The organism is Streptomyces sp. NPDC041122, from assembly GCF_055592445.1.
On record NZ_JBVIYQ010000009.1, the window covers coordinates 282187 to 393619 of the forward strand.

107 protein-coding genes, 1 tRNA gene, 2 pseudogenes and 1 riboswitch (2 of these 111 running past the window's edge) are annotated in these 111433 nt (G+C 72.4%); of the genes and pseudogenes, 68 read left to right on the top strand and 42 right to left on the bottom strand.

Going from position 1 to position 111433, the window contains the following annotated elements:
- From ACZ6B8_RS30290 to ACZ6B8_RS30350, 13 genes are all read left to right on the top strand, one after another.
- Positions 1-709 carry the 3' portion of a hypothetical protein gene (locus ACZ6B8_RS30290; RefSeq protein ID WP_471609288.1) on the top strand. It extends 152 nt beyond the left edge of the window, so 709 of the gene's 861 nt are visible here — the last part of the coding sequence; its start codon lies off the left edge, out of view; it ends in the stop codon at positions 707-709.
- A 96-nt stretch (positions 710-805) separates the two neighbouring features.
- On the top strand, positions 806-2830 hold the full coding sequence (uvrC, locus tag ACZ6B8_RS30295) for an excinuclease ABC subunit UvrC (RefSeq protein ID WP_471075918.1): 2025 nt from the start codon (positions 806-808) through the stop codon (positions 2828-2830).
- A complete protein-coding gene (gene rapZ / locus ACZ6B8_RS30300) occupies positions 2827-3762 on the top strand; it encodes an RNase adapter RapZ (RefSeq protein WP_355817926.1) in 936 nt (311 codons plus the stop codon). Before uvrC ends, rapZ begins: the two co-directional genes overlap by 4 nt.
- A complete protein-coding gene (locus ACZ6B8_RS30305) occupies positions 3759-4781 on the top strand; it encodes a gluconeogenesis factor YvcK family protein (protein ID WP_471609289.1) in 1023 nt (340 codons plus the stop codon). Before rapZ ends, ACZ6B8_RS30305 begins: the two co-directional genes overlap by 4 nt.
- On the top strand, positions 4772-5761 hold the full coding sequence (gene whiA / locus ACZ6B8_RS30310) for a DNA-binding protein WhiA (RefSeq protein ID WP_355817932.1): 990 nt from the start codon (positions 4772-4774) through the stop codon (positions 5759-5761). The genes ACZ6B8_RS30305 and whiA overlap by 10 nt, the downstream gene beginning before the upstream one ends.
- Positions 5762-5967: 206 nt before the next feature.
- The gene (locus tag ACZ6B8_RS30315) at positions 5968-8928 is read left to right on the top strand and encodes a M14 family metallopeptidase (RefSeq protein WP_471609290.1); all 2961 of its coding nucleotides are present in this window, start codon (positions 5968-5970) and stop codon (positions 8926-8928) included.
- A 189-nt stretch (positions 8929-9117) separates the two neighbouring features.
- A complete protein-coding gene (gene gap / locus ACZ6B8_RS30320; RefSeq protein WP_471075928.1) occupies positions 9118-10128 on the top strand; it encodes a type I glyceraldehyde-3-phosphate dehydrogenase in 1011 nt (336 codons plus the stop codon).
- A gap of 101 nt (positions 10129-10229) precedes the next feature.
- Positions 10230-11441: a phosphoglycerate kinase gene (locus ACZ6B8_RS30325; protein WP_471075931.1), complete on the top strand. Its 1212-nt coding sequence runs from the start codon at positions 10230-10232 to the stop codon at positions 11439-11441.
- A gap of 6 nt (positions 11442-11447) precedes the next feature.
- On the top strand, positions 11448-12233 hold the full coding sequence (gene tpiA / locus ACZ6B8_RS30330; protein ID WP_471075934.1) for a triose-phosphate isomerase: 786 nt from the start codon (positions 11448-11450) through the stop codon (positions 12231-12233).
- A 135-nt stretch (positions 12234-12368) separates the two neighbouring features.
- Entirely contained in the window at positions 12369-12599 is a 231-nt protein-coding gene (gene secG, locus ACZ6B8_RS30335) for a preprotein translocase subunit SecG (protein ID WP_055702100.1), read from the top strand.
- A 159-nt stretch (positions 12600-12758) separates the two neighbouring features.
- Positions 12759-13094, top strand: coding sequence for an RNA polymerase-binding protein RbpA (locus ACZ6B8_RS30340; protein WP_355817946.1), 336 nt, complete (start codon positions 12759-12761; stop codon positions 13092-13094).
- Between the two features lie 180 nt (positions 13095-13274).
- Entirely contained in the window at positions 13275-14927 is a 1653-nt protein-coding gene (gene pgi / locus ACZ6B8_RS30345) for a glucose-6-phosphate isomerase (RefSeq protein ID WP_471075937.1), read from the top strand.
- A 115-nt stretch (positions 14928-15042) separates the two neighbouring features.
- Positions 15043-15537, top strand: a complete 495-nt coding sequence (locus ACZ6B8_RS30350; protein ID WP_471075939.1) for a DUF2087 domain-containing protein — start codon at positions 15043-15045, stop codon at positions 15535-15537.
- A 52-nt stretch (positions 15538-15589) separates the two neighbouring features.
- Here the strand turns inward: ACZ6B8_RS30350 and pgl are convergent, their stop codons facing one another.
- Genes pgl through tkt form a run of 5 tightly spaced genes read right to left on the bottom strand, consistent with a single transcriptional unit; the run spans position 15590 to position 22193 of the window.
- Positions 15590-16369: a 6-phosphogluconolactonase gene (pgl, locus tag ACZ6B8_RS30355; protein ID WP_471609291.1), complete on the bottom strand. Its 780-nt coding sequence runs from the start codon at positions 16367-16369 to the stop codon at positions 15590-15592.
- Positions 16366-17412, bottom strand: a complete 1047-nt coding sequence (gene opcA / locus ACZ6B8_RS30360; RefSeq protein WP_471075945.1) for a glucose-6-phosphate dehydrogenase assembly protein OpcA — start codon at positions 17410-17412, stop codon at positions 16366-16368. The genes pgl and opcA overlap by 4 nt, the downstream gene beginning before the upstream one ends.
- The gene (gene zwf, locus ACZ6B8_RS30365; protein WP_471075948.1) at positions 17409-18932 is read right to left on the bottom strand and encodes a glucose-6-phosphate dehydrogenase; all 1524 of its coding nucleotides are present in this window, start codon (positions 18930-18932) and stop codon (positions 17409-17411) included. Before zwf ends, opcA begins: the two co-directional genes overlap by 4 nt.
- 5 nt (positions 18933-18937) lie before the next feature.
- On the bottom strand, positions 18938-20056 hold the full coding sequence (gene tal / locus ACZ6B8_RS30370) for a transaldolase (RefSeq protein WP_471075951.1): 1119 nt from the start codon (positions 20054-20056) through the stop codon (positions 18938-18940).
- A 34-nt stretch (positions 20057-20090) separates the two neighbouring features.
- The gene (gene tkt / locus ACZ6B8_RS30375; protein WP_471075954.1) at positions 20091-22193 is read right to left on the bottom strand and encodes a transketolase; all 2103 of its coding nucleotides are present in this window, start codon (positions 22191-22193) and stop codon (positions 20091-20093) included.
- 418 nt (positions 22194-22611) lie between these two features.
- Here tkt and ACZ6B8_RS30380 point away from each other — a divergent pair, with 418 nt between their 5' ends.
- From ACZ6B8_RS30380 to ACZ6B8_RS30390, 3 genes are all read left to right on the top strand, one after another.
- A complete protein-coding gene (locus ACZ6B8_RS30380; protein ID WP_471076509.1) occupies positions 22612-23565 on the top strand; it encodes a heme o synthase in 954 nt (317 codons plus the stop codon).
- A 96-nt stretch (positions 23566-23661) separates the two neighbouring features.
- A complete protein-coding gene (locus ACZ6B8_RS30385) occupies positions 23662-24009 on the top strand; it encodes a hypothetical protein (RefSeq protein WP_471075957.1) in 348 nt (115 codons plus the stop codon).
- A gap of 100 nt (positions 24010-24109) precedes the next feature.
- Positions 24110-25207 (top strand): amidohydrolase family protein, encoded by a 1098-nt coding sequence (locus ACZ6B8_RS30390; protein WP_471075960.1) that lies wholly within the window; start codon positions 24110-24112, stop codon positions 25205-25207.
- Between the two features lie 16 nt (positions 25208-25223).
- On the opposite strand, the gene ACZ6B8_RS30395 is transcribed toward ACZ6B8_RS30390, so the two are convergent.
- The 4 genes from ACZ6B8_RS30395 to ACZ6B8_RS30410 all read right to left on the bottom strand — a co-directional run bounded on the left by ACZ6B8_RS30395 (position 25224) and on the right by ACZ6B8_RS30410 (position 28991).
- The gene (locus ACZ6B8_RS30395) at positions 25224-26252 is read right to left on the bottom strand and encodes a COX15/CtaA family protein (protein ID WP_471075962.1); all 1029 of its coding nucleotides are present in this window, start codon (positions 26250-26252) and stop codon (positions 25224-25226) included.
- A 150-nt stretch (positions 26253-26402) separates the two neighbouring features.
- On the bottom strand, positions 26403-27173 hold the full coding sequence (locus ACZ6B8_RS30400; RefSeq protein ID WP_471075965.1) for an ABC transporter permease: 771 nt from the start codon (positions 27171-27173) through the stop codon (positions 26403-26405).
- Entirely contained in the window at positions 27170-28093 is a 924-nt protein-coding gene (locus tag ACZ6B8_RS30405; RefSeq protein WP_471609292.1) for an ABC transporter ATP-binding protein, read from the bottom strand. Before ACZ6B8_RS30405 ends, ACZ6B8_RS30400 begins: the two co-directional genes overlap by 4 nt.
- Before the next feature lie 76 nt (positions 28094-28169).
- Positions 28170-28991, bottom strand: coding sequence for an AAC(3) family N-acetyltransferase (locus tag ACZ6B8_RS30410; RefSeq protein WP_471609293.1), 822 nt, complete (start codon positions 28989-28991; stop codon positions 28170-28172).
- A 161-nt stretch (positions 28992-29152) separates the two neighbouring features.
- Here ACZ6B8_RS30410 and ACZ6B8_RS30415 point away from each other — a divergent pair, with 161 nt between their 5' ends.
- From ACZ6B8_RS30415 to ACZ6B8_RS30460, 10 genes are all read left to right on the top strand, one after another.
- On the top strand, positions 29153-29899 hold the full coding sequence (locus tag ACZ6B8_RS30415) for a helix-turn-helix transcriptional regulator (RefSeq protein ID WP_471075974.1): 747 nt from the start codon (positions 29153-29155) through the stop codon (positions 29897-29899).
- Entirely contained in the window at positions 29896-31317 is a 1422-nt protein-coding gene (gene sufB, locus ACZ6B8_RS30420; protein ID WP_369212511.1) for a Fe-S cluster assembly protein SufB, read from the top strand. Before ACZ6B8_RS30415 ends, sufB begins: the two co-directional genes overlap by 4 nt.
- Positions 31318-31378: 61 nt before the next feature.
- Positions 31379-32560, top strand: a complete 1182-nt coding sequence (sufD, locus tag ACZ6B8_RS30425; RefSeq protein WP_471075978.1) for a Fe-S cluster assembly protein SufD — start codon at positions 31379-31381, stop codon at positions 32558-32560.
- Positions 32557-32901 (top strand): bifunctional 3-phenylpropionate/cinnamic acid dioxygenase ferredoxin subunit, encoded by a 345-nt coding sequence (locus ACZ6B8_RS30430; protein WP_055566801.1) that lies wholly within the window; start codon positions 32557-32559, stop codon positions 32899-32901. The genes sufD and ACZ6B8_RS30430 overlap by 4 nt, the downstream gene beginning before the upstream one ends.
- 7 nt (positions 32902-32908) lie before the next feature.
- The gene (gene sufC / locus ACZ6B8_RS30435; protein ID WP_030784213.1) at positions 32909-33673 is read left to right on the top strand and encodes a Fe-S cluster assembly ATPase SufC; all 765 of its coding nucleotides are present in this window, start codon (positions 32909-32911) and stop codon (positions 33671-33673) included.
- Positions 33670-34938: a cysteine desulfurase gene (locus ACZ6B8_RS30440; protein WP_471075983.1), complete on the top strand. Its 1269-nt coding sequence runs from the start codon at positions 33670-33672 to the stop codon at positions 34936-34938. The genes sufC and ACZ6B8_RS30440 overlap by 4 nt, the downstream gene beginning before the upstream one ends.
- Positions 34939-34954: 16 nt before the next feature.
- Positions 34955-35428 carry a Fe-S cluster assembly sulfur transfer protein SufU gene (gene sufU, locus ACZ6B8_RS30445; protein WP_471075986.1) on the top strand — a complete coding sequence of 158 codons (474 nt, stop codon included), beginning with the start codon at positions 34955-34957 and terminating at the stop codon, positions 35426-35428.
- On the top strand, positions 35425-35763 hold the full coding sequence (locus ACZ6B8_RS30450) for a metal-sulfur cluster assembly factor (RefSeq protein WP_030358830.1): 339 nt from the start codon (positions 35425-35427) through the stop codon (positions 35761-35763). Before sufU ends, ACZ6B8_RS30450 begins: the two co-directional genes overlap by 4 nt.
- Positions 35764-35903: 140 nt before the next feature.
- Positions 35904-36224 carry a DMT family transporter gene (locus tag ACZ6B8_RS30455; RefSeq protein WP_471075990.1) on the top strand — a complete coding sequence of 107 codons (321 nt, stop codon included), beginning with the start codon at positions 35904-35906 and terminating at the stop codon, positions 36222-36224.
- Positions 36224-36760 (top strand): TetR/AcrR family transcriptional regulator, encoded by a 537-nt coding sequence (locus ACZ6B8_RS30460; protein ID WP_471609294.1) that lies wholly within the window; start codon positions 36224-36226, stop codon positions 36758-36760. The genes ACZ6B8_RS30455 and ACZ6B8_RS30460 overlap by 1 nt, the downstream gene beginning before the upstream one ends.
- Here the strand turns inward: ACZ6B8_RS30460 and ACZ6B8_RS30465 are convergent.
- Positions 36741-37649 carry a winged helix-turn-helix transcriptional regulator gene (locus ACZ6B8_RS30465; protein ID WP_471075996.1) on the bottom strand — a complete coding sequence of 303 codons (909 nt, stop codon included), beginning with the start codon at positions 37647-37649 and terminating at the stop codon, positions 36741-36743. The genes ACZ6B8_RS30460 and ACZ6B8_RS30465 overlap by 20 nt on opposite strands.
- A 117-nt stretch (positions 37650-37766) precedes the next feature.
- Here ACZ6B8_RS30465 and ACZ6B8_RS30470 point away from each other — a divergent pair.
- From ACZ6B8_RS30470 to ACZ6B8_RS30540, 15 genes and pseudogenes are all read left to right on the top strand, one after another.
- Positions 37767-39003, top strand: a pseudogene (locus ACZ6B8_RS30470) (MFS transporter).
- A 9-nt stretch (positions 39004-39012) separates the two neighbouring features.
- Positions 39013-40002, top strand: a complete 990-nt coding sequence (dapD, locus tag ACZ6B8_RS30475; RefSeq protein WP_471076002.1) for a 2,3,4,5-tetrahydropyridine-2,6-dicarboxylate N-succinyltransferase — start codon at positions 39013-39015, stop codon at positions 40000-40002.
- An 87-nt stretch (positions 40003-40089) separates the two neighbouring features.
- Positions 40090-40722: a hypothetical protein gene (locus ACZ6B8_RS30480; RefSeq protein ID WP_471076005.1), complete on the top strand. Its 633-nt coding sequence runs from the start codon at positions 40090-40092 to the stop codon at positions 40720-40722.
- 183 nt (positions 40723-40905) lie between these two features.
- Positions 40906-41484, top strand: coding sequence for a SigE family RNA polymerase sigma factor (locus ACZ6B8_RS30485; protein ID WP_471609370.1), 579 nt, complete (start codon positions 40906-40908; stop codon positions 41482-41484).
- A 2-nt stretch (positions 41485-41486) separates the two neighbouring features.
- Complete coding sequence (locus ACZ6B8_RS30490) at positions 41487-42707, top strand: WD40 repeat domain-containing protein (protein ID WP_471076008.1); 1221 nt, start codon at positions 41487-41489, stop codon at positions 42705-42707.
- A 93-nt stretch (positions 42708-42800) separates the two neighbouring features.
- Complete coding sequence (locus ACZ6B8_RS30495) at positions 42801-42953, top strand: hypothetical protein (protein WP_471076011.1); 153 nt, start codon at positions 42801-42803, stop codon at positions 42951-42953.
- The gene (locus tag ACZ6B8_RS30500) at positions 42950-43615 is read left to right on the top strand and encodes a hypothetical protein (RefSeq protein ID WP_471076014.1); all 666 of its coding nucleotides are present in this window, start codon (positions 42950-42952) and stop codon (positions 43613-43615) included. Before ACZ6B8_RS30495 ends, ACZ6B8_RS30500 begins: the two co-directional genes overlap by 4 nt.
- 51 nt (positions 43616-43666) lie before the next feature.
- Complete coding sequence (locus tag ACZ6B8_RS30505; protein WP_471609295.1) at positions 43667-44089, top strand: phage holin family protein; 423 nt, start codon at positions 43667-43669, stop codon at positions 44087-44089.
- Positions 44086-44718, top strand: a complete 633-nt coding sequence (locus tag ACZ6B8_RS30510) for a DUF3618 domain-containing protein (protein WP_471609296.1) — start codon at positions 44086-44088, stop codon at positions 44716-44718. The genes ACZ6B8_RS30505 and ACZ6B8_RS30510 overlap by 4 nt, the downstream gene beginning before the upstream one ends.
- Positions 44718-44984, top strand: a complete 267-nt coding sequence (locus tag ACZ6B8_RS30515) for a DUF4235 domain-containing protein (protein WP_471076023.1) — start codon at positions 44718-44720, stop codon at positions 44982-44984. The genes ACZ6B8_RS30510 and ACZ6B8_RS30515 overlap by 1 nt, the downstream gene beginning before the upstream one ends.
- 94 nt (positions 44985-45078) lie before the next feature.
- The gene (locus ACZ6B8_RS30520) at positions 45079-45456 is read left to right on the top strand and encodes an SDR family NAD(P)-dependent oxidoreductase (RefSeq protein WP_471609297.1); all 378 of its coding nucleotides are present in this window, start codon (positions 45079-45081) and stop codon (positions 45454-45456) included.
- A 7-nt stretch (positions 45457-45463) separates the two neighbouring features.
- Entirely contained in the window at positions 45464-45604 is a 141-nt protein-coding gene (locus tag ACZ6B8_RS30525; protein ID WP_471609298.1) for an SDR family oxidoreductase, read from the top strand.
- 63 nt (positions 45605-45667) lie between these two features.
- Positions 45668-46462, top strand: a complete 795-nt coding sequence (locus ACZ6B8_RS30530) for an SGNH/GDSL hydrolase family protein (RefSeq protein WP_471076029.1) — start codon at positions 45668-45670, stop codon at positions 46460-46462.
- 143 nt (positions 46463-46605) lie between these two features.
- On the top strand, positions 46606-47370 hold the full coding sequence (locus tag ACZ6B8_RS30535; RefSeq protein WP_471609299.1) for an antibiotic biosynthesis monooxygenase: 765 nt from the start codon (positions 46606-46608) through the stop codon (positions 47368-47370).
- A 184-nt stretch (positions 47371-47554) separates the two neighbouring features.
- Positions 47555-48430: an SRPBCC family protein gene (locus ACZ6B8_RS30540; RefSeq protein ID WP_471609300.1), complete on the top strand. Its 876-nt coding sequence runs from the start codon at positions 47555-47557 to the stop codon at positions 48428-48430.
- Positions 48431-48441: 11 nt separating this feature from the next.
- On the opposite strand, the gene ACZ6B8_RS30545 is transcribed toward ACZ6B8_RS30540, so the two are convergent.
- Complete coding sequence (locus ACZ6B8_RS30545) at positions 48442-50295, bottom strand: endonuclease/exonuclease/phosphatase family protein (RefSeq protein WP_471609301.1); 1854 nt, start codon at positions 50293-50295, stop codon at positions 48442-48444.
- A gap of 238 nt (positions 50296-50533) precedes the next feature.
- Here ACZ6B8_RS30545 and ACZ6B8_RS30550 point away from each other — a divergent pair, with 238 nt between their 5' ends.
- On the top strand, positions 50534-51991 hold the full coding sequence (locus tag ACZ6B8_RS30550; protein ID WP_471609302.1) for a hypothetical protein: 1458 nt from the start codon (positions 50534-50536) through the stop codon (positions 51989-51991).
- Between the two features lie 91 nt (positions 51992-52082).
- Here ACZ6B8_RS30550 and ACZ6B8_RS30555 read toward each other — a convergent pair whose 3' ends face one another.
- The gene (locus tag ACZ6B8_RS30555; protein WP_471609303.1) at positions 52083-52862 is read right to left on the bottom strand and encodes an SDR family NAD(P)-dependent oxidoreductase; all 780 of its coding nucleotides are present in this window, start codon (positions 52860-52862) and stop codon (positions 52083-52085) included.
- Between the two features lie 115 nt (positions 52863-52977).
- On the opposite strand from ACZ6B8_RS30555, the gene ACZ6B8_RS30560 reads away from it, so the two are divergent.
- From ACZ6B8_RS30560 to ACZ6B8_RS30575, 4 genes and pseudogenes are all read left to right on the top strand, one after another.
- On the top strand, positions 52978-54447 hold the full coding sequence (locus ACZ6B8_RS30560) for an alkaline phosphatase PhoX (RefSeq protein ID WP_471609304.1): 1470 nt from the start codon (positions 52978-52980) through the stop codon (positions 54445-54447).
- Positions 54448-54520: 73 nt separating this feature from the next.
- Positions 54521-54581: transfer RNA gene (locus ACZ6B8_RS30565), tRNA-OTHER, on the top strand.
- A gap of 361 nt (positions 54582-54942) precedes the next feature.
- Positions 54943-56525, top strand: a pseudogene (locus tag ACZ6B8_RS30570) (TROVE domain-containing protein).
- A gap of 187 nt (positions 56526-56712) precedes the next feature.
- Positions 56713-56940 carry a CarD family transcriptional regulator gene (locus ACZ6B8_RS30575; RefSeq protein WP_055564387.1) on the top strand — a complete coding sequence of 76 codons (228 nt, stop codon included), beginning with the start codon at positions 56713-56715 and terminating at the stop codon, positions 56938-56940.
- A 97-nt stretch (positions 56941-57037) separates the two neighbouring features.
- Here the strand turns inward: ACZ6B8_RS30575 and ACZ6B8_RS30580 are convergent, their stop codons facing one another.
- The 7 genes from ACZ6B8_RS30580 to ACZ6B8_RS30610 all read right to left on the bottom strand — a co-directional run bounded on the left by ACZ6B8_RS30580 (position 57038) and on the right by ACZ6B8_RS30610 (position 64474).
- Positions 57038-58261, bottom strand: coding sequence for a TerD family protein (locus tag ACZ6B8_RS30580; RefSeq protein WP_471609305.1), 1224 nt, complete (start codon positions 58259-58261; stop codon positions 57038-57040).
- Between the two features lie 93 nt (positions 58262-58354).
- Positions 58355-59344, bottom strand: coding sequence for a zinc-dependent alcohol dehydrogenase family protein (locus ACZ6B8_RS30585; RefSeq protein WP_471609306.1), 990 nt, complete (start codon positions 59342-59344; stop codon positions 58355-58357).
- Entirely contained in the window at positions 59341-60201 is an 861-nt protein-coding gene (locus tag ACZ6B8_RS30590; protein WP_471076060.1) for a carbohydrate ABC transporter permease, read from the bottom strand. Before ACZ6B8_RS30590 ends, ACZ6B8_RS30585 begins: the two co-directional genes overlap by 4 nt.
- Complete coding sequence (locus ACZ6B8_RS30595) at positions 60201-61163, bottom strand: carbohydrate ABC transporter permease (protein ID WP_471609307.1); 963 nt, start codon at positions 61161-61163, stop codon at positions 60201-60203. The genes ACZ6B8_RS30590 and ACZ6B8_RS30595 overlap by 1 nt, the downstream gene beginning before the upstream one ends.
- Positions 61160-62527, bottom strand: coding sequence for an ABC transporter substrate-binding protein (locus ACZ6B8_RS30600; RefSeq protein ID WP_471076066.1), 1368 nt, complete (start codon positions 62525-62527; stop codon positions 61160-61162). The genes ACZ6B8_RS30595 and ACZ6B8_RS30600 overlap by 4 nt, the downstream gene beginning before the upstream one ends.
- A gap of 157 nt (positions 62528-62684) precedes the next feature.
- On the bottom strand, positions 62685-63455 hold the full coding sequence (locus ACZ6B8_RS30605; RefSeq protein ID WP_362376825.1) for a DeoR/GlpR family DNA-binding transcription regulator: 771 nt from the start codon (positions 63453-63455) through the stop codon (positions 62685-62687).
- A 209-nt stretch (positions 63456-63664) separates the two neighbouring features.
- Positions 63665-64474: an NAD-dependent epimerase/dehydratase family protein gene (locus ACZ6B8_RS30610; RefSeq protein ID WP_471609308.1), complete on the bottom strand. Its 810-nt coding sequence runs from the start codon at positions 64472-64474 to the stop codon at positions 63665-63667.
- A gap of 241 nt (positions 64475-64715) precedes the next feature.
- Here ACZ6B8_RS30610 and ACZ6B8_RS30615 point away from each other — a divergent pair, with 241 nt between their 5' ends.
- From ACZ6B8_RS30615 to ACZ6B8_RS30625, 3 genes are all read left to right on the top strand, one after another.
- Positions 64716-65723: a 5-dehydro-4-deoxyglucarate dehydratase gene (locus tag ACZ6B8_RS30615; protein WP_471609309.1), complete on the top strand. Its 1008-nt coding sequence runs from the start codon at positions 64716-64718 to the stop codon at positions 65721-65723.
- Entirely contained in the window at positions 65720-66901 is a 1182-nt protein-coding gene (locus tag ACZ6B8_RS30620; protein WP_471609310.1) for a hypothetical protein, read from the top strand. The genes ACZ6B8_RS30615 and ACZ6B8_RS30620 overlap by 4 nt, the downstream gene beginning before the upstream one ends.
- A gap of 101 nt (positions 66902-67002) precedes the next feature.
- Positions 67003-68358, top strand: a complete 1356-nt coding sequence (locus ACZ6B8_RS30625; protein WP_471609311.1) for a S28 family serine protease — start codon at positions 67003-67005, stop codon at positions 68356-68358.
- On the opposite strand, the gene ACZ6B8_RS30630 is transcribed toward ACZ6B8_RS30625, so the two are convergent.
- On the bottom strand, positions 68333-69538 hold the full coding sequence (locus ACZ6B8_RS30630; RefSeq protein ID WP_471609312.1) for an MFS transporter: 1206 nt from the start codon (positions 69536-69538) through the stop codon (positions 68333-68335). The genes ACZ6B8_RS30625 and ACZ6B8_RS30630 overlap by 26 nt on opposite strands.
- 208 nt (positions 69539-69746) lie before the next feature.
- Here ACZ6B8_RS30630 and ACZ6B8_RS30635 point away from each other — a divergent pair, with 208 nt between their 5' ends.
- From ACZ6B8_RS30635 to ACZ6B8_RS30655, 5 genes are all read left to right on the top strand, one after another.
- Positions 69747-70430 (top strand): TIGR03086 family metal-binding protein, encoded by a 684-nt coding sequence (locus ACZ6B8_RS30635; RefSeq protein WP_471076085.1) that lies wholly within the window; start codon positions 69747-69749, stop codon positions 70428-70430.
- A gap of 218 nt (positions 70431-70648) precedes the next feature.
- Positions 70649-71440, top strand: a complete 792-nt coding sequence (locus tag ACZ6B8_RS30640) for an HAD family acid phosphatase (RefSeq protein ID WP_471609313.1) — start codon at positions 70649-70651, stop codon at positions 71438-71440.
- Positions 71441-71600: 160 nt separating this feature from the next.
- Positions 71601-72374 (top strand): CPBP family intramembrane glutamic endopeptidase, encoded by a 774-nt coding sequence (locus ACZ6B8_RS30645; RefSeq protein WP_471076091.1) that lies wholly within the window; start codon positions 71601-71603, stop codon positions 72372-72374.
- Between the two features lie 13 nt (positions 72375-72387).
- Positions 72388-72729, top strand: coding sequence for a PadR family transcriptional regulator (locus ACZ6B8_RS30650; protein WP_471076094.1), 342 nt, complete (start codon positions 72388-72390; stop codon positions 72727-72729).
- Complete coding sequence (locus tag ACZ6B8_RS30655; protein ID WP_471609314.1) at positions 72726-73526, top strand: hypothetical protein; 801 nt, start codon at positions 72726-72728, stop codon at positions 73524-73526. Before ACZ6B8_RS30650 ends, ACZ6B8_RS30655 begins: the two co-directional genes overlap by 4 nt.
- Positions 73527-73609: 83 nt before the next feature.
- Here ACZ6B8_RS30655 and ACZ6B8_RS30660 read toward each other — a convergent pair whose 3' ends face one another.
- The 5 genes from ACZ6B8_RS30660 to ACZ6B8_RS30680 all read right to left on the bottom strand — a co-directional run bounded on the left by ACZ6B8_RS30660 (position 73610) and on the right by ACZ6B8_RS30680 (position 78638).
- Positions 73610-75058 carry a peptidoglycan D,D-transpeptidase FtsI family protein gene (locus tag ACZ6B8_RS30660; protein WP_471609315.1) on the bottom strand — a complete coding sequence of 483 codons (1449 nt, stop codon included), beginning with the start codon at positions 75056-75058 and terminating at the stop codon, positions 73610-73612.
- A gap of 113 nt (positions 75059-75171) precedes the next feature.
- Positions 75172-75831, bottom strand: coding sequence for a response regulator transcription factor (locus ACZ6B8_RS30665; RefSeq protein WP_471609316.1), 660 nt, complete (start codon positions 75829-75831; stop codon positions 75172-75174).
- A complete protein-coding gene (locus ACZ6B8_RS30670; RefSeq protein WP_471609317.1) occupies positions 75828-77084 on the bottom strand; it encodes a sensor histidine kinase in 1257 nt (418 codons plus the stop codon). Before ACZ6B8_RS30670 ends, ACZ6B8_RS30665 begins: the two co-directional genes overlap by 4 nt.
- Positions 77085-77384: 300 nt before the next feature.
- The gene (locus ACZ6B8_RS30675) at positions 77385-77861 is read right to left on the bottom strand and encodes a GNAT family N-acetyltransferase (protein ID WP_471076112.1); all 477 of its coding nucleotides are present in this window, start codon (positions 77859-77861) and stop codon (positions 77385-77387) included.
- Between the two features lie 3 nt (positions 77862-77864).
- Entirely contained in the window at positions 77865-78638 is a 774-nt protein-coding gene (locus ACZ6B8_RS30680; protein WP_471076114.1) for an IclR family transcriptional regulator, read from the bottom strand.
- A gap of 183 nt (positions 78639-78821) precedes the next feature.
- On the opposite strand from ACZ6B8_RS30680, the gene ACZ6B8_RS30685 reads away from it, so the two are divergent.
- The 6 genes from ACZ6B8_RS30685 (at position 78822) to ACZ6B8_RS30710 (ending at position 84733) form a co-directional block, all read left to right on the top strand.
- Entirely contained in the window at positions 78822-80354 is a 1533-nt protein-coding gene (locus ACZ6B8_RS30685; protein WP_471609318.1) for an aldehyde dehydrogenase (NADP(+)), read from the top strand.
- Between the two features lie 4 nt (positions 80355-80358).
- Positions 80359-80967, top strand: coding sequence for a DUF1349 domain-containing protein (locus tag ACZ6B8_RS30690; RefSeq protein WP_471076120.1), 609 nt, complete (start codon positions 80359-80361; stop codon positions 80965-80967).
- 105 nt (positions 80968-81072) lie between these two features.
- Complete coding sequence (locus ACZ6B8_RS30695) at positions 81073-81798, top strand: DsbA family oxidoreductase (protein ID WP_471609319.1); 726 nt, start codon at positions 81073-81075, stop codon at positions 81796-81798.
- 22 nt (positions 81799-81820) lie between these two features.
- Positions 81821-82894, top strand: a complete 1074-nt coding sequence (locus ACZ6B8_RS30700; RefSeq protein WP_471609320.1) for an aminotransferase class V-fold PLP-dependent enzyme — start codon at positions 81821-81823, stop codon at positions 82892-82894.
- Between the two features lie 262 nt (positions 82895-83156).
- Entirely contained in the window at positions 83157-83711 is a 555-nt protein-coding gene (locus ACZ6B8_RS30705) for an RNA polymerase sigma factor (RefSeq protein WP_471609371.1), read from the top strand.
- A complete protein-coding gene (locus ACZ6B8_RS30710) occupies positions 83708-84733 on the top strand; it encodes a zf-HC2 domain-containing protein (RefSeq protein ID WP_471609321.1) in 1026 nt (341 codons plus the stop codon). The genes ACZ6B8_RS30705 and ACZ6B8_RS30710 overlap by 4 nt, the downstream gene beginning before the upstream one ends.
- A 140-nt stretch (positions 84734-84873) precedes the next feature.
- Here the strand turns inward: ACZ6B8_RS30710 and ACZ6B8_RS30715 are convergent, their stop codons facing one another.
- A complete protein-coding gene (locus tag ACZ6B8_RS30715; protein WP_471609322.1) occupies positions 84874-85395 on the bottom strand; it encodes a MarR family winged helix-turn-helix transcriptional regulator in 522 nt (173 codons plus the stop codon).
- A gap of 173 nt (positions 85396-85568) precedes the next feature.
- On the opposite strand from ACZ6B8_RS30715, the gene ACZ6B8_RS30720 reads away from it, so the two are divergent.
- On the top strand, positions 85569-86630 hold the full coding sequence (locus ACZ6B8_RS30720) for an alkene reductase (RefSeq protein ID WP_471609323.1): 1062 nt from the start codon (positions 85569-85571) through the stop codon (positions 86628-86630).
- Positions 86631-86709: 79 nt separating this feature from the next.
- Here ACZ6B8_RS30720 and thpD read toward each other — a convergent pair whose 3' ends face one another.
- The 6 genes from thpD to ACZ6B8_RS30750 all read right to left on the bottom strand — a co-directional run bounded on the left by thpD (position 86710) and on the right by ACZ6B8_RS30750 (position 92207).
- A complete protein-coding gene (thpD, locus tag ACZ6B8_RS30725) occupies positions 86710-87609 on the bottom strand; it encodes an ectoine hydroxylase (RefSeq protein WP_471076138.1) in 900 nt (299 codons plus the stop codon).
- A 52-nt stretch (positions 87610-87661) separates the two neighbouring features.
- On the bottom strand, positions 87662-88066 hold the full coding sequence (locus ACZ6B8_RS30730) for an ectoine synthase (protein WP_355818633.1): 405 nt from the start codon (positions 88064-88066) through the stop codon (positions 87662-87664).
- A gap of 53 nt (positions 88067-88119) precedes the next feature.
- Positions 88120-89391, bottom strand: a complete 1272-nt coding sequence (gene ectB / locus ACZ6B8_RS30735) for a diaminobutyrate--2-oxoglutarate transaminase (protein ID WP_471076142.1) — start codon at positions 89389-89391, stop codon at positions 88120-88122.
- A gap of 83 nt (positions 89392-89474) precedes the next feature.
- The gene (ectA, locus tag ACZ6B8_RS30740; RefSeq protein ID WP_471076145.1) at positions 89475-90026 is read right to left on the bottom strand and encodes a diaminobutyrate acetyltransferase; all 552 of its coding nucleotides are present in this window, start codon (positions 90024-90026) and stop codon (positions 89475-89477) included.
- A gap of 373 nt (positions 90027-90399) precedes the next feature.
- Complete coding sequence (locus ACZ6B8_RS30745) at positions 90400-90927, bottom strand: DinB family protein (RefSeq protein ID WP_471076148.1); 528 nt, start codon at positions 90925-90927, stop codon at positions 90400-90402.
- Between the two features lie 179 nt (positions 90928-91106).
- Positions 91107-92207 (bottom strand): pyridoxal-phosphate-dependent aminotransferase family protein, encoded by a 1101-nt coding sequence (locus ACZ6B8_RS30750; protein WP_471076518.1) that lies wholly within the window; start codon positions 92205-92207, stop codon positions 91107-91109.
- A gap of 130 nt (positions 92208-92337) precedes the next feature.
- On the opposite strand from ACZ6B8_RS30750, the gene ACZ6B8_RS30755 reads away from it, so the two are divergent.
- Entirely contained in the window at positions 92338-93435 is a 1098-nt protein-coding gene (locus ACZ6B8_RS30755; protein ID WP_471609324.1) for an amidohydrolase family protein, read from the top strand.
- Positions 93436-93833: 398 nt separating this feature from the next.
- Positions 93834-94790 (top strand): SCO1860 family LAETG-anchored protein, encoded by a 957-nt coding sequence (locus ACZ6B8_RS30760; protein ID WP_471609372.1) that lies wholly within the window; start codon positions 93834-93836, stop codon positions 94788-94790.
- A gap of 222 nt (positions 94791-95012) precedes the next feature.
- On the opposite strand, the gene cobC is transcribed toward ACZ6B8_RS30760, so the two are convergent.
- Complete coding sequence (gene cobC / locus ACZ6B8_RS30765) at positions 95013-96497, bottom strand: Rv2231c family pyridoxal phosphate-dependent protein CobC (RefSeq protein WP_471609325.1); 1485 nt, start codon at positions 96495-96497, stop codon at positions 95013-95015.
- A 77-nt stretch (positions 96498-96574) separates the two neighbouring features.
- Here cobC and ACZ6B8_RS30770 point away from each other — a divergent pair, with 77 nt between their 5' ends.
- On the top strand, positions 96575-97306 hold the full coding sequence (locus ACZ6B8_RS30770) for a ZIP family metal transporter (RefSeq protein WP_471609326.1): 732 nt from the start codon (positions 96575-96577) through the stop codon (positions 97304-97306).
- 23 nt (positions 97307-97329) lie between these two features.
- On the opposite strand, the gene ACZ6B8_RS30775 is transcribed toward ACZ6B8_RS30770, so the two are convergent.
- The 7 genes from ACZ6B8_RS30775 to ACZ6B8_RS30805 all read right to left on the bottom strand — a co-directional run bounded on the left by ACZ6B8_RS30775 (position 97330) and on the right by ACZ6B8_RS30805 (position 105861).
- Positions 97330-98751 (bottom strand): cobyrinate a,c-diamide synthase, encoded by a 1422-nt coding sequence (locus ACZ6B8_RS30775; RefSeq protein ID WP_471609327.1) that lies wholly within the window; start codon positions 98749-98751, stop codon positions 97330-97332.
- Positions 98745-99353 carry a cob(I)yrinic acid a,c-diamide adenosyltransferase gene (gene cobO, locus ACZ6B8_RS30780; protein ID WP_471076163.1) on the bottom strand — a complete coding sequence of 203 codons (609 nt, stop codon included), beginning with the start codon at positions 99351-99353 and terminating at the stop codon, positions 98745-98747. Before cobO ends, ACZ6B8_RS30775 begins: the two co-directional genes overlap by 7 nt.
- Positions 99353-101431 (bottom strand): putative cobaltochelatase, encoded by a 2079-nt coding sequence (locus tag ACZ6B8_RS30785; RefSeq protein WP_471609328.1) that lies wholly within the window; start codon positions 101429-101431, stop codon positions 99353-99355. The genes cobO and ACZ6B8_RS30785 overlap by 1 nt, the downstream gene beginning before the upstream one ends.
- 34 nt (positions 101432-101465) lie before the next feature.
- Positions 101466-102974 (bottom strand): cobyric acid synthase, encoded by a 1509-nt coding sequence (locus ACZ6B8_RS30790; protein ID WP_471609329.1) that lies wholly within the window; start codon positions 102972-102974, stop codon positions 101466-101468.
- The gene (locus tag ACZ6B8_RS30795) at positions 102971-103927 is read right to left on the bottom strand and encodes a cobalamin biosynthesis protein (RefSeq protein WP_471609330.1); all 957 of its coding nucleotides are present in this window, start codon (positions 103925-103927) and stop codon (positions 102971-102973) included. Before ACZ6B8_RS30795 ends, ACZ6B8_RS30790 begins: the two co-directional genes overlap by 4 nt.
- Before the next feature lie 110 nt (positions 103928-104037).
- Positions 104038-104177, bottom strand: a riboswitch (cobalamin riboswitch).
- 151 nt (positions 104178-104328) lie between these two features.
- Complete coding sequence (locus ACZ6B8_RS30800; protein WP_389712521.1) at positions 104329-104553, bottom strand: hypothetical protein; 225 nt, start codon at positions 104551-104553, stop codon at positions 104329-104331.
- Between the two features lie 12 nt (positions 104554-104565).
- Positions 104566-105861: an inorganic phosphate transporter gene (locus tag ACZ6B8_RS30805; RefSeq protein WP_471076175.1), complete on the bottom strand. Its 1296-nt coding sequence runs from the start codon at positions 105859-105861 to the stop codon at positions 104566-104568.
- A 277-nt stretch (positions 105862-106138) separates the two neighbouring features.
- Between ACZ6B8_RS30805 and ACZ6B8_RS30810 the strand changes: the two genes are divergently transcribed.
- From ACZ6B8_RS30810 to ACZ6B8_RS30820, 3 genes are all read left to right on the top strand, one after another.
- Entirely contained in the window at positions 106139-106849 is a 711-nt protein-coding gene (locus tag ACZ6B8_RS30810; RefSeq protein WP_471609331.1) for a class II aldolase/adducin family protein, read from the top strand.
- A gap of 66 nt (positions 106850-106915) precedes the next feature.
- The gene (locus ACZ6B8_RS30815) at positions 106916-108052 is read left to right on the top strand and encodes an alpha/beta hydrolase (protein WP_471076181.1); all 1137 of its coding nucleotides are present in this window, start codon (positions 106916-106918) and stop codon (positions 108050-108052) included.
- A 56-nt stretch (positions 108053-108108) separates the two neighbouring features.
- The gene (locus ACZ6B8_RS30820) at positions 108109-109566 is read left to right on the top strand and encodes a hypothetical protein (RefSeq protein WP_471609332.1); all 1458 of its coding nucleotides are present in this window, start codon (positions 108109-108111) and stop codon (positions 109564-109566) included.
- Between the two features lie 7 nt (positions 109567-109573).
- Here ACZ6B8_RS30820 and ACZ6B8_RS30825 read toward each other — a convergent pair whose 3' ends face one another.
- Positions 109574-109987: a VOC family protein gene (locus ACZ6B8_RS30825; protein WP_471076187.1), complete on the bottom strand. Its 414-nt coding sequence runs from the start codon at positions 109985-109987 to the stop codon at positions 109574-109576.
- Positions 109988-110014: 27 nt separating this feature from the next.
- Positions 110015-110905 (bottom strand): KPN_02809 family neutral zinc metallopeptidase, encoded by an 891-nt coding sequence (gene ypfJ / locus ACZ6B8_RS30830; protein WP_471076190.1) that lies wholly within the window; start codon positions 110903-110905, stop codon positions 110015-110017.
- Between the two features lie 226 nt (positions 110906-111131).
- Here ypfJ and ACZ6B8_RS30835 point away from each other — a divergent pair, with 226 nt between their 5' ends.
- On the top strand, positions 111132-111433 hold the start of the coding sequence (locus ACZ6B8_RS30835) for a PQQ-binding-like beta-propeller repeat protein (RefSeq protein WP_471609333.1). It continues 505 nt past the right edge of the window; only the first 302 of its 807 coding nucleotides appear in the window; the start codon lies at positions 111132-111134; the stop codon falls past the right edge of the window.

Sequence of the window (111433 nt, forward strand, 5' to 3'; positions counted from 1 at the left end):
CTCCCGTGCCGCCGCGCACCGGGTGGCCGCCGCGCCGCGCACCCTCGACACGCTGTCCCGCTTCTTCGCACGGGAGGGGGCGGTCTCCCAGGCCGCCGCCGACCCGCGCATCGACGGCGGGGCCGTGCCCGTCCACTACCTCTCCGCGGACTTCGTCGCGGGCAGGAAGGGCGCCCCCGTCGCCCGCCTGGAGTTCCTCGCCAGCAGGGCGGTCTCCTCCGACGGCCAGGAGGCCTCCCTCTGGACCGTCGAGCGGGGCGGCTCCTGGCAGGTGGTGAACATCGCGACCGGCGACGACGAGATCCGCTACGCGCGCGAGGGGGCGAAGAAGTCCCCCGGCGGCACCGTCTTCCACGAGCCGCAGATCAACGCCTGGTACGTCGAGGACGCACGGCACGCGCGCGTGCTGCCGCTGGATGAGGACGCGGTCCGCGCGGTCGGCGCCGAGGGGACCTCGCTCGCCGCCTACCGCACCCGGGTGCGGCGGGACTACGGCGACAAGCTGCCGGGCTCCGCGTACGCGAAGTCGGGCAAGGCCGGCGGTTACGCCAAGGAGGGGGGCCGCACGGAGACGGCGGCGGCGCGGTCGTCCTTCGACGTCCCGGTCACGGTCGCCTCGTCGCTGGCCGGCGCGGGCGCCCTGGCCGCACTCGGTCTCTCCGGGGCCGCGTTCGTCCGGCGCCGCGGCGCCGGACGGCAGCGGGGCTGACCGGGCCGGGCGCAGGCAGGGGCGGCGGCCGGGGACACCGGCCGCCGCCCCGTGGGCGGACCCGGACTGTCAGCACCCGCAAGTAGGCTGTCCGACATGGCCGACCCTTCCAGCTACCGCCCCAAGCCGGGACAGATCCCCGACGCCCCGGGGGTCTACAAATTCCGCGACGAGCACCGCCGGGTGATCTACGTCGGGAAGGCCAAGAGCCTGCGCCAGCGCCTGGCCAACTACTTCCAGGACCTGGCCGGGCTCCACCCGCGCACCCGCTCCATGGTGACGACCGCGGCCTCCGTGGAGTGGACGGTCGTCACCAACGAGGTCGAGGCGCTCCAGCTGGAGTATTCCTGGATCAAGGAGTACGACCCCCGGTTCAACGTCAAGTACCGCGACGACAAGAGCTATCCGTACCTCGCGGTGACGATGAACGAACAGTTCCCGCGGGTCCAGGTCATGCGCGGCCACAAGAAGAAGGGCGTGCGCTACTTCGGCCCGTACAGCCACGCCTGGGCGATCCGCGACACCGTCGACCTCCTGCTGCGCGCCTTCCCCGTGCGCACGTGCTCCGCGGGCGTGTTCAAGAACGCCGCCCGCACCGGCCGCCCCTGCCTCCTCGGCTACATCGGCAAGTGCTCCGCGCCCTGTGTGGAGCGCGTCACCCCCGAGGTCCACCGTGAACTCGCCGAGGACTTCTGCGACTTCATGGCCGGCCGCACGGGCACGTACATCCGCCGCCTGGAACAGCAGATGGCGGAAGCGGCCGAGGAGATGGAGTACGAGCGCGCGGCGCGCCTGCGCGACGACATCGAGGCCCTCAGGAAGGCGATGGAGAAGAGCGCCGTCGTCCTGGCCGACGCCACCGACGCCGACCTCATCGCCCTCGCCGAGGACGAGCTGGAGGCGGCCGTCCAGATCTTCCACGTGCGCGGCGGACGCGTGCGCGGCCAGCGCGGCTGGGTCACCGACAAGGTCGAGGCGGTCACCAGCGGCGACCTCGTCGAGCACGCCCTGCAGCAGCTGTACGGCGAGGAGAGCGGCGACGCCGTCCCCAAGGAGGTCCTCGTCCCCGCCCTGCCGGACCCCATAGAGCCGGTCCAGGAGTGGCTGACCGAGCGCCGCGGCGCAAACGTCTCGCTGCGCATCCCGCAGCGCGGCGACAAGAAGGCCCTCATGGAGACCGTCGCGCGCAACGCCCAGCAGTCCCTCGTCCTGCACAAGACCAAGCGCGCCTCCGACCTCACCACCCGCTCCCGCGCCCTGGAGGAGATCGCCGCCGCCCTGGAGCTCGACAGTGCCCCGCTGCGCGTCGAGTGCTACGACATCTCGCACCTCCAGGGCGACGACGTGGTGGCCTCCATGGTCGTCTTCGAGGACGGCCTGGCCAGGAAGAGCGAGTACCGCCGCTTCCAGATCAAGGGCTTCGAGGGCCAGGACGACGTCCGCTCCATGCATGAGGTGATCACGCGCCGCTTCAAGCGCTACCTCGCGGAGAAGGAGAGGACGGGGGAGTGGGTCGACGAGGAGACCGGTGAGGTCTCCGACCTCGGCCCGACCGAGGAGGACGGCCGCCCCAAGCGGTTCGCCTACCCGCCGCAGCTCGTCGTGGTCGACGGCGGTCAGCCGCAGGTCGCCGCGGCCAAGCGGGCCCTGGACGAGCTCGGCATCGACGACATCGCGGTGTGCGGCCTCGCCAAGCGGCTGGAGGAGGTCTGGGTCCCCGACGAGGACGACCCGGTGATCCTGCCCCGCACCAGCGAGGGCCTCTACCTCCTCCAGCGCGTCCGTGACGAGGCCCACCGCTTCGCCATCACCTACCAGCGCAACAAGCGGGCCAAGCGGTTCCGGGCGGGCCCCCTGGACGCCGTGCCGGGCCTCGGGGACGCCCGCAAGCAGACGCTGATCAAGCACTTCGGTTCGGTGAAGAAGCTCCGATCCGCGACAATCGACCAGATCTGTGAGGTGCCGGGCGTGGGCCGCAAGACGGCCGAGGCCGTCGTGGCGGCCCTCGCCGGGGCGACACCCGCCGGACCCGCCGTGAACACGGCGACCGGAGAGATCATGGAAGAGGAGGAGCCCGTGACCGCGGGATCCTCGGAGGAACGACGGGGGCAGGAGACATGAGCGAGCACGACGAAGGTGGAGAGCAAGTGAGCGCGGGCACGCCCATCGACACGCCGGCGGTCCCGGACGCCGCGATCCCGGAGCTGGTGATCATCTCCGGGATGTCCGGCGCGGGCCGGAGCACCGCGGCGAAGTGCCTGGAGGACCTCGGCTGGTTCGTGGTCGACAACCTGCCGCCCGCGCTGATCCCCACCATGGTGGAGCTCGGCGCCCGCTCGCAGGGCAACGTCGCCCGCATCGCGGTCGTCGTCGACGTGCGCGGCCGGCGCTTCTTCGACAACCTCCGCGAGTCCCTCGCCGAGCTGGAGTCGAAGAACGTCACCCGGCGCATCGTCTTCCTGGAGTCCTCGGACGAGGCCCTGGTCCGCCGCTTCGAGTCGGTCCGCCGCCCGCACCCGCTGCAGGGCGACGGCCGCATCGTCGACGGCATCGCGGCCGAGCGCGATCTGCTGCGCGAGCTGCGCGGCGACGCCGACCTGGTGATCGACACCTCCAGCCTGAACGTGCACGAGCTGCGCGCCAAGATGGACGCCCAGTTCGCGGGCGAGGAGGAGCCCGAGCTGCGGGCCACCGTCATGTCCTTCGGCTTCAAGTACGGCCTGCCGGTCGACGCCGACCTCGTCGTCGACATGCGCTTCCTGCCCAACCCCCACTGGGTCCCCGAGCTGCGCCAGTTCACCGGCCAGAACGAGGAGGTCGCGGCGTACGTCTTCAACCAGCCCGGCGCCAAGGAGTTCCTCGACCGGTACGCGGAACTGCTCCAGCTCATCGCCGCGGGCTACCGCCGCGAGGGCAAGCGGTACGTGACGATCGCCGTCGGCTGTACGGGCGGCAAGCACCGCTCCGTCGCCATGTCGGAGAAGCTCGCGGCGCGCCTGGCGTCCGAGGGCGTGGAGACCGTCATCGTCCACCGGGACATGGGGCGCGAATGACACGCAACCGCCGGACCGTCCGCCTGAGCCGACTGGGCCGCAAGCGGGGCACCCAGCCGAAGGTGGTCGCGCTCGGCGGAGGCATGGGCCTGTCCGCCTCGCTCGCCGCGCTGCGCCGCATCACCGGGGCCGGGGACCTCACCGCCGTCGTCACCGTCGCCGACGACGGCGGGTCCAGCGGCCGGCTCCGCGACGAGCTGGGCGTGCTGCCGCCCGGCGATCTGCGCAAGGCGCTCGCCGCGCTCTGCGGCGACGACGACTGGGGCCAGACCTGGTCCCGCGTCATCCAGCACCGCTTCCAGTCCAAGGGCGACCTGCACGAGCACGCGGTCGGCAATCTGCTGATCGTCGCCCTGTGGGAGCAGCTCGGCGACCACGTCCAGGCCCTCGACCTCGTCGGCAGGCTGCTCGGCGCGCGGGGCCGGGTGCTGCCCATGTCGGCCGTGCCGCTGGAGCTGCAGGCCCTGGTCAAGGGCCACGACCCGGAGCGCCCGGACGACGTGGACACCGTCCGCGGCCAGGCCACCGTGGCCCTCACCCCGGGCGAGGTGCAGTCCGTGCACGTCGTGCCGCACGACCCGCCGGCCGTCCCCGAGGCGGTCGCCGCCGTCCTGGACGCGGACTGGGTGGTGCTCGGCCCCGGCTCCTGGTTCTCCTCGGTGATCCCGCACCTGTTGGTCCCGGAACTGCTCGACGCGCTCACCGAGACGAAGGCCCGCAAGGTCCTCTCGCTCAACCTCGCGCCGCAACCGGGAGAAACCGAAGGCTTCTCTCCGCAGCGTCATTTGGAGGTTTTGGCCCGACACGCCCCTAAACTCGCCCTGGACGTGGTGCTGGCCGACGAGGCCGCCGTGCCCGACCGTGAGTCACTCACCGATGCCGCCAAGCGGTTCGGCGCCACGGTCGAGCTGGCGCCGGTGGCCCGGCCCGACGGAACTCCGCGGCACGACCCGGAGCTCCTGGCAGCCGCGTACGACCGTATTTTTCGGATGCATGGAAGGATCGGCCCATGGCGATGACGGCAGCGGTGAAGGACGAGATCTCCCGGCTCCCCGTCACCCGGACCTGCTGCAGAAAAGCAGAGGTCTCGGCGATCCTGCGGTTCGCGGGCGGCCTTCACCTGGTGAGCGGCCGCATCGTGATCGAGGCGGAGCTGGACACCGCGATGGCGGCGCGCCGCCTCAAGCGGGACATCCTGGAGATCTTCGGGCACGGCTCGGAGCTGATCGTGATGGCCCCCGGCGGCCTGCGCCGCGGCTCGCGTTACGTCGTACGGGTGGTTGCGGGCGGTGACCAGCTGGCCCGCCAGACGGGTCTCGTGGACGGCCGCGGCCGCCCCATCCGCGGCCTGCCGCCGCAGGTGGTCTCGGGGGCCACCTGTGACGCCGAGGCCGCCTGGCGCGGGGCCTTCCTCGCGCACGGCTCGCTCACCGAGCCCGGCCGCTCCTCCTCCCTGGAGGTGACCTGCCCGGGCCCGGAGGCCGCGCTCGCGCTGGTCGGCGCCGCGCGCAGGCTGCAGATCGCCAGCAAGGCGCGCGAGGTGCGCGGCGTGGACCGGGTCGTCGTGCGCGACGGCGACGCCATCGGCGCCCTGCTCACCCGGCTCGGCGCGCACGAGTCGGTGCTCGCCTGGGAGGAGCGGCGGATGCGCCGCGAGGTGCGCGCCACCGCCAACCGCCTGGCCAACTTCGACGACGCGAACCTGCGCCGCTCGGCCCGCGCGGCCGTCGCCGCCGGCGCCCGTGTGCAGCGCGCCCTGGAGATCCTCGGCGAGGAGGTGCCCGAGCACCTCGCGGCCGCCGGGCGGCTGCGCATGGAGCACAAGCAGGCCTCCCTGGAGGAGCTGGGCGCGCTCGCCGACCCGCCGCTGACCAAGGACGCCGTCGCGGGCCGCATCCGCCGTCTGCTCGCCATGGCCGACAAGCGCGCGCAGGACATCGGCATTCCGGGGACCGAGTCCAATCTGTCCGAGGAGCTCGCGGACAACATGGCGGTCTGACGCCAGGTCCGGATCCGGCCCGGACCCGGGCCCGTTTCAGGGCCCCGCAGGCCCCGTCAACCCCGCAAGCCGCTGGTGTCCCACCGGGCACCGGCGGCTTTCGTGTGCTCGCGCCGCCCGCCTTCACCCGCTGTATTGACATGATCATGCACCGTCACGAGCCTGGCATCCCGCACATCTGTGCCGGACAACCGCAAGGGGGGCTCATGAGACGAAGAGCGAGCGCGAGATCCGTTCTCGCGGCCGGTGTGGTGCTGATCGGTGGTCTCGCCGTCGCACCACAGGCCGGGGCGAGCGGACCGGGCGCCACCCCGGGGGCCGACGACCCGGCCGCCGTGCAGGTCTACCAGGCAGACGTCACCAAGAAGCAGATACCCCTGCTCGTCGCGGCGGGCCAGGACGCCCACGAACTCGCCGGGCAGACGCCCGAGCGCGGCACCGGCCGCGTCGAGCTCTATCTGACCGAGGGCCAGGCCAAGGCCGTCGAGCGCAAGGGCGTCGAGCTCAGCGAGCACAAGATCACGGCGGGCACCGAGAAGCGGCTCAAGGCCGCGGGGGACGGCGTCTTCCGGCCGTACAGCGGCGCGGGCGGTCTCAAGGAGGAGATCGTCAAGACCGGGCAGGCCCACCCCGGACTCACCAAGGTCGTCTCCATCGGCAAGACCCTCAAGGGCCAGGACATCCTCGCCCTGAAGCTCTCCAAGAACGCGCGGAAGACCAAGGACGGCGCCAAGCCGGCCACGCTGTACATGTCCAACCAGCACGCGCGCGAGTGGATCACCCCCGAGATGACCCGCCGCCTGATGCACCACTACCTGGACAACTACGGCAAGGACAAGCGCATCACCCGGCTCGTGGACGCGACCGAGCTGTGGTTCGTGCTCTCCGCCAACCCCGACGGCTACGACTACACGCACGCCGCCGCGGCCAACCGCCAGTGGCGCAAGAACCTCCGCGACGTGGACGGCGACGGCAAGATCGCCCCTGGCGACGGCGTCGACCTCAACCGCAACTTCGCGTACAAGTGGGGCTACGACAACGAGGGCTCCTCCCCGGACTCCTCGAACGAGACCTATCGCGGCACCCGCCCGATGTCCGAGCCGGAGACCGCGGCCGTCGACCGCTTCGAGAAGCGCATCGGGTTCACGTACGGCATCAACTACCACTCCGCGGCCGAACTGCTCCTCTACGGAGTGGGCTGGCAGGTCGCCACGCCGACCCCGGACGACGTCCTCTACAAGGCGCTGGCCGGGACCCCGGAGAAGTCCGCGATCCCCGGCTATCACCCGCAGGTCTCCTCCGAGCTCTACACCACCAACGGCGAGGCCGACGGACACGCGGGCAACGTCAACGGCATGGCGATGTTCACCCCCGAGATGTCCACCTGCCAGACCGCGTCGAACGTCGACCCCGACGACGCCTGGAAGCCCGAGGACTGCGCCTCCATCTTCACCTTCCCCGACGACGAGAAGCTGATCCAGCAGGAGTTCGCGAAGAACGTGCCCTTCGCGCTCGCCGTCGCCGAGACCGCGCTCCACCCCGACCAGCCGGTCTCCGTCACCGGCATCGACGCCCCCGACTTCACCCCCGACGCCTTCACCACCTCCTACGCGCGCGGAGGCGACCAGCAGGTCGCCGTCACCGCCCGCAGGTCGGTCCGCGAGAAGGAGCTCAACTACCGCGTCAACGGCGGCCGCACGCACGAGCAGAACCTCCGCGCCTGGAAGGGCGGCGAGACCTACGGCGGCGACGACAACCTCTACTTCGACGAGTACCGCGCGAAGGTCGAGGGCGCCCGCGTCGGCGACAAGGTCGAGGTGTGGTTCTCCGGGCGTACGAAGAAGGGCCGCACCCGGAGCGAGCACTTCACGTACACCGTCGCCGAGCGCCCCAAGGCGGGCACGCTCGTCGTGGCCGAGGAGGGCGCGAGCGCCACCGAGACCCAGAAGTACGTCGACGCGATCAAGGCCAACGGCCGCTCGGCCGCCGTCTGGGACGTGGCGAAGCAGGGCGTCCCGCACCCGCTCGGCGTCCTGGCGCACTTCCCCGTGGTGGTCCACTACACCGGCGACCCCGTCCCCGGCGCGGCCACCCAACTCGCCCTGCGCGACCACCTCAACGAGGGCGGCAAGCTCATCGAGGCCGGTGAGCGCGCCGGCGGCAACGTCGACCTGGGCGAGGCCCTCACCGACGACTTCGCGCAGTACTACCTGGGCGCCTACGACCGCGCCACCGCACCCGGCGCCGACCGCTTCAAGGGCACCGGCGCGCTCGACGGCGTCAGCACCCCGCTCGCGGCCGCCGGCGCCAACCCGCTCGACAAGGCCGGTCGCTACACCGTCACCTCCGACATCCTGCCGCCCCGCGACTTCCCGCAGTTCAAGAGCGCCGCCGCGGGCTCCTACCCGGGCCTCGCCAACCCCTACGCCCCCTTCGAGGGCCAGGGCATGGCCTCGGCCACCCACACCGACCAGGACTACAAGCGCCTCACCCACACCATCGACCTGACCGGCGTCACCGCCGCCGACGCCCCGGAGCTGCGCCTCGCCCTCAACTGGAACCTGGAGACCGGCTACGACCACGGACTCCTGGAGGCGCACACCACCGGCGCCGAGGACTGGACCACGCTGCCGGACAAGAACGGCAACTCGTCCGCCGCCGTCCCCGCCGAGTGCGCGGCCGGTTTCTTCGTCAACGGGCACCCCTTCCTGCGCCACTACCTGACCGTCGGCGCCGACGGCTGCACCGCCTCCGGCACCAGCGGCGCCTGGAACAGCTTCACCGGCTCGTCGGGCGGCTGGAAGCCCGTCGCGTTCGACCTCGGCGCGTACGCCGGCAAGAAGGTCGAGGTGTCGCTCAGCTCCGTCACCGACCCCTCCACCGGAGGCCGCGGCCTCTTCGCCGACAACGCGCAACTGGTCGTCGGCGGGAACGTCGTCGAGTCCGAGGGATTCGAGACCTCGCTCGGCACCTGGGCCGTCGCGCCGGCCCCGCCCGGCAGCCCCTCTATCACAGGCGACTGGGCGCGGACCGGGGAGCTCTTCCGTACCTCCGCGGCGGTCACAGCGCGTGACAGCGTGCTGCTCGGCTTCGGGTTCGAGCACGTGCCCGGAAACGCCGAGCGGGCCGCTCTTATGGGCGCCTCCCTGGCACATCTGCGCAGCTGACAGTGCGTAATCGGGACCAAGGTCCCGGTGGCCCGTACCCCTACTCGGGGGTACGGGCCTCTGTGTCGCCTGTAGCCCCTCTCGATGTCACCTCAGAGGCTTCAGAGAGGTAGGGTCGGAGGCGGTCGGGGACATCCCATACAACTCGCCGGCGTCTAAAACCGGCGTACCAACGAGGAGATCGGTTTCGTGACGATCCGCGTAGGCATCAACGGCTTTGGCCGCATCGGTCGTAACTACTTCCGCGCGCTGCTGGAGCAGGGTGCGGACATCGAGATCGTGGCTGTCAACGACCTGGGTGACACCGCGACCACCGCACACCTTCTGAAGTACGACACCATCCTGGGCCGCCTCAAGGCCGAGGTGTCGCACACCGAGGACACCATCACCGTCGACGGCCGCACCATCAAGGTGCTGTCCGAGCGCAACCCCGCCGACATCCCGTGGGGCGACCTCGGCGTCGACATCGTGATCGAGTCCACCGGCATCTTCACGAAGAAGGCCGACGCCGAGAAGCACATCACCGGCGGCGCGAAGAAGGTCCTCATCTCGGCTCCGGCCAAGGACGAGGACATCACCATCGTGATGGGCGTCAACCAGGACAAGTACGACGCGGCCAACCACCACGTCATCTCCAACGCCTCCTGCACCACCAACTGCGTGGCGCCGATGGCGAAGGTTCTCGACGAGAACTTCGGCATCGTCAAGGGCCTGATGACCACGGTGCACGCGTACACCAACGACCAGCGCATCCTGGACTTCCCGCACAAGGACCTGCGCCGCGCCCGCGCCGCCGCCGAGAACATCATCCCGACCACGACCGGTGCCGCCAAGGCCACCGCCCTGGTCCTGCCCCAGCTCAAGGGCAAGCTCGACGGCATCGCGATGCGCGTCCCGGTCCCGACCGGCTCGGCCACCGACCTGGTCGTCGAGGTCTCCCGCGAGGTCACCAAGGACGAGGTCAACGCCGCGTTCAAGAAGGCTGCCGACGACGGCGACCTGAAGGGCTACCTCTTCTACACCGAGGACCCGATCGTGTCGTCCGACATCGTCAGCGACCCGGCCTCCTGCACCTTCGACTCGTCCATGACGATGGTCCAGGACGGCAAGTCGGTGAAGATCCTCGGCTGGTACGACAACGAGTGGGGCTACTCCAACCGTCTCGTCGACCTCACCGTCTTCGTCGGCGGTCAGCTCTAACCACCAGAGCAGGCACCTAGATGTGAGCACAGGGTCCGGACCGCGCAACGCCGCGCGCTCCGGGCCCTGTTGTGCGTCAGCCCACCCAAGGAGTCCAGTTCATGAAGACGATCGACGAACTTCTCGCCGAAGGAGTCGACGGCAAGCGGGTCTTCGTCCGCGCCGACCTCAACGTGCCGCTCGACCAGGGCGCCATCACCGACGACGGCCGCATCCGCGCCGTCCTGCCGACCGTGAAGGCCCTCGCCGGCGCGGGCGCCAAGGTGGTCGTGGCCTCGCACCTGGGCCGCCCCAAGGGCGCCCCGGACCCGGCCTTCTCGCTGCTGCCCGCCGCCGAGCGGCTCGGCGAGCTCCTGGGCGCGCCCGTCGCGTTCGCGCAGGACACCGTCGGCCCCGCCGCGCACGACGCGGTGGACGGCCTGCAGCCCGGTCAGGTCGCCGTCATCGAGAACCTCCGCTTCAACGCGGGCGAGACCGCCAAGGACGACGCCGAGCGGGCTGCTTTCGCCGACCGGCTCGCCGCCCTCGCGGACGTCTACGTGGGCGACGGCTTCGGCGCCGTGCACCGCAAGCACGCCTCGGTCTACGACCTCCCCGCCAAGCTGCCGCACTACGCCGGCTACCTCATCGCCACCGAGGTCGGCGTCCTCAAGAAGCTCACCGAGGACGTCAAGCGCCCGTACACCGTCATCCTCGGCGGCGCCAAGGTCTCCGACAAGCTCGCCGTCATCGACGAGCTGCTCGGCAAGGCCGACCGCCTGCTCATCGGCGGCGGCATGGCGTACACCTTCCTCAAGGCCAAGGGCCACGAGGTCGGCATCTCCCTCCTCCAGGAGGACCAGATCCCGACCGTCACGGAGTACATGGAGCGCGCCGAGAAGAACGGCGTCGAGCTCGTGCTCCCCGTGGACGTCCTGGTCTCCACGGACTTCCCCGACCTGAAGACGAAGGCCCCCGCCGACTTCAAGACCGTCGACGCGGACCAGATCCCCTCGGACATGGAGGGCCTGGACATCGGCCCCAAGTCCCGCGAGCTCTTCGCCGCGAAGATCGCCGACGCCGAGACCGTCTTCTGGAACGGACCGGTCGGCGTCGCCGAGCACCCCGACTACGCGAACGGCACCGCGGCCGTCGCGCGGGCGCTGCTCAACTGCGACGGCTTCACCGTGGTCGGGGGCGGCGACTCCGCCGCCGCCGTCCGTAACCTGGGCTTCGACGAGAATGCCTTCGGCCACATCTCGACCGGCGGCGGCGCCTCCCTCGAATACCTCGAGGGCAAGACGCTCCCCGGCCTCGCCGCACTGGAGAACTGACACTTCATGACTGACAAGACCACTCGCACGCCGCTGATGGCGGGCAACTGGAAGATGAACCTCAACCACCTCGAGGCCATCGCGCACGTCCAGAAGCTCGCCTTCGCCCTGGCCGACAAGGACTACGAGGCCTGCGAGGTCGCCGTCCTGCCGCCCTTCACCGACCTCCGCTCGGTGCAGACCCTGGTCGACGGCGACAAGCTCAAGATCAAGTACGGCGCCCAGGACATCTCGGCGCAGGACTCCGGCGCCTACACCGGCGAGATCTCGGGCCCGATGCTGGCCAAGCTGAAGTGCACCTACGTCGCCGTGGGCCACTCCGAGCGCCGCCAGTACCACAACGAGACCGACGAGCTCTGCAACGCCAAGGTGAAGGCCGCCTTCAAGCACGGCCTGACCCCGATCCTCTGCGTCGGCGAGGGCCTGGACATCCGCAAGGCCGGCCAGCAGGTCCAGTACACGCTGAACCAGCTCGACGGCGGCCTCAAGGACGTCCCGGCCGAGCAGGCCGAGTCCATCGTGATCGCGTACGAGCCCGTCTGGGCGATCGGCACCGGCGAGGTCGCCACCCCCGAGGACGCGCAGGAGGTCTGCGGCGCGATCCGCGGCCGTCTCGCCGAGCTGTACTCGCAGGAACTCGCCGACAAGGTGCGCATCCAGTACGGCGGCTCCGTGAAGTCCGGCAACGTCGCGGCGATCATGGCGCAGCCCGACGTGGACGGCGCCCTCGTGGGCGGCGCCGCGCTGGACTCGGACGAGTTCGTCAAGATCGTCCGGTTCCGCGACCAGTGAGTATGCGGTAGCGGCGATACGTCGTACCCTTGCGGGGGTCGGAGGCTCGGATGGCTGGCTGGAAAGCTCGCCCGCGAAAAAAGCCCCGGCCCCCGTCGTCGATTCAGATCCGAGGAAGTTGGTCCAGCCGTGGTTATGGGGTTCTCGATCGCCCTCATCGTCTTCAGCCTGCTGATGATGCTGCTGGTGCTGATGCACAAGGGCAAGGGCGGCGGTCTCTCCGACATGTTCGGTGGCGGCATGCAGTCGTCCGTCGGCGGTTCCTCCGTCGCGGAGCGCAACCTCGACCGCATCACCGTCGTGGTCGGTCTGCTGTGGTTCGCGTGCATTGTCGCGCTGGGTCTGCTGATGAAGGCGAACAACTAGCGCCAGGCACTGGTCGCTTGTCCGGTGCGTGGCCGCGTGCGCGGCTTATCATGGGGCTTGCGTCCGGGGGTGGGGTGTAACTCCGCACACTGGACGCGCGTTGGGCCTTACGTAAACTGAGGCGCCCGCAGCAGCACCATCACGCAGGGAGTTACGACCGTGGCAAGTGGCAACGCGATCCGAGGAAGTCGGGTCGGGGCGGGGCCGATGGGCGAGGCCGAGCGCGGTGAGTCCGCGCCGCGAGCGCGCATCTCCTTCTGGTGCTCCAACGGGCACGAGACGCAGCCCAGCTTCGCCAGCGACGCGCAGATCCCCGACACATGGGACTGTACCCGCTGCGGCTTTCCGGCAGGTCAGGACCGGGACAACCCCCCGGACCCGCCGCGCACCGAGCCGTACAAGACGCATCTGGCGTATGTGCGTGAGCGGCGCAGCGACGCGGACGGCGAGGCCATTCTGGCGGAAGCTCTCGCCAAACTGCGGGGCGAGATCTAGTACTTGGGATTCGGCCGGACACCGAGAAGGTGTCCGGCCGGTTTCGTGTCCGCGTACATGTGTGGGTACGTCTGCGGACAGACGGTTTCAGACATCTCATACCGCTCATCGATCGATTAGGTTGGTGAGTGCAGCGGGGCAATACACGTACGCGGGTACGAGAGAAGGCTGAAGTCCGAGATGAATGCAGAAAGCCGCGCAAGGCTCAATCAGACGCCCGAGTGGACGGCGCTCACCAAGCACCGCGAACAACTCGGAGAAGTGCAGTTGCGCGAGCTGTTCGCCGCGGATCCGGCGCGCGGCACGACGTACACCCTCCAGGTCGGTGACCTGCACATCGACTACTCCAAGCACCTCGTCAACGACGAGACGCTGCGGCTGCTGCGCGAGCTCGCCGCCGCGACGGACGTGTTCGGGCTGCGGGACGCCATGTTCCGCGGCGAGAAGATCAACACCACGGAGGACCGCGCGGTCCTGCACACCGCGCTGCGCGCCCCGCGGGACGCCGTCATCGAGGTCGACGGCGAGAACGTCGTGCCGGCGGTGCATGCCGTCCTCGACAAGATGAGCGCCTTCTCCGAGAAGGTCCGCTCCGGCGAGTGGACCGGCCACACCGGCAAGCGCATCAGGAACGTCGTCAACATCGGCATCGGCGGCTCCGACCTCGGCCCCGCGATGGCGTACGAGGTGCTGCGCTCCTTCACCGACCGCGACCTCACGGTCCGGTTCGTGTCGAACGTGGACGGCGCGGACCTGCACGAGGCCGTGCGGGACCTGGACCCCGCCGAGACGCTGTTCATCATCGCCTCGAAGACGTTCACCACCATCGAGACGATCACCAACGCCACCTCGGCGCGGGACTGGCTGCTCACGGGGCTGCGAGCCGACCAGAGCGCCGTCGCCAAGCACTTCGTGGCCCTGTCGACCAACGCCGAGAAGGTGTCGGACTTCGGCATCGACACGGACAACATGTTCGAGTTCTGGGACTGGGTCGGCGGCCGCTACTCCTACGACTCGGCGATCGGCCTCTCCCTGATGATCGCCATCGGGCCCGACCGGTTCCGCGAGATGCTCGACGGCTTCCACCTCGTCGACGAGCACTTCCGCACCGCGCCCGCCGAGTCCAACGTGCCGCTCCTCATGGGCCTGTTGGGCATCTGGTACGGCAACTTCCACGACGCGCAGTCGCACGCCGTGCTGCCGTACTCGCACTACCTCTCCAAGTTCACCGCGTACCTCCAGCAGCTGGACATGGAGTCCAACGGCAAGTACGTCGAGCGTGACGGCGAAGAGGTCGACTGGCAGACCGGCCCGGTGGTCTGGGGCACGCCCGGCACCAACGGCCAGCACGCCTACTACCAACTCATCCACCAGGGCACGAAGTTGATCCCGGCGGACTTCATCGGCTTCGCCCGCCCGGTCGCCGACCTGCTGCCCGGCCTGGTCGCCCAGCACGACCTGCTGATGGCCAACTTCTTCGCGCAGACACAGGCGCTGGCGTTCGGCAAGACGCCCGACGAGGTGCGCGCCGAGGGCGTCGCGGAGGAACTCGTCCCGCACAAGACGTTCAAGGGCAACCACCCGACGACGACCATCCTCGCCGAGGAGCTGACCCCCTCGGTCCTCGGCCAGCTCGTCGCGCTCTACGAGCACAAGGTCTTCGTCCAGGGCGCCGTGTGGAACATCGACTCCTTCGACCAGTGGGGCGTCGAGCTCGGCAAGGTCCTCGCCAAGCGGATCGAGCCCGCGCTGACCGAGGGCGCCGAGGTGCCGGACCTGGACGGGTCGACCACGGCGCTGGTCGCCAAGTACCGCGACCTGCGCGGCCGTTGATCCCGCCGGCCCTGGGGCCCGCTGCGTCGACGTACGGACGTTAATCGGATGCGGGCACGCCCCCCGGCGGGTGACACTGCTTCAGCTCTGTCACCCGCCGGGAGGGACCCCCGTCATGGACCAGCTGCACGCCGCACTCGCCGACCCCGACAGACTTCGGCTGTACGCGCGCATAGTCCTCGACGACCTCCCCCCGAGCGAGGCCGACTCCGCGACCGCCCGCAAGCACCTGGGACGGCTCCTCGCCACCGGGCTCGTGGAGCGGCTGCCCGACGGATCGCTGCGGGCCGACCCGGCCGTCTTCCGGCGCTCGCCCGACCCCGTGGACGCGTACGTCCACCCGACCGTGCCGCGCCGCCTCACCGGCTTCTTCGCGCACGGCCGCCTCACCACGATCCCCGTACGGCCCGTGGTGCGCCACGAACTCCTCGTCCATCTCACGGACACCCTCTTCGCCGCCGGCCGCGTCTACAGCGAGCGCGAGGTCAACGACGCGTTCCGCACCGTCCACGACGACACCGCGGCGCTGCGGCGGTACTGCGTCACCGACGGCCTCTTGGTGCGCGAGCAGGACGGCAGCAGCTACCGACGCGTCCTCGTGGACGCCTGAGGGCCCCCGCACCAGCCGGTGCGGGGGCCCTCGGGAACTGCGGGTGACGCGGCTAGGACACGGCCGGCGGGTACAGCTCCGGGGGGAGCTGCGAGGCCGCCGCGGCGTCCAGGAGCCACAGCGTGCGCGAGCGGCCGTAGGCGCCGGCAGCGGGGGCCTGCACCTCGCCCGCGCCCGACAGGGCGATGGCCGCGGCCCGCGCCTTGTCCTCGCCCGCCGCGAGCAGCCACACCTCGCGGGCCGCCCGGATCGCCGGGAGGGTCAGCGAGATGCGGGTCGGCGGCGGCTTCGGCGCGCCGTGCACGCCGACCACCGAGCGCACCGTCTCGCGCACCGCGGGCTGCTCGGGGAAGAGCGAGGCGACGTGCGTGTCCGGGCCGACGCCGAGCATCAGGACGTCGAAGGTCGGCACCGGGCCGTGGTCCTCCGGGCCCGCGGCCGCGGTGAGTTCGGCGGCGTAGACCTCCGCCGCCGCGTCCACCTCGTACGCGCCGTCCGAGGCCGGCATCGGGTGCACCCGGGCCGGGTTGAGCGGCACCGAGTCGAGCAGGGCCTCGCGGGCCTGCGTGTAGTTGCGCTCCGGGTCGCCGTCCGGCAGGAACCGCTCGTCGCCCCACCACAGGTCCAGACGCGACCAGTCGACCGCGTCCTTCGCCGGGGAGGAACCCAGCGCGGCCAGCACGCCGTTGCCGTTGCGACCGCCGGTGAGGACCACCGACGCGTGGCCGCGGGCGGCCTGCGCGTCGACGATCTTCGTGATGAGGCGGGCCGCGACGGCCTGTGCCATCAGCTCCTTGTCGCGGTGGACGACGAGCTGCGGGGTCGCGGTCACTTCGCGGCCGCCTTCTTGGCCGGTGCCTTCTTCGCCGGCGCCTGCTCGGCCTCGGGGGCCTTGCCGGCCTCCTTGGTCCCCTTGGTCCCCGACGCGGTCTCCGTCACCGGCTCGGACGGCTGGCCGAGCCGGTCCACGCCGTACTTCAGCGCGGAGGCGTAGGTGTCGTCCGGGTCCAGGCGGCGCAGCTCCTCGGCGATCAGCTCGGCCGTCTCGCGGCGCTTGAGCGCCACCGCGCGGTCGGGCTGCCCCTCGATGGAGAGCGTGGCGAGCGAGCCGTCGGCCCGGTCGAGCACGATGGGACCGCAGTCGGTCTCCATGCGGACGCCGGTCAGGCCGGGGCCCGCCGACAGCGCGCGCTTCACCGGTACGTCGAGCCGGTCGGCGAGCCACATGCCGAGCAGCTCGCAGCTCGGGTTGAACTCCTCGCCGTCCACCTGGACCGAGGTGACCTTGCAGGTGACCTGGTCGAGCGCCGCGGCGAGCATGGAGCGCCACGGGGTGATGCGGGTCCAGGACAGGTCCGTGTCACCGGGGTGGTAGGCCTCGGAGCGCGCGGTCAGCTCGTGGATCGGGTCCTCGGCCGCGTAGGTGTCGGTGACGCGGCGCTGGGCCAGCGAGCCCAGCGGGTCGTTGGCCGGGTCCAGCGGGGCGTTCACCGGCCACCAGGCGACCACGGGGGCGTCCGGCAGCAGCAGCGGCAGGACGACCGACTGGGCGTGGTCGATGACCTCGCCGTACAGCCGCAGTATGACCGTCTCGCCGGTGCCCGCGTCCGCGCCGACCCGTACCTCGGCGTCGAGGCGCGACGTCGTGCGGTCGCGGGGCGAGCGCGCGGCGCGCTTGATGACGACCAGCTTGCGCGAGGGGTGCTCGCGGGACGCGTCGTTGGCGGCCTTCAGCGAGTCGTAGGCGTTCTCCTCGTCGGTGACGATGACGAGGGTGAGCACCATGCCGACGGCCGGCGTGCCGATCGCGCGGCGGCCCTGCACGAGCGCCTTGTTGATCTTGCTGGACGTGGTGTCCGTAAGGTCGATCTTCATGGCCGACGCCAGCTCCGTCCGTCTCGTGCGAGCATTTCGTCCGCCTCGGACGGGCCCCAGGTCCCGGACGCGTACTGCGCGGGCTTGCCGTGCTTGTCCCAGTGCTCCTCGATCGGGTCGAGGATGTTCCAGGACAGCTCGACCTCCTCCGTGCGCGGGAAGAGGTTGGCGTCGCCGAGCAGGACGTCCAGGATCAGGCGCTCGTACGCCTCCGGGCTGGACTCGGTGAAGGACTCGCCGTAGGCGAAGTCCATCGACACGTCCCGGATCTCCATGGAGGTGCCGGGCACCTTGGAGCCGAACCGGACCGTGATGCCCTCGTCGGGCTGGACGCGGATGACGATCGCGTTCTGCCCGAGCTCCTCGGTGGCGGTGTGGTCGAAGGGGGAGTGCGGGGCGCGCTGGAAGACCACCGCGATCTCCGTCACCCGGCGGCCGAGCCGCTTGCCCGTGCGCAGGTAGAAGGGCACGCCCGCCCAGCGGCGGTTGTCCACCTCCAGCTTGATGGCCGCGTAGGTGTCGGTCTTCGACTTGGGGTCGATGCCGTCTTCCTGGAGGTAGCCGACGGCCTTCTCGCCGCCCTGCCACCCCGCGGCGTACTGCCCGCGGACGGTGCTCCTGCCGAGGTCCTTGGGCAGCCGGACGGCGCCCAGCACCTTGGCCTTCTCGGCGACCAGGGCGTTCGCGTCGAAGGAGGCGGGCTCCTCCATCGCGGTCAGCGCCATCAGCTGGAGCAGGTGGTTCTGGATGACGTCGCGCGCGGCGCCGATGCCGTCGTAGTAGCCGGCGCGGCCGCCGATGCCGATGTCCTCGGCCATGGTGATCTGGACGTGGTCCACGTACGACCGGTTCCAGATCGGCTCGAACATCTGGTTGGCGAAGCGGAGCGCCAGGATGTTCTGGACGGTCTCCTTGCCGAGGTAGTGGTCGATCCGGAACACCTGGTCCGGGGCGAACACCTCGTGCACGATCGCGTTCAGCTCGCGGGCCGACGCGAGGTCGTGGCCGAACGGCTTCTCGATGACCGCGCGACGCCAGGCGCCCTTCGGGGCGTCGGCCAGCTCGTGCTTCTTGAGCTGCTGCACCACCTGCGGGAAGAACTTCGGCGGCACCGAGAGGTAGAACGCGAAGTTGCCGCCGGTGCCCTGCGCCTTGTCCAGCTCCTGGATGGTGGCCTTGAGCTGCTCGAAGGCGTCGTCGTCGTCGAAGTTGCCCTGGACGAAGCGCATGCCCTGGATGAGCTGCTGCCAGACCTCCTCGCGGAACGGGGTCCGCGAGTGCTGCTTGACCGCGTCGTGGACGACCTGGGCGAAGTCCTCGTCCTCCCAGTCGCGCCGGGCGAAGCCGATGAGCGAGAAGCCCGGCGGAAGGAGACCCCGGTTGGCGAGGTCGTAGACGGCGGGCATCAACTTTTTACGGGACAAATCGCCCGTGACGCCGAAAATGACCAGGCCCGACGGCCCCGCGATACGCGGGAGCCGTCGGTCTGCGGCGTCACGCAGCGGATTGCTGCTTGACAAAGTGGTCAGCCCTTCGCAGGAGCGAGGCGCTTGAGCTCGGCCTCGGTCGACTTGAGCAGGTCGTTCCAGGACGCCTCGAACTTGTCGACGCCCTCGTCCTCCAGGAGCTGCACGACCTCGTCGTAGGAGATACCGAGCTTCTCCACCGCGGCGATCTCGGCGCGCGCCTGGTCGTAGGTGCCCGCGATGGTGTTGCCGGAGATCGAGCCGTGGTCGCCGGTGGCCTCCAGGGTCGCCTCGGGCATCGTGTTCACCGTGTTGGGCGCGACGAGCTCGTCGACGTACAGCGTGTCCTTGTAGGCCGGGTCCTTGACGCCGGTCGAGGCCCACAGCGGACGCTGCTTGTTGGCCTGCGCCTTGTCCAGCGCGGCCCAGCGGTCGGAGGAGAAGACCTCCTCGTACGCCTCGTAGGCGAGCCGGGCGTTGGCGAGCGCGGCCTTGCCCTTGGCGGACTTGGCCTCGTCCGTGCCGATGGCGTCGAGGCGCTTGTCGATCTCGGTGTCCACGCGGGACACGAAGAAGGACGCCACCGAGTGGATCTTGGAGAGGTCGAGACCGCGCTCCTTGGCCTTCTCCAGGCCCGCCAGGTACGCGTCCATGACCAGGCGGTAGCGCTCCAGCGAGAAGATCAGCGTGACGTTGACGCTGATGCCGAGGCCGATGACCTCGGTGATCGCCGGGAGGCCCGCCTTGGTGGCCGGGATCTTGATGAGGGTGTTCGGGCGGTCCACGAGCCAGGCGAGCTGCTTGGCCTCGGCGACCGTGGCCTTGGTGTTGTGCGCCAGGCGCGGGTCGACCTCGATGGACACCCGGCCGTCCTGGCCGCCGGTCGCGTCGAAGACCGGGCGCAGGATGTCGGCGGCGTCACGGACGTCCGCCGTCGTGATCATGCGGATGGCCTCTTCGACGGTGACCTCGCGGGCGGCGAGGTCCGAGAGCTGCTGGTCGTAACCGTCGCCCTGCGAAATGGCCTTCTGGAAGATCGACGGGTTGGTCGTGACGCCCACGACGTGCTGCTGGTCGATCAGCTCGGCGAGGTTGCCGGACGTGATCCGCTTGCGCGACAGGTCGTCCAGCCAGATCGCGACGCCTTCTTCGGAGAGGCGCTTGAGTGCGTCTGTCATGGAATTACATCTCCTACTTGGTCGTATATGGGCGTCAGCGCTGAGCGGCGGCGATCGATTCCCGGGCCGCCTCGGCCACGGCGTCGGCGGTGAAGCCGAACTCGCGGAACAGCACCTTGCCGTCCGCCGAGGCACCGAAGTGCTCCAGCGAGACGATGCGTCCGGCGTCGCCCACGAAGCGGTGCCAGGTCAGGCCGATGCCGGCCTCGACCGCCACACGCGCCCGTACGGACGGCGGAAGGACGCTGTCGCGGTACCCCTGGTCCTGCTCCTCGAACCATTCGACCGACGGCATCGAGACGACGCGCGTCGGGACGCCGGCGGCCTGCAGCTGCTCGCGCGCCTCGACGGCGAGCTGGACCTCGGAGCCGGTGCCGATGAGCACGACCTCGGGCGCTGCGCTCTTTCCGTCGGACCCTTCGGCCTCGAAGAGCACGTAGCCGCCCTTGGCGGCGTCCTCGTTGCGCTCGTACGTCGGCACGCCCTGGCGGGTCAGCGCGAGGCCGTGCGGGGCGCCCTTGCCGAACTCCTTGGTGTAGCGGCGCAGGATCTCGCGCCACGCGACGACGGTCTCGTTGGCGTCGGCCGGGCGGACCACGTTCAGGCCCGGGATGGCGCGCAGCGAGGCCAGGTGCTCGACCGGCTGGTGGGTCGGGCCGTCCTCGCCGAGGCCGATGGAGTCGTGCGTCCACACGTACGTCACCGGGAGGTGCATCAGCGCGGACAGCCGGACGGCGTTGCGCATGTAGTCGGAGAACACCAGGAAGGTGCCGCCGAAGATGCGCGTGTTGCCGTGCAGCGCGATGCCGTTCATCTCCGCGGCCATGGAGTGCTCGCGGATGCCGAAGTGGACCGTACGGCCGTACGGGTCGGCCCCGGGCAGCGGGTTGCCCTCGGGCAGGAACGACGACGTCTTGTCGATCGTCGTGTTGTTCGAGCCCGCCAGGTCGGCGGAGCCGCCCCACAGCTCGGGGATGACCGGGCCGAGCGCCTGCAGGATCTTGCCGGACGCGGCACGGGTGGCGACGCCCTTGCCGGTCTCGAACTCCGGGAGCTTCTCCTCCCAGCCCTCGGGCAGCTCGCCCGCGCGGATGCGGTCGAACTCGGCGGCGCGCTCGGCGTTGGCGGTGCGCCAGGCGGCGAAGCCCTTGTCCCACTCGGCCTTGGCCTCGCGGCCGCGGTCGAGGGCCTTGCGGGTGTGCGCGAGGACCTCGTCGGAGACCTCGAAGTTCTGCTCCGGGTCGAAGCCGAGGACGCGCTTGGTGGCGGCCACTTCCTCGTCGCCGAGCGCCGAGCCGTGGGCGGCCTCGGTGTTCTGCGCGTTCGGGGCGGGCCAGGCGATGATCGAGCGCATCGCGATGAAGGAGGGGCGCTCGGTCTCGGCCTGGGCGGCCTTGATCGCGGCGTAGAGGGCGGCCGGGTCCAGGTCGCCGTTCTCCTTGGGCGCCACGCGCTGGACGTGCCAGCCGTACGCCTCGTACCGCTTGAGGGTGTCCTCGGACACCGCGGTCTCCGTGTCGCCCTCGATCGAGATGTGGTTGTCGTCCCACAGCAGGATCAGGTTGCCGAGCTTCTGGTGCCCGGCCAGCGAGGAGGCCTCGCCGGAGATGCCCTCCTGGAGGCAGCCGTCACCGGCGATGGCGTAGATGTGGTGATCGAACGGGGACGCGCCGTCGGCCGCCTCCGGGTCGAACAGACCGCGCTCGTAGCGGGCCGCCATCGCCATGCCCACGGCGTTGGCGACGCCCTGGCCCAGCGGGCCCGTGGTCGTCTCCACGCCGACCGTGTGGCCGTACTCCGGGTGGCCCGGGGTCTTCGAGCCCCAGGTGCGGAAGGCCTTCAGGTCGTCCAGCTCCAGGCCGAAACCGGCCAGGTAGAGCTGGATGTAGAGGGTCAGGGACGAGTGGCCCGCAGAGAGGACGAACCGGTCGCGGCCGGTCCAGTCGGCGTCCGCCGGGTCGTGGCGCATCACCTTCTGGAAGAGGGTGTACGCGGCGGGCGCGAGGCTCATGGCCGTACCGGGATGGCCGTTGCCGACCTTCTGTACGGAATCCATGGCCAGGACGCGAGCGGTGTCAACGGCTCGCTGGTCCAGTTCGGTCCACTCGAGGTCTGTGGTGGTCGGCTTGGTGCTCACCCTGAGTCAGGGCTCCTCTCCACATGTCGAATGCCGGCGGCGTAGATCCCACCGGCCGATGTCGAGCCTACCGCTGCTAGAACGCTCATTTTTTCGAGTCATTCCAGACTGCAGTGACACGCGAGGATCCGCCTGTCGAAAGGAAAACGCGGGCATTAGGCAAGTGAATACGGGGTCGCTCATATGTCCGCTCATAAGGCCACCGGTATCGCCCATTTGTCCGCTCAATGAACGCGAGGTTCCGCTCATCTGGCGGCTCAACTCGCCACGGACGCCGCCCGACCGGCCGCCCAACACGACCCCACCCCCGCGAAGAGCGAGGTATGGGCAACGTCTACAGTGGCGTGGTACGCGCGGGCTTTACCGGATCTTCATGTCTGAAGGTGCTGGTCGGCCCGCTGGGATGTCTCTGTCAGGGGTGTGCGTGACGGCCGTTGAATCCCGTCCAGCGGGGGTTTCCGGGACGGACCTTAGCCCGAGCCATCGGCCGTTCGGGGCTCGTGTCAAGGCGTTCGTGGCGCTGACCAAGCCGCGGATCATCGAGCTGCTGCTCATCACCACCGTTCCGGTGATGTTCCTCGCCGAACAGGGGGTGCCCGACCTCTGGCTGGTCTTCGTGACCTGCCTGGGCGGCTACCTCTCCGCCGGGGGCGCCAACGCGCTCAACATGTACATCGACCGCGACATCGACGCCCTGATGGACCGCACGTCGCAGCGCCCGCTGGTGACCGGCATGGTCAGCCCGCGCGAGTGCCTCGTGTTCGGCATCACCCTCGCGGTCGTCTCGACCCTGTTGTTCGGCCTCGCCGTCAACTGGCTCTCCGCGTGGCTCTCGCTCGGCGCGCTGCTCTTCTACGTGGTCGTCTACACGATGATCCTGAAGCGGCGCACCTCCCAGAACATCGTCTGGGGCGGCATCGCGGGCTGTCTGCCGGTGCTCATCGGCTGGTCCTCGGTCACCAACTCGATGTCCTGGGCCCCGGTCATCCTCTTCCTGGTGATGTTCTTCTGGACGCCGCCGCACTACTGGCCGCTGTCCATGAAGGTCAAGGAGGACTACGCGCGCGTGGGCGTGCCGATGCTGCCGGTCATCGCCTCCAACAAGGTGGTCGCCCGCCAGATCGTCCTCTACAGCTGGGTCATGGTCGCCGTCTCGCTGCTGCTCCAGCCGCTCGGCTACACCGGCTGGTTCTACACCGCGGTCGCGCTGGTCACCGGCGGCTGGTGGCTGTGGGAGGCGCACGGCCTGCAGAACCGCGCCAAGGCCGAGGTCACGGGCGGCAAGCTCAAGGAGATGCGGCTCTTCCACTGGTCCATCACCTACGTCTCGCTGCTCTTCGTCGCGGTCGCGGTGGACCCCTTCCTGCGCTGAGCGCACCCACATCGCCGACGGGCGGGGCACGGTGGTGTTGAACGCCACGTGCCCCGCCCGTCGCCAGTTGATCTACCCGTCGGTAGCATCCTGTCCATGGCAGAGACCGAGCAGGTTGAGGACAGCAAGCAGGCGGCCCGCGCGGAGCGGAAGGCGGCCAGGCTCGCCAAGGAGATCGGCGCCTTCGCCAAGGCCCACGGCGGCGCCGAGGGCCAGGTCGCGTACGTCGGAGAGCGCGGCGCCCGGATCGTCCTCGTCGGCGAGGACGGCGGCTGGGGCGACCTGATGGCGCCCTCCTACGCCGTCGCGCAGAGCGCCGTCGAGAAGGCCGGGATCACCGTCCACGAGGACTTCGCCGGGGAGTTCGCGGCCAAGGTGCGCACCGGACCGTACGAATGGAAGCGGATGGCCGGCATCCAGCTCGGCGGCCCCAGCAACGGCTGACGCGCCGCCCCGCGCCCGCGGAGAACGGCCGAAAGCAACACCTGACAGCCGGGTCACCCGTTAGGACCGTAAGAACAAGGTCCACTCATCGGGAGTCCGGATGATCGAAACGCCGTCCCTGGTGGACCAGTACTGCCATGGCGTCCTCCGTACGGAGCTGGGCCTCGGCACCTTCGAGGCCCACCTCGGCCGGGGTGAGGGGCCGCCCGCCCCCGGCACCACCTTCTTCGACACCCAGACCGGCTTCGCCGTGCGCCGCTGGTGCCCGCCGCTGCTCGGCATGGAGCCGCACTGCCCGCCGGCCCGCTATCTGGCCCGCCGCCGCGAACTCGGCGTCCTGGAGTCGGGCCGGCGCCTGCTGCGCGGCAGCGGCATCACCACGTACCTCGTCGACACCGGGCTGCCGGGGGATCTGACCGGCCCCGACGAGATGGCCTGTACGGGGGACGCGGACGCCCGCGAGATCGTCCGTCTGGAGCTGCTCGCCGAACAGGTCGCGGACACCTCCGGCACCGCCGACACGTTCCTGGCCAATCTCGCCGAGTCCGTGCACGCAGCCGCCGTGGGCGCCGTCGCCTTCACCTCCGTCGCCGGGGTGCGCCATCCGCTCGCCCTCGCCCCGGAGCCGCCGGGACCCGGCGAGGTGCGGGGCGCGGTGGGGCGCTGGCTGGCCGGGCGGCAGGTCGGCGGGGCGCTCGCCGATCCGGTGCTGCTGCGCCATCTGCTGTGGATCGCCGTGGCCTCGGGCCGCCCGCTGCAGCTGCACGCCGGCGCGGGGGACCCGCAGACCTACCTCGGGGAGTTCGCGCGGGCCACCGCGGGCCTCGGCACCGATCTGGTGCTGCTGCACGGCTACCCGTACCACCGCAGCGCCGCGCACCTGGCGGCCGTCTTCCCGCACGTGTACGCCGACCTCGGGCCCGCCCTGGTGCGCACCGGCGCCCGGGCGGCGGCGGTCCTCGCGGAGGTCCTGGAACTGGCCCCGTTCGGCAAGCTGCTGTTCTCCAGCGGCGCCCACGGCTTGCCCGAGCTGCACGTCGTCGGGGCGCACCTGTTCCGCGAGGCGCTCGGGCGGGTGCTCGGCACCTGGGTCGCCGAGGGCGCCTGGTCGCTCACCGACGCGCAGCGCGTGGCGGGAATGATCGCGGCGGGCAACGCCCGCCGGGTCTACGGGCTCCCCGACGGCGCCGGACAGTGAGGGCGGTGCGGCCGGCTCAGACGGCGGACAGGCGTGAGTCGTCCGCCTGGGCGGGCACGTCGGCCGTGGTGAGCGGGCGCTCCCGCAGCGAGAGCAGGACGCGCATCACGGCGATCCACACCAGGCACGAGCCGAACATGTGCACGCCGACCAGGATCTCCGGCGTGTCCGTGAAGTACTGGACGTAGCCGATCGCGCCCTGCGCGAGGAGGACCAGGAAGAGCTGGCGGGTGCGGGCCAGCGGGCCGGGCGGCGCGTCGACCGCCTTGAGGACGAACCACAGGGCGAACGCCAGCGTCACCACGATCCAGGCGAGGACCGCGTGCAGCTTGCTGACCGACTCCCAGTCGAAGCCCATCCGCGGGACGTCGCTGGAGTCGCCCGCGTGCCGCCCCGAGCCCGTCACGATCGTGCCCATGGCGATCAGCAGCACGGAGACGCCGACCAGGACCCAGACGAGCTGCGCCACGGCCTTGCCGACCAGCGGGCGCGGCTCGCAGTCGCCCTCGCGGGTCCGCTGCCACATGGTGACGGCGACCGCGATCAGGGCGGTGGAGAGCAGGAAGTGCGCCGCGACGGTCCACGGGTTCAGGCCGACGAGGACCACGATTCCGCCGAGCACCGCGTTGCCCATCACCAGCCAGAACTGGATCCAGCCGAGCCGGGTGAGGCTGCGCCGCATCGGCTTCTGCGCACGGGCCGCGATGATCGCCCAGCCGACGGCCGCGCACAGCACGTACGTCAGCAGGCGGTTGCCGAACTCGACGACGCCGTGGAAGCCCATCTCGTGCGTCGCGGTGAGGGACTCCTCGGTGCACTTGGGCCAGGTCGGGCAGCCGAGGCCCGAACCGGTCAGCCGGACGGCCCCGCCGGTCACCACGATGACCACCGTCATGACGAGGGAGATCATGGCCGCCTGCTGGACGGTCCGCCGGGTCGGGGTCCAGCGCTCGGCGATGAAGGCGAGCGGGTTCCGCGCGGCCGAAGCGATGTCGGCTCGGGTCACATTTGGCACGCGCACCATCGTAGGGGGCCGCTTGTGCATGTCTTCACGAGGGTTGCGCATGTCCGCCGACAGGCACCGGACCGTCGAATTCCCCGGCGAGAAGATCGGATTCCGGGAAAGCCCCGAAACACGAAAAGCAGAGCGAGCGGAGTGGTCTCACCTCGTACGCGCAATGCACGCAGGCCCGCCTCACTCCCAGCGGAAGAACTTCGCCGCCGCGCCGAGGCCGAGCACCGCCCACACCGCGAGGATTCCGAGATCGCCCCAGGGCAGACCCGCGCCGTGCTGCAGCACGTCCCGCAGGCCGTCCGAGAGGGCCGAGACGGGGAGCAGACCGAGCACCGACTGCGCCGCGTCGGGGAACTTGTCGAGCGGGACGATCACGCCGCCGCCCATCAGGAGCAGCAGGAAGACGAGGTTGGCCGCGGCGAGCGTCGCCTCGGCCTTGAGCGTGCCCGCCATCAGCAGACCGAGCCCGGAGAAGGCCGCCGTGCCGAGGACCAGCAGGAGGAGCACGGAGAGGGGGTTGCCGTGCGGCGACCAGCCGAGGGCGAACGCGATGACCGTGAGCAGCACGACCTGGAGCGCCTCGGTGACGAGGACCGAGAGGGTCTTCGCCGTCATCAGGCCCCAGCGCGGCAGCGGCGAGGCACCGAGCCGCTTGAGCACGCCGTAGCGGCGCTCGAAGCCGGTGGCGATGGCCTGACCGGTGAAGGCGGTCGACAGGACGGCGAGCGCGAGGATGCCGGGCGCGAGGAAGTCGACCGCGTCGCCGTCGCCCGTGTCGACGATGTCGACCGAGCTGAACAGGACGAGCAGCAGGGCCGGGATCACCACGGTGAGGAGCAGCTGCTCGCCGTTGCGGAGCAGCATCTTCGTCTCGAGGGCCGCCTGCGCGGCGATCATGCGGGGGAGCGGGGCGGCGCCCGGCTCCGGCGTGTACGTACCGGCGGCGCTCATCCGCGCAGCTCCTTACCCGTGAGTTCCAGGAAGACGTCCTCGAGCGTGTGGCGTTCGACCGAGATACGGTCCGGCATGACCCCGTGCTGGGCGCACCAGGACGTGACCGTGGCGAGCAGCTGCGGGTCGATCGTGCCGGTCACCCGGTAGGAGCCCGGGGTCAGTTCGGCGGCGGCCGAGTCCGGGGGCAGCGCCTTGAGCAGCGAGCCGACGTCGAGCCCGGGGCGGCCGGTGAACCGCAGGGTGTTCTCGGCGCCGCCCCGGCACAGCTCGTCGGGGCTGCCCTGGGCGATGACCTTGCCCGCGTCGATGATCGCGACGTCGTCGGAGAGCTCCTCGGCCTCGTCCATGTGATGCGTGGTGAGGATGACGGCGACGCCGTCGCGCCGCAGATCGCGTACGAGGTCCCAGGTGGCCCGGCGCGCCTGCGGGTCGAGGCCCGCGGTCGGCTCGTCGAGGAAGACCAGGTCGGGCCTGCCGACCACGGCCATGGCGAGCGCGAGGCGCTGCTGCTGTCCGCCGGAGAGCCTGCGGTAGGTGGTGCGGCCGCAGCTCTCCAGACCGAGCCGCTCGATGAGCGCGGCCACGTCGAGCGGGCGGGCGTGCAGCTTGGCCACGTGGTGGAGCATCTCGTCGGCGCGGGCGCCGGAGTAGACGCCGCCGGACTGGAGCATCACGCCGATGCGCGGCCGCAGCGCGTCCGCCTCGCGGACCGGGTCGAGCCCGAGCACCCGGACGGTGCCGGAGTCCGGCTTCCGGTAGCCCTCGCAGGTCTCGATCGTGGTGGTCTTGCCCGCGCCGTTGGGGCCGAGGACGGCGGTGATGCCGGCTTCGGCGGTGAGGTCGAGACCGTCCACCGCGGTCTTGGTTCCGTACCGCTTGACCAGATTCCGGATCTGGACGACGGGCTCGTTTCGCATGGTGAGCCAGTCTAGGGACGGCGCCGGGGCCCCGGACCGGCGGGGCGGCGCTCCCGGCTCTGCGGGCGCCGGGCGGCTACGCCTGCCGCGGCCGGTTCTCCGCCAGCCACCGCTCGGCGTACGCGACGGCCTCCGCCAGCGGGAAGAGCCGCGCCTCGGCGGCGCCGACTAGCCCGCGCACCACCGTGTCCGCGGCGGCCTGGGCGGCGTCCTTCTCGAACGCCGCGCCGAGCTCCACGAAGCCGTCCTCGGAGATCGAGCGTTCCCGGACCGTCTTCCAGCGGCGCCCCTGCGGCGTCATGGCGGCGAAGGAGTTCTCCACTTCGGGGCCGGGGATGCGGTACTCGGCCAGATGGAAGGCGGTGCACGCGTCGTACCCGGCGCCGAGCAGCAGGACGCGGGCGCCCGCCTCCTCCAGGCGCGCCAGCGGGCTGCGCTCGCCGAGCCGGCAGTCCCTGGCGTGCCCGGCGGTGATCGTCGCGGCGGCCGGGCCGAGCGCCGCGAACGAGGTCTGCGGGTGGGCGCTGCGCAGCGCGCCGGGCCAGGTGCGCACGGCCTCCGGGACGACGCCGACGCCGTAGGAGGGGGAGGTCAGCGGGTCGTACGCGGGGAGGGAGGCGCGCAGGACCGGCCACCATTCCTCGGGCACGGGCGGGTTCTGCCAGGCCGAGGGCTCGCTGTTGTCCCCCGTATGGGCGGGGACCACCAGCGTGCCCTCGGGGCCCAGCGCGTCGAGGAGCGCCTGGACCAGCGCGACCTCGCCGCCGGCGACCCAGCCCAGCGCGCTGAGCGAGGTGTGCGCGAGGAGGGTCTCGCCGGGGCGGACGCCCAGCCTCAGGAGTTCCTCGGCGAGCGACGCGCGTGTGCACAAAGGGCCGGTGGGAGAGGGTGTCGGCATGGTTGAGGAGTCTTGCGGACGCATTCCGTGGGCGCCACCCATTTGATCGGTCGCTGATCATTTCCGCAGGTCAATTTAGGTATGCCTAAGTGATGCAGCGCACCAGGGGCCGTTTCGGACGCGGGTTGTCAGGCTCTGAGGAATTACGCAACAATGGCGTTGTGAAAAACGTTGGCGAGGCTCCGCAGGAGGAACTCGCGACCGGGGAGCGTTCCACACGCAACCGGGTCGCGCGGTCCGTCCTGGACCACGGCCCCTCCACCGTCGCCGATCTCGCGAAGCGCCTCGGCCTCACCCAGGCGGCCGTCCGCCGCCACCTCGACTCCCTCGTCCACGAGAACGTCGTGGAACCCCGTGAGCAGCGGGTCTACGGGACGAGGACCCGGGGCCGGCCCGCCAAGGTCTTCGCGCTGACCGACTGTGGGCGCGACGCCTTCGACCAGTCGTACGACAAGCTGGCCGCGGACGCGCTCCGGTGGATCACCGAGCGTCACGGCGAGGGTGCCGTCGACGCCTTCGCCCGGGACCGCATCGCCGCCCAGGCGGAGACGTACCGGAAGGCGATCGACGCCGCACCCCCCGAACAGCGCACCGAGGCTCTGGCAAGGGCATTGACCGCCGACGGGTACGCTGCTACGGCGCGCAGCGCACCGGTCGGCGAGCAGCTCTGCCAGCACCACTGCCCTGTCGCCCATGTCGCCGAGCAGTTCCCGCAGCTGTGCGAGGCGGAGACCGAGATGTTCTCCAGCCTGCTCGGCACGCATGTGCAGCGCCTTGCCACGATCGCCCATGGGGACGGCGTCTGTACGACGTTCATCCCGCGCGGCAACAGCGGCAGCGGCGGTAGCAGCACCACACGGACCACCACATCAGCATCAGCAAGCACGGCCGGGAGGAACCCCGCATGACTCTCCCCACGGAGACTGCCCACCCTGAGCTCGAGGGTCTGGGCAACTACGAATACGGCTGGGCCGACTCCGACGCCGCCGGTGCCTCTGCCAAGCGCGGCATCAACGAGGACGTCGTCCGGGACATCTCGGCCAAGAAGAACGAGCCGGAGTGGATGACCAAGCTCCGCCTCAAGGGCCTGCGCCTCTTCGACAAGAAGCCCATGCCGAACTGGGGCTCGGACCTCTCCGGCATCGACTTCGACAACATCAAGTACTTCGTGCGCTCCACGGAGAAGCAGGCGGAGTCCTGGGAGGACCTGCCCGAGGACATCAAGAACACGTACGACAAGCTCGGCATCCCCGAGGCGGAGAAGCAGCGCCTCGTCGCCGGTGTCGCGGCCCAGTACGAGTCCGAGGTCGTCTACCACCAGATCCGTGAGGACCTGGAGGAGCAGGGCGTCATCTTCCTCGACACCGACACGGCGCTGAAGGAGCACCCGGAGCTCTTCAAGGAGTACTTCGGGACGGTCATCCCCGTCGGCGACAACAAGTTCGCCTCGCTGAACAGCGCCGTCTGGTCCGGTGGCTCGTTCATCTACGTCCCCAAGGGCGTGCACGTCGAGATCCCGCTCCAGGCCTACTTCCGTATCAACACGGAGAACATGGGCCAGTTCGAGCGGACGCTGATCATCGTCGACGAGGACGCCTACGTCCACTACGTCGAGGGCTGCACCGCGCCGATCTACAAGTCGGACTCGCTGCACTCCGCGGTCGTCGAGATCATCGTGAAGAAGGGCGGCCGCTGCCGCTACACGACGATCCAGAACTGGTCGAACAACGTCTACAACCTGGTCACCAAGCGCGCCGTGGCGTACGAGGGCGCGACCATGGAGTGGATCGACGGCAACATCGGTTCCAAGGTCACCATGAAGTACCCGGCCGTCTACCTGATGGGCGAGCACGCCAAGGGCGAGACGCTGTCCATCGCCTTCGCGGGCGAGGGCCAGCACCAGGACGCCGGCTCCAAGATGGTCCACATGGCGCCGAACACCTCCTCCAACATCGTCTCCAAGTCGGTGGCGCGCGGCGGCGGTCGTACGTCGTACCGCGGCCTCGTCGAGATCGGTGAGGGCGCCGCCGGATCGAAGTCGAACGTGCTCTGCGACGCGCTGCTCGTCGACACGATCTCCCGCTCGGACACCTACCCCTATGTCGACGTCCGCGAGGACGACGTCTCCATGGGCCACGAGGCGACCGTCTCCAAGGTCTCCGACGACCAGCTCTTCTACCTGATGAGCCGCGGCATGACGGAGTTCGAGGCGATGGCGATGATCGTGCGCGGCTTCGTCGAGCCGATCGCCAAGGAGCTCCCCATGGAGTACGCCCTGGAGCTGAACCGGCTGATCGAGCTGCAGATGGAGGGTTCGGTCGGTTAAGACCGGACACCGTCCCGCAGCGAGCAGATTTCTTACGCAGAGAGAGAGCACGACGACAGCCATGGCTGAGGCTCAGAACATCCCGGTGGGCTCCACCACCGCCGGATCCATCGCGGTGGCCGCCGAGTCCACCGTCGCCACCCGTATGAGCGCGCCCCCGTCCTACGACGTGGACAGCTTCCCCGTGCCGCACGGCCGCGAGGAGGAGTGGCGGTTCACGCCGCTGGAGCGGCTGCGCGGTCTGCACGACGGCACGGCGGTGGCCGACGGCGGCATCCGCGTCGAGGTGAGCGCCCCCGAGGGCGTCACCCAGGAGACCGTCGGCCGGGACGACGCGCGCGTCGGCAAGGCGGGCAAGCCCGTCGACCGCGTCGCCGCGCAGGCCTACTCCTCCTTCGAGAAGGCCTCGGTCATCTCGGTGCCCAAGGAGACGGTGCTGAGCGAGCCGATCCGGATCGGCGTGCACGGCGAGGGCGGCACCGCCTTCGCGCACCAGGTCATCGAGCTGGGTGCGTTCGCCGAGGCCCTCGTCGTCATCGACCACACCGGTGACGCCGTGCTCGCCGCCAACGTCGACTTCCTTGTCGGCGACGGCGCCAAGCTCACCGTCGTCTCCGTCCAGGACTGGGACGACAAGGCGGTGCACGTCGCCCAGCACAACGCGCTGATCGGCCGCGACGCCACCTTCAAGTCCGTCGTCGTCACCTTCGGCGGCGACCTGGTCCGTCTGCACCCGCGGGTGAGCTACGCGGGCACCGGCGGCGAGGCCGAGCTCTTCGGCCTGTACGTCACCGACGCGGGCCAGCACCAGGAGCACCGCCTCCTGGTCGACCACAACACCCCGCACTGCAAGTCCAACGTCGTCTACAAGGGCGCGCTCCAGGGCGACGACGCCCACGCGGTGTGGATCGGCGACGTCCTCATCGAGGCCGCCGCCGAGGGCACGGACACGTACGAGATGAACCGCAACCTCGTGCTCACCGACGGCGCCCGGGTCGACTCGGTGCCGAACCTGGAGATCGAGACCGGCGAGATCGTCGGCGCGGGCCACGCCTCGGCGACCGGCCGCTTCGACGACGAGCAGCTCTTCTACCTGCAGTCGCGCGGCATCTCGGAGGAGGACGCCCGACGCCTCGTCGTCCGCGGCTTCTTCGCCGAGCTGGTCCAGCAGATCGGCCTGCCCGACGTCGAGGAGCGCCTCATCGCGAAGATCGAAGAGGAGCTGGAGGCGACCGTCGCATGAGCCTCGACCAAGCCCGGTTCGTCCGGGCCTGCGGACTGAGCGAGCTGGAGGAGGACACCCCCAAGCGGGTGGAACTCGACGGCACGCCCGTCTCGGTCGTCCACACCGAGGGTGAGGTGTACGCGATCCACGACATCTGCTCGCACGCGAACGTCTCCCTCTCCGAGGGCGAGGTGGAGGACTGCCAGATCGAGTGCTGGCTGCACGGCTCCAGCTTCGACCTCCGCACCGGCAAGCCGTCCGGCCTCCCCGCGACGCGCCCCGTCCCCGTATACCCCGTAAAGATCGAAGGGGGCGATGTACTCGTAGACGTGCACGCCTCCCTTTCCCAGGAGTCCTGAGGCACCCATGGCAACGCTTGAAATCAAGGACCTGCACGTCACCGTCGAGGCCGACAACTCCACCAAGGAGATCCTCAAGGGCGTCGACCTGACCGTGAAGCAGGGCGAGACCCACGCCATCATGGGCCCGAACGGCTCCGGCAAGTCGACGCTCGCCTACTCCATCGCGGGTCACCCCAAGTACACGATCACGCAGGGCACCGTGACCCTCGACGGCGAGGACGTCCTGGAGATGTCCGTCGACGAGCGGGCCCGCGCCGGCATGTTCCTCGCCATGCAGTACCCGGTCGAGGTCCCCGGCGTCTCGGTCTCCAACTTCCTGCGCACGTCGGCGACGGCGATCCGCGGCGAGGCCCCCAAGCTGCGCACCTGGGTGAAGGAGGTCAAGTCCGCGATGGAGCAGCTCCAGATGGACCCGGCCTTCGCCGAGCGCAACGTCAACGAGGGCTTCTCCGGCGGTGAGAAGAAGCGCCACGAGATCCTCCAGATGGAGCTCCTCAAGCCGAAGATCGCGATCCTCGACGAGACGGACTCCGGCCTGGACGTCGACGCGCTCCGCCAGGTCTCCGACGGCGTCAACCGCGTCCGCGAGACCGGTGAGGTCGGCACCCTGCTGATCACGCACTACACGCGCATCCTGCGCTACATCAAGCCCGACTTCGTGCACGTCTTCGCGAACGGCCGCATCGCCGAGTCCGGCGGCGCCGAGCTCGCCGACAAGCTCGAGGCCGAGGGCTACGAGGCATACACGAAGGGTGGCGCATCCGCGTGACAGTGGCCCACCAGGGGCTTTCCGGCCTCCTCGACACCGAGGCGATCCGCAAGGACTTCCCGATCCTGGATCGCACGATCCACGACGGCAAGAAGCTCGTGTACCTGGACAACGCGGCGACCTCGCAGACGCCGCGCCAGGTCCTCGACGTACTGAACGAGTACTACGAGCAGCACAACGCCAACGTTCACCGCGGCGTGCACGTCCTCGCCGAGGAGGCCACCGCGCTGTACGAGGGCGCCCGTGACAAGGTCGCGGCGTTCATCAACGCGCCCAGCCGCGACGAGGTGATCTTCACCAAGAACGCCTCGGAGTCGCTGAACCTCGTGGCCAACATGCTGGGCTGGGCCGACGAGCCCTACCGCGTGGACCACGAGACCGAGATCGTCATCACGGAGATGGAGCACCACTCCAACATCGTGCCGTGGCAGCTGCTCTCGCAGCGCACCGGCGCGAAGCTGAAGTGGTTCGGTCTCACCGACGACGGCCGCCTCGACCTGTCGAACATCGACGAGATCATCACCGAGAAGACGAAGATCGTCTCCTTCGTGCTGGTGTCGAACATCCTGGGCACGCACAACCCGGTCGAGGCCATCGTGCGCCGCGCCCAGGAGGTCGGCGCGCTCGTCCTGATCGACGCCTCGCAGGCCGCCCCGCACATGCCGCTGGACGTGCAGGCGCTGCAGGCCGACTTCGTGGCCTTCACCGGCCACAAGATGTGCGGCCCGACGGGCATCGGCGTCCTGTGGGGACGGCAGGAGCTCCTGGAGGACCTCCCGCCCTTCCTCGGCGGCGGCGAGATGATCGAGACCGTCTCGATGAACTCGTCGACGTACGCCCCCGCGCCGCACAAGTTCGAGGCCGGCACCCCGCCGGTCTCCCAGGCCGTGGGCCTGGGCGCGGCCGTGGACTACCTCTCGGCCATCGGCATGGACAAGGTCGCGGCCCACGAGCAGGCGATCACCGAGTACGCGGTCAAGCGCCTGTTGGAGGTGCCCGACCTGCGCATCATCGGTCCGACGACGGCCGAGGAGCGCGGCGCGGCGATCTCCTTCACGCTCGGCGACATCCACCCGCACGACGTGGGCCAGGTCCTCGACGAGCAGGGCATAGCGGTCCGCGTGGGTCACCACTGCGCGCGCCCGGTCTGTCTGCGCTACGGAATTCCTGCGACCACGCGAGCGTCGTTCTATCTGTACTCCACGCCCGGCGAGGTCGACGCCCTCGTCGACGGCCTGGAGCACGTACGGAACTTCTTCGGCTGAGGGGCTGACCGGGAACGTGAAGCTGGATTCGATGTACCAGGAAGTCATCCTGGACCACTACAAGCACCCGCACGGGCGTGGTCTGCGCGAGGGCGACGCCGAGGTGCACCACGTCAACCCGACGTGCGGTGACGAGATCACGCTGCGCGTGAAGTACGACGGGTCGACGATCGCTGACGTGTCGTACGAGGGCCAGGGCTGCTCCATCAGCCAGGCCAGCGCGTCCGTCCTGAACGACCTGCTGGTCGGCAAGGAACTGGCCGAGGCGCAGCGGATCCAGGAGGTCTTCCTGGAGCTGATGCAGTCCAAGGGCAAGCTGGAGCCGGACGACGCGATGGAGGAGGTCCTGGAGGACGCCGTCGCGTTCGCCGGGGTCTCCAAGTACCCGGCGCGCGTGAAGTGCGCCCTGCTGAGCTGGATGGCCTGGAAGGACGCCACGGCCAAGGCGCTGGGCGAGAACGACGGGGCCGCGGAAAGGAAGACGGCATGAGCGAGAACGAGACACTCACGACGAAGCCCGCTTCGGAGGAAGAGGTCCGCGAGGCGCTGTACGACGTCGTCGACCCCGAGCTGGGCATCGACGTCGTCAACCTCGGCCTGATCTACGGCGTGCACATCGACGACGCGAACATCGCGACGATCGACATGACGCTGACGTCGGCGGCCTGCCCGCTGACGGACGTCATCGAGGACCAGGCGAAGTCCGCGACCGAGGGCATCGTGAACGAGCTCCGGATCAACTGGGTCTGGATGCCGCCGTGGGGCCCGGACAAGATCACGGACGACGGCCGCGAGCAGCTGCGGGCGCTCGGGTTCAACGTCTGAGGGAACGCCCCTGAGGGCCCTTCGCGCCGATGGCGCGGGGGGCCCTTCTGCCGTGTGCCGACGGGTGCCTTGTCGTGTCCCGGTGTGTACGTCCGACGTTTTGCGTACGCCCGTACACAACGATATGTACACTCGTACGCATGGGATACGCACTGCTGGCCGCGGCCATCGCGGCGGAGGTGGCGGGGACCACCGCAATGAAGTACAGCGAGGGGTTCAGCAGGCTGTGGCCCTCACTGATCACCGTCACGGGCTATCTGCTCGCCTTCACCCTGCTCGCGCAGACCCTCAAGACGTTGTCCGTGGGCACCGCCTATGCCATCTGGGCGGGGATCGGCACCGCCGCCGTCGCCGGGATCGGCATGCTCTTCCTGGGCGAGTCGGCCAGCCCGGTCAAGATCGCCGGCATCGCGCTGGTCATCCTCGGGGTCGTCGTGCTCAACCTCGGCGGGGCGCACTGATGGGCCGTCGCTACGATCCCGAGCGCCGTCAGCGGATCATCGACGCGGCGATCCGCGTGGTCGGCACCAAGGGGATCGCCGGGCTCACCCACCGCTCGGTCGCCGCCGAGGCCGACGTGCCGCTCGGCTCCACCACGTACCACTTCAAGACGCTCGACGAGCTGATGGTCGCCGCGCTGCGCCAGAGCAACGAGGGCTTCGCGAAGGTCATGGCGGCGAGCAGCGCTTTCGAGGATCCGGAGGCGGATCTCGCGGGCGCGCTCGCCCGGGTGCTCGGCGAGTGGTTCGCGGGGGAGCGGTCCGGGGTCGAGCTGGAGTACGAGCTCTACCTCGCCGCCCTGCGCAGGCCCGCGCTGCGCCCCGTGGCCGCCGAGTGGTGCGAGGGCCTCGCCGATGTCCTCGTGGGCCGTACCGATCCGGTCACCGCCCGCGCCCTCGTCGCCCTGATGGACGGCATCAGCCTGCAGGTGCTGCTGACGGGCGGCGACTACGACGAGAAGTACACGCGTGAGGTGCTCAACCGGCTTCTGGGCTGAGGGACTTGCGGGGTTCGAGGGACCTGACCGCTTCCAGCGCCGCCTCGACGCTCGCCGTGACGTCGGTGACCGGATACTGCACGTCCCGCACCACCCGGTCGCGGTCCACCACCAGCGTCAGCCGCTTCATCCGGCTCACGCCCGCCGCGCGGAACGTCGGCAGGCGCAGGGCCGCCGTGAGCGCGAGGCCGGCGTCCGACAGAAGCGGGAAGCGCAGGCCCTCCTTCTCGGCGAACGCCCGCTGCTCGTCCGGGCGTTGGGACGACACGCCCTGCACCGTGGCGCCCGCCGCGGTGAACTCCGCGAGCCGGTCGCGGTAGGTGCACGACTCCAGCGTGCAGCCCCGCGCGCCGGGGATCCGCGCCCAGCCGGGCGGATAGGAGTCCGCGCGGGCGAAGGCGCCGGGGAAGCAGTACAGGACGGTGTACGGGGTGTCCGCGGCCACCGGATCGCGCGGCGCGTCGTCGGCGCCGGCCAGCCACAGCTCCGGGACGCGCGTGCCGAGCAGTTCGTGCACGCGCCGGGCCTCCAGCGATGTCTCCGCCGTGGTCGCCATCGTCTCTCCCTCTCCCAGCACCCAGGTGTCACCCCAGTCCTGGAGGGCGACCAGGACGGGCAGCAGCGCGCGGCCGCGGGGCGTCAGGCGGTACTCGTGGCGCACCGGGCGGTCCTGGTAGGGGACGCGCGCGAGCACGCCCGCCTCCGTCAGGAGCCGCAGGCGCTCGGTCAACACCTTGCGGGAAACGGACAGTTCGCGCTGGAGCTCCTCGAAGCGGTGCACGCCGCGCGCCGCGTCGCGCACGATCAGCAGGGTCCACCAGTCGCCGACCACGTCCAGGGCCTGCGCGATGGCGCAGTGATCGTCGTCGAGCCGGGTCCGTTGCGCCATGGCCCCCATGCTGACATAGTCCGTTCCCAAAAGGAACTGACTCGACGAACCGTGGGGGCGGCATTGCGTGAGGTACCGAGAACCGTCTGGCTGCTCGCCGCCGGCCAGTTCTGCACCATGGTCGTCACCTTCACCTTCGTCTACTTCTTCGTCTATGACGGACGAGCGCGGCCTCTCCCTCGCCCAGGCCGGAGTGATCAGCGGCATCGGCGGGGCCGGCACGGTCGCGGGCAACTTCACCGGCGGCTGGTTCGGCGACCGGTACGGGCACCGCCGCGTGCTCCTCGCCGGCTCGGTGCTCTCCGGCGCGGGGGTCCTCTCGCTGTCCGTCCTGCCGGTCGCGCTGCTGTACGTCGTACCGGTCCTGAGCCAGTACGCCGGGGGCTGCGCGCGCGCCGCCAACAGCGCGCTCGTCGCCGTCACCGTGCCGCCGGGCGTGCGGCGCCAGGGCTTCGCCGTGATGCGGTTCGCCGCCAACGCCGGCTTCACCGTCGGGCCTCCGCTGGGCGCGCTGCTCATCGCGCACGTCTCGTACGGCTGGCTCTTCGTCGTCGACGGACTCGGCACGCTCGCCTTCGCCGCGTACGCCTGGCGGGTGCTGCCTACGCACGGCGCAGTGCGGACGGATACGCATACGGGTCTGGCCGGCAAGGGTGGTCGGGGAGAGGGGGTCGTCGCCGCCCTGCGCCGGCGCCCCGCCGTCCTCGTCCTCCTCGGCGCCATCCTCCTCACCGACCTCGTCTACCGGCAGCAGTACGCGACGCTCCCCGTCGACCTCGACCGGCACGGCCTGGACACCGGCGTCTACGGCTGGCTCCTGGCCGTCAACGGCGGCGTCATCCTCCTCCTCGAACTCCCCGCCACCCTCGCCCTGCGCGGCCGCGCCCCGCTGCGGATCATCGGGGGCGGGCTGCTGCTCGTCGGCGCGGGGTACGCCGTACTCGCCACCGGCACCGGGCTCGCCACCGCGGTGACGATGATGCTGCTGCTCACCGCGGGCGAGATCCTCTACAAGACCCCGGCCACCGCCTACGTCGCCGACCACGCGCCCGCGCACGTGCAGGGCCGCTTCCAGAGCCTGTACTCGGGCGTCTCGGTCAGCGGCGTCGTGCTGTCGGCTCCGCTCGGCGGCGCCCTGTACAGCGCGGCGCCGGGACTGCTGTGGCCGGTCTGCGCGGTGCTCGCGGGCGCGGCGGGGTGCGTGGTCCTCCTGGCGGGGCGGATGGGGGAGCGGGTGTCGCCCGCGCCGCTGACCTCGGGCGGCCCGGATCCCGTGACCGGTTCGCACGCGGTCGTGACCTCGGGTGGCCCGGACCCTGAGACCGGTTCGCCCGCGCGCGGCACCTCCGGTTAGGTTTCACCCATGACCGACACGAATGCTTCTCGCACCACCGGCGCCGTCGCCGCAGGCCTTGCCACCGTCACCGCCGACGGCACTGTTCTCGACACCTGGTTCCCCGCGCCCGAGCTCGCCGCGGAGCCCGGCCCCGCCGGCAGCGAGCGGCTGTCCGCCGAGCGTGCCGTGGAGCTGCTCGGTGACGGCGCCGCCAAGGCCATCGGCCCGGACGCCCGCCGCGGCGTCGAGATCATCGCCGTCCGTACGGTCATCGCGTCCCTCGACGACAAGCCGTTGGACGCCCACGACGTCTACCTGCGCCTGCACCTGCTCAGTCACCGCCTGGTCAAGCCGCACGGCGTGAACCTCGACGGCCAGTTCGCCTTCCTCGCCAACGTCGCCTGGACCTCGCTCGGCCCGGTCGCCGTCGACGACGTCGAGAAGGTGCGGCTCAACGCCCGCGCCGAGGGCCTGCACCTCGCCGTGACCTCCATCGACAAGTTCCCGCGCATGACGGACTACGTCACGCCGAAGGGTGTCCGCATCGCCGACGCCGACCGCGTCCGGCTCGGCGCGCACCTCGCCGAGGGCACCACGGTCATGCACGAGGGCTTCGTGAACTTCAACGCGGGCACGCTCGGCACCTCCATGGTCGAGGGCCGCATCTCCGCCGGCGTGGTCGTCGGCGACGGCTCGGACATCGGCGGCGGCGCCTCCACCATGGGCACCCTGTCCGGTGGCGGCAACGTCCGCATCGTCATCGGCGAGCGCTGCCTCGTCGGCGCCGAGGCGGGCGTCGGCATCGCGCTGGGCGACGAGTGCGTGGTCGAGGCCGGCCTGTACGTCACCGCGGGCACCCGCGTGACCATGCCCGACGGCCAGATCGTCAAGGCCCGCGAGCTCTCCGGCGCCTCCAACATCCTCTTCCGCCGCAACTCGGTCACCGGCACGGTCGAGGCCCGCCCGAACAACGCGGTGTGGGGCGGCCTGAACGAGGTCCTGCACAGCCACAACTGATCACGGACCTGCCGGAACCGCGCAGGTGCCGGTAACGTCTGCTCCCCTGGGATCCGCGGGGGTCCCACGGATCCCAGGGGGAACAGCATGAACAGGACGGGTACGCGGGCTCTGGCGCTCGGCGCGGTGGTGGCGCTCGGGCTCGTGGCCGGGGGCGGTCAGAGTGTCGGGCAGGACCGGGGGGACGCCCCGCGGGCTGCCGCGCAGGCCGCCGACCGGGCCGCCGCGGCGGCCGGTGGCCGGGCCGTGGCCGATGACCACAGCCATCCGCTGGGCAAGAGCGACATCCCCTGGAGCGGCAGCCCCAGCCCCTTCGACGCACAGGTCAAACTCGCCGACGGGCGTCGCGTCGCCATGTACTACCTGCGCGACAAGGGGCTCTTCGTACAGGACTACAGCCCCACCGCCAAGGGCTGGTCCAAGCCGGCCGCGGTGCACCGGACCACCACCGACGCCTGCCAGGGCATCACGCTCAAGGCCAAGGACGGCACCGTCGCGGCCTTCGGCGACTTCGGCACCTACTGCGCCGACGGCGAGCCGCCCACCGAGTCGGTCGCCGCGGTGGCCGTCGGCCCGCTGACCACATGGGACAAGCACGTCACGAAGGACTTCGACGGCTGGGAGAAGATCGTCGTCGCCCCCGGCGGCAAGAAGGTCACCTTCAGCCGTGGCGCCCAGACGCTGCGCTGGACCAAGGCCGCGGGCTTCCCCGTCGGTTGAGAGGCACGCATCGGAGCGGTCACCCCTTTCGGGGTGGCCGCTCCTTCGTCGTGTCCGGCGGCCTCCGATGGCCGCCCCGCGCCGCGGTGATTTTTTTCGGGACCGCAGGCATAGCGGCGGGCGCCCGGCCCCGTCCTGCTGAGTGCGGGGAGGCGACAGGCCGCCCAGGGAGTGAAGGTGACGATGAATGTCCAGGAGCAGGACAGTTTCCGGGAGTTCGTGGCGGCCAGGTCGCCTGCGCTGCTGAAGACCGCCGTGCTGCTCAGCGGGGGCGACCGGCACGCGGGCGAGGACCTGCTGCAGAACGCGCTCGTCAGAGCCGCGGGACGGTGGCAGCGGATCGACGAACCCGAGGCGTACGTACGGCGGATCCTGTACCGGCAGCAGGTCAGCAGGTGGCGGCTGAAGTGGCCGCGGCGCGAACTGGCCGTCGCCGAGCCGCCGGAGCGCGCCGCGTCCGGTGACGGCGCCTCCGCCGCGGAGCTGCGCATCGTGATGCGCGGGGCGCTCGCCAAGCTCACCGCGCGCCAGCGGACCGTCCTCGTCCTGCGGTACTTCGAGGACCTGCCGGAGGCGGAGGTGGCCGCGGTCCTCGGCTGTTCCGTCGGCACCGTGCGCAGTACGACGCACCGGTCGCTCGCCCGGCTGCGCACCCTCGCCCCCGAGCTGGCGCGGCTCGACCGCCCGGACGCCGACGCCGACGCCGACGCCGACGCCGACACCGGTGTCCGGTCCTGCGACTTCTCGCCCCTGGAGGTCTGACCATGAACGTGGAAGAACTGGTGCGTGACTCCCTGCGCGAGCAGGCCGCGCAGCACGGGCCCGCCCCGCAGAACCTCGCCGACCGGGTGTTCGCCGCCCGGCGCCGCCGCAGGAACCGGACCATCGGGGGCGTCTCGCTCGCCGCCGTGGTGGCCACCGTCGCGGCGGTGACCGTACCGGCCCTCGACGACGATCCCGGGAAGCGCGAGACGCGGCCAGCCGCCGAACTGCGCGGCGGCGACGTCCTCGCGCACCCCGGACAGACCCCGCCGCGCGAGCTGATCGCCGCGGGGGACACCGCGGTCGCCGCCTTCAGCACCACCAGGCGCGTCCCCCAGGGCGGCGGCGTCGAGATCGCCACCCGTACCTACCGCCTCTTCGACCGGCGGACGGGCACCTACAAGAAGGACACCCGGTGGGCGTGGCTGGACGTCGCGCCCGGCATGCGCACGGCGGCCGTCCTCGAACACACGCTGCCCGCACCGCGCGTCGGCCTGCTCGACCTGGACACCGGCAAGGTCGAGCGGTGGATCAAGACCCCTCGCGGGGCCGGCGGCGTCGCGTTCTCCCCCGACGGCAGGAAGCTCGTCGCGACGACGTACAAGGAGAGCCCGGACCGGTTCGACCTGGACAGTCCGTTCTCCAACGGAAAGAAGCCCGGGTTCGCCAGGCCGAGCAGGACCGGTTTCTACGTCATCGACGTGGCCTCGGGCGACTCCGGCTGGAACGAGGTGAAGACGAAGCAGGTCGAGGCCGGCCCTCCGACCATCAACACCCGTGAGGACTTCGCCTTCAGCGAGGACGGCGGCATGCTCCTCTCGGGCCGCGTTGCCCTGCCCGCTCGGCAGTACTACGACCTCAAGGGACACAAGAAGAGTCCTCCCGCAGGGGAGAAGCACCTGGCCGGAACCGACACCGCGGGACTCTCTCCGAACGGAAAGCTCGTCGCGGGCGCCTTCGTGGGTGAGGCCAGGACCACCGCCTCCGAGATCGTCGACCCCCGCACCGGAAGGCGCCTCGCCAAGCTCCCCGGCCAGCAACTCCTCGCCTGGGCCGACAACAAGCGGCTCATCGCCTGGGACATCGCCCCCGGCACCAGCGAGTTCCGGCAGCGGCTCGTCCTCGTCACCATCGGGAAGAAGGAGACCGTGCCGCTCACCGGCTACCGCCCCGCGAAGCCGGACTCCACCGAGCGCTGGACGCCGCTCTTCGCCCGCCGCTGACGCGGACGTGTCCCGGGGCGGGACCGACGCCCTGGTGCCAACTCGCCCCCGCCTGGGGCACCATGGCAGGGCAGTCGGCCCCCAGGAGGCGTCATGAAGCTCGGCAAGGCACTCTCCACCGGCATCGCCGAAGAGCGGCCCGTGCTCCACGAAGAGCCAGTACCGGAGCAGGCGGCACCCGTGGTCGTCCCCGAGCCGGAGCGTCCCGCGCGGGACCGCCCGGCCGAGGTCACGGCCGCCCGATGAGGCTGCGGCTCCCCGAGGAACGCCCGACGGAGCCGCCCACCGGTTACAAGATCGCCCGCCCGGTGCTGTCCCACGACGGCACCCGGGCGGGCTTCACCGGCGTCTCCCTCGGCGGGGCGCTGCCGTACGGCGTGCTCGACGAGGCCCGCTGCGTCTACGGCAGACGCCACCGCGCCCCGCACCGCCGCTGCGACTGCGGCTTCCACTGCGTGCACGACCGCACCACCGCCGAGGCCCTGTTGTGCACGGCCGAACACCGCGGGGCGGCGCTCCTGGAGGTGACGGTGCTCGGCGCGTACATCCGCTTCGAGCGCGGCTTCCGGTACGCGCGGCAGCGGGTGCGCACCGCGACGCTGCCGCCCTGCGCGTGCGGCGCGGCGGCCCCGCTGCTCGCCGACGCGGGGTGGGGCAGGCCCGGGTGGCGGGTCGTCGAGGCCGTGTGCGGGCGGTGCCGGGGCGGGCGGCGGGCCCTGGCCGTCGCGGAGTTCGGCCGGCTCGCGGGGGAGGGGCTGCGGGTGGCCGCGGCCACCCCGGCCTCGTACGAGGGCGCGGAAACCGGGCTCGGCATGCCCGAACTGATGGCCGAGGCGGCACTGCTCCAGGCCCGGCTCGACTGGTTCCAGGAGGAACTGGCGCGGTTCACCGGCGATCAGCGGGGATAGCGCCGCCGCGCCCGGGTACTCGGGCCTCCCGACCGGAAGGGAGGCGACACTGTGACCGGGACCATGGGCGAGCAGCCGACGCGCGAGCACGCGCAGCACTCGGTGGGAGAGCTCGTCGAACAGGCCACCGCGCAGCTTTCGGAACTCGTACGCCAGGAAATGCGGCTCGCCGCCCAGGAGATGGTGGAGAAGGGCAAACGGGCGGGACGCGGCGGTGGGCTCCTCGGAGCGGCCGGCGCGGTCTCGTACGTCGGGCTCATGGCGCTGTCGGCGACGGCGGCCGCGGCTCTCTCCCTGGCACTGCCCGTATGGGCGGCCATCCTGATCGTCACCGGCGTGCTCTTCGTGATCGCCGGGGTGCTCGGCGCGATGGGGCGCAGCCAACTGGCGCGCGCCGTACCGCCCGTGCCGCAGGAGGCGATGGACAGCGTCAAGGCGGATGTCGAGGAGATCAAGGGAAGGGCCCACCGATGACGAACGCGCCGAAGGACCCCGAGAAAACGGGTGTGAAGGGGCCGGACGAACTGCGCCGGCAGATCGAGGACACCCGCGGCCGCCTCGGCGAGACCGTCGAGGAACTGGCGGCGAAGGCGGATGTGAAGGCCCGCGTCCAAAACCGGGCGGCGGAGGTCAAGGAGCAGGTACGAGGGACGGCGGCACAGGTGAAGGACAAGGTGACGGAACAGGCGGCGCGCGCCAAGGACAAGGCCACCGGCGAGGCCGGGCAGGCCAGGAGCGCGACGGCCGAGGGCGCCGCGCGTGCCAAGGGCAAGGCGGTCGAGGGCGCGGCCCGCGCCAAGGGCAAGGCCGTGGAAGGCGCGGCGCTCGCGAAGGGCAAGGCGATCGAGGGCGCCGGGCGTGCCAAGGGCGCGGTGCTCGAAGGCAAGGCGCGCGCGGAACAGCACCGGGCCGTGGTCCAGGCCGAGGAGAAGGTGGCCGAGGCCGCGCGCCGGGTGCAGGAAGGTACGCCGGAGCCCGTACGGGCCGCCGCGAGCGGCGTCGTGCGGACCGGTGGCCGGCATCCGGGGAAGCTCGCCGCGGCGGGCGCGGGCGTCCTGCTCGCCGTCGCGATGCTGCGCCGCCGCAAGCGGGCGGGCCGCTGATGAGCGGCGCCACGATGCTCTACAAGCCGCTCGGCATGGCCTTCGGCATGCTGGGCGGCCTGGCGGCGAGCGCGGTCTTCAACCGCACCTGGAAGGCGGTGGCGGGCGAGGACGACGCGCCGGACGCGCACGACGAGGACCGCGGCTGGGGCGAGATCCTGGCCGCCGCCGCGCTGCAGGGCGCGATCTTCGCCGTGGTCAGGGCGGCGGTGGACCGCGGCGGTGCGGTCGGCGTGCGCCGGGTGACGGGCCGCTGGCCGGGCTGACCCCCGGGGCCGTCCGCCGAGCCGCGCGCCGGGGCCGTCTGGCATGATCGACGCGGGCGCCGACAGGCCGGACGACACAGAGGCTTGGGGCTCGATGCACGACAACAACGGCGAGAGCACCGGCACCACCGCCACGCACACGATCGGCGGCGGCACAGCCACGCACACCCTCCGCGTCGGCGACGCCCGGACCGAGGAGCGGCGAGTCGCCTTGGTGACCGGCTCCTCGTCCGGGATCGGCGCCGCCGTCGCCCGCCGTCTCGCCGCCGCCGGCGGGCGCGTGGTGGTCAACTCCGCCCCGTCGGTGGCGGCCGGCGAGAAGCTGGCGGCCGAACTGCCGGACGCCGTCCATGTACGGGCGAGCGTCTGCGCCGGGACCACCCGGTTCATCGACCACGGCGACCTCGCGGCCGCCCGCCCCGAGGCGCGGGTCAACGCGGTGGCGCCCGGCATGATCGACACCCCCTGGTGAGGAGTCCATGGCGGCGACGGCGGACCGGCTCCCGCTGGGCCGGGTGGGACGCCCCGAGGACATCGCCGAGGCGCTGGTCGACCTCACCGACTCCTCGTACAGCACCGGGGAAGTGCTGCTCGTGGACGGCGGCGGCCACCTGCTGTGACCAGGCACGGGGGCCGGGCGGGCGCCCGTTGACGGCCACCCGCCGCTGCAGCAAGCTCTGGCCATGACCCGCACACCGCACCACTCGTACGCGCGCTACGTCGCCATCGGCGACAGTCAGACGGAAGGGCTCGGGGACGGCGACGACACGCACGGCCACCGCGGCTGGGCCGACCGGCTCGCCGAGATTCTCGCCGCCGGGCACCCGGAGTTCACGTACGCCAACCTCGCCGTGCGCGGCCGTCGCACGGCGGGGATCAAGGCGGAGCAGCTGGGGCCGGCCCTCGCCCTGAAGCCGGATCTGGTGACGGTCATGGCCGGGATGAACGACCTGGTGCGGCCGGGGTTCGACGCCGGGCTCGTCGTCGCCGACATCGAGGAGATGTTCACCGAACTCACCGCGGCCGGGGCCCATGTGGCGACCGTGACCTTCCCGGATCTCGGGCGCATCTCGCCGCTCGCGCGGCGCGCGCTGCCCCGCGTCCTCGACCTCAACGCCCGCATCCGCGCGGCCGCCGACCGGCACGGGGTGACCGTGCTCGACACGTTCCCGCACCGCCTCACCACCGATCCGCGGCTGTGGAGCGGCGACCGGCTGCACGCGAGCCCGCTCGGCCACGCCAGGATCGCGGCGGGCATGGCGGGCGCGCTCGGCGTCATCGGGCGTGACGACTGGCTGAGCCCGCTGCCTCCCCTGGCCCCGGTGTCCGTGCTGGGGGCGGCGACGGCGGAGGCGCGGTGGTTCGCCGGTTTCCTGGGGCCCTGGGTGTGGCGGAGGATCCGCGGGCGCTCGTCGGGGGACGGCCGGGCGGCGAAGCGCCCCGAGCTGGAGCCCGTGGTGCCGTGGGACCGCGCGTGAGGCGGTGGACGACGGACGAGGGGACATGACGTCGGCTTCGCGGGCTTGACCTCAACCGTGGTTGAAGTTGGAGCGTTGTCCGTGACACCGCCGGAGCGGCCACCCGCATCGGCGCCGACGACCCTCCAGAAGGACGGCCCGCCATGCCCGCGATCCCCACCGCCCCCGCCACCCGCACCACCCGGACCCACCCCGAGCCCGCCCGCCCCGACGTCGGCCTCACCTTCATCAGTACGTGGAGCACGGGCTCGCCCGAGCGGCAGCGGGCCACCCTGGAGGCCATCGCCACGGCCTGGGGCAGCCGCCCCTGGCCGCACGAGGGGCTGCTCTCGTACGCGGTGTACGCGGGCGCCGACGGCTCGACCGTCCTGCACCACTCGCAGTGGCGGGACGAAGCCGCCTACGAGGAGTTCTTCGCTCACTCCGGCAACGGCAGGGACGCCAGGAACGCCGACATCGACGCGGCCGTGCCGGACATCGCGCGGCTCGGCCTGAACAAGACACGGCTGTACCGCAGTTGGACCGGCAGCCGTCGTGGTGTCAGTGGCGGTCGCGAGGGGCGCGAGCCGGGCACGGTCGTCATCGTGCAGATCGACTTCGAAGGGCCCGACGCGGACCGGCAGCACGCCTGGGTCGACGGTGTGGTCGAAGCCCTGGACACCGACCCGGCCGGTCACCCCGGCCTGCTCTCCGCGCACTTCCACGTCAGCACGGACGGCCGGCGGGTCGTCAACTACGCCGAGTGGGAGAGCGAGCAGGCGCACGTCGACGCGCTCGCCGCGGCCGGTGACGGCATCGGCTCGCCGACCCCGCAGTGGCTGCGGGTACGGGATTTCCCCGGCGTGGTCCGCGACGACGCGGTGGCCCGGTACCGGTTCACGTACGGCTTCGTACCGAGCAATACGTAGTTTTCGGCCACCGCCGGGGCCACCGCGCCCCTCTCCTGGACAGCGATTGTGGTCGGCGGGACGGTGGAATCATGCTCGACGTCACCGTGATCGAGGACCCGGCGGCCGCCGCGGCGTACGTCATCTCGGCGGCGGCGCCCGCCGCCGTGCACCCGGCCCGCGCCGTCGGCCTCGGGGGGCCCTCATGAGCGGCGGGGACGGGGCCGGCGACGGCAGGGCGGGCAGGTACGGGAGGCGCAGGCCAGGCCGGGGCAGGCCCGCCGCCGGCCCCGGAGCCGCCGGACCTGGAGCCGATGGGCCCGGAGCAGCCGGATCTGGTGCCGCCGACGAGGTCGGCCAGGCGTTCGAGATCGTCCGGGAGCTGGAGGTCGAGGGCTCACCGGCCCAGCTCTGGGCCGCCCTCACCACCGGCACCGCGGGATGGCTGTGGCCCATGGAGTACGAGCCCCGCGAGGGCGGTGCCGCCCCCTCCGGCGGCACCGTCACCCGCTGGGACCCGCCCCGCCACCTCGGCGCCCGGGTCGAGGACCCGGACCGGGTGCCGGGCCAGAGCCTCAACCAGCTCGACCTGACCCTCGAACCCCGCGACGGCGGGCGCCGCTGCTGGCTGCGCTATGTGCGCGGCGGCATCTTCACCGGCGCGGCGGAGGACCGGTACGAAGGCGTCGCCCGGCACACCGACTTCCATCTGCACACGCTCGGCCAGTACATGGCGTACTTCGCGGGCCGCCCCGTCGCCTTCTCCGGCGTGCACGGCCCGCTCGCCTCCCGCGCCCCGGACGCCTTCGTCCGGCTGGCCCGCGCGCTCGGCCTGCCCGACGACGCCACGGAGGGCGCCCGGGTCCGCGCGCAGGCCCCCGGCGGCGAACTGGACACGGTGATCGACTTCCGCAGCCGGTACTTCATCGGCCTGCGCACGGACGAGACGCTGCACCGCTTCTTCGGCCGCAACCACTTCGGCGCCCCCGTCGGCGTCAGCGTCCACGACTTCGGCGCGCACGCGAACGCCAAGGGCACCGAACTGGCCTGGCAGGACTGGCTGGACCACCTCTACGGCTGAGCGCCCCCCGGCTACGGCTCGAACCGCAGCACCTGCGGGTCGTGGTCGCTGTTCTGCTGGGCGAACTCCGCGTTGATGTGCACGCTGTCGTAGTGGAAGTCGTCGCCCACCCCCGGGCTGGTCAGGATCTGGTCCAGGACCTGCGAGTTGCCCTGGTAGACGTACGAGTAGCGCTCGCTGCGCGGCAGCGAACGGACCGCCGAGCGCAGCGCACCGCCGTCCTCCAGGGCCTCGGTGGCCGCCGAGAACTCGTAGTCGTTGATGTCGCCGAGGACCACGACGTCGGCGTTCCGCTGGACCTTGCGGAGGTCCTTCACGAAGCCGTTCACGGCCTGGGCCTGGCGCAGCCGCTTGGCCTCCGACGAGCGCACCGGCGGCTGGTGGTGCGAGGTGAGGCCCTCGTCGCCGCCCTTGGAGCCGAAGTGGTTGGCGATCACGAAGACGGTGCGGCCGCGGAAGACGAACTCGCCGGCCAGCGGCTTGCGGCTGTCCGCCCAGGCGTCGTTCAGCGGGTCCACCCGGCCGGGGGAGTGGCTCAGCGCGGCCCGCTTGCCCGCGCGCACCACCTCGGTGGGGGTGGTGGCGTCGCCGGGCGCGCGCTCGGTGAAGGAGACCCGCTCGGGGTTGTAGAGGAAGACCTGCCGGATGTTGCCGCCCGGCTCGCCGCCGTCCTTGTTGTTCTGCGGGTCGACGGAGCGCCACGCGTAGCGGGGCCCGCCCGCGGCGGCCACCGCGTCGGTGAACTTCTTCAGGGTCGCCCCGGCGGAGACCGTGCCGTCGTTCTTCGCGCCGTTGTCGTCCTGGATCTCCTCCAGGGCGACGATGTCCGGCGAGGAGAGGTTGGAGACCACGGCCCCGGCGAGCGCGTCGAACTTGGCCTGCGGGTCGGTCGGGTCGAGGTTCTCCACGTTGTACGTGGCCACGGCGAGCTCATCCTTGCCCTGCCGCCGCGTCTTCTCGCGCTTCAGGCCCTTGTCGACGACGTCGCCGAGCTCGCGCGCCACCAGCGTGTAGCCGCCGAACTGGTTGAAGTCCAGGGGCCCTTCGGCGCCGCCGCGCAGCACGTCGCCCACGTTCGCCGTGGGGAACGGCTGCTGGGAGACCGGCGCCAGCTGCTGGATCTGGAGCCGCCCGCCGTTCTGCGCGCGGTAGGAGCCGTAGACGGTGCCGCCGCGCCGGTCGGCGTTCTCGTGCGGCTTCACCGTCACCCAGAGCTCGTTGTACGCGTCCGTCGCCCCGACCACCCGCGAGCTGCCGACCCGTACGTTCATGCCCTCCAGGGACTCGTACAGGTCCAGGGCGTACGAACGGGGCCTGAGCGGGAGCGCGTTGATACTGCCGCCCTGCGCCGCGTCACCCTTCGGCGCGTACGCGGCGGGCACCGACTTCGCGTCGATCGTGACCGGCGCGGGCAGCGCGTTGCCGGACGACTCCACGGTCACCGTCGGCTTGGTGATCTGGGTGAGGGACTGGTTGCCGGAGCCGGCGCCCCCGGGGACGTACTCCCCGACCGTCCCGGAGACCAGGACCGAGTCCCCCGGCGCCACGATGGGCGCCGCCGAGCCGGTGAAGACGAAGACGGCCTCACTGGTGGCCGGGTCGGCGTCGGCCGTGCCCTTGGCGGACTGGATCCAGAACCCCTTGGAGCCGTAGCCGCGGACGCCGGTCACGATCCCGGCCACGTCCGTGACCTGCTGTCCCGCGAGCGGCGAGACGCGGGTGGTGCCCTGGATGTCGTGGATGCGGACCGCGTCGGCGGAGGCCGCCGGCGAGGTGGCGACGAGCAGGCCGGCCGCGAGAGCGGCGGTGACGACGGCGCCGACGGCGGCGGATCTCGGGACGCGGGGCGACGGTATGCGAGGCATCGGTTCAGCTCCGGATGAGGGTGAGAGGTTCGGAGTGGCGGCGCGGGCCCGGGTCAGGCCTCTACGCGCGTCAATCTCTTGTGTGACCAGGGGAGTTGTCAAGGTTCTCCGGAGGTGCTTTGCCTGTACGTCACCTGACAGGGACATGAACCGGGCCGCATGCTGCCAAATCCGTCTAGGCTTGCGCCTTGCCGATCCGAACCCTCGGCGCCCCGCACCTTCGGAGGAGAACCAGCCGATGTCCGTAAGTCCCGCCACCCTGCCGCCGGTGCTGCTGCACTCCGAAGCGGATCTCGCGCGGGCCGCGCTCGCCTCGCCGCTGCTGTCCCGCGCCGTGCGGCTCGCCCGCTGGGCGGGGCCCGAGACCCGGGTCGGCGCGGGCGGCGAGCTCGTCGACGCCCAGCTCCCCGCGGCCGCGGCCGAGCTGGGTCTCGCCCCGGACGACGCGGACGCCGCCGCGTACGCCAGTGAGGCCTGGCGGGTCGCGGTCGACACCGGACTCGTCGAGGTCACGGACGCCGAGGAAGAGGGCGCGGAGGGCACCGTCACCCAGGGCGAGGACCTCGCGCTGCTCTCCTCGGGCGGCCCGCAGGACGTCCTCGGCATCTGGCTCGGTGCCCTCGACACCGTGTACGCGGACGCCACCGTGCCCGACATGGAGAACCTCCTCGACGTCCTGGAGGAGAACGGCGAGGTGAACTTCGACGAGCTCGGCTGGGACCCGCAGGCCGAGGCCGACTTCCTCGACGGCGTGCTCGGCAACCTCTACCTGCTCACCGTGGGCGACGGCGCGGCCGGCGAGGGCCCGGTGCCGCTGCCCGCGCTCGCCGCCTCGATGATCGTCCCCGACGACATGGGCGAGCCCACGGACGACGTCCTGGAGCAGGTGTCGGACGCGATGATGAAGCTCGACGACCAGTTCCGGCTCTTCGAGCCGCTCGGTCTCGTCGAGTACCAGCCGGTCGACGAGGCGCTGATGGCCGACGTCGACGACGAGAGCGCCGAGGAGCCCCCGCCGGTCGACGACGAGGACGTCAGCCGCTACGGCATGGTCCGCCTCACCCCGCTCGGCCTGTACGGCATCCGTGCCCGCATGCTGGAGGCCGGCGTCGACGCGCCCGCCGTCGGCGACCTCGCGGACAAGGGTGCCGACGCGCTCCTGGAGGGCACCTCCGGCTTCCCGCAGGCCGCCGCCCAGGCGGAGATCGAGCAGTGGCTCACCCGGCACGAGCCGCTGGGTGCCGCCCGTGAGCTGCTGGCCGCCGCGCGTGGCGGCGACGAGGGCGCGCCGCTGCGCAGGCTCCGCTGCCAGCAGGCGCTCTCCCTGGTCGGCGACGAGGCGGAGCCCGCGCTCCGCGAGGTCCTCGACGACCCGGAGCTCGGCGGTCTCGCCCGGGTGTGGCTCGCCGAGCACGGCGCCGCGGACGTGCCCGCGCCGTCGGAGGCGCTGATCTTCTGGCTGACCATCGACACGCTCGCCGCGCAGCTCGCCGTCGAGGGCAACTCGGACGAGCTGCAGGGCCTGGTCGAGGGCCTCGCGGAGCAGCACAGCGGGTTCTTCGCCACGGCGTGGCGGGTCGAGCACCCCGCCACGGCGGACGTCCTGGAGGCGATGGGCCGCCTGCACCCCGACAAGAAGGTGGCGAAGGAGGCCCGCAAGGCGGCCTTCAAGGCCAGGTCGCAACAGGGGCTCTGACCCTCCACGGGCCCGTCCCCGGCCGCCGGGGACGGGCCCGTGGAGGATGCCGGACAACACCGGGTGGGCCCGAGCGGACGCCGGGGGTAGCTCAGGTCCGCAGATGCGACGCGCCGTTGAGGTCGAGCACCGTGCCCGACGCCCACTCGGCCACCGGTGACGCCAGCCACAGCACCGCCGCCGCGATCTCCTCGGCCGTCCCCGCCCGCCCGAACGGGCTCTGCGCACGGATCGCCGCCCCCTCCTCCCCGCTCAGCCGGTGCGCCACCCGCTCCGTCGCGAAGAACCCGGGCGCCACCGACGCCACCGCGATCCCGTGCGGCGCGAGGGAGACGGCGAGCGACTGGCCGAGCGCGTGCACGGCCGCCTTCGTCGCGCCGTACGCGGGATGGTCCGGCTCGCCCCGGAAGGCGCCGCGCGAGCCGATGTTCACGATCCGGCCGCCCGTGCCCCGGTCGATCATGCGGCGGGCCGCCAGGTGGCTGAGGTGCGCGGTGGCCAGCAGGTTCACCGACACGTGCCGCTGCCACAGGGCCGCCCACTCCTCGTACGACGTCTCGGCGAGCGGGTGCGGCACGTTCACGGCGGCGTTGTTCACCAGCACGTCGATGCCGCCGAGCCCCTCGGCCGCCCGCTCCGCCACGTCCGCCGCCCCAGCCGCGTCCGACAGGTCGCCGCCCACCAGGACGTGCCCCTCGCCGGCCAGCGAGGCCAGCGTCTCCCGGGCCTCCTCCTCGCGTGAGCCGTAGTGCACGGCCACCCGGTCCCCGTTGTCGGCGAAGGCGCGGGCGAGGGCGCGGCCGAGACCCCGGGAGGCCCCGCTGATCAGGACGCCGCGGCCGGAGCCCGGCAGCTTCTTCGGCAGGTTCATGGAAGGCGGCTCCTCTTCGTCGGACGGTGTTCAAACGCCGTTTATACGCGAGCGGGACGGTGACGCCGACAGCAGCCCGGCCGTGCACACCCGTTCCGCGCCTTCAGGAGGAACCATGTCGCTCACCCGCAGGGACTTCACCAGACGCTCCGCGCTCACCGGCGCGGGGGTCGCCCTGGCCGGCAGCGTCGGCGCGCTCGCCACCGCGCCCGGCGCGCTGGCCGCGACGGACCCCCAGGAGGCCGGTGATCCGGCGGACGCCCAGGAGGCGGGGCACGCCCCGGACCACGGCCACGCTCCCGGCTACGGCCCGCTGATCCCCGACCCCGAGGGCCTGCTCGCGCTGCCCGCCGGGTTCTCGTACCGCGTCCTCACGCACAGCGGGAAGACCAGACTGGAGACCGGCGAGTTCACCCCGTCGAACCACGACGGCACCGCGGCCTTCGGCGGCCCGCGCGGCACGACGCTGCTCGTCAACAACCACGAGCTGAGCGGTCCCCGGAGCAAGTGGCGGCACCCCGTACCGCTCACCGAGGGCCTCGTCTACGACCCCGCCGCGTCCGGCGGCTGCACCGTCGTCGAGGTCCGCCGCGACGGGCACGTCGCCGAGTGGGTGGGCATCGCCGGCACCGCCACCAACTGCGCGGGCGGCTCCACCCCGTGGGGCACCTGGCTCACCTGCGAGGAGACCGAGGACAAGGCCGGCCAGAACGGCATGACCAAGGACCACGGCTACGTCTTCGAGGTCGACCCCGTGGACCGGCGGGCCAACCGGGCCCCCGAGCCCATCAAGGCGCTCGGCCGTTACGCCCACGAGGCCGTCGTCGTCGATCCCCGGCGGGGCCACCTCTACCTCACCGAGGACGCGTCCGGCCCCAACGGCCTGCTCTACCGCTGGACGCCGCCGCACGGCTTCGAGCACGGCCGCGGCAGGCTGCGCCGCCTCGCCGACGACGCGGGCGTCCTGAAGGCCCCCAGGTGCTACGACTCCGGCGGCCGGTTCGTCGACGACCTGTCCCGCGCCACGAAGACCGGCACGGTCTACGGCGTGGACTGGGTGGAGGTGCCCGACCGCGACGCCCGTACGGTCCCGGTGCGCGAGCAGTTCGACGACGGCGACATCACGCGGGCCCGCAAGCTGGAGGGCATGTGGTGGGGCGACGGCGGCGTCCACATCGTCTCGTCCTTCGCCCGCGGCGAGAGCCCCGCACAGCACGACGGGCAGGTGTGGTTCTACCACCCGGGCCGCCGCACCCTCACCCTGAAGGTGCTGTTCGGCGTCAACCCCGACCCGGACCGGGACGGCGCCTTCGACGGCCCCGACAACATCACCGTCTCGCCCTACGGCGGCCTGGTCGTCGCCGAGGACGGCGAGGGCGTCCAGCACCTGTTCGGCGCGACGGAGAGCGGCCGCACCTATACGATCGCGCGCAACGAACTCAACGCGGGCACCCCGGAAAAGCCCGAGTACAGCGAATTCACCGGCGTCACCTTCTCGCCGGACGGCAGGACCCTCTACGCCAACATCCAGACGCCGGGCATCATGCTGGCGATCACGGGCCCGTGGCGGCGCCGACGCGGCTGAGAGCCCGGAAGCGGGGAACAAAAACCCTTGGCGCCCCATGAGTTCACTCTCCTAAGGTGAGTGATGTCCGGGTGCGAAGGCAGGACCTACTTCCACTCATAATGGGGAGGCCGCGGGTTCGATTCCCGCCGCCGGCACCGACCGGCCGGTGTAGCTCAGTGGCAGAGCACCATCGTCGGTTCCGCCGAACTGATCTCCGGACACCACAACTTCACGTTTTCAGCACCCTCCCGGTGCGCGGGCGGCGGCTCCTTCCTTTTCGGAATCCGCCGCCTCTTCGATCTCGGGAGGCAGCAGCTGGTGTGTGCCCGGTGCGCAGGCAACGGTTACTTCATGGATCAGAGGGTTGCGGGTTCGAGTCCCGTCATCGACTTCGGGTCGGTGTAGCTCAACGGGTAGAGCATCCGACACAAGTCCGTCGCCGCTTTTCGACCTCGGGCACACTCCTGCCGTCTGTCTCCCCCGTATCACCGACACGAATTCGGGGGAATTCTCATGGCTCGTTTCAACACCAAGACCGTCAAGGCACTCGTCACCTCGCCGGTGAAGTCGGCCGGCCGCACCACCCGTACGCACGAGGGCGGGCACGGACATCTCCGTGACCCCCGCGGCGAGCTCTTCCTGCTCGCCACGGCGAACTTCGTCTCGCAGCAGACCTTCTACGAGGAGGGCGCGGGCCGCGACGACCGGTACGCCGCGCTCGTGCGCCGTCTCGCCGTCGAGGACCCCGCGTGGACCGCGGGCCTCCTCGGCTGGCTGCGCGGCGCGGGGAACATGCGGACGGCCTCCCTCGTCGGCGCGGCCGAGTACGTCCGGGCCCGCCTGGACGCGGGCGTCACCGACGGCCCCACCGGCCGCCAGGTCGTCGCCTCCGTGCTGCGCCGGCCCGACGAGCCCGGCGACTCCTCGGCTACTGGACGGCGGCGTACGGCCGCGCCATCCCCAAGCCCGTCAAGCGGAGCGTCGCGGACGCCGTGCGCCGGCTCTACGACGAGAGGGCGCTGCTCAAGTACGACACCTCGGCCAAGAACTACCGCTTCGGCGACATCCTCAACCTGGTGCACGCCGCGCCCGACCCGGACAAGGCCTGGCAGGGCCCTCTCTTCCGGTACGCGCTCGACCGGCGCCACCACCCGGAGAGCGCCGTGCCGCCCGAGGGCGCGCGGGTGCTCGCCGCGCACCGCGAGCTGATGGCGCTGCCGGTCGAGCGGCGGCGCGCGGTGGTCACCGCCGAGGGCGGCGCCGAACGGCTCACCGCCGCGGGCATCACCTGGGAGGCGCTCGCGGGCTGGCTGCAGGGACCCATGGACAAGGCGGCCTGGGAGGCCGTGATCCCGTCGATGGGGGTCATGGCGCTCGTCCGCAATCTGCGCAACTTCGACGAGGCCGGCGTCTCGGACGAGGTCGCGGCGTCCGTCGCGGCCCGGCTCGCCGACCCCGACGCCGTCGCACGGTCGCGGCAGTTCCCCTTCCGCTACCTCGCCGCGTACCAGCACGCGCCGTCGCTGCGCTGGTCGTACCCGCTGGAGCAGGCGCTCGGCCACTCGCTGGCGAACGTGCCGTCGCTGCCGGGCCGGACGCTGATCATGGTCGACCGCTCCGGCTCGATGTGGTCGCCGCTGTCGGACCGCTCGCGGCTCGACCGGGCCGACGCCGCGGCGATCTTCGGCACGGCCCTCGCGCTGCGGGCCGCCCACGCGGACCTGGTGCAGTTCGGCACCGGCAGCGAGCGGGTGAAGTACCGCGCGGGTGAGTCCGTCCTGAAGGTCCTCGACCGGTTCGGCCGGCTCGGCGGCACGAACACCACCGCAGCGGTGCGCCGCTTCTACGACCAGCACGACCGGGTGCTGATCGTCACCGACGAGCAGGCGACCTACCACCACCACGGCGACCCGACCGAGCAGGTCCCGGCGGACGTGCCCGTCTACACCTGGAACCTCGCGGGCTATCGCGTGGGCCACGCCGCCTCCGGCACGGACAACCGGCACGTCTTCGGGGGCCTGTCGGACTCCGCGTTCCGCATGGTGCAGCTCCTGGAGGCCGGGCGGAACGCCGCCTGGCCCTGGCTCGCGGCCTGACGGGCCGGGCCGCCCCGGCGGTGACCGGTATCCCCCGTTCGGGCGGTATCGGACGCGGGGAGGGGCTGGCTCACCGGCTGGGGAGGGGCTCGTTCCCCGTGGCTTGTGTGTCTGTTCCATACCGATGTGAGGGCAGTGTGAGCACGGAGCATGGTGCCGCGACCGCTCGGGGGCTCATACTGCAAACATGACGAGGCCCCCCGGCTCGCGCCGCCACCTGCCGAACAGTCCCTTCAACGTGCCCGCCCCGCCCGCCCCACCCGTGGAGCACTTCGAGGTGGGTGACCGGGTCTCCCATGACCAGTACGGCCTCGGGAGGATCGTGGGCGTCGAAGGAGAGGACGCTGTGGTCATCGACTTCGCGGGCCGTCAGGGACGGTTCCTGAGCCCGTACCCGAAGCTGGCCAAGCTCTGATCGTTCCGGCAGAGCTCTGATCACGGATGAGGGGCGGTGGACCGCACACGCGGTCCACCGCCCCTCACTCATGTCCGCACCGGCGGTCCCGGCCCCGCTACAGGGCCTGCGCCGCCGGCTTCACCATGCCGCGCACCGTGCGGGACTTCACGAAGTCACCCATCGCGGTCATCTCCCACTCGCCGGAGAACTGCTTGATGAGCTTCGCCATCATGACGCCCGTCTGCGCCTCGGCGTTGGTCAGGTCGAAGCGGACCAGCTCCTCGCCGGAGGCCGCGTCGATCAGGCGGCAGTAGGCCTTCGCGACCTCCGTGAACTTCTGGCCGGAGAACGAGTTCACCGTGAAGACCAGGCCCGTGACGTCCTGCGGGATCCGGCCGAGGTCGACGACGATCACCTCGTCGTCACCGCCGCCCTCACCCGTGAGGTTGTCGCCGGAGTGCTTGATCGCGCCGTTCACGATCGACAGCTTGCCGAAGTAGCAGCTGTCGACGTGGTTGCGCTGCGGGCCGTACGCGATGACGGAGGCGTCCAGGTCGATGTCCTTGCCGCGGAACGCGGGCTCCCAGCCGAGGCCCATCTTGACCTGGGAGAGCAGCGGACGGCCGCCCTTGACCAGGGACACCGTCTGGTTCTTCTGGAGGCTGACGCGGCCCTTGTCCAGGTTGATCTTCCCGGCGCCGGGCGCGGGCGCGGCGGGGGCCGGCGGGGCGGCCGGGGCGGGGGCCGCGAGGCGCGGGTCGGCGGCCGGCGGGGGCGGGCCCTGCACGGGCTGCCCGGTGGGCGGCGCCATGGGGGCGGCGGCGGGCGGGGCCGGGGCCGGGGCGGGCTCCTCCACCGAGACGCCGAAGTCCGTCGCGATGCCCGCGAGGCCGTTCGCGTATCCCTGGCCGACCGCGCGGGCCTTCCACGCGCCGTTGCGCAGATAGATCTCGACGATCACGAGGGCCGTCTCGGCGCCGAGCTGCGGCGGGGTGAAGGTGGCGAGGACCGAGCCGTCGTCGGCGTCGCGGATGGTGGCGGTGGGCTCGATGCCCTGGAAGGTCTGGCCCGCCGCGTCCGGGCTCGCGGTGACGACGATCTTCTCGATGCCGGGCGGCACGGCGGCCGTGTCGACGGTGACCTTGTCGGGCGTCGTGCCACCGCCCGACTGGTAGGTCACACCTGGCCCCGAGGGCTGGTTGAAGAAGATGAAGTCGTCGTCGGAGCGCACCTTGCCGTCGGCGGTGAGCAGCAGGCCCGATACGTCGAGCCGCACCGGAGCGGCGACGTCCACCGCCACGCGGGCGGCGGTCAGCGGGATGTTCGAGCCAGGGGTCATAGCTGTCATGCCAGGGGTAACGAACGATCCCGCTTTACCGTTCCCTTACCCGCCCAAGGTTTTTCCCGGCCGCCGCGGGCGCTCAGGACCGGATCACGGCACGACCACGATCTTCCGCCCCACCCCGGCGGCGAACCGCTCCAGCGCCTTCGGGTACTCGTCCAGCGGCAGCCGGTCGCTGATGAACACATCGGGGTCGAGCACCCCGCCCGCGAACAGCTCCGCCGCCCGCTCGTAGCTGTGCAGGACCGCCATCGAACCGGTGATGGTGATCTCCTGGTTGTAGATCCGGTACGGGTCGATGCTCACGCGCGTGGCGTAGTCGGCGACGCCGAACTGCAGGAACGTGCCCGCCTTCGCGACCCGTTCGAGGCCGTCCTGGATCGCGGCCGCGTTCCCGGTCGCGTCGACGACGACGTCCCAGCCCTGCGGACGGTCCAGTTCGTCCGGGTTCGCCGCCGAACCGGAGACCCCGAGCCGCCGCGCCGTGGCGAGCCGGTCCGCGTTCAGGTCCACCACGTCCACGCTGGCCGCCCCGGTGCGCTTGGCGAGCTCCAGCATCATCAGGCCCATCGTCCCGGAGCCGTAGATCAGCACGTGCGCGCCGAGCCGGGTGCGCAGCACGTCGTAGCCGCGCACCGCGCACGACAGCGGCTCGATCAGGGCGGCGTCCTGGGTGCGTACGTGGTCGGGCAGGCGTACGCAGTTGGCGGCGGGCGCGACCGCGTACTGGGCGGCGCCGCCCGCGGTGGTCACGCCGATCGCGGCCCACCGCTCGCAGAGGTTGCCCCGCCCGTCCCGGCAGTAGCGGCACTCGTGGCAGTGCAGGGAGGGGTCCACGGCCACCCGGTCGCCCACGGCGAGCTCCCGCACGTCGCGGCCGAGCGCGACGACCTCCCCGGCGAACTCGTGCCCGGGCACGACCGGCAGGGTGGGCGCGAACTCGCCCTGGAGGATGTGCAGATCGGTCCCGCACAGCCCGCACGCGGCGACCTCGACGACGACCTCGCGGGGGCCCGGCTCGGGGTCGGGCAGCTCCCCGACGACGGCCTTGCCGACGGACTCGATGATGGCGGCCTTCACTTGACGGCTCCCAACGACAGGCCCTGGACCAGCTTGTCCTGGGCGGCGAACCCCGCGGCGAGCACCGGCAGGGAGATCACGAGCGACGCGGCGCACACCTTCGCCAGGAACAGGCCCTGGCTGGTGATGAAGCCGGTCAGGAAGACGGGCGCGGTCTGGGCGACGACGCCCGTGAGCACCCGCGCGAAGAGCAGTTCGTTCCAGCTGAAGATGAAGCAGATCAGCGAGGTGGCGGCGATCCCGGGCAGCGCGATGGGCGCCACCACACGCGTGAGGATGGTCGGCAGCCGCGCCCCGTCGATCTGCGCGGCCTCGATGACGGGCCGCGGCACCTCGGCGAGGAAGGACTGCATCATCCACACCGCGATCGGCAGGTTCATCGAGGTGTAGAGCATGACGAGCAGCCAGATGTTGTCCAGCAGACCGGTGTTCTTCGCGAACAGGTAGATCGGCAGGAGGCCGGCCACGACCGGCAGCATCTTCGTGGAGAGGAAGAAGAAGAGCACGTCCGTCCACTTCTTCACGGGCTTGATGGACAGCGCGTACGCGGCCGGGAGCGCGAGGACCAGCACGCACAGCGTCGAGACGACGGACGCCACCGCCGAGTTGACGAGCGAGGGCCAGGGGCTCGCGCCGCCGCCCGCCCCGAAGAAGTCGCGGTAGCCGTCCAGGGTGAGGGAGGCGGCGAGCGAGGGCGGGTTGGTCGCGGCGTCCTCCTCGGAGTGCAGGGACGTCAGCGCCATCCAGGCGATGGGCAGGAAGAACAGGATCCCGGCGAGCCAGGCGAGCAGTCCGAGCGCGGAGCCGCGCGCGCGGGGACGGCCCTCTCGGCGAGGGCTCTTCACGGGTACGGCCATCAGCGGGACGCCTCCTCACGGAACAGGGACGAGACGACCCGCAGCGCGAAGGTCGCGATGACGAGCGAGCCGATCACGACGAGGACGCCCGCCGCGGAGGCCAGGCCGTTCTCGTGGGCCTGGTAGAAGCTCTGGTAGACGGTGTAGGGCAGGTTGGCGGTGCCGAGGCCGCCCGAGGTGAGGGTGAAGACGGCGTCGAAGTTCTGCACGATGTAGATCGACCCGAGGAGCGCCCCCAGTTCGAGGTAGCGGCGCAGATGGGGCAGGGTCAGATGGCGGAAGACCTGCCAGTTGCTCGCGCCGTCCATGCGGGCCGCCTCGATCAGTTCGGGGTCGCGGCTCTGCAGCCCGGCGAGCAGGATCAGCATCATGAAGGGCGTCCACTGCCACACCAGGGACGCCTCGACGGCGAGCAGCGGGGTGTGGGAGATCCAGTCCGGCTGGGCCGCGGAGTCGCCGCCCACCCAGTGCAGGAGCCCGTTGAAGAGCCCGTACTCGGGGTTGTAGAGCACGTGCTTCCACAGCAGCGCCGCCGCCACCGGGACCAGCAGGAAGGGCGCGATGAGCAGGGTGCGCACCAGTCCCCGGCCGCGGAAGCGCCGGTTCAGGAGCAGGGCGAGGCCGAGCCCCGCGACCAGGCTGGCGAGCACCACGGTGGCCGTCAGGACGATCGTGGTCAGCACGGACTTGCGCAGGTCGGGGTCGGTGAGGACCTCGGTGTAGTTGGCGAACCCGGTGAAGTTGCGGGCGTCCGGATAGAGGGCGTTCCAGTCGAAGAAGGAGATCACCAGGGTGGCCACGAACGGCAGTTGGGTCACGGCGATCATGAAGATGAGGGCGGGCAGCAACGGCGCCCTGGTCGCCCAGGCGCGCAGCCGCCGCGGTGGGCCCGGTGTCTGCGCGGTCTTCGCGTCGGGCACGCGCGCGTGCCCGGCCGTGGTGGTGCTCGCGGTGGCGCTCATCGTCCCTCGTACTCCTCGGAGATCTTCTCGGCGAGCTCCTGCGACTTCTTCAGGGCCGAACCGACGGACTGCCGTCCGGCGATGGCCGCGCTGATCTCCTGGGAGACCTTGGTGCCGAGGTCGGTGAACTCGGGGATGCCGACGAACTGGATGCCGGGCGCGGGCCGGGGCTGCACGCCCGGGTCGCGAGGCCTCGCCCCTTCGATGGCGGCGCGGGTGACGTCCTGGAAGGCCGCGGCCTCCTTGCGGTACGCGGGGTTCGCGTAGGTCGAGGCGCGCTTGCCGGCGGGGACGTTGGACCAGCCGGTCTTCTCGCCGACCAGGTTCTCGTACTCCTTGCCGGACGCCCAGGAGATGAACTTCCAGGCCTTGTCCGGGTTGTGTGAGGCCTTCTGCATGCCCCAGGCCCAGGTGTAGAGCCAGCCGGAGCTCCTCGTCCGCGCCACGGGGGCGGCGACGTAGCCGATCTTGCCCTTGACCGGGGACTTGGCGGACTCCAGCGAGCCCGCGGCGGCCGTCGCGTCGTACCACATGGCCGTCTTGCCCTGGGTGAGGTTGTTGAGGCACTCGGCATAGCCGGACTGCGCGGCACCGGACTCGCCGTGCTCGCGGACGAGGTCCACGTAGAAGCGGGTCGCCTTCTCGAACTCGGGGGAGTCCAGGCGGGCCTTCCAGTCCTTGTCGAACCAGGTGCCCCCGAAGGTGTTCACGACGGTCGTCAGCGGCGCCATCACCTCGCCCCAGCCGGGCAGGCCGCGCAGACAGATGCCCTTCATGCCCGGCCGTTCGCCGTCGACGCGCGCGGCGAGCTTCGCCACCTGCTGCCAGGTGGGGTGTTCGGGCATGGTCAGGCCGGCCTTCGCGAAGACGTCCTTGCGGTACATCAGGAAGGACGACTCCCCGTAGAAGGGCTGTCCGTAGAGCTTCCCGTCGTCGCCGGTGAGGGACTGGCGCATGGGCGCCAGGACGTCCTTCTCGTCGTACGCGCGGTCCTTGCGGGCGTACGGACCGAGCTCGTGCAGCCAGCCGTTGCGTGCGTAGATCGGTATCTCGTAGTTGCTGAGCGTCGCGATGTCGTACTGGCCCGCCTGGTTGGCGAAGTCCTGGCTGATCTTGTCGCGGACGTCGTTCTCCGGCAGGACGGTGAAGTTCACCTTGATGCCGGTCTCCTTGGTGAAGTGGGCGGCGGTGAGCTTCTGCAACTCGACCATCTGCGGGTTGTTCACCATGAGGACGTTGAGGGAGTCGCCGCCCGAACCGGCGCCGCCGGCACCGGTCCAGCAGCCGGCGAGCAGCGGGGTGAGCAGCGCCCCTGCGGCGGCCGCAGCGAGTGCGCGCGGCCTCCGTCGGCTCGGGGTTCGCATGGAATCGCTCCTGAACATAGAGGGGTGAGAGGGGCGAAGGGGGTGCCTCGGGGCGTGCGGGAGCCCGGGAGGACCGCAGGGGGAGCGGGGGAAAAGGAAAGAAACGGAAAGAACCGGAAAGAAAAGGAGAGAAAGGAGGGGCGGGGGGGGGAGGTGGTCAGGTGCGGATGACCTGGGGGCCCAGGAGCGAGTAGCGGTGCGCCTCGGACGCGGGCAGGCGGCTGCTCGTGACGATCGCGTCCAGGTCGCCGATCCCGGCGAACCGGCAGAAGCTCGTCGCCCCGAACTTGGTGTGCACGCCCAGGAAGACCGTCCGCCGCGACGCCCTGATGGCCTGCGCCTTCACCTCGCTGACCGCGGGGTCGGGGGTGGTCAGGCCGTACTCGCGGGAGATGCCGTTGGCGCCGATGTACGCCAGGTCGATGACGAACCCGGCCAGCATGCGGGTCGTCCAGTGGTCGACGGTGGCGAGCGTGCCGGGCCGCACCCGGCCGCCGAGCAGCAGCACGGTGACGTTCTCCGCCTCGGCGAGGGTGCCCGCGGTGGCCAGTGAGGCGGTGACGACGGTCAGCGGGCGGCCCGCCGCGGCCGCGGGCAGGGCCTCGGCGATCAGCTGCGGGGTGAACCCCTCGTCGACGAAGACCGTCTCGGCGTCGCCGAGCAGATCCGCGGCGGCGGCCGCGATCCGCCGCTTCTCGGGGACGTGCATGGTGGTGCGGAAGGCGAGGGTGGTCTCGAAGCCCGCGCTCTCCACGGGGTAGGCGCCGCCGTGGGTGCGGCGGACCAGGCCGTGGTCCTCCAGGGCCCGCAGGTCGCGGCGGACGGTCTCCTTCGCGACCCCGAGCTCCCCGGCGAGCGCCGTCACGTCGACGGAGCCGGAGTGGCGGGCCGCGTTGACGATCCGCCGCTGACGTTCTTCCGCGGTCATCGGCGCCACCCTCTTCCCTTGGTGTTGCGTGCGGTGCCCGTTCGGGCCCTGTGGGGAAGTTCTACAGCGTGCGGCGCGGGGAGGACCAGGCTCGTCGCGGGCACGATGCTGCCCGTTTGTGCCCGCTTGGCGGGGCGGCTGCCTGTGCGGCGGGCCGCGGGCGTGCCCGTTTCAGAGGCGCGGGCCGCCCGTTCGGCGCCCGCATCGGTTCAGTGCGGCCACACCGGCGGGTTCGTGCAGAAGTGGCCGCCCAGATGCGCGTGGTCCGGATCGGCCGGGTCCAGTTCGCCCTGCTCGGCGACGAGCTTCGCCGCGAAGCGCTCGGAGTCGTCCCGCGGCGCGTAGCCGAGCGCCCGCGCGGAGGAGAGGTCCCACCACAGGCGGGTGTTGGCGGACGAGCCGTAGACGACCGTGTGCCCCACGTCCGGGGCGGTGAGCGCCGCGTGGAAGAGCCGCGCGCCGTCCTCGGGGCTCATCCAGACCGACAGCATCCGTACGTTCGAGGGCTCGGGGAAACACGATCCGATGCGCACGGAGACGGTCTCGATGCCGTGCTTATCCCAGTAGAACTGCGCGAGGTCCTCGCCGAAGGACTTCGAGAGGCCGTAGAAGGTGTCGGGGCGGCGCGGGGTGCCGACCGGGATCAGCGGGTCGTCGCCCCGCGGGCGCGGGGTGAACCCCACCGCGTGGTTGGAGGAGGCGAAGACGATCCGCCGCACGCCCTCCTCGCGGGCCGCCTCGTAGAGGTTGTACGTGCCCTCGATGTTGGCCTTGAGGATCTTGTCGAAGGTGGACTCCAGGGAGATGCCCGCCAGATGCAGGACCGCGTCGACCCCGCGCACGGCCGCGCGCAGCGCGGCGCGGTCGGCGAGGTCGGCGGTGATCGCCGCCGGTTCGTCCGGGACGGGGCGCACGTCGAACAGGCGCAGGTCGTGGCCGTGCGGCGGCAGGAGCCCGCGCATCAGGGTGCCGAGGCCGCCGGCGGCGCCGGTGAGCAGGACGGTGCGGGGAGCGGGCATGACGGGTCTCCTCGGGCGGCCGGGCGGCGTACGCATGGACGTACGGGATTCATATCCATGGACAAATTAGGGATCTCCGTCGTCGTGCGTCAAGGTGCGCGCGCGGGGTGTGGAGGAGGTGAATCCGTTCGCCGACGGGGAGTTCGGCCGCTTGACCCCGCACGTGAGGGCGCCTTAGCGTGGTCGCGTTCAGGGATATGGACATGAATCAGAAACATGCACGTACGCCTAGGGAGAGCCCGTGACCCCAGCCCCCCTCGCTTCCCGACTCCGGCTCCCCAGTGGGCCGTTGTTCTTCCCGGTCACCGCGTACGGGCCGGACGGCGCTCTCGACCTGGACACCTTCCGCACCCATGTGCGCGCCGGCGTCGACGCGGGCGCGGCGGCCGTCTTCGCCTGCTGCGGCACGGGTGAGTTCCACGCGCTGGCGCCCGAGGAGTTCCAGGAGTGCGTTGCCGCGGCCGTCGCGGAGACGGCGGGCCGGGTGCCGGTGGTCGCGGGCACCGGATACGGCACCGCGCTCGCCGTGCGGTACGCGCGCCTGGCCGAGGAGGCCGGCGCCGACGGACTGCTCGCCATGCCGCCCTACCTCGTCGTCGCCGAACAGGAGGGGCTGATCCGGCACTACACCGAACTCGCCGCCGCCACCTCCCTGGACGTCATCGTCTACCAGCGCGACAACGCCGTCCTCACCCCGGAGGCCGTCGTCGAACTCGCCCGCGCGGACGGCATCATCGGCTTCAAGGACGGCCTCGGCGACATGGACCTGATGCAGCGCACGGTGAGCGCCGTGCGCACCGAAGTGCCGGGCGACTTCCTGTACTTCAACGGCCTGCCGACCGCCGAACTGACCGGCCCGGCCTACCGCGGCATCGGCGTGACCCTCTACTCCTCGGCCGTCTTCTGCTTCGCCCCCGACATCGCCCTCGCCTTCCACCGCGCCTTCAACGCCGGTACGCCGGAGGGTGACGCCACCGTGAACCGCCTCGTCGACGGCTTCTACCGGCCCTTCGTGGAGCTCCGCGCCCTCGGCCGCGGCTATGCGGTGTCCCTGGTCAAGGCGGGGGTGCGGCTCGGCGGCCTGGACGTCGGTCCGGTACGCCCGCCGCTGCACGAACCCGCCGACGAACACGTCAAGCGGCTCGCGGAACTCGTCGAGCGGGGGCGGGAGTTGCTGCGCGAGGGCGACCGGGGGCCCGAGGGGGCGCAGGGGGCCTGGGTCACCGGCGGTGCGGGGGAGGGCGCGTGAAGGCCGCCGCGTTCCTCTACCCGTGGGACGTCGTCGGCGACCCCGACGCCCCGGCCCGCCTCGCCGGCCTCGGCATCCGGCAGGCCACCCTCGCCTCCGCCTACCACTCCACGCGCGCGCTGACCCCGCGCCATCCGCGCCACCGCGTCGTCACCGCCGCGCACACCGCCGTCCTCTATCCGCCCGGCGACCGCTGGCGGGGGCGTGAGCCACGGCCCCGCGCCGCCGGGGCGTGGGCGCCGGGCGACGCCTACGGAGAGGCGGCGCGGGCGCTCGCCGACGCCGGGATCGAGGTGCACAGCTGGGTCGTCCTCGCCCACGATTCCCGTATGGGCGAGGAGCACCCGGAGACCTCCGTGGTCAACGCCTACGGCGACCGCTACCCCTGGGCCCCCTGCATCGCCCGGCCCGCCACACGCGCGTACCTCGTCGACCTCGCCGCGGAGGCCGCCGTGCGCGCCGGCACGCACGGCACCGAACTGGAGTCCTGCGGCTGGTACGGGCTCGCCCACCTGCACGCCCACGACAAGATCGGCGGCGTCCCGCTCGGCGAGGCTGGGCAGTACCTGATGTCGCTCTGCTTCTGCGCCGCCTGCGGGCAGGGGTACGCGGAGCGGGGCCTCGACCCCGACGAACTGGCCGTCGTCGTCCGCGCCGCCCTGGAGCCGCTGTGGCGCGGGGCGGGCGAGGGCGAGGACGAAGGGTGGGCGGCCGTCGAGAAGCTGCTGGGGCCGGAGCGGGCGGCGGCCACGCGCGCGTGGCGCGAGGAGAGCGCCCGTACCCTTCAGGAGACCGCCGTCGCCGCGGTCCGCGCGGCCGCCGCCGCTGAGGGCAAGGCCTTCCAAGTGCTGCTCCACGCCGACCCGGTGCCGTACCACTGCGGGGCCAACGCGGGCGTCGACCCGGCGCACATCCTCACGGTGGCCGACGGGGTGGTCGTGCCCTGCACGGGTGATCCGCGGCTCCTGACGCCCTTCGCCGGGCAGGGCGGGGACGGGGCGGTCCTGGCCGCCAACCTCACGGTGGTGAGCGGTATGGGCGGCAGCCCCGGCACGCTCGCGGCCGACGCGGCGCGCGCCGCGGAGCTCGGCGCCACCGAACTGCGGCTCTACCACGCGGGACTGGCGTCCGACGGCGACCTCGCCCTGGTCAAGGACGCCCTGTCGCGCACGGAGTGATCGCCGATACGATCCGCGGGACCGCAAGGACCACTCCTGCGACAAAGGGCCACTCCTGCGACAAAGGAGCACTCCCGCAGCAGGGGACAGAGGGGGACAGGGTGCGCAACAACGGAATATCCGCGCTGGTCTGCGCCGGACTGATGGCGGGCGCGGCGGTGCTCGGCGGTGCGGCACCGGCCGCCGCGCAACCCGCTCCGGCTCGGCATCAGTCCGGCGGAGCCGCAGCCGACATCCGGGAGCGGCTGGAGCGCATACCCGGCATGACGGTCGTCTCCGTCGCCGACAAGGAGGGCCACCCCTTCTACACGCTCACCTACCGGCAGCCCGTCGACCACCACAGGCCGCACGGCGCCACCTTCACGCAGCGCGCCACCCTCTGGCACAAGGCCACGGACAAGCCGACCGTCCTCTACACCGGCGGGTACACCCTCGCCGGCGGCACCACCTCCCTCACCAAGCTGATCGACGCCAACCAAGTGAGCGTCGAGCACCGGTACTTCGCCGAGTCCCGGCCCGCGGGCGCGGCGGGCGACGACTGGTCCAAGATGACGGTCCGGCAGGAGGCCGACGACGAGCACCGCCTCACCCGCGCCCTGCGCTCCGTCGAGCGGGGCAAGTGGCTCGGCACCGGCGCCAGCAAGGGCGGCATGACGGCGACGTACCACGAGCGGTTCCACCCCGGGGACCTCGACGCCGTCGTCGCGTTCGTCGCGCCCGACGACGCGGACAACCGGGACGACAGCGGCTACGAGCGCTTCTTCCGGACGGTCGGCACCAAGGAGTGCCGGGACGGGCTGAACGCCGTGCAGCGCGAGATGCTCGTACGGCGCGACACCCTGCTGCCCACCTTCGAGGCGGAGGCGAAGGCCGCGGGCCACACCTTCGAGGAGACCCTCGGCACCACGGACCGCGCCTACGAGTTCGCGGTCCTCGACCAGGTGTGGAACTTCTGGCAGAGCGGCACCGCGGCCGACTGCGCCACGGTGCCCGACGCGAAGAAGGCGACGGACGAGGACCTGTACTCCTGGTCGAAGGAGCACGGCTTCAGCGTCTACCACGACGAGGAGCTCGGCACCAACGGCACCGGCCCCTACTACCGGCAGGCGGCCACTCAACTCGGCTGGGCCGAACTGAAGTTCGAGCACCTCGCGGACGTCCGGCACTACCCGCACATCTACCGGCCCAACTCGGTGCTGCCCGCCGCCATGCGCGGCGCGTACGACAACCGGACGATCGCCGGCGTCGACCGCTGGGTGAAGACCCGCGGCACGCGCATGATGTTCGTCTACGGCGAGAACGACCCGTGGAGCGCGGAGAAGTTCACCCCGAGCCGCCACGACTCGTACCGCTACGTGGTCCCGGGCGCCAACCACGGCGCCTCGATCGCCGGACTCCCGGAGGCCGACCGCACGAAGGCGGTCGCGACCATCAAGCGCTGGGCAGGCGTGCAGTAGCCCGGGTACGGGACCTCAGCAGGGGCGCGGCCGTCAGGAGCCGTGCCCCGGCGAGGAGCGGCAGCAGCAGCCGGTGGTCGACGTTCTCCACCAGGACGGCGCCCGCCGCGATGCCGACCGCGGTCGGCGCGAACATCACGGTGTTGGCGGTAGCCGCCGCCCGGCCGACGAGGGCGTCCGGCGTCTCCCGCTGCACCGCCGTCAGGCCCGCGATGAGGACACACGGCAGCCCCACGCCGTTCACGAAGCTGCCCAGGAGGACCAGGGCGTCGTACGGCAGCGTGTTCAGGACCAGGGCGACAGCGGTCAGCGCGATGCCCGCGCCACCGAAGCGGCGCGCCCCCAGACGCCGCATCAGGGCCCCCGACGCCACGCCCACCGCCACGGATCCGGCGCCCTGCGCGACGTACAGCACCCCCGTGTACGCGGGGGCGCGGCCGAGCCCCTCGACGATCGCGAAGACCGTCGCGCCGCTCACCCCCGAGCCCAGCATCGTCAGGCCGCCCGCCAGGACCAGGGGGCGCAGCCGCTCGTGCCTCCACAGATACCGGGCGCCCTCCGCGGTCCGGGCCCACAGCGGCGTGCGGTCCGGTGCCGGCGCGCTCTCGCGGACCCGCAGCAGCGCGTACATCCCTGCGGCGAGCACGAACGTCACCGCGTCCAGGAGGGCCACCCGGGCGCCGCCGTACGCGGCGAACAGGCCCGCGCCGGCGAGCGGTGCCACCAGCTTCATGCCCTCGTTCGCGGACATCCGCAGGCCGTTGAAGTCGCCGAGCACCCGCTTGTCGACGGCGACCGCGACCAGCGCGGCCTCCGCCGCGTCCGAGATCACCCCGCAGGCCCCGTACACCAGCAGGACGGCGAAGAGGATCCACAGCCGTCCCGCGGTGTCGACGGTGAACAGGGACAGCAGCAGGGCCCCGAGCGCGAGGTTCACGGCCACGAGGAGCGGCCTGCGCCGGGTGCGGTCGGCGAGCGTGCCGAGCAGCGGGCCGACGAGGGTGGGCATCCACAGGGCGAACTGGCACAGCGCGGCGAGCCCGTCGGAGCCGGTCAGCTCCTTCACCCAGATCCCGGAGGCCAGCCACAGCGCGGAGGACCCGAACCCCGAGACCACCGTCGCCCCCAGGTACAGCCCGGCGTTGCGGTCCCGCAGGACGCGCCCGATGGTTGATGTCATGCCTGGTGATGCTGGTCCGTAAGGCCCCGGAGGCGATATCGGGCGTCCTCCCTAAGGTGCGGCGATGAGTTCACGGCGCGCGGCCGGTCTACAGGGGAGGGATACCGAGACGGCCCCCTTATGGCCCGGTCGCCGCGGGGCTTGCCTGCCGCGGGGCTGCCTGCCGCGGGGCCCGGCGCCTTGTGGCTCGATGACTCAGGAGCTTTCCATGACCGACACCGGCAGGGACAACGGCAACGGCAACGCAGCGGGCGGGGGTGGGGACGGGGGCGGCGGTTCGGGCCGTGTCCCCTTCGACCTCCGCCCGCAGGCCCGCCTCGTGGCGCGGGTCGCCGAGCGCATCACGGACGAGCAGCTCGCGGCGCCCACGCCCTGCCCCGACTACGCGGTCCGGCACCTCCTCGGCCATGTGCTGGGCCTGGCCGGGGCCTTCCGGGAGGCCGCGGGCAAGGAGTTCGGGCCGACCCTCGACCAGGCACCCGGCAGCGTGCTGCCCGAGGCCGGCCCCGGCTGGCGCGCCGAACTGCCCAAGGCGCTGGACGCGATGGCCGAGGCATGGCGCGACCCGGCGGCCTGGCAGGGCATGACCCGCGCGGGCGGCATCGACCTGCCCGGCGAGGTCGCGGGCCTCGTCGCCCTCGACGAACTGGTGGTGCACGGCTGGGACCTGGCGCGGGCCACGGGCCAGGAGTACGCGCCGGACGAGGCGAGCCTCGCGGGGGCCCGGGCCCTGCTGGCGCCGGCGGCCGAGGCACAGGCGGGCGACGGCGGGGAGTCCGGCGACGGGGGAGGACTGTTCGGCACGCCTGTACGGGTGCCGGAGCACGCGCCCCTGCTCGACCGGGTGATCGGTTTGAGCGGGCGGAACCCGGGGTGGCGGCCCGGGAGTTGAGGCGCCGGGCCGTTCTGTAGAGGGGGTCGGCGACCTGTCCTGACGACGGGCTCGGCACCTCCTCCACCGGACGAACAACCACGCTCCACCGGACGAACGATCCACGTCCCGCCCAGGTATGGATCAGGTAAAGGGTCACCCCGCGCTCTCCCCACATCCGGGTCGATGCGCGTAGACAGTCCTTGACCTGCCCGAACCCTGATGCGGAGACGCAACACATGCGCAAGTCCCTACGCGTGGCCGGCCTGGCCACCGCCTGTACCGTCGCCGGCGCCGCCCTCTACGCCACCGGTGCCGCGAGCGCGGACCAGGCCGAGGCGCGCCCCACCAAGGAGCCGCACAACATAGGCCTCCTCGTCGGCGAGATCGACGCCTACTACGGTGCCACCAAGGGCGCCGACGGCGTGTGGACGTCCTCGCCGCACAGCCCGTACGCCAAGGACCTGGCCCGCATCCAGGCCAAGGCGAAGAAGGACATCAAGAAGGCCGCGCACCACCCCCGGCGCGGCAGGAAGCCGGCGATCGTCCTCGACGTCGACGACACCGCGCTGCTCAGCTTCGACTACGAGAAGTCGACCAACTACACGTACAACAACGACAGTTGGAACGCCTACGTCAACGAGGCCAAGCGCCCCGCGGTCTTCGGCATGCCCGACCTCGTCCGGTACGCCCAGCGCAAGGGCGTCGAGGTCTTCTTCCTCACCGGCCTCGCCGAGCCGCTGCGCCAGGGCGCCGTCACCAACCTCGCCCGCGCGGGCTACGCCACCGCGCTCGACCGCACGCACGTCTTCACCAAGGACAAGGCCAACCCGCCCGCCTACCTGAAGAACTGCGCGACGCCCGCGGCGTGGAACTGCACCACCGTCCAGTTCAAGGAGGGCACCCGCAAGTACATCGAGTCGACCGGGTACGACATCGTCGGCAGCTTCGGCGACCAGACCTCCGATCTCGCGGGCGGCTACGCCGACAAGACGTACAAGCTCCCGAACCCCACGTACTACGTGGGCTGACGCGGGCTGATCCGGCACCGCGAGGTAGATTGCATTCCTGACTAGGTCGTCATACGGTCTAGGTAGCTCAGACGCTCAGGGGTCGCGCGGCGACGCGTCGGCGGCGGGAACACCGCCGTCCCACGACGTGCCGCGCGGCCCCTTCGGGAAGGGGGATCCCATGACCATCTCGCCGGACTTCTCGGTGGCATCGACCACCGTCACCGCCGTGCTCGCCGCCCATCTGCTGCTCGGCGAGCCGTGGGCCGGCCGCCGGATGTACGGCTCGCTGGCCCGCCGCAGGGACACCGAACCCCGCGCGCTCGTCCGCTACTTCGGCCTCGTCCTCGCCCTCTGGTGGACACTGGCCGCGCTCGCCGTGGCGGCCCTGCTGCTCTCACCCGGCATCGCCGCCGCCGATCTCGGCCTCACCGTGCCCGACCGGCCCGGCTACGCCGTCGCCGGAATCCTCGTCTTCACCGCGATCGCCGTGGCCTCCGGACGGAACTTCCGCGCCCTGGCCCGGCGCGGCAAGAACGTGCCGGGACTCGCCGCCATCGAGGCGATGCTGCCGCGCACCGCCGAGGAGCGCCGGCTCGCCGTCGCCGTCGCCGTGACCGACGGACTCTGCGCCGAACTGCTCTACCGCGGCCTCCTCATCGCCTTCGGTGTCGGTGTGCTCGGCCTCGGCCTCTCCGCGGCGGCGGTCCTCTCGGTCTTCGTGTACGCCGTCGCCGGGCTCTACCAGGGCCGCCAGGGCGTCCTCGCCTTCGCCCTGTTCGGCGCGGTCTTCGCCGGCCTCTACCTCGCCACCGGCAGCCTGCTGCTCCCGGCCGCCGCGCACGTCGCCCTCTCCGTGCGCGACCTGACGCTGCCCGCGCCCGAGAAGCTGTCCACCACGCCCGACGGGCCGCGCGCCGCCCCCGCCGGACCGCGTGCCACGCCCGCCGTCTGAAAGGCAGACCGACGTGACCGACCGCCGCGCCAGTTGGTTCAAGGGCGTCCTCGACCTGCTCGTGCTCGCCGCCCTCACCGACGGCGAGAGCTACGGATACGAGATCGCCAAGGTGCTGGACGCCGCCGGCTTCGGCCAGATCAAGGGCGGCACGCTCTACCCCGTGCTCAACCGCCTGGAGGAGGCGGGCCTGGTCTCCGCGGAGTTCCGCGCGACCGAGAAGGGGCCGGGCCGCCGCTACTACCGGCTCACCGACGCCGGCCACGAGACCCTCGGCGAACAGGGCGGCCTGTGGCTCGCCTTCGACGGATCCGTACGCGAAGTCCTCGCGAAGGCGGGAGTGACCCCACGATGAACACGACGGACCCCATGAACGCGGGAAACACAGGAAGCACGGGAAACGCGCGGTACGAGCGCGACGGCTACCTCGTCCGCCTCGCCGAGCGGCTGCGCGACCACGGCCTGCCCGCGGACCACGTCGCGGCGACGGTCGCCGACCTCGCCGCGCACCTGGACGAGTGCGGCACCGAGGACGCCGAGGCCGAGTTCGGCCCCGTCGACGCGTTCGCCCGGCAGCTCGCCCCCGGCGCGGGCGGCGCCCCCGAGACTCCGCCCGGACAGGTGGAGGTCTGGCGCTGGACCGCCGACACCTACGTCGACGAGGAGCTCCTGAACCGCTTCGGCGACGAGGGCTGGGAGGTCGAGCGCGTCGATGCCCTCGGCCGCTTCGTCAGCCACCGGGACGCCGCGCGGGCGCAGCGCTGGGAGTACCGCAGGGAGCTGGTCACGCGCGGCCACGACGGCATCGCCGAGCGGCTCGCGCCCGACGGCTGGGAGCCGTGCGGGACCTGGGTGGTCTACGCGTGGTTCAAGCGGCCGAGGGCGGCGAGCCTCGGGCCCGCGGCCCGGGTGGAGTCACCGCCGCCGGTGCCGGAGCGCTCCCGTTTCCTCAGCCGGAAGTTCTACGGTCTGCTGGCCGCCCTCGCGGTCCTGCTGGTCGGGGCGGCCGTCGCGGTGGCGGTGGACGACGGCGAGGCGAGCTCGGGTCTCGGGCTGGTGGCGGGGGCGCTCGCCGGAGCGCTGGCGGGCGCCGGGGCGATGGTGGCCGTGGCGGCGGCCCTGCGGACATGGCGGAGGCGCCGCCCCACCTGACCCGCGAACGCGGGGGGCGGGACGACGCCTCACGGGGTGACGGACGGCCGGGGCGAGGGGCCTCGCGCCGGCGGCGCCGGGGCTCAGCCCTTCAGCGCCGCCCGCATCATCGCCTTGGCGATCGGCGCCGCGAGGCCGTTGCCGCTGACCTCGTCGCGCGCCGCGCTGGAGGACTCGATCATCACCGCGACCGCCACCTCCTTGCCGTCGCCGCCCTTGGCGTACGACGCGAACCAGGCGTACGGCGTCTTGCTGTTGTTCTCGCCGTGCTGCGCCGTGCCCGTCTTGCCGCCGACCGTGGCGCCGGGGATCTTCGCGTTGGAACCGGTGCCCTTGTCGACGACCGTCCGCATCGCGGACTGCAGCCCCTCGGCGGTGGACTCGTCCATCACGCGCTGGGAGTCGGCGTCGTCGTACTTCTCCAGGACGTTGCCGGCGGAGTCGCTGATCTGCGCGACCATGTGCGGCTTGGCGAGCTCGCCGCCGTTGGCGATGGCCGCCGACACCATGGACATCTGCAGCGGCGTCGCCGTCACGTCGAACTGGCCGATGCCGCTGAGCGCCGTCTGCGCCTTGTCCATGCCGGAGGGGTAGACGCTCCGGCCCGCGCGCACCGGCACGTCCAGCTTGTCGGCGTTGAAGCCCAGCTTCTCCGCCATCGACTTGACCTTGTCCTGGCCCAGGTCGACGGCCATCTTCGCGAAGACGTTGTTGCACGAGTACTGGAGCGCCGTGCGGATGTCGGCGTTCTCGCAGGGGGCCGACCGGTTCTCGTTGTGGAGGACCTGCCGGGTGCCGGGCAGCGTGTACGGGTTCGGGCTGTCCGTCCTCGTGTCCACCGAGTCGTACAGGCCGTCCTCCAGGGCAGCTGCCGCGACGACCAGCTTGAAGGTCGATCCGGGCGGCAGCGGCTGGCGCATGGCGCGGTTGACCATCGGCTTCTCCTTGTCGGTGGTCAGCTCCTTCCACACCTTGGAGTCCGTGGAGCCACTGATCCTGGAGGGGTCGTACGAAGGCGTCGACACCATGCCGAGGATCTTGCCGGTCTTCGGGTCCATGGCGACCGCCGCGCCCTTGGTGTCGCCCAGCGCCTTGTACCCGGCCTTCTGCACCGCCGGGTCGATCGTCGTCACGACGTCACCGGGGTCGGCACGCTTGTCGGTGAGTGTGTCGAGGGGGTTCTTCAGCCGGTTGTCGGTGCCGTCGAGCAGGTCCTTGTAGATGCCTTCGAGCTGGGTGGCGCCGAAGATCTGGGAGCTGTAGCCCGTGACGGGGGAGTAGAGGTCGCCGTCCTTGTAGGTGCGTTTGTACGCGAGGTCTCCGCCCTTCGTCCGCTCGGAGCCGGTGATGGCCTCACCGCCCACGATGATGTCGCCCAGCGGGTGCGCGTACTGCTCGATCGCGTTGCGCCGGTTGTGCTTGTCGTCCGCGAGCGCCGTCGAGTCGTGGAACTGCACCCATGTCGCCCGTATCAGCAGAGCGAGCACGAGCAGCAGCGCGAAGACCGAGGCGCGCCTGATCGTCTTGTTCATCCCGTGGGAGGACGAGCGGCCGAGCGGGTTTCGTTCCCATCTGATCCGATTGTGGGCGTTTTCTCAGGAAGTCCTCATCCGGGACGCGGCGTGCCGTGGCCCGCCCGCGGGGCTCAGCGGGACTTCAGGAAAGCGGCCTCGTAGGCGGCGATCACCGCCTGGGTGCGGTCCCGTGCGCCCGTCTTGGCGAGGACGGCCGCCACATGCGTCTTCACCGTCGCCGGGCCGACGTCCATCCGGCCGGCGATCTCCGCGTTGGTCAGCCCCGCCGCCATCAGCCGCAGGACCTCGCTCTCCCGGCCGGTGAGCCGCGCCACCCAGGCCGGCGGTTCCGCCGCGGCCGAGCCGTGCCGGGTGGCCAGCGCCCGGACCGCCGCGGGGAAGAGGAGCGAGTCGCTGCGCGCGACCAGCCGGACCGCCTGGACGAGCTCGTCGGCCTCCGCCCGCTTGAGCAGGAAACCGGCGGCCCCGACGCGCAGCGCCTCGTACACGTACGCGTCGTTCTCGAAGGTCGTCACGACGACGACGCGCGGTGGCCCGGGCACCGTCCGCAGGATCTGCTCGGTGGCGCGGATGCCGTCGACCTCGGGCATGCGGACGTCCATCAGGACCACGTCGGGCCGCAGCTCCCGTACGACGGAGACCGCCTCCGCGCCCGTCGCCGCCTCGCCCACCACCTCGGTGCCCGGCTCGGCGGCGAGGATCGCGCGCAGGGCGGTGCGCACCATGCGCTCGTCGTCGGCGAGCACCACCCGCACCTCGTTCACCGTCATGCCTGTCCCTTCAGCGGAAGTCGTACGTGCAGTCGCCAGGTGCCCGCCACCGGGCCCGCCTCGCACCCGCCGCCGAGCAGCCGGGCCCGGTCCGCGACGCCGCGCAGACCGTGGCCGCCGCCGGGGCGGCGGGCGGCGGGACCCGGTGGCAGCGGGTTCTCGGCCGTGACGGTCAGGTCCGCTCCGTCCAGGGCGACGCACAGGGTGACCGGGGCGTCGGCGCCACCGTGCCGCAGCGCGTTGCTCAGGGCCTCCTGGACGATGCGGTAGGCCTCGCGGGAGACCAGCGGGGGCAGGGCGGCGGGGTCCGCGCCGACGGTGGCGGACACCCGCAGGCCCGCCGCCCCGGTCCGGCGCAGGAGACCGTCCAGGTCGGCGGCGAGGGTGGGGGCCGGCGCGGTCGGGCCGCTGCCGCCGGTCTCCCGCAGCACACCGAGCACCGCGTCGAGTTCGCCGACCGTGCGGCGGGTGGTCTCCTCGATGGCGGCCAGCGCCTCACGGACGAACTCCGGGTCGTGGTCGAGGACCCGGCGGGCCGCGCTCGCCTGGAGCGTCACGGCGCTCAGCGCGTGGCCGACGGAGTCGTGCAGCTCGCGCGCGAGGCGGTTGCGTACGGCGAGGTCGGCCGCGCGCCGCTCGGCGGCGGCGAGCCGGTCGGCGGGCGTCGGCCCGAGCAGGCCGGGCGCCCAGCGCGCGAGCAGCCCGCCCGCCGTGGCCGCGCACGCCGCGAGCGCCACCAGCGAGGCGACCCCGATGACCGGGGTGAGCGCCACCATCCAGGGCTCGCCGAACACCTCGGGCATGCCGATCCGGCTCTCCCCGAACAGGGCGAAGAACGGCAGCGCGATCAGGACGCCCGCGAACGGCGGCAGCGCCAGCGACATGCCGCTGATCACTCCGCCGAACCCGAGGTGCAGCGTGTACCAGGCGGCGGTGCGCCCGCGCGCGGCCCGGGACCGCGCGGGCCCCTCGGCGAGGGAGTCCTCATCCACCGCGCACAACGCCCGCACGGCGGCCACCGACATCGGCCGGGTCAGCGGGAACAGCGCGGTGACCGCGGCGAGCGGCAGCCCCACCGCGAACGCGCCGAGCTGGGCGCCGAACGACCCGAAGACGCCGCTGTCGCCGAAGAGCGGTCCGACGATCACCGAGCCGACGAAGACGTACGGCATGGCGAGGGCGCCGCCGAGGACGAGGTGGATCCACCGGCGGCGCGCCCGGCGCCCGAACAGAGCGGTGGCGAGCGGCCTCACGCGGTGGGCCCCGCACGCTCCTGGAGGAACCGCACGCCGAGAGCCGCCACGACCGTCCCGGTGATCATGTGCACACCGTAGGTCAGGTCCATCGGGCCCGTGGCCGCCCGGCGGCGTCGGCGAGGGCGACGACGGTCCGCGGCACGCTGCCGCGCCGGTCCGGGACGGGCGTGGGAGGGACGGCGGGCGGGGCGGGGGCCGGCCGGTGGACGGTGTCTGCGTCATGCCTCCACGCTCCCGCCGGGGCGGTCGCGGCACCTCCTGCGCCGTGCCGATCCGCCTCCGCCGCGCGGGGGAGGCTCAGCCGCCGTCCAGGACGAGGACCACCTCGTCGGTCTCCGCCCCGCGCGCCGCGGCGAAGCCCCGGTCGGTGCCGAAGAGCCGGAAGCCGCACTTCTCCAGGACCCGGATCGAGCCCGTGTTGTCCGCCGCCGCGCGGCCGTACAGCGGACGGTCGGGGATCAGGTCGAGGAGGCCCCGCAGCGCCGCCGTGGCGAGCCCGCGGCCCCAGTACGCACGGTCGATCCAGTACGTCACCTCGCGCTCGCCCGGCTCCCCGTACACCCCGGCGCTGCCCACCACGTCGCCGTCGGCCAGGACGGTGCGGATGGCGGTGTCCGGGTCCGAGCGGATCTTCGCCCAGTGCGCGTCGAAGCGGTCGCGGTCGGCCCGGTCCTCGGGGGTGAAGGCGGCCATGTGCCGGGACTCGGGATCGCTCATCTGCCGGAAGAACACCGGCAGATCGCTGTCGTGCACCGTGCGCAGGCTCACATCCATGCGTCAGATCCTACGAGTTGCCAGGGTCAGCCGGTCGCGGGCGTCGAACAGGGCGTCCTTCACCGTCTGTTCGTGGGCGGGGGTGAGCCGCGCCACCGGCACCGAGCAGCTGATCGCGTCGCGCGCGGGGGTGCGGTAGGGGAGGGCGACGCCGAAGCAGCGCAGGCCGAGCGTGTTCTCCTCGCGGTCCACCGCGAAGCCCCGCTCGCGCACCGTGTGCAGCTCCTCGATGAGCTTCTCGCGGTCGGTGATGGTGTGCTCGGTGAGCGCGGGCAGCGTCTCCGGCAGCAGCTTGCGGACCTGCTCGTCGGTGTGGGTGGCGAGCAGCGCCTTGCCGAGCGAGGTGGAGTGCGCGGGCAGCCGGCGGCCGACCCGGGTGAAGGGCCGCAGGTAGTGCTGCGACTGGCGGGTGGCGAGGTAGACGACGTTCGTGCCGTCGAGGCGCGCGAGGTGGATGGTCTCCGTGGTGTCGTCGGAGAGCCGGTCGAGGGTCGGCCGGGCGGCGGCCACGACCTCGTCGCCGTCGATGTACGAGGTGCCGACGAGCAGGGCGCGCACGCCGATGCCGTACCGCGTGCCGGTCGCGTCCGTCTCCACCCAGCCGAGCTCGACCAGGGTGCGCAGCAGCATGTAGAGGCTCGACTTGGGGTAGCCGACGGCCTCCTGGACCGCGGCCAGCGCGTGCATCCCGGGACGGCCCGCGAAGTACTCGAGCAATTCCACCGTCCGCACCGCGGACTTGACCTGCGCACCGCCTCCGGTCTCGCCAGCCGACATCGCCCTTGACCCCTTTGAACGCCGAGAAATAGTCTCCCAGTCCCCGCACATTCACCGACGGAGACGGCGTTCAGCATATCGAACGGCCCTGGTGAGTGGCATACCTCCGGCAAGACCCCCCGCATTACCCCGGCTAGACCCCTCATACCTCTGTAGGCAGTACCTCTGGAAAGGGAATCCGCGGTGGCAGCAGCACCAGTCTGGAGTGTCGACCCCCGAACCGGGAAGCAGCGCGAGCAGGTTGCGGTGGAAGCCACGGCCGAAGAGGTCGACGAGGCGGTACGCGCCGCCCGGGACGCCGCGCCCGCCCTCGCCGACCGCGCGGTGCGCGCCGCGTTCCTGCGCACCGCCGCGGACCTCCTCGAAGCGGCCAAGGACCACCTCGTGGAGGCCGCCGACGCGGAGACCGCGCTCGGACCCGTCCGGCTCACCGGTGAACTCGCCCGCACCTGCTACCAGTTGCGCTCCTTCGCGGACATCGTCGACGAGGGCGCCCTCCTCGGCGTGGTCATCGACCACCCCGACGACTCGGCGACCCCGCCCGTCCCCGACCTGCGCCGCTACAAGATCCCGCTCGGCGTGGTCGCGGTCTACGCCGCCTCCAACTTCCCCTTCGCCTTCTCCGTGCCGGGCGGCGACACCGCGAGCGCCCTCGCCGCGGGCTGCCCCGTCGTCGTCAAGGCCCACCCCGACCACCCGGGCACCTCCGAGCTGGTCGCCTCCGTGCTGCGCAGGGCGGCCCAGCGGCACGGCGTCCCCGAGGGCGTCGTCGGCCTGGTGCACGGTTTCGACGCGGGCGTCGAGCTGGTCGAGCACCCGCTGGTCGCCGGCGCCGGCTTCACCGGCTCCATCCGCGGCGGGCGCGCCCTCTTCGACGCGGCCGCCGCCCGGCCCGTGCCGATCCCCTTCCACGGTGAGCTCGGCTCCCTCAACCCCGTCGTCGTCACCGAGGCCGCGGCCGCCGAACGCGGCGAGCAGATCGGCACCGGCCTCGCCGGCTCGATGACGCTCGGCGTCGGCCAGTTCTGCGTCAAGCCCGGCCTCGTCCTCGCCCCCGAGGGGGCGGGCGGCGACCGGCTCGTGAAGTCCCTGACCGAGGCGGTCAGCAACACCGGGTCCGGGGTGCTCCTCGACCACCGGATGCGGGACAACTTCGTCGCCGGGGTGCGTGAGCGCGCCGCCCTCCCGGACGTGACCGCGCCGGTCACCCCCGGCGCGGGCGGCGAACACACCGTCAGCGCGGGCTTCCTGACCGTCCCGGCCGCCCGCCTCGCCGCCGGGGGCGCGCACGACGTGCTCCTGGAGGAGTGCTTCGGCCCGGTCACCGTCGTCGCGCGGTACGCCGACGACGCGGAGATCACCGCCGTCCTCTCCCGCCTCCCCGGCAACCTCACCGCCACCGTGCAGCTCTCCGCGCAGGAGGCGGCGGGGGAGAGCGGGCGGGGCGCCGAGCTGCTCGCCGAGCTCACCCCGCTCGCCGGGCGTGTCCTCGTCGACGGCTGGCCCACGGGCGTCGCCGTCGCCCCGGCCCAGCACCACGGCGGCCCCTACCCCGCGACCACGTCGACGTCGACGTCCGTGGGCGGCACCGCCGTCGAGCGCTGGCTGCGGCCCGTCGCGTACCAGAACACCCCCGAGGCGCTGCTCCCGCCGGAGCTGCGCGACGCCAACCCGCTGGGTCTGCCGCGCCGCGTCGACGGCCGCCTGGAACACTGAGGCCATGGACCTCACCCTTCCCGAACTGCCCTTCCCGCTGCGTACCTACGGCCCCGACGGCCACTGGTCCCACGAGGACGGTGTGCTCACCGGCTGGGCGGGCCCGCGCCAGGACCGCTTCGTGCCCCCGACGTCCGGGGTGCCGGAGCCGGCCTCCGACGCGCCCCGCCTGCTCGGCGCCCCGGAGGGTGACTTCCAGCTGATCGCCCGCGTCACGGTCGGCTTCGCGGCCGCGTTCGACGCGGGCGTGCTGTACCTGCACGTGGGCGAGCGCGAGTGGGCCAAGCTCTGCCTGGAGCGCTCGCCGGACGAGCCGACGATCTGCACGGTCGTCACCCGCGGCCACTCCGACGACGCCAACGCCTTCGTGGTGGACGGCAGCAGCGCGTGGCTGCGCATCAGCCGTACGGGCTCGGCGTTCGCGTTCCACGCGTCGACGGACGGCGAGCGGTGGACCTTCGTCCGGATCTTCGCCCTCGGCGACGAGGAGACGGCGGGCGCCGCGCTGGTCGGCTTCATGGCCCAGTCGCCGGTGGGCGAGGGCTGCGTGGTGACGTACGACCACATCGAGTTCCGGCCGAACTGGCCCAAGGGGCTGCGGGACGGTTCCTAGACCCCGGGGCGCACCGGGAATGAGGCGCTTTGCCCGTGCGTTGACACCGGGTGCGGAGGCCGCCTCCGCACCCCCCTGACGTACGACCTGAAGAGAGCCACACACATGCGCGTCGAGATCTGGAGCGACATCGCCTGCCCCTGGTGCTACGTGGGCAAGGCCCGCTTCGAGAAGGCGCTCGCCGCCTTCCCGCACCGTGACGGCGTCGAGGTCGTGCACCGCTCCTTCGAGCTGGACCCCGGCCGGGCCAAGGGGGACACCGGGCTCGTGCTGCCGATGCTCATGCGGAAGTACGGGATGAGCGAGGAGCAGGCCCGCGAGGGCGAGCGCAGGCTCGGTGAGAACGCCGCCGCCGAGGGCCTCGACTACCTGACCGAGGGCCGCGACCACGGCAACACCTTCGACATGCACCGCCTGCTGCACCTCGCCAAGGAGCGGGGCAGGCAGGACGAGCTGATCGGGCTGCTCTACCGCGCCAACTTCGCCGAGGAGCGGTCCGTCTTCGCCGACGACACGCGCGTCGTGGAGCTCGCCGTCGAGGCGGGACTCGACGCCGGCGAGGTGCGGGCCGTCCTCGCCGACCCCGACCGGTACGCCGACGACGTCCGCGCCGACGAGCGCGAGGCCGCCGAGCTCGGCGCGAACGGCGTGCCGTTCTTCGTCCTCGACCGCAAGTACGGGATCTCCGGCGCCCAGCCCGCCGAGGTCTTCACCCAGGCGCTGGAGCAGGCGTGGGGCGAGCGCGCGCCCCTCACCACCCTCGCCACCACCGCCGACGGCGACGGCGGCGAGGCGTGCGGTCCCGACGGATGCGCGGTTCCGCGGGGCTGAGCGGCCCTTTAGGTTGATCCCCATGGAGTCCATGGGGATCAACCACCGCGGCACCGCCGACCTCGGCATCGAATTCGCTCCCACCTCGACCTACCTCAACACCGCCGTCTGCGGGCTGCTGCCCCGGCGCGCCGTCGAAGCGGTGCGCACGCTCGTGGCCGAGAACGGCGACGGGCGGCCGGGCGGCGCGGGCGACTTCGAGGTCGTCGACGCGGCCCGGGCCGCCTTCGCCCGGCTCGTCGGCGTGGCGCCGGGGCGCGTCGCCGTCGGCACCTCCGTCGCCGTGCACGCGGGGCTGATCGCCGCCTCGCTGCCCGCGGGCGCCGAAGTCCTCGCGGCCGAGGGGGAGTTCGCCTCCATCGTGAACCCCTTCGTGCTGCGCGGCGACCTCAAGATGCGGTACGCGCCGCTGGAGGAGCTGGCCGCGGCCGTCGCCCCGGCCACCACGCTCGTCTCGCTCTCGGCCGTCCAGTCGGCCGACGGCCGGACCGCCGACCTCGCCGCCGTCCGCGCCGCGGCGGCCGCCCACGGCGCCCGCACCCTGCTCGACGCGACCCAGGCGGTGGGCTGGCTGCCCCTCGACGCGGGCGCCTACGACTACACCCTGACCGGCGCCTTCAAATGGCTCATGTGCCCGCGCGGCACGTCGTTCCTCACCGTCCGCGAAGCGGCGCAGGAGGATCTGCTGCCGCTGCACGGCGGCTGGCTCGCGGCGGCCGACACCTGGCACTCCACCTACGGTCCGCTCACCGAACTCGCCCCGGACGCGCGCCGGTTCGACGAACCCACCGCCTTCCTCGCCTACCACGGCGCCGCCGCGGCGCTCTCGCTCGTCGAGGAGTGCGGGGTGGACGCGATCCACGCGCACGACACAGCGCTCGCCGCCCGTTACCGCGCCGGACTCGCCGGGCTCGGCCACGCGCCGGTGCCGGGCGACGCCCCCATCGTCTCGGTGCCCGGGCTCGCCGACCGCGCCCCCGAGCTGGCCCGGGCCGGCGTCCTCGTCTCGGCACGCGCGGGACATCTGAGGGCGGCGTTCCACCTGTACAACACGGAGGCGGATGTGGACCGGCTCCTGGATGTCCTCTCCGGCTGAACCCTGGCGCGGCGGGCCGTGAAACGCCACGCTTGCAGCACGGGGTGGTCTGCGCGGCGCGGCCCGTACGAGGTGGCCCGGACGAGGGGCCTCACACGGTGGTCCGCGCGAGGGGGTGGTGCCGGTGGAGCCGTCCTTCGAGGGGCCGCCCTTCGAGCAGCCGGACTCGGCGGGGCCGCGGGCCCGACCCGCCGTACCGTCCGCCGTCGTACCGTCCGCCCCCGTACCGTCCGCCGCCGTCACCGCGCCCGCCGACGCGGACCTGCACCGGCGCCTCGTCCACGGCGAGGAGGCGGCGCTCGCCGCGGCCCACACCGCGTACGGCCTGCTCGTCCGCGCCGTCGCGCTGCGCGTCACCCGGGACCGGACCGCCGCCGACGAGGTGGCGCGAGAGGTCTTCGCCCTCCTCTGGAGCAGGCCCTACGCCTTCGACGCCCGCGAGGGCAGCCTGCGTGTCTGGCTCTCGCTCCGCGCCCACCACCGCGCCGTGGACTGGGTGCGCGGCGAGGAACGGCACCACAAGCGCGTCACCGACGAGACCGCCCCGCGCGCGGCCCCGGCGCAGGGGCAGGCGCAGGGGGCGGACGCGGCGAGCCCGGAACAGGAACGCTCCCTGCTCCTGCACTCCGCCCTCGCCCGACTCCCGCTGCCCCAGCAGCAGATGGTCCATCTCGCCCACTTCGCCGGCCGCACCTACCGGCAGGCCGCCGCCGAGCTCGGCATCCCCGAGGCCACCGCGCGGGCCCGCCTGGGTGCGGCCCTGAGCGCGCTGGCCGAGACCCTCGCCGACCCCGCCCCGCGAAATGAGCACCCATGACGAGCGGCCACGCAGCGGTACGCGCACTGCTCGGCGCCCGGGCCGTGGACGCCCTCCTGCCGGGCGACGCGGCCGCCATCGCCGCTCACCTCGCGGGCTGTGCGCCCTGCGCCGCCGAGGCCGAGCGGCTGCGGGCCGCGGTGCGGCACCTGGACGGGCCCGCCGTACCGGACCCCGCGCCGGGCGCGACCTCCGCGGCGCACGGTCTCTCGCTGGCCCTGCGCAGCCGCGCCCCCGCCCTGCGCACCGCCCCGCACGCCGCGCCCTACGCCGCCGCGGTCGCCGGACTCCAGGTGCTGCTCGCGGAGTTGGACGGGTACGGGCCCTGGGACGCGCCGGTCGGGCACGGCCGCACCGTGCACGACACGGTCGCCCGGCTGATCGCCGCCGACGAACCCCTCGCCCGCCATCTCGCGCCCGCCCCGCGCTCGCGTGCCGCCGTCTCCCACGCGCCGGACGGAGCGCCCTGGCGCGCGGTGCGCGAGGCCCGCACCCGTGAGGTGGTCCGGCGGGAGCGGGCCCGTACGCCCGCCCAGACCGTCTCCACCTGGCGCGTCCAGGCCGCCGGACTGCTCTCCACCCGGGCCGCCCACGACACCGAGCGCGCCGCCCGCGCCACGGTGCTCGGCGGAGTGCGGCTGCCCGTCGCCGACCACTTCCTGGCGCGCGCCCTGGACACCTGGGCGCACGCCGACGGCATCGGCGCCGCGCTCGGCAGGACCGTGCCCCCGCCACCCGCCCCGCACCTGTGGCAGCTCGTCCGCCTCGGCGTCCGCCTGCTCGGTCCCGCGCTCGGCCCGCAGGCGCCGCCGGTCGCGCTCACCGTCGCCGGGGAGGGCGGCGAGACGGTGTGGGTGCTGGGTAGCTCGGCGGACCCGGTACGGGCCGAACTCGTCCTGGAACCCGTCGACTTCTGCCTCCTCGTGGCCGGCCGCCGCGCCCCGGACCGCGTCCCGCGCGGCACGGCCGGCGACACCACGTCCGCCCGACGCCTGCTGTCCCGGGCGGCATCACTGGTGTGACCGGGGGAGGCCCGTCCCGGCGGGCCCGCACCGCGAGGAGGGGCTGTCGGCGGTCGCCGTGCCCCGCGTCACGGGGGCACCGGTGGACGCCGTGCCCCCTACGCGCCCGCCGGTGAGCGCCGCGCTCAGGAGCGTCGAGGTCAGGCCTCGCCCCGGCGCTCCGGGCAGTCCGCCGTCTCCGCGCGGAGGCTCGTCTCCACCTTGGCGAGGAGCCGCGTGAGGTCGTCGCGTTCCCTCTCGTCCAGGCCGGCCAGGGTGTGGCCCTCCAGTTCGGCCCACGTGCGCTCCACCTCGGCCAGCAGCCCGCAGCTCGCCGCGCTGGCCTCGACGAGCACCGCCCGCCGGTCCGCCGGGTCGGGGCGACGCCGCACATGTCCCGCCTGCTCCAGGCGCTGCAGCATCTTCGTCACCGTCGACGGGTCGAGGCCGACCGCCCTGATCAGTTCGGACTGGCGCACCGCGCCGGCCTCCCACAGGTGCATCATCACGAACTCCTGGCCGGGGTAGAGGCCGAGTCCCTTCAGGGCCTTGCCCGCGGCGATGCGGTGCAGCCGGGCCACCCGGCTGACGGCGAGGCTGACGGGGCCCGCCGCGGCTACCCCCGCCGCCCCGGGGGTACAGACGGGGTCGCCCGCGGGGGCCCGCACGGTGTCGGCCTTCATCACCAGCTCCTGTCGTCGCTGTCCCGGCGGCCGGGTCCGGCTCCCGCGCGCGGCCACCGGACGTCCCGCCGGAGACGTCTTCGGAAACATTACCTTGGTCGGCCAAGGAATGGGCTACAGTGGCTCCCGGCCGATTCATTGGCCGACCATATAAACCAGTCCGGGAGATCCTGATGAGCACCGCGTTCGATCCGATCGACCTGTCCGGCCGCCGCCTCCGCAACCGCATCGCCATGGCCCCCATGACCCGCAGCCGCGCCGGTGCCGGCGGTGTCCCCACGGAGCTGACGGCCGAGTACTACGCGCAGCGCGCCTCGGCCGGCCTGATCGTCACCGAGGGCATCCAGCCTTCTGTGGTCGGCCAGGGTTACCCCGACACCCCGGGCCTGCACAGCGCCGAGCAGATAGCCGGCTGGCGCAAGGTCACCGACGCCGTGCACGCGGCGGGCGGCACGATCTTCGCCCAGCTCATGCACGCGGGCCGGGTCGGCCACCCCGTGCTGCTGCCCGACGGGCTGGTCAACGTCGCCCCCTCGGCCGTCGCCGCGCGGGGGCAGGTCTACACGGCCGAGGGCCTCAAGGACTTCGTCACCCCGCGTGAGCTGACCGACGCCGAGATCCGCGCCACCGTCGCCGACTTCGCCGCCGCCGCGCGGGCCGCCGTCGACGCGGGCTTCGACGGCGTCGAGATGCACGGCGCCAACGGCTATCTGATCCACCAGTTCCTCGCGCCCGGCTCCAACCGACGCACCGACGCCTGGGGCGGCACGGCCGAGAACCGCATCCGCTTCGCCGTCGAGGTGGCCGCGGCCGTCGCCGCCGAGATCGGCGCCGACCGCACCGGTTTCCGCCTCTCGCCCGGCAACACCGCCAACGACATCTCCGAGCCCGACCCCGAGCCGGCCTACACCGCGCTCGCCCGCGAGCTGGGCGCGCTCGGCCTCGCGTATCTGCACGTCATGGAGGTGGGCGAGGTCCGCGAGCTGACCGTACGGCTGCGGGAGGAGTTCGGCGGCACCCTCGTCCTCAACCCGCACACGGACGGGCCCACCGGCCACGACGCGCTCGCCCTCGTGGAGGACGGCACCGCGGACATCATCACGTTCGGCGCGCTGTTCCTCGCCAACCCGGACCTGCCGGCCCGGCTGCGCGGCCGGGGCCCGTACAACACGCCGGACCGGGCGACCTACTACGGCGGCACCGAGAAGGGCTACACCGACTACCTGCCGCTGTGACCGGGGCGAACCCGCAGCAACACGGAGCCGGCCCGGCACCCTTCCGGGGTGCCGGGCCGGCTCCGTAGTCCGCGCTGTCTCACCTGACCGGGGTGAAGTCCCGCGCCCCGATGTACTCGGGCCGGCGCACCGGCGCCGCGAACGGCTCCACCGCCGTGTTCTCCACGCTGTTGAACACGATGAAGACGTTGCTGCGCGGGTACGGGGTGATGTTGTCGCCCGAGCCGTGCATGGCGTTGCAGTCGAACCAGGTCGCCGAGCCGGCCTCGCCCGTGAACAGGCGGATGCCGTGGTCGGAGGCGAGGTGCGTGAGCGTCTCGTCGGACGGGATGCCCGCGTCCTGCATCTGCAGCGACCGCTTGTAGTTGTCCTTCGGCGTGGCGCCCGCGCAGCCGAGGAACGTCTTGTGCGACCCCGGCATGATCATGAGACCGCCGTTGGTGTCGTGGTTCTTCGTCAGCGCGATGGACACCGACACGGTCCGCATGTTCGGCAGGCCGTCCTCCGCGTGCCAGGTCTCGAAGTCCGAGTGCCAGTAGAACCCGGAGGCACCGAAGCCCGGCTTCACGTTGATCCGGGACTGGTGGACGTAGACGTCCGAGCCCAGGATCTGCCGCGCCCTGCCGACGACCCGGGGGTCGGCGGCGAGCCTGCCGAAGAGCTCGCTGATCTTGTGCACCTCGAAGATCGACCGGATCTCCTGGGAGCGCGGCTCGACGATGGAACGGTCGTCCGCGCGCATGGTCGGATCGTTGATGAGCCGGTCCAACTCGGCGTGGTACACGCTCACTTCGTCCGGGGTGATCAACTGGTCGATCGCCAGGAAACCGTCCCGCTCGAACCCGGCCAGATCCCCGGCCGTGATCGGCCCGGCCGCACCCGGCTCGGACCACACGACGGGGTCCTTGCGCTCGATGAGGACCTCTTCGGCGCCTCGGGTCGGGTACAGGTCACTGGTGCGTTCGGGTGCGGTGGTCATGGTGTTGCCTGCCTCTCCTCTCGTACGGCCCTGTTCGGGATGTAGTCGCGGGTCAGCCCGCGTCCGGCTCCGTGAGCAGCGGGTACACGCCGTTCTCGTCGTGGTCCTCGCGGCCCGTGACGGGCGGGTTGAAGACGCACAGGCAGTGGAAGTCTTCCTTGATCCGCATGGTGTGCTTCTCGTGCCCGTCGAGCAGGTACATGGTGCCCGGCGTGATGGTGTACTTCTCGCCGGTCGTGTCGTCGGTCAGTTCGGCCTCGCCCTTGGTGCAGACGACGGCCTCGATGTGGTTCGCGTACCACATCGACGTCTCCGTACCCGCGTACAGGATCGTCTCGTGCAGCGAGAAGCCGACACGCTCCTTGGCGAGGACGATGCGCTTGCTCTCCCAGGTGCCCGACGCGGCCTTCACATGGCGGTCGGTGCCTTCAATGTCCTTGAACGAACGGACGATCACGGTGAGTTGGTTCCTTTTCTCTTACGGTGCCGGGGGCTCGGGTGGATCGCCGCTCAGGCGGTCTCGCGGACCGCACGGGCCAGCGTGCGCAGCCCCTCGTCCAGCTCCTCGGGGGTGATGGTCAGCGCCGGAAGCAGCTTGACGACCTCACCCTCGGGGCCGGAGGTCTCGATCAGCAGGCCCAGTTCGAAGGCCCGCTTCGCCACGGCGCCCGCCCGGTCCTTGTCCAGGAACTCCATGCCCCAGACCAGGCCGCGGCCGCGGAACTCCTTGATGTCGCCGCGGTTCTCCTCGACGATCGCGGCCAGCGCCTGCTCGACCTGCTCGCCGCGGGCGCGGGTCTGCTTCTCCATCGCCGAACCGTCGGACCAGTAGGTCTCGAGGGCGGCGGCGGCCGTCACGAACGCCGGGTTGTTGCCGCGGAACGTGCCGTTGTGCTCGCCCGGCTCCCAGACGTCGAGCTCCGGCTTGAACATGCACAGCGACATCGGCATGCCGTAGCCGCTGATGGACTTCGACACGGTGACGATGTCCGGCGTGATGCCCGCCTCCTCGAAGGAGAAGAACGCGCCGGTGCGGCCGCAGCCCATCTGGATGTCGTCGACGATCAGGAGCATGTCCCAGCGCTCGCAGACGTCGGCGAGCTTGCGCAGCCACTCGGCGCGGGCGACGTTGATGCCGCCCTCGCCCTGCACCGTCTCGACGATCACGGCGGCGGGCTGGTTGAGGCCGGAGCCCTGGTCCTCCAGGAGGCGCTCGAACCAGATGAAGTCGGGGGTCTGCCCGTCCAGGTAGTTGTCGAACGGCATCGGGGTGCCGTGCACCAGCGGGATGCCGGCGCCCGCCCGCTTGAAGGCGTTGCCGGTCACCGCGAGGGAGCCGAGCGACATGCCGTGGAAGGCGTTCGTGAACGACACGATCGACTCACGGCCCTTGACCTTGCGGGCGAGCTTCAGCGCGGCCTCGACCGCGTTGGTGCCCGTCGGGCCCGGGAACATGACCTTGTACGGGAGGTCACGCGGGCGCAGGATGATGTTCTGGAACGACTCCAGGAAGGCGCGCTTGGCGGACGTCGACATGTCCAGGCCGTGCACGACGCCGTCGCGCTCCAGGTAGTCGATCAGCGCGCGTTTCAGGACCGGGTTGTTGTGGCCGTAGTTGAGCGAACCGGCACCGGCGAAGAAGTCGAGGTACTCGTGGCCGTCCTCGTCGAACATGCGGCTGCCCTGCGCGCGGTCGAAGACCGTAGGCCAACCGCGGCAGTAGCTGCGCACCTCCGACTCCAGGGTCTCGAAGACGCTCAGGTCGGGCTGGGTGATGGTCACAGCGAATCTCCTGGGAGATGGAAAGGCGTGGAAGTGGGGGGTTGCGGACGTGCGGGGGGAGCGACGTTCAGGGGCTGATCGGCTCAGTGCCCGATCGGACCGATGCGGTAGAGCACCTCTGGCTCATGCCCGTCATCAGGGAAAAGACCCGCGTCGAAGAGGATCTTCCGCTCGACTGTCGCGCCGTGGCGGCGCGCGTAGGAGAGGAACAGCCGCTCGGAAGCGGTGTTCCCGGGCGTGATGGTCGTCTCGACCGTGGTCAGCGCACGCTCGGCGGAGACCTTCGCGGTCAGTCCGTCGAGCAGTGCGCCGGCCAGCCCGCGTCCGCGCTGTTCGTGGTCGACGGCCACCTGCCAGACCAGCAGGGTGTCCGGGCGCTCGGGGCGGATGTAGCCGGTGATGAAACCGGCCGGCTCGCCGTCGGCGCCACGGGCCACCACCGAGGTCGCCGCGAAGTCGCGGCACCACAGCAGGTAGCTGTACGAAGAGTTGAGGTCCAGCACCTTGGAGTCGCGGGCGATACGCCAGATGGCGGCGCCGTCGGCGACAGCGGGGCTGTCAAGGCGCAGCCCCTCAGGCATTTCCAGGAATTTCGCCTGCAGGTCGGTCGGTAGATCGGCTTGTGCAGCGGTCATGCCGATTGAATTTACCGAGCAATTTCTGGAATTGCATCGGGGAAAGGGGTTACGCCAAGGCGTCCGATGTGTTATCGCGCGAGCATGCGCGCCCGCATGAACGATCGGCGCTATGCCCGACTTTGACCCGGTAATTCTTCGCGAAACGGACCTGGTGTGGAGTACGTCACATGGCCGTAACTCCCGAGGGGGGCGTCCGGATTATGGCGATTGGTCCTGTTGAAATCTTAGTGTTTAGGCCCGGGAGAAGCGGGCAGAAGAATACGGGAAGCTGTGTTGATAAAGAATTCGTGAGAATGCGCGGATGAATTGGCTGACGGTGCTCGGAGAGTGCTTGTCAGGCGCGCCCAAAAGACGTTCCGGCGCGCCCGATTCACGATCCCGTCACCCCGTCGACGCGTTCCCGCAGAAGATCCGCGTGGCCGTTGTGCCGGGCGTACTCCTCGATCAGATGGATCAGGATCCAGCGCAGACTGACCTCGGACTCGCCGCCCGTGATGGCGGCCTCGGCGGCGGTGAGCCGGCCCGTCTCGTCCGGCGCGCGGCCCGCGCAGATCTCCCGGTTCACGGCGACCTCGCTCTCCCACACCGCGAGCACCTGGGCGAACGTCCTCGACCGGTCCACGGTGAAGCCGCCGGGCGGACCCTCGTAGATCATCGGCACGTCCCGCCGGTCGAAGATCCGCTGGATCCAGTTCCGCTCCACCTCGGCGAGGTGCTGCACGAGTCCGAACAGCGACAGCGAGGACGGCTCGACGGGCGTGCGCAGCGCCTGCTCGTCGTCGAGCCCGGCGCACTTCACCGCCAGGGTGGCCCGGTGCAGGTCGAGCCAGCTCGCCAGCATCGTCGACTCGTCGGCGGTGAGGGGCGGGATGTGGCGGCCGTCCGGAAGTGTGGTCATGACAGGCACGGTGCCACGCGAGGCGGACGGGCGCAGCCATTTCGTCCGGGCCGGGCCCGTCGGCGTCCCGTGCCGGGCCCGGACGCGAAGGTCCGTGCCGGTAGGCGTACCCGGCCCCGCCCCGGTACGCCTGCGGGCCCCGGACCTCACCGGCCCGGGGCGTCGGCGTTCCGCTCCGCTCAGTCCCAGGCGTCCGTCACCGCGCGCCGGGCCCCTTCCAGGTCGACCGCGAGACCGGCCTCGCCCATCGCGGCGCCGAGGGCGGCGACGCAGGCGTGCACCACGCCGCGGGTCGCGTCCGGGCCGTAGTGGTTGACCCGGATCATCTCGGAGGCCAGCGCCCCGCCGCCCGCCACCAGCGGAAGCACCGGGTCCGCGGCGAGCGCCCTGGCCACCAGCTCCGCGGCGTCGACGCCCGGGGGCGTCCGCAGCGTGGTGGCGACCGGCGCCGCGTCCACGGCCTCGTGCACGTACGGCTCCAGGCCCCCGCCCAGCGCCAGCGCGCCCGCGCGGGTGGCGACCGCGGCGGTGGCGTGCCGCGCCATCAGGGCGTCGAGGCCCTCCGACTCGATCCGCTCCACACACGCCTCGAGCGCCAGCATCTCCAGCTGGGCGGGCGCGTGCAGCAGCGCCTTCCGGCCGCCGTCGATCCAGCGCTCCTTCCAGTCCAGGAGGGAGAGGTAGGAGCGGCGCGGCGCCTGGGGGTTGGCGGCGATGCGCTGCCAGGCCCGCTCGCTGACGGAGACCGCGGAGACGCCCGCGGGCCCGCCCATCGCCTTCTGCGCGCCGATCACGCACAGGTCCACGCCCCACGCGTCCGGCAGCAGCGGCTCGGCGGCCACCGAGGCGACGGCGTCCAGCATGAACAGCGCCCCGTGCGCCCGGACGACCTCGCCGATCTCCGCGACGGGGTTGGTGTTGCCGGTGGCCGCCTCGGCGTGCACCAGTGAGACGAAGTCGATCTCCGGGTGCTCGGCGAGGGCCTCGCGCACCTGCTCGGCGGTGACGGCGGTGTGGAAGGGCACGGCGAGGTCGACGACGGTCGCGCCGCAGTCCCGCAGCCAGTTGCCGAAGGTCTGGCCGTACGGCCCGGTGATCACGTTCAGCGCGGTGGTGCCCGGCCGTGCCACGCCCCGGATGCATCCCTCCAGGGGCAGCAGGGCCTCGCCCTGCATGATCACGACGTCCTGCCCGGTGCCGAGCAGCCGGGCCACCCGCGCCTCGATGGCGGCGAAGTGCTGGGCGCTCAGCGGCGCCAGGTCCAGAAAGGGGTGCGTCACAGTACTGCTCACGTCACTGCTCACTTCGCTCACGAGTTCGTTCGGGCTGCGGTACCGAGCGTACCGACCGGTCCCGTACGCACCGACCGGCCCCGTGCCGGGCGTTTCGGGTGCCTCCTAAGCTGCTGCCATGAGCGATCACGCGGTGCTGCACGTGAAGGGGCGGGTGCTCGTCGGGCCCGAGGACGTACGGGACGAACTGTGGGTGGTCGGCGGGCGGGTGACGTACGACCGCCCGGCCGGGACGGCTGCCGCCGACGTCCGGACCGTCCAGGGCTGGGCGCTGCCCGGCCTGGTCGACGCGCACTGCCACGTCGGCCTGGACGCGCACGGCCCCGTCGACGCCGCCACCGCCGAGAAGCAGGCCCTGACCGACCGCGAGATCGGCGCGCTGCTGCTGCGCGACGCGGGCTCGCCCTCCGACACCCGCTGGATCGACGACCGCGAGGACCTGCCCAAGATCATTCGGGCGGGCCGCCACATCGCGCGCACGCGCCGCTACATCCGCAACTACGCCCACGAGATCGAGCCCGACGACCTGGTGGCGTACGTCGCCCAGGAGGCGCGGCGGGGCGACGGCTGGGTCAAGCTCGTCGGCGACTGGATCGACCGCGAGGTCGGCGACCTGACGCCGTGCTGGCCCCGCGACGCGGTACGGGAGGCCATCGCCGAGGCCCATCGCCTGGGCGCCCGCGTGACGGCCCACTGCTTCGCCGAGGACTCGCTGCGCGATCTCGTCGAGGCGGGCATCGACTGCGTCGAGCACGCCACGGGGCTGACGGACGACACGATCCCGCTCTTCGCCGAACGCGGTGTGGCGATCGTGCCGACCCTGGTGAACATCGCGACCTTCCCGGATCTGGCGGCGGGCGGCGAGAAGAAGTTCCCCCGCTGGTCGGACCACATGCGCCGGCTGCACGCGCGCCGCTACGACACCGTGCGCTCCGCCTACGACGCCGGCGTCCCCGTGTTCGCCGGCACCGACGCGGGCGGCTCCCTCGCGCACGGTCTGGTGGCCGCGGAGATCGTCGAGCTGACCCGCGCGGGGATCCCCGCGGTGGACGCGCTCTCGGCGACCACGTGGGGCGCGCGGGAGTGGCTGGGGCGCCCCGGTCTCGCCGAGGGCGCGCCGGCGGACCTCGTGGTGTACGGGGCGGATCCCCGGGAGGACGTGCGGGTGCTGGCGGCGCCGCGGCGGGTCGTGCTGAACGGGCGCGTGGTGGGGTGAGGTTCACCGGCCGCCGGCCGGCCTCCGAGTTCGGCGGTTGACCTGGGCGTTGGCCGGGTGTTGACCCGGGCGTGACGGGAGCGGGGTGCGGCTCGTTGGAACCGGCCCGCGGGGAGCGTGCGTCAACCGCCGTGCGCGGGAGGACGGTTGCTCGGGTGGCGCGAGGGAACGCGTGTGCCGGGAGATTCGAATGCGCGGGCGGAAACCTCCCTTTGGAGTGAACTCACGTCAGGTTGCTGACCGTTCACTCTCGGTGCGTAAAGATTCCCGCGTCGCCCCCCGTCGATGGGGGACGACGCCATCGGCCGTCGCGCACGCGCTGTCCCCTGCGGCGTGCGCCGCCGGTGGCCCGTATCTCCTGTGGGGGTTCCACCACCTTGAACAGCAACACCTTCGGCATGCCCGCGCGCACCTTCCCGAACGGCAACGCCTTCCGTACGTCCGTGCGCCGCCTCTCCGTGGTCGCCGCCGCCACCGCGCTCGTCGCCGGGCCCGTGACGCTCGCCGGGGCGGGGCCCGCGGGCGCCACGGGCGGCGACACCGGTCACCGGGGCGGGCGGGCCGACGCCGTCGTCCTGCGCACCGGACTGAACGTCTCCCTGCTCAACAAGACCGTGAACGTCCCGCTCAAGGTCGCCCTGAACGAGGTGCAGGCCCCCGCCGACGCGCACAAGACCGCGCTGACCGCCCGGCTCGACGGGGTGGACGGCGGGCGTCCGTTCAGCGTCCTGCGGGCGGACGTGGCCACGGCGAAGGCGACGGTGCGGGGTGGCACGGCGGAGGGGTACAGCAACATCGCGCGGGCCCGGGTCCATGTGCCGGGGCTGCCGTTGCTCTCCCTCGTCGAGGTCGAGCAGGTGACCTCCAAGGCGGTCTGCACGGCGGGCAAGCGGCCGGTCGCCGAATCGAATCTGCTGGGCGGGGTGACGGTGCTCGGCAAGAAGGTCACGCTGACCGCCCACGGGACGACGGAGGTGAAGGTGCCGGGGGTCGGTGAGGTGCGGCTCGAACTGTCGAGGACGCGGACGACGTCGCGTACGGCGGCGGCGTCGGCGCTGGAGCTGACGGTGAACGTGAACCCTCTGAAGCTGAACGTGGCGGAGGTGACGGGGACGGTGACGTTGGCCGGGGCGGGGTGTGAGGTGCCGGTGGGGGTCCGTACGGAGCCGAAGCCGCAGGGAGAGCCGGAGGGGCCGGCGAAGCCGGCGAAGCCGGCCGAGCCGGCGCCGGCGCGGGAAGCCAACTTGGCGGAGACGGGCGGTAGTTCGCTGACGCCGTATGTGGCGGGCGGGGCCGTGGTGCTGATGGTGGCGGGGGGTGGGGCGGTGATGGCGGCGCGGAGGAGGCGCTCCTGAGGTTGCTGGCGGGGGCGCCTGGGGGGGGCGATCGGTTGGGGTGGGCGCCCACCCGCCCCTACTCCAACCCTGCGCTGCGGGGTAAACGGGTGGGTGGGGAACATCCGCCGCGGAGCGGCGGGGCTGTTCGGGCCTGTCGGGGGAGTCAGGGGAGGAGTCCCACCCCACCCCCGCCCCCGCCCGGGCTCCCCACCCCCACCCGGGGCCCCCGACCCCGCCCCGTCAGGGGCTGACCGTCGCCCGCAGCGCAGCGAGGAACGCGTCCGACGTCGCCCGGTCCCGGACGGCAACCCGGACCCAGTCAGGCCCCAGGCCAGGAAACGTGTCGCCGCGCCGCACCGCGAACCCCCGCCCCCGGAGCCGCTCCCGCACCCCGGCCGCCCCCGGGATCCGTATTAGGACGAAAGGGCCCTCCGCTGGGCCCACCGCGCGGACCCCCGCGGGGGACAACTCCGCGAGGCCCGCGAGGAGATGGGCGCGGTCCGCCGCCACGCGGTGTGCCGCGTGGCCCGCCTCCGCCAGGGCCCGCGGACTCACGCAGGCCCGCGCCGCCGCCAGCGCGGGCGACGACACCGGCCACAGCGGCTGCGCCCGCGCGAGGGCCGCGATCGTCTCCGGCGCGGCGAGGACGTAGCCGATCCGCAGGCCCGCCAGGCCCCACGTCTTCGTGAGGCTGCGCAGCACGATCAGACCGGGCACGTCGGTGCGGCCCGCCAGCGCCTCCCGCTCACCCGGCACCGCGTCCATGAACGCCTCGTCCACCACCAAGGCCCGCCCGGGGCGCGCCAGTTCGGCGAGGGACGCCGCCGGGTGCAGGACGGAGGTCGGATTCGTCGGATTGCCGACGACCACCAGGTCGGCCTCCTCCGGCACCGTGGCCGGATCCAGCCGGAAGCCGTCCTCCTCCCGCAGCAGCACCCGCCCCACCTCGTGCCCCGCGTCCCGCAGCGCCGCCTCCGGCTCCGTGAACTGCGGGTGCACCACGTAAGGGTGATGGACCTTCAGGGCGCGGGCGAGCAGGACGAAGGCCTCCGCCGCTCCGGACGTCAGCAGCACGCGGTCGGCGGGCAGACCGTGGTGGGCCGCCACCGCCTCGCGCGCCGCGCGGCCGTCCGGGTAGGCCGCGAGACCGTCCAGGGAGGCGGCGATCACCTCCTTCAGCCACGCCGGGGGCGTGTCGGAACGTACGTTGACCGCCAGATCGGTGAGGGCGGCGCCGTCGTCCCGTACCTCCGCGTCACCGTGGTGGCGCAGGTCGGGGGCGGCCCGGCGGGGGCGGGCCGCCACCGCGCACGTCGCCATCGGCGGGCGGCCCGCGGGCGCCGACTTGCGCTTGGGGACGACCAGTTCGCCCCCGCCGCGCAGCGCAGCCGCCTCCGCCACCGACGGCGTGCCCACTGCGGCGCGCGACCGCGCGGACGGGTTCGGCACCGTCACGTCCGCCAGCTCGCGCGCCGGGTACGTCACGAGCGGCACCCCGAGCGCGGCGGCGGCGCGGACGATCGCCGGCTCCTCGCCCTTCACGTCGACCGTCGCCAGCTCGGCGACCGTCTCCTCGCCCCGGCCGGCCTCCCGGAGCGCCGCCCTGACCAGGCCGAGCACCTCCTCCACCGGAGCGTCCTCACAGGCGCCGACGCCGACGACGAGGACGACGTCGGCGTCCGGATGTGTCACCTGTCCGGCACCGGTACCGGCAGCCCTGTCCATGGGGGAAGGTCCTTTCGTACGGGAGCGGGGGAGTGGCGGATGTGCGGGGCGCGGGGTCAATCGGATAGCAAGGGCCCATGGCGGTGCTCGTGGCGCTCGGCGCCTTTCTCATGACCCTGGTGGGCGGCTGGACGGCCCAGCGGGTCACCGACCGGCGCCATCTCGTGCTGGGTCTCGCCGGTGGCCTGATGCTCGGCGTCGTCGGCCTCGATCTGCTGCCGGAGGCGCTGGACGCCGCGGGCGGCCTCGTCTTCGGCGTACCGGCCGCCCTGCTCCTGTTCGTCGCCGGCTTCCTCGTCGCCCATCTGGTGGAACGTCTGCTGGCCGGCCGGCAGGCCGCCCACGGCGCCGACGGGCACGGGCATGAGCGGGTCCCCGAGGTGGGGCTCTCGGCCGCCGCCGCGATGGTCGGGCACAGCGTCATGGACGGCGTCGCGATCGGCGCCGCCTTCCAGGTGGGCGGCGGCATGGGCGTCGCCGTGGCGCTGGCCGTCGTCGCCCACGACTTCGCGGACGGCTTCAACACGTACACGATCACCAGCCTGTACGGGAACGCCCGCCGCAAGGCGCTCGCCATGCTGTTCGCGGACGCGGCGGCCCCGATCGTGGGCGCCGCCTCGACGCTGCTCCTCACCATCCCGGAGCGACTGCTCGGCGGCTATCTGGGCTTCTTCGGCGGCGCGCTGCTCTACCTCGCGGCGGCCGAGATCCTGCCCGAGGCGCACCACGACCACCCGGCCCGCTCGACGCTCCTGTGCACGGTGGCGGGCGCGGCGTTCATCTGGCTGGTGGTGGGCCTCGCGGGCTGAGCCGCCGCGAGCGGCGCGTACGGTCACGGCGCGCAGCTCCCGACGAACCGGCGCGCGATGCCCGGCTCCGCGGCCCAGTGCGTGTGCAGATAGCTGGCGTGCACGTGGTGCTGGACGAAGCCCTCCACGCGCCGCTCGGGCACGTGCAGGCCCCAGGCGGGCGCGGCCCCCGCCCCGGGCTCCACGACCGTGCGGTGGAACTCGTGGCCCCGCATCCGGGTCCCCGCCACCGCGAGCACGCTGTCCGACACCGCGACCGCCTCCCGGTATCCGAGCGTCAGCCGCTCCGACATCCGCGCGTCGGCGTCGAGCACCCCGCACATCGGCTTCCCGTCCAGCTCGCGGGAGAGGTAGAGCAGCCCCGCGCACTCGGCGGCCACCGGCGCCCCGGAGCGCGCGAGTTCGGCCACGGCCTTCCTCAGCCGCTCGTTGGCGGACAGCTCCGGCGCGTACACCTCGGGGAACCCGCCCCCGATGACCAGCCCGGCGGTCCCCTCGGGGAGTTGTTCGTCGCGGAGCGGGTCGAAGGTGACGACCTCGGCTCCGGCGGCCCGCAGCAGCTCCGCGTGTTCGGCGTAGGAGAAGGTGAACGCGGCCCCACCGGCGACGGCGACGACGGGCTTCTCCGGCCCGGCCGGGGTGTATGCGGTCCGTCCCGGGGAGTATCCAGCCCGTCCGGCGTTTGAGGACGAACCCGGCGAAGCCGGTGACTCCCCGAGCCCCGTCGAGGGGTCCCAGGACTCGCCCCGCAGGGACGGCGCGCTGCGCGCCAGCGCGAGAAGCGCGTCCAGGTCGCACCCGTCCCGTACCTGCGCGGCCAGCGCGGCGACCGACTCCACCGCCTCCGGCTGCCGCTCGGCGACCGGCACCAGGCCCAAGTGCCGGGACGGAGTGCCCACTTGGGGTGCTCGGCGCAGCACGCCGAGCACCGGCACGCCCGACTCGTCCAGGGCGTCCCGCACCAGCATCTCGTGCCGGTCCGAGCCGACCTTGTTGAGGATCACCCCGGCGATCCGCACCTCGGGGTCGAAGGACGCGAAGCCGTGCACCAGCGCCGCCACCGACCGCGACTGCGACGAGGCGTCGACGACCAGCACGACCGGCGCCCGCAGCAGCTTCGCCACCTGGGCCGTGGAGGCCAGCTCGCCCTGCCCGGCGGCCCCGTCGTACATCCCCATCACGCCCTCGACCACGGCCAGATCGCAGCCGGCCGACCCGTGCGCGAACAGCGGCGCGATCAGGTCGGGCCCGCACAGATACGCGTCGAGGTTCCGCCCGGGGCGGCCCGTCGCGAGCGCGTGGTAGCCGGGGTCGATGTAGTCGGGCCCCACCTTGTGCGGGGAGACGGCGAGCCCGGCCGCAGCGAACGCGGCCATCAGGCCCGTCGCGACGGTCGTCTTGCCGCTGCCCGACGACGGCGCCGCGACGACGAGGCGAGCTACCACTCGATGCCCCTCTGGCCCTTCTGGCCCGCGTCCATCGGGTGCTTGACCTTGGACATGTCGGTGACCAGGTCGGCGAAGTCGATCAGCTGCCGCGGCGCGTTGCGGCCGGTGATCACCACGTGCTGGGTGCCGGGGCGGTCGCGCAGGACCTGGACGACCTCCTCGACGTCGATCCAGCCCCAGTGCATCGGATAGGCGAACTCGTCGAGCACGTACAGCTTGTACGTCTCGTCGGCGAGGTCCCGCTTGACCTGCTCCCAGCCCTCGCGCGCCTTGTCCTCGTTGGTCGGCTCGCCCTCGGCGGGGGCGCGCTGGATCCACGACCAGCCCTCGCCCATCTTGTGCCAGGCGACCGTGCCGCCCTCGCCGGAGGCGCCGAGGACCTTCAGCGCGTTCTCCTCGCCGACCTTCCACTTCGCCGACTTCACGAACTGGAAGACGCCGATCGGCCACCCCTGATTCCAGGCCCGCAGCGCGAGCCCGAACGCGGCCGTCGACTTGCCCTTGCCGATGCCCGTGTGCACGAACACCAGCGGACGGTTGCGGCGCTGGCGCGTCGTGAGCCCGTCGTCCGGCACGACGCTCGGCTGTCCCTGCGGCATTAAGCGGCCCTCCTCGAAGGCGAGTTCATGGTCTGTACGTCCTTGACGAGGCCGGCGATGGAGTCCGCCCGCAGCTCATCCAGGGTCACGGCCGTCCCGCCGAGCTCGTCCGCCAACTGGCCCGCGAGGCCCAGACGCACGTACCCCGACTCGCAGTCGACGACCACCGAGGCGACCGAGTCGGCAGCGAACAGCCGCGCCGCGCGGCCCGCACGGGCCACCGGATCGACCCCTCCGGTGGCGCGCCCGTCCGTCACCACGACCACCAGCGGCCGGCGCGCCGCGTCCCGCAACCGCTCGACCCGCAGCACGTCGTGCGCCTTCAGCAGGCCCGCCGCCAGCGGCGTCCGGCCGCCCGTCGGCAGGGTCTCCAGACGGGCCGCGGCCGCGTCGACCGAGGACGTCGGCGGCAGCGCCACCTCGGCGTCCTGGCCCCGGAACGTCACGAGCCCCACCTTGTCGCGCCGCTGATAGGCGTCGAGGAGGAGCGAGAGCACGGCGCCCTTGACGGCGCTCATCCGCTGCCGCGCCGCCATCGACCCGGAGGCGTCCACGACGAACAGCACGAGGTTGCCCTCGCGGCCCTCGCGCGTCGCCTGGCGCAGATCGTCACGGCGTACGACGAGACCGGGCCCCGAGCGTCCGCGGGCCTTCTGGTGCGGGGCGGCGGCCTGCACCGTCGCCGCGAGGTGCAGCTTGGTCAGGGCGCCTCGGGGGCGGCGCGAGCCCGTCGTGCGGCCGTGCTCGGTGCGGGCCCGCGAGCGCCGCCCGGCCGCGCCCTCGCCGATGCCGGGCACGCTCAGCATCTTCGTACGGAACGGCTCGGCGGACCGTACGGCCCGCTGCTCGGCCGAGGCGCCGCCCGGGGCCGGGGCGGGCTCCTGCGGGGCGGCCGGCTCCTCGGAGTCCCGGCCCTGGTTCTGCGCGGGCAGCTCGGGGGCGGGGGATTCGGAACCCTCGGGGCCGCCGGGGCTCTCGGGCCCGTCGGCCGGCGGCTGACCGCCACCGCCGTCAGGACCACCGCCGTCGGGGTCGTCGCCACCCTCCGGAGGCTCTGGCTCCTCGTCCTCGCGTGCCTCCTCCAGCGTCTCGTCGAGCTTGTCCTCGTCGAGGCCCGGCGCGTCGAAGGGGTTGCGGCGCCTGCGGTGCGGCAGCGCCAGCAGCGCGGCCTGCCGCACGTCCTCGCTCAGCACGTCGGTGCGGCCCGCCCAGGCGGCCAGCGCCGTCGCCGTGCGCGCCATCACGATGTCCGCGCGCATGCCGTCGACCTCGAACGCCGCGCAGGTCGCCGCGATCTGCCGCAGCGCCCCGTCGCCCAGGGTCACCCGGGGGAGCAGCGCGCGGGCCGCCACGACCCGGTCCCGCAGCGCGGACTCGTCCTCGCGCCAGCGGCCGGCGAAGCCCTCGGGGTCGTCGTCGTACGCCAGGCGCCGCCGCACCACCTCGACGCGCTGGTCGGTCTCGCGGGAGGCGGCCACCTCGACGGTGAGCCCGAAGCGGTCCAGCAACTGCGGCCGCAGTTCGCCCTCTTCGGGGTTCATCGTGCCGACGAGCAGGAAACGGGCGGCGTGCCGCACGGACACGCCCTCGCGCTCCACGTACGAGGCACCCATCGCGGCCGCGTCCAGGAGCAGGTCGACCAGGTGGTCGTGGAGGAGGTTGACCTCGTCGACGTACAGGATCCCGCGGTGCGCGTCGGCGAGCAGGCCCGGCTCGAAGGCCTTCACGCCCTCGGCGAGGGCCCGTTCGATGTCCAGGGCGCCGACGAGGCGGTCCTCGGACGCGCCGACCGGCAGCTCGACCATCCGGGCGGGGCGCGCCGTGGCGCCGCCCGACTCGTGCGGGCCGTCCGGGCAGTTCGGGTCCGGGGCCACCGGATCGCACGAGAAACGGCACCCGGCGACGACCGGCACCTCCGGCAGCAGCGCCGAGAGCGCGCGCACGGCGGTGGACTTGGCGGTGCCCTTCTCCCCCCGCACGAGCACACCGCCCACGGCGGGCGATACGGCGTTCAGCAGGAGCGCGAGCCGCAGGTCGTCCTGGCCGACGAGGGCGGTGAACGGATAGGGGGTGGTCACAGGGCCTCCTTGATGCGGTGGTGCGTGGCGGCGCTCATGACGGCGCTCCGGGCGCGATGAACGGCAGCCCGGGCGGCGCGCCGTTCTCGATCAGGTCCAACAGGCCGTCGGTGTCCGCGTGTTCTTCGATCAGATCGCCGAGCAGGTCCAGCTGTTCCTCGCGCAGGGTCGCGAAGCTGGTGTCGGGCGCGGGCACGAAGCGGCGCCCCGCGGCCCGGGCGACCTCGGTGAGGAACCGGCGCCGGAACGCGTCGCTCTCCAGCGACCCGTGCCAGTGCGTGCCCCACACCTCGCCGACCCGGCAGCCGTCCAGGAACGGCTCGCCGTCCAGGACCTCGGCGACCCCGTGGTGGATCTCGTACCCCTCGACGGGCTCGCCGAGGGCCTCGCCCACCGGCCGCGCGAGCGTCTTCTCGCGCGCGAACCGCACCCGTACGGGCAGCAGCCCGAGCCCGTCCACGGACCCGGCCCGCGACTCCACGTCGTCCTCGATGTGCTCGCCGAGGACCTGGAAGCCGCCGCAGATGCCGAGCACCGGACGGCCCTCGGCGGCGCGGCGGGCGAGGGCGTCCGCGAGGCCGCGCTCGCGCAGCCAGGCCAGCGCCCGCACGGTCCCGCGGGTGCCCGGTACGACGACGAGGTCGGCGTCGACGAGCTCCTCGGCCCGGTCCACGAACCGCACGACGACGCCCGGCTCGGCGGCCAGCGCGTCCACGTCCGTGAAGTTGGACATCAGCGGCACGGCGCACACCGCGACCCGCAGCACGTCCTCGCCGGCCGGCGGGGCGACCACGGACTCCCGGACGGCGCCCCGCAGGGAGACCCGAAGACCGTCCTCCTCGTCGATGCCGAGCCCGTGCTGGAACGGCAGCACCCCGAAGGTGCGCCGCCCGGTGAGGCCGAGCAGCATGTCCAGCCCCGGTGCGAGGAGGGAGACGTCCCCGCGGAACTTGTTCACCAGATAGCCCGCGACGAGCTCCTGGTCGGCCGGGCTCAGCAGCGCGGTCGTGCCGAAGAACGAGGCGAACACCCCGCCCCGGTCGATGTCGCCGACCACCAGGACGGGGAAGCGGGCGGCGCGCGCGATGCCCATGTTCACGATGTCGGTGCGCCTGAGGTTGATCTCCGCGGGGCTGCCCGCTCCCTCGCAGATGACGGCGTCGTACGTGCCGCGCAGCTCCTCCAGGCAGCCCACGACGGTGTCGAGCAGCTGCGCCTGGCGCCCGCCGTGGTAGCCACGCGCACTCATCTCGCCCACGGGCCTGCCCATCAGGACGACCTGGCTGGAGCGGTCACTGCCCGGCTTGAGCAGGACGGGGTTCATCAGCGCGCTCGGCTCGACACGGGCGGCCTGCGCCTGCATGGCCTGCGCCCGCCCGATCTCGGCGCCCTCGCGGGTGACGAAGGAGTTGAGGGACATGTTCTGCGCCTTGAACGGCGCGACGGACACGCCCTTGCGGGTCAGCCACCGGCAGATACCGGCGGTGACGACGCTCTTCCCGGCGTCCGATGTGGTCCCGGCGACCAGCAGTCCACCGCTCATGCTTTCCCTCTCCCCGACCTCGCCGACCGCAGCGCCCAGCGGGCGCCCACCACCGTTCCCAGGGCGAGCAGCCCGACGCGCCGGGACAGCTTCGCGGCCCGGTCGATGTCGGCCACCCGCACCTCGCGCCCCTCCCCGTTCAGCACCGGCCGGTGCTCGATCCGCCCGCCGTACGAGAGCGTCCCCCCGAGCCGGACGCCCAACGCCCCGGCGAAGGCCGCCTCGACGGGTCCGGCGTTCGGGCTCGGGTGCTTGCCGGCGTCCGCGCGCCAGGCGCGCAGGGCCCCTCGCGGCGCGTCCCCGGCGAGCGCCGCGAGCCCCGCGGTCAGCCGCGCCCCCGGCCACCCGAAGACGTCGTCGAGCCGGGCGGAGGCCCATCCGTACCGCCGGTGGCGGGCCGACTTGTGCCCCACCATCGCGTCGAGCGTGTTCACGGCCCGGAAAGCGACCAGGCCGGGCACCCCGGCGAGGGCGCCCCATACGAGGGCCCCGACCACCGCGTCGGAGGTGTTCTCGGCGACGGACTCCACCACGGCCCGGGCGATGCCGTCCGCATCCAGCGCCTGCGGGTCCCGCCCGCACAGATGCGGCAGCCGCTCCCGCGCGACCTCGAGGTCGCCGGCCGCCAGCGCCCCGCCGACGGCCCGCGCCTCCCGGCCGAGCGAGGTGCCGCCGACGACGGCCCAGGTGGCGGCGGCGGTCAGCGCCACGGATCCGGCACGTGAGCGGCGTACGAGCGTGGTGGCGAGGACGGCGGCGCCCGTCGCGCCCCCGGCGCACACCAGGGTGTGCAGCGCGCCCCAGCCGCGGTGGTCGCGCCAGAGCGTCCGCTCGACGGCGGCCGCGGCACGGCCGAACGCGGCGACCGGATGGCCCCGGCGGGGATCGCCGAGGAGCAGGTCGCCGAGGAGGCCGGCGGCGGCGCCGTACGCGAAGTCGCGGTCGGCACTCATGGGGTCAGCCCGTCGCCGCGCTGAGGAGCGAGCTCGTACTCAGGGGCAGGGGCGGCACCGGGCGGCCGGGCATGGCGATATGTCCTCACTCAGGGTGTCCGCGCCCTGGTTCGACGTGATCGGCGGCGAGAGTTCCTGGCTCGCGGGGAGGGACTCCCCGGTGACAGTGGCGGGACCGCGCCGGATTCGCACCGGCTTCCTCTTCTGCCGCCGTGGTTGGCCCCGGCAGTCCACCACGGCCCGCGAAGGCCCGTCAACTCGCCGTTGACCTGCGGCGGGAGAGTGTGTTGGGCCCCACACCGGGACTCACATCAGGGCCCACGCACACGGGTGGGGCGCGGAGCGTGTGTCACGCTCCGCGCCCCACCCGGGAGCGCCGCCGCCGGACGGCGCCCGTGCCGTCAGGCGACGATCAGGAAGATGCCGTACGCCACCGCCGCCGCGCAGAGCGCGAAGCAGGCGTACGCGCCGGTGCGCGCCAGGGCCGCGGAGCCACCGGTGGAGGCGGCCGCCGTCTCCTGCTTGGAGAGGCCGACGATGCCGAGGGTGAACAGGCCCACCAGGGCCACCGTCACCGCGAGGCTGACTCCGAACACGGAGCCGAGAGCTGCCCAGTCGATGCTCATGCTGGTCTGTCCTTACACGGTCGCGGGCCGGGCGGGGTCCGCCATGGCACCGGTCGTGGTGGTGGTCGGGGCCGAGACGGTGGCCTTGACGGGGGAGCCCGGCAGGACGGAGGCGGCCATCGCGCCCACCGGGGGCGGGGTGACGGCGGCGATCGCGGTGGTCACGACGCCCGCGGGCTCGGCGGCCGGGATGCCGTCGGGGCGGATCTCGTCGTCCGTGACGTTGGTGTGGTCGACGGAGTCGCGGCGGGAGAGGACCCAGATCACGCTCGCCCCGGCGACCAGGAGGGCCGCGGTGGCCGCGACGCCCCAGGGGCCCTGCTTGGTGAGGAACTCGGCGCCCGCGCCGACCAGACCGGCGGCCGGCAGGGTCAGGCCCCACGCGACGAACATCCGGGTGGCGGTCGACCAGCGGACCACGCCGCCCTTGCGGCCGAGGCCCGCGCCCATCACGGCGCCCGAGCAGACCTGGGTGGTGGAGAGCGAGAAGCCGATGTGCGAGGAGGCGAGGATCGCCGTCGCGGCGCTGGTCTGGGCGGCGAAGCCCTGCTGCGGCGCGAGGTCGGTCAGGCCCTTGCCCATCGTGCGGATGATGCGCCAGCCGCCGAGGTAGGTGCCGAGCGCGATGGCGACACCGGCCGAGACGATGACCCACATCGGGGGGTTGGCGCCGGGGTTCAGGACGCCGCCGGTGATCAGGGCGAGCGTGATGATGCCCATGGTCTTCTGCGCGTCGTTGGTGCCGTGGGCCAGCGAGACGAGTCCCGCGGAGGCGATCTGGCCCGCGCGGTAGCCCTTGGCGGTGGCCTTCTGGTCGGTGTTGCGGCCGATCCGGTACGTCAGCCGGGTGGCCAGCGTCGCGGCGATGCCGGCCACGAGCGGGGCCGCGACGGCCGGGATGAGGATCTTGGTGACGACGGTGCCGCCGTTGATCGACGACCAGCCCATCGACATGACCGCGGCGCCGATGAGACCGCCGAAGAGCGCGTGGGAGGAGCTGGAGGGCAGGCCCACCAGCCAGGTCAGCAGGTTCCAGAGAATCGCGCCGACGAGCGCGGCGAAGATCACCTCTGTCTTGAGGCCGTCCTCGTTCACGATGCCGCCGGAGATCGTCTTGGCGACCTCCACGGAGAGGAAGGCGCCGACGAGGTTGAGCACGGCGGACATGGCCACCGCCGTCTTGGGCTTGAGAGCGCCGGTCGAGATGGTCGTCGCCATCGCGTTGGCAGTGTCGTGGAAACCGTTCGTGAAATCGAACACGAGAGCGGTGACGATCACGATCCCGAGGAGAAGCGTGATGTGTTCCATTTACCCAGGCTTCTGTTGGACGTCAGTGGCACGAGGAACGTAGGCAATCCGGGTGAACGGAAAGTGAACTGGGCCGGGCGGTGCGGTGACCCAAAGCGGAGTGCCCTTGCCCCGGGTAGGACAGGTGTCCGACGCCGATCGTAGGGAGCGGTGGTGGGGGACCCGCAAACCGGCCGGAGTGTCGGGCTCCGCCATCCGGCGGTGCACCCCGCACCGACCGCCTGCCCCGGGCCGCCGCCCCATTGAAGAGATCCTGATCACCCGGCAGGATCCCCGCATGACTGAGCAGCGGCACCCCGACGTCACCGAGGACACCGGCGCCACCGAAGGGACGGCGACGCGCGACGCGCTCGGCCGGGCCTGGGACGAGCTGGTCGCGACGGCCCGCAGGACGGTGACGGACGGTCTGGTCGTCGGCACCTCGGGCAACGTCTCCGTGCGGGTCGGCGACACCGTCCTGGTCACCCCGAGCGGCGTCCCCTACGACCGGCTGCGCCCCGAGGACGCCGTCGGCGTCGACCTCGCGGGACGCCAGGTGCTCGGCGCCCTCACGCCCACCAGCGAGCTCCCCATGCACCTCGCCCTCTACCGCGCCACGGACGCGCGGGCGGTGGTGCACACCCACGCCGTGCACGCCACGGCCGTGTCGCTGCTGGTCACCGAGGTCCCCGCGGTGCACTACATGACCGCCGCCCTCGGCGGCCCGGTGCGCGTCGCGCCCTACGCGCTCTACGGCACCGAGGAGCTGGCCGACGCCATGCTCGGCGCCCTGCGCGGGCGCACCGGATGCCTGCTCCAGAACCACGGAACGGTCACCTACGGATCCGGTCTCTCCCAGGCGTACGACCGCACGGCCCAGCTGGAGTGGATGTGCCGCCTCTGGCTCACCGCCGCCGCGCTCCCCGGCCGCACCCCGACCCTCCTCTCCCCGGACCAGCTGCGCGAAGCGGAAGGCAAACTGAAGGGGTACGGACAGTCCGCCAACTGAGCTGTTCGCTCACCCCGCGGGCACGGCCCACTGGCTTCACGGGCCCCGTCCCCGGACACTGGGACGGTGCGCCCAGCCAAAGCGACGGCAGCGGCCGTCACCGCAGTCACAGCCGCCCTAGGGACGGCCGCAGCCGCCATCGCGGCGGGCCGGTTCGCCAGCGACGCCGCCCTCAAGGCGCCCGTCGGCCGCCCCCTGCCGACCGAGCCCCGTCTGACCGTGCACGCCACGGCCGCGGGCCGGATCACCCTGACCCGCGCCCTCGCGAGCCGCCGCCCCGGCCGATACGGCCTGAGCGGCCCCGGCACCCACGCGATCGTCGGCCCCGTCCTGGACGCCGCCCCGCACGAGGCCGACACGGTCGTACGCCGCCTCGAAGCCGTCACCCACGGCACCCTGGACCCCGGCGCGCGCGTCTGGCTCACCCCGCAGGTGTACGTCGGCGACCCGCGCTCCGCGCTCGGCATCGATCACGAGGACGTCGTCGTACCCGGCGAACTCGGCGCCCTGCCCGCCTGGTTCGTGCCCGCCGCCCGCGACACCTGGGTCATCACCGTGCACGGCCTCGGCACCACCCGCGAACACCCCATGGTCGTGATGGACTTCCTGCGCCGGCTGCGAGTTCCCGTCCTCGACATCGCCTACCGCGGCGACCCGGGCGCGCCCCGCTCCCCGGACGGCCTCGGCCACCTCGGCGAGACCGAGTGGCGCGACCTGGACGCCGCCATGCGGCACGCCGTACGCGGCGGCGCCGAGCGGATCGTCCTGCACGGCTGGTCCACCGGCGCCGCCATGTGTCTGCACGCCGCCGCGCACTCGGCGCTGCGCGACCGCGTCAGCGGGCTCGTCCTGGACTCCCCGGTACTGAACTGGGAAGCCACTCTGCGCGCCCTCGCCGGTGCCCGCCGCACCCCCGGACCGCTCCTTCCGCTTGCGGTCCGCGCGGCCCAGGGGCGCACCGGTCTGCGCGGCGACCGCATCCTCGCGGCGGCCGGCGCCGGGATGCCCGCGGTCCCGACCCTCGTGGTGCACGGCCCCGACGACGCGGTCGCCCCCTGGGCGCTCTCCCGTCAACTGGCCGCCCGCCGCCCGGACCTGGTCACCCTGCACACCGTGCCGGACGCCCCGCACGGCGCCATGTGGAACGCCGACCCCAAGGGGTACGAAGAGGTGCTGCGGCGCTTCCTCACGCCCCTGATCTGAGGCCCGCAACCGCATTCCGTTTGGGTTTTCGGACCGTCAACAGGAAGACTGTTCCCGTGACGTCCCGTACCCCGCGCGACTCCAGGCTCCGACTTGTCCGCGCGCCCCACCCGAGGGCCGAAGAGCGAGGAGAGGCCCGGCGCGACGCGACACGCCCCCTCTCGGCCGCCCCCGGCGCGATGAGCAACCGCCGCACGCGCCGCCCCGCGCCCCGGCCACCCGAGGGCACACCCGCCCCCGCGGAGCTGGCCAGGGCCGCGCGCGCCCGGCTCGCCGACGCCGCGCGGGTCGCCCGCTGGGCGGACGCCGCGCTGCGCCCCGGCCCGGACGGCACCCCGGGCACGCCCGACGGCAAGGGCACGCTCTCCGACGCCACGGCCGAACGGGCCGCCGCCGAGCTGGGCCTGAGTGCCGCTCAGATCCGCGCCGACTGGGACACCGCACGCCTCGCCGGCCTCGTCGAGGTGCACGGCGACGTCGCCCGCCCGGGCTGGCGGCTGCGCGTCTGGGACCGCGACGACACCGCCGTGCTGCGCGGCTGGGTCGCCCTCTTCGACGCCTGGTCGCTGGCCCACCCGGCGCCGGACGACCTCGCCCCCGCGGCCGTCGCCGAGGTCGTCGAGGCCATGCCGCAGGTCCTCTCGCTGCTCCAGCTGTCGGCAGGCCCCGTACCCGTACCGCAACTGCTCGACCTCCTGGACCAGCGCGTCACCGAACTGCGCACCGAGCGCTGCGAGATCCCCTACGGCCCGCAGCCGGACCCCGCCGCCGCGGCCGACACCCCGCAGGACGCCCCGCTCCCCGCCCTGCTCGACTGGGCCCTGCACGGCCTCGCCGCCGTCGGCGCGCTGACCTGGGCCGACGGCCAGGCCACGCTCACGCCGCTGGGCAGCTGGGCGGTCTGGGTCAAGCTGGAGCAGATCTGCGTCGCCGCGCAGAGCCCCGCGGGGCACTTCGAGCAGGCCGCCGAGGACATGCTGCGCGGCTGCGCCCGGCTGCGTCCCAACGCGGCCCGCGCCGAGTACCGCGCCTGGCTCGCCGCCCGCACGGTGGGCGGCGCGGTCACCGAACTCCTCACCGCCGCACGCGGCGAGGACGCCCTGCTGCGCGGCCTGGCCTTCGAGGCCCTGCGGGTGGTCGGCGCGCCCGCCGAGGCAGAGGTCAGGGCGGTCGTCGACGAACCCTCCCTGCGCCCCTACGCGCTGCTCTGGCTCGCCGAGCAGGAGGGCGCCGACCCCGAGGACGTCCACCTCGTGCTGACCCGCGAGGAGACCACCTGGCTGTGGGTCGACACCGCAGCGGCCGTCGCGGACCACGGCGAGACCCAACTCCTCGTCCGGCACCTGGAGTCGGCGGTCCAGCCCACCGTCCCCGCCCTCCTCGACGAGGTGCGCCGGGTCGGCCACCCCCGGACCGTCCAGGTCCTGGTCGCCCTCGCCGCCGCCCACCCCGACCCGGCGCTCGCCAAGGCGGTGCGCCGCGCGGCCTTCCAGGTGCACACCGGCGGGGAGTGAGCGGGCGTCAGCCCCGGGTGTCCGGGGCGTACGTGCCGAAGCTCCACACGTTGCCCTCGGCGTCCCTGGCCATGTAGTCCCGCGAGCCGTAGTCCTGGTCCGTCGGGGGCATCAGGATCTCCGCACCGTGCTCCCGCGCCCGTCGGTGGTGGGCGTCGACGTCGTCCACCACGACGTAGACGCCGCACGGCCCCGCGTCCCGCATCGCCCGGTCGAAGACGCCGCCCGTGCCCTTGGAGCCGAGCATCACCGCGCCGTTGCCCTGCGTCAGTTCGGCGTGCATGACGCTGCCGTCCTCGCCCTCGTACACGCTCAGCTCGGTGAAGCCGAAGGCCTCCGTCAGCTGCTTGATCGCGGCCTTGGCGTCCGCGTACAGCAGGGTGGGGAAGACGCTCGGCCGTCCCGCGGTGTCGTCTGCCATGCCGATCACTCCGTCCAGATGTCCGTGTCAGCGGAAGGTGTCGCACTGTGCCATGTCGCCGCTGCGATAGCCCTGGTAGAACCACTGCTGGCGCTGCTCGGCCGAGCCGTGGGTCCAGGACTCCGGCGTGACCCGGCCCTGGAACTTCTCCTGGATCCGGTCGTCGCCCACCGCGGCCGCCGCGTCCAGGCCGTCCCGGATGTCGGCGTCGTCGAGGCTGCTGATCAGCGGTTTGCCGGTGCGCTCGTCGGGGCTGCGGGTCGCGTGCCGGGCCCAGACCCCCGCGTAGCAGTCGGCCTGCAGCTCGACCTTCACGGCGTTGCTGTCGCGCCCGGTGCGCCCGTCCTGGGAGCGCTGCAGGGTGCCCATCAGGTTCTGCACGTGGTGCCCGTACTCGTGGGCCACCACGTACGCCTGCGCGAACGGACCGCCGCTGGAGCCGAACTTGGTCCGCAGGTCGTCGAAGAAGCCCAGGTCCAGATAGACCCTCCGGTCGCCGGGGCAGTAGAACGGCCCGACCGCCGAGGTGGCGGTGCCGCAGGCGGTGTTCACGCGGCTGGTGAAGAGGTAGGTCCGCGCGGGGGAGTACGTGCCGCTGCGGCGCTGGAACTCCGGACGCCAGTAGTCCTGGAGGCTGTTGACCACCGCCACGATCCGGCAGTCCTCCTTGCTGTTGGCGTCCCGCCCCTTGTGACAGCTCTGCTGCACCTGGGCGAGCGACGAGGACGAGACCGCGGGCTCGTCGTTGCCGGAGGAGAGCCCGAGCTGGTCGGGGCCCACCCCGAAGAACAGCCCGAGGAGCAGCGCGATCAGACCGGCCACGCCGCCGCCCACCGTCGCCCGGCCGCCGGGGATCCGGCTGCCGCGCGCATCCTGTACCTCCGAGGTGTCCAGGTCGGCGTCGTCGTCGAACTGCATGGGCGCACCCCTCTGCCGCGCATCCGGGACGACACGCGTCGCCCCGCACCGGGCTCCCGGCCACTTCATCCTGATACGTCCCCCGCCCGCGGGCGCCGGACGGAGGTCCGAACGGGGGACGCGGACCGCCCGGCGCCGTGTCGCCCCGCCGCACGACGGCCCGCCCCGGCGCCCGCCGCTACGCTCTGCGCCTGATCCGTGGGCAGTGGTACCGAAGGGGGGCGTCATGTCCGCTCTGCCGCTCGACGCGACCGGCCTGCCGCACGAGGCGTCCGGCGCGCGCTCCTGCCTGCCCGCGCCGGTCCGCCGCGGCGTCCGCGTCGCGCTGCCCATGGCGCTCGCGCTCCTCGCGCTGCCGCTCGTCACCGCCGCCCACCACGCCAGGCCCGCCCCTTACGGGGACCGCCTCACCGTCCACGCGCCCGCGGCGGGCACCGACGCGGAACCGGGCCTTCGCACCCGGGGCCGGGCCGTCGAGGCGTACGACACGGCGGGCGGCGCCCCGCGCTGGACGTACACGCGCGCGGG

Excerpts from the sequence above, each read along its gene's own strand:
- uvrC (WP_471075918.1), top strand. The coding sequence starts at position 806 with ATGGCCGACCCTTCCAGCTACCGCCCCAAGCCGGGACAGATCCCCGAC.
- rapZ (WP_355817926.1), top strand. The coding sequence starts at position 2,827 with ATGAGCGAGCACGACGAAGGTGGAGAGCAAGTGAGCGCGGGCACGCCC.
- ACZ6B8_RS30305 (WP_471609289.1), top strand. The coding sequence starts at position 3,759 with ATGACACGCAACCGCCGGACCGTCCGCCTGAGCCGACTGGGCCGCAAG.
- whiA (WP_355817932.1), top strand. The coding sequence starts at position 4,772 with ATGGCGATGACGGCAGCGGTGAAGGACGAGATCTCCCGGCTCCCCGTC.
- ACZ6B8_RS30315 (WP_471609290.1), top strand. The coding sequence starts at position 5,968 with ATGAGACGAAGAGCGAGCGCGAGATCCGTTCTCGCGGCCGGTGTGGTG.
- ACZ6B8_RS30325 (WP_471075931.1), top strand. The coding sequence starts at position 10,230 with ATGAAGACGATCGACGAACTTCTCGCCGAAGGAGTCGACGGCAAGCGG.
- tpiA (WP_471075934.1), top strand. The coding sequence starts at position 11,448 with ATGACTGACAAGACCACTCGCACGCCGCTGATGGCGGGCAACTGGAAG.
- secG (WP_055702100.1), top strand. The coding sequence starts at position 12,369 with ATGGGGTTCTCGATCGCCCTCATCGTCTTCAGCCTGCTGATGATGCTG.
- pgi (WP_471075937.1), top strand. The coding sequence starts at position 13,275 with ATGAATGCAGAAAGCCGCGCAAGGCTCAATCAGACGCCCGAGTGGACG.
- ACZ6B8_RS30350 (WP_471075939.1), top strand. The coding sequence starts at position 15,043 with ATGGACCAGCTGCACGCCGCACTCGCCGACCCCGACAGACTTCGGCTG.
- opcA (WP_471075945.1), bottom strand. The coding sequence starts at position 17,412 with ATGAAGATCGACCTTACGGACACCACGTCCAGCAAGATCAACAAGGCG.
- tal (WP_471075951.1), bottom strand. The coding sequence starts at position 20,056 with ATGACAGACGCACTCAAGCGCCTCTCCGAAGAAGGCGTCGCGATCTGG.
- ACZ6B8_RS30385 (WP_471075957.1), top strand. The coding sequence starts at position 23,662 with ATGGCAGAGACCGAGCAGGTTGAGGACAGCAAGCAGGCGGCCCGCGCG.
- ACZ6B8_RS30390 (WP_471075960.1), top strand. The coding sequence starts at position 24,110 with ATGATCGAAACGCCGTCCCTGGTGGACCAGTACTGCCATGGCGTCCTC.
- ACZ6B8_RS30395 (WP_471075962.1), bottom strand. The coding sequence starts at position 26,252 with ATGCACAAGCGGCCCCCTACGATGGTGCGCGTGCCAAATGTGACCCGA.
- ACZ6B8_RS30400 (WP_471075965.1), bottom strand. The coding sequence starts at position 27,173 with ATGAGCGCCGCCGGTACGTACACGCCGGAGCCGGGCGCCGCCCCGCTC.
- ACZ6B8_RS30405 (WP_471609292.1), bottom strand. The coding sequence starts at position 28,093 with ATGCGAAACGAGCCCGTCGTCCAGATCCGGAATCTGGTCAAGCGGTAC.
- ACZ6B8_RS30410 (WP_471609293.1), bottom strand. The coding sequence starts at position 28,991 with ATGCCGACACCCTCTCCCACCGGCCCTTTGTGCACACGCGCGTCGCTC.
- sufB (WP_369212511.1), top strand. The coding sequence starts at position 29,896 with ATGACTCTCCCCACGGAGACTGCCCACCCTGAGCTCGAGGGTCTGGGC.
- sufD (WP_471075978.1), top strand. The coding sequence starts at position 31,379 with ATGGCTGAGGCTCAGAACATCCCGGTGGGCTCCACCACCGCCGGATCC.
- ACZ6B8_RS30430 (WP_055566801.1), top strand. The coding sequence starts at position 32,557 with ATGAGCCTCGACCAAGCCCGGTTCGTCCGGGCCTGCGGACTGAGCGAG.
- sufC (WP_030784213.1), top strand. The coding sequence starts at position 32,909 with ATGGCAACGCTTGAAATCAAGGACCTGCACGTCACCGTCGAGGCCGAC.
- ACZ6B8_RS30450 (WP_030358830.1), top strand. The coding sequence starts at position 35,425 with ATGAGCGAGAACGAGACACTCACGACGAAGCCCGCTTCGGAGGAAGAG.
- ACZ6B8_RS30455 (WP_471075990.1), top strand. The coding sequence starts at position 35,904 with ATGGGATACGCACTGCTGGCCGCGGCCATCGCGGCGGAGGTGGCGGGG.
- ACZ6B8_RS30460 (WP_471609294.1), top strand. The coding sequence starts at position 36,224 with ATGGGCCGTCGCTACGATCCCGAGCGCCGTCAGCGGATCATCGACGCG.
- ACZ6B8_RS30465 (WP_471075996.1), bottom strand. The coding sequence starts at position 37,649 with ATGGCGCAACGGACCCGGCTCGACGACGATCACTGCGCCATCGCGCAG.
- dapD (WP_471076002.1), top strand. The coding sequence starts at position 39,013 with ATGACCGACACGAATGCTTCTCGCACCACCGGCGCCGTCGCCGCAGGC.
- ACZ6B8_RS30480 (WP_471076005.1), top strand. The coding sequence starts at position 40,090 with ATGAACAGGACGGGTACGCGGGCTCTGGCGCTCGGCGCGGTGGTGGCG.
- ACZ6B8_RS30485 (WP_471609370.1), top strand. The coding sequence starts at position 40,906 with ATGAATGTCCAGGAGCAGGACAGTTTCCGGGAGTTCGTGGCGGCCAGG.
- ACZ6B8_RS30490 (WP_471076008.1), top strand. The coding sequence starts at position 41,487 with ATGAACGTGGAAGAACTGGTGCGTGACTCCCTGCGCGAGCAGGCCGCG.
- ACZ6B8_RS30495 (WP_471076011.1), top strand. The coding sequence starts at position 42,801 with ATGAAGCTCGGCAAGGCACTCTCCACCGGCATCGCCGAAGAGCGGCCC.
- ACZ6B8_RS30500 (WP_471076014.1), top strand. The coding sequence starts at position 42,950 with ATGAGGCTGCGGCTCCCCGAGGAACGCCCGACGGAGCCGCCCACCGGT.
- ACZ6B8_RS30510 (WP_471609296.1), top strand. The coding sequence starts at position 44,086 with ATGACGAACGCGCCGAAGGACCCCGAGAAAACGGGTGTGAAGGGGCCG.
- ACZ6B8_RS30515 (WP_471076023.1), top strand. The coding sequence starts at position 44,718 with ATGAGCGGCGCCACGATGCTCTACAAGCCGCTCGGCATGGCCTTCGGC.
- ACZ6B8_RS30520 (WP_471609297.1), top strand. The coding sequence starts at position 45,079 with ATGCACGACAACAACGGCGAGAGCACCGGCACCACCGCCACGCACACG.
- ACZ6B8_RS30525 (WP_471609298.1), top strand. The coding sequence starts at position 45,464 with ATGGCGGCGACGGCGGACCGGCTCCCGCTGGGCCGGGTGGGACGCCCC.
- ACZ6B8_RS30530 (WP_471076029.1), top strand. The coding sequence starts at position 45,668 with ATGACCCGCACACCGCACCACTCGTACGCGCGCTACGTCGCCATCGGC.
- ACZ6B8_RS30535 (WP_471609299.1), top strand. The coding sequence starts at position 46,606 with ATGCCCGCGATCCCCACCGCCCCCGCCACCCGCACCACCCGGACCCAC.
- ACZ6B8_RS30540 (WP_471609300.1), top strand. The coding sequence starts at position 47,555 with ATGAGCGGCGGGGACGGGGCCGGCGACGGCAGGGCGGGCAGGTACGGG.
- ACZ6B8_RS30545 (WP_471609301.1), bottom strand. The coding sequence starts at position 50,295 with ATGCCTCGCATACCGTCGCCCCGCGTCCCGAGATCCGCCGCCGTCGGC.
- ACZ6B8_RS30550 (WP_471609302.1), top strand. The coding sequence starts at position 50,534 with ATGTCCGTAAGTCCCGCCACCCTGCCGCCGGTGCTGCTGCACTCCGAA.
- ACZ6B8_RS30555 (WP_471609303.1), bottom strand. The coding sequence starts at position 52,862 with ATGAACCTGCCGAAGAAGCTGCCGGGCTCCGGCCGCGGCGTCCTGATC.
- ACZ6B8_RS30560 (WP_471609304.1), top strand. The coding sequence starts at position 52,978 with ATGTCGCTCACCCGCAGGGACTTCACCAGACGCTCCGCGCTCACCGGC.
- ACZ6B8_RS30575 (WP_055564387.1), top strand. The coding sequence starts at position 56,713 with ATGACGAGGCCCCCCGGCTCGCGCCGCCACCTGCCGAACAGTCCCTTC.
- ACZ6B8_RS30580 (WP_471609305.1), bottom strand. The coding sequence starts at position 58,261 with ATGACCCCTGGCTCGAACATCCCGCTGACCGCCGCCCGCGTGGCGGTG.
- ACZ6B8_RS30590 (WP_471076060.1), bottom strand. The coding sequence starts at position 60,201 with ATGGCCGTACCCGTGAAGAGCCCTCGCCGAGAGGGCCGTCCCCGCGCG.
- ACZ6B8_RS30595 (WP_471609307.1), bottom strand. The coding sequence starts at position 61,163 with ATGAGCGCCACCGCGAGCACCACCACGGCCGGGCACGCGCGCGTGCCC.
- ACZ6B8_RS30600 (WP_471076066.1), bottom strand. The coding sequence starts at position 62,527 with ATGCGAACCCCGAGCCGACGGAGGCCGCGCGCACTCGCTGCGGCCGCC.
- ACZ6B8_RS30605 (WP_362376825.1), bottom strand. The coding sequence starts at position 63,455 with ATGACCGCGGAAGAACGTCAGCGGCGGATCGTCAACGCGGCCCGCCAC.
- ACZ6B8_RS30610 (WP_471609308.1), bottom strand. The coding sequence starts at position 64,474 with ATGCCCGCTCCCCGCACCGTCCTGCTCACCGGCGCCGCCGGCGGCCTC.
- ACZ6B8_RS30630 (WP_471609312.1), bottom strand. The coding sequence starts at position 69,538 with ATGACATCAACCATCGGGCGCGTCCTGCGGGACCGCAACGCCGGGCTG.
- ACZ6B8_RS30635 (WP_471076085.1), top strand. The coding sequence starts at position 69,747 with ATGACCGACACCGGCAGGGACAACGGCAACGGCAACGCAGCGGGCGGG.
- ACZ6B8_RS30640 (WP_471609313.1), top strand. The coding sequence starts at position 70,649 with ATGCGCAAGTCCCTACGCGTGGCCGGCCTGGCCACCGCCTGTACCGTC.
- ACZ6B8_RS30645 (WP_471076091.1), top strand. The coding sequence starts at position 71,601 with ATGACCATCTCGCCGGACTTCTCGGTGGCATCGACCACCGTCACCGCC.
- ACZ6B8_RS30655 (WP_471609314.1), top strand. The coding sequence starts at position 72,726 with ATGAACACGACGGACCCCATGAACGCGGGAAACACAGGAAGCACGGGA.
- ACZ6B8_RS30660 (WP_471609315.1), bottom strand. The coding sequence starts at position 75,058 with ATGAACAAGACGATCAGGCGCGCCTCGGTCTTCGCGCTGCTGCTCGTG.
- ACZ6B8_RS30665 (WP_471609316.1), bottom strand. The coding sequence starts at position 75,831 with ATGACGGTGAACGAGGTGCGGGTGGTGCTCGCCGACGACGAGCGCATG.
- ACZ6B8_RS30675 (WP_471076112.1), bottom strand. The coding sequence starts at position 77,861 with ATGGATGTGAGCCTGCGCACGGTGCACGACAGCGATCTGCCGGTGTTC.
- ACZ6B8_RS30680 (WP_471076114.1), bottom strand. The coding sequence starts at position 78,638 with ATGTCGGCTGGCGAGACCGGAGGCGGTGCGCAGGTCAAGTCCGCGGTG.
- ACZ6B8_RS30690 (WP_471076120.1), top strand. The coding sequence starts at position 80,359 with ATGGACCTCACCCTTCCCGAACTGCCCTTCCCGCTGCGTACCTACGGC.
- ACZ6B8_RS30695 (WP_471609319.1), top strand. The coding sequence starts at position 81,073 with ATGCGCGTCGAGATCTGGAGCGACATCGCCTGCCCCTGGTGCTACGTG.
- ACZ6B8_RS30700 (WP_471609320.1), top strand. The coding sequence starts at position 81,821 with ATGGAGTCCATGGGGATCAACCACCGCGGCACCGCCGACCTCGGCATC.
- ACZ6B8_RS30710 (WP_471609321.1), top strand. The coding sequence starts at position 83,708 with ATGACGAGCGGCCACGCAGCGGTACGCGCACTGCTCGGCGCCCGGGCC.
- ACZ6B8_RS30715 (WP_471609322.1), bottom strand. The coding sequence starts at position 85,395 with ATGAAGGCCGACACCGTGCGGGCCCCCGCGGGCGACCCCGTCTGTACC.
- ACZ6B8_RS30720 (WP_471609323.1), top strand. The coding sequence starts at position 85,569 with ATGAGCACCGCGTTCGATCCGATCGACCTGTCCGGCCGCCGCCTCCGC.
- thpD (WP_471076138.1), bottom strand. The coding sequence starts at position 87,609 with ATGACCACCGCACCCGAACGCACCAGTGACCTGTACCCGACCCGAGGC.
- ectA (WP_471076145.1), bottom strand. The coding sequence starts at position 90,026 with ATGACCGCTGCACAAGCCGATCTACCGACCGACCTGCAGGCGAAATTC.
- ACZ6B8_RS30745 (WP_471076148.1), bottom strand. The coding sequence starts at position 90,927 with ATGACCACACTTCCGGACGGCCGCCACATCCCGCCCCTCACCGCCGAC.
- ACZ6B8_RS30755 (WP_471609324.1), top strand. The coding sequence starts at position 92,338 with ATGAGCGATCACGCGGTGCTGCACGTGAAGGGGCGGGTGCTCGTCGGG.
- ACZ6B8_RS30760 (WP_471609372.1), top strand. The coding sequence starts at position 93,834 with ATGCCCGCGCGCACCTTCCCGAACGGCAACGCCTTCCGTACGTCCGTG.
- cobC (WP_471609325.1), bottom strand. The coding sequence starts at position 96,497 with ATGGACAGGGCTGCCGGTACCGGTGCCGGACAGGTGACACATCCGGAC.
- ACZ6B8_RS30770 (WP_471609326.1), top strand. The coding sequence starts at position 96,575 with ATGGCGGTGCTCGTGGCGCTCGGCGCCTTTCTCATGACCCTGGTGGGC.
- cobO (WP_471076163.1), bottom strand. The coding sequence starts at position 99,353 with ATGCCGCAGGGACAGCCGAGCGTCGTGCCGGACGACGGGCTCACGACG.
- ACZ6B8_RS30790 (WP_471609329.1), bottom strand. The coding sequence starts at position 102,974 with ATGAGCGGTGGACTGCTGGTCGCCGGGACCACATCGGACGCCGGGAAG.
- ACZ6B8_RS30795 (WP_471609330.1), bottom strand. The coding sequence starts at position 103,927 with ATGAGTGCCGACCGCGACTTCGCGTACGGCGCCGCCGCCGGCCTCCTC.
- ACZ6B8_RS30800 (WP_389712521.1), bottom strand. The coding sequence starts at position 104,553 with ATGAGCATCGACTGGGCAGCTCTCGGCTCCGTGTTCGGAGTCAGCCTC.
- ACZ6B8_RS30805 (WP_471076175.1), bottom strand. The coding sequence starts at position 105,861 with ATGGAACACATCACGCTTCTCCTCGGGATCGTGATCGTCACCGCTCTC.
- ACZ6B8_RS30810 (WP_471609331.1), top strand. The coding sequence starts at position 106,139 with ATGACTGAGCAGCGGCACCCCGACGTCACCGAGGACACCGGCGCCACC.
- ACZ6B8_RS30825 (WP_471076187.1), bottom strand. The coding sequence starts at position 109,987 with ATGGCAGACGACACCGCGGGACGGCCGAGCGTCTTCCCCACCCTGCTG.
- ypfJ (WP_471076190.1), bottom strand. The coding sequence starts at position 110,905 with ATGCAGTTCGACGACGACGCCGACCTGGACACCTCGGAGGTACAGGAT.